This is a genomic window from Mojavia sp. (genome assembly GCF_059505145.1).
Map to the genome: position 1 here is coordinate 225207 of NZ_JCACKA010000063.1, position 115343 is coordinate 340549.

Genomic DNA, 115343 nt, shown 5'->3' on the forward strand with positions numbered 1-115343 from the left:
CATTAATGAAGCTCAAAGCCTCGTTGACGGAGAAAATATCCTCGTGAATGAAGCTTAAAGACTCGTTGACGGAGAAAATATCCTCATTAATGAAGCTCAAAGCCTCGTTGACGGAGAAAATATCCTCGTGAATGAAGCTCAAAGACTCGTTAACGGAGAAAATATCCTCATTAACGGAGTTCAAAGACTCGTTGACGGAGAAAATATCCTCGTGAATGAAGCTCAAAGCCTCGTTAACGGAGTTCTAATACTCGCTGACGGAGTTCTAATACTCATTAATGAACTAAGGGCACAACAATGTTGTGTCCCTACCGCAGGGTATACACAACTAAAAATTAATGTAAGGTCTTTCGCCATTGTCTCACCGCCTCCTGCAATTCTCCCGACAACCAATCATCAAACTGCGGATAAACAGGTAAACGCGGCACTAATTTCCACCCCGCAGGCTGTAAAATTTCTCTCAATGCCTGCTCCTGAACATGAGGATAATCGGGATTCACTTCATCTTTTGGCCCAATTCCGCCTAAATCTCTCGCGCCAGCTTCTATACAAGCGAGTAGCCATTGGTCATCTTTGACTAAATTTGGCGGAATTTGAATTGTAATATCTGGGGGTAAAATCTGACGTGCTTTGGCAATTACTTCTGGTAGTTGATGAGGGTCAAAAGGTGGTGCATCAAAGGTTTGCTGATTTCCGGGGCTGTGGGGTTGCAAAATAACTTCTTGAATGTGATGGTAAGTTTGATGCAATTGAGATATGGCTGCTAAGGTTTCCCAACAATCATCAAATGTTTCCCCAATTCCTAACAATAAACCTGTGGTAAAAGGTATCTGTAATTCTCCAGCCCACTGCAATTGTTGTAATCGCACTTGTGGTAATTTGCTTGGTGCGTGTTTATGGACGGTATTTAACAAGTTTGGTGTTAATTGCTCCAACATTAACCCCATTGAAACATTAACATTTTTCAGTTTTTGCATCTCCGCAAAACTGAGCGGCCCGACATTTGTGTGTGGCAGAAATCCCATTGCCAAAGCTAATTCACACAAGTCATAAATCCGCTGGAACCATTCTTCGCGCTTTGGTGATTGAGGATGTACTTCTCCGCTAAGAATGAGAATTTCGCAAATATTTTCGCTTCGGAGTTGTTGTAAAATGCTTTCTGCTGTTGATAGAGCCATCCAGGGACTTTTACCTGGGTCAGTCCTAAAGTTACAGTATGTACAGCGATTAAAGCATTCGTAAGTAGGGACGATTGTATAAGCAGGGCTATAAGTAATAAACCGAGAATTATTAATTGGCATAAAACAAGCGAACACCAAAAAATAAATTATCCAATTTTTTTAGTGGCATAGCACAGCTAAAATAATTTATTAGAATTATCTTGTGCTATGTACGACAAGATGCCCATATCAGCAGAACCATATTTTCTGCACAAATTTAATCTTGCCACTCCACTACAAATCGGATATTTTTTTGATTGGAAGCCCTCAACAAAAGTGCCGTAAACCTTCCAGTTTTGCGAGTTTATGTTCATTGAAATTCTCTGTCTCCTGTTGTTTAGCATGAATATTTTTCAGATGTTTTTTAACTGTGTTGATAGTAATATAGAGGCGATTGGCAATTTCTCTATAGGAAAGGTTAGCTCGACGTAGCAGCCAAACTTCTGTTTCACGGTTTGTTAAATGGTATTTCTTAGCATCTGCGATCGCCAGACTTTGACTATACTGATAACAGTCTTCTATCGTGACTAACAAAAAGTTGTATTGGCTAGCACCCATCTGTAACCATCTAGCCCGAATACGTAATTTAACTGTTGAGTCTCGTTCTATTTCCGACTCTATAATGATTTTTTCTTCTGGAAATAACTCACGGCTTTCAATCAAGGACTGACAAACACGCCAGATTTCTTGCGGTACTGCATTACTAGCAGCTTCTTTTGGCATTAATTGACGGCAAATATAGCGAGCATACTCATTAGCATGGACTAACTCGCTTTCGGTTGACAGTATTAATATACCGTCAGCAAAGCTCTCAATCATAGCTTTGAGCAAATCAATCTGCAAATTGTGATCTTTTACAGATGTTGTGTTAAATTTATTGCTTACGATAGATGCTGAAATAAGATTAGTTTTCTCAGTTGTAACTAACATAATTAATTCCCCCCAAACTCAGCATTAATAACAAACCTAAACATCAGTTCAAATCAATTGAGATGTTTAGCTGAATTTTGAGTGTCGAAATTATGTATGTGCAATGAGTAAGCGGTAAGTTAAGTAATGCCGTTGATGTCAAGTGTTGTTGGTTGAAGTTTACGGAATCTCCATGAAGTGAAGTGAAGTTTTTTGTAGGTGATTGATGCAGGCGAGTCACAGCAAAATGCTCAGTTTGCCAGGAGTCTAATTATATGAATCCACACAGCATTGACCAATGGTTCCCAGTTGAGCATCAGCGTAAATATATTGCTCAGTTACAAGGGCGGCTGGGAATGACTCGCCGCCGAGCAGAATATTTCGTCAAGCTGTGGGCTTATTTACTGCTCAAACAACAGCAAGAACTAGGAAAGGCTTTACAAAAACCTTTAACCCAACTCGATTTACCAAATGGGTTTGTTCCTTGTACTCATCGAGAAGCACAAGAAATTTTCTATGGCGAAAAAGACCGAGGAAGCGATCGCTCGGCGGGTATGATGATTGATAAGCTCGTCGCTTTGGGGCTAATTGAAAAAAACTTTGATGGTAATACAACTTGTATTCGGATTCGCTCCTTATCACCTAACCTTCAAGACTCCACAGAAGCCAAAGCATCAATCAAGCTTTTTCCAGACGAATTCAATCCCCGAACTGACACTATCCCTATTGCCAGTTTATTAGCCCGCAACTATAGCTGGATGAACAAAAAAACCACTGGATTACCTCACAGAATTGCTAAAATCTTACGTGGCTGGGCAGAGCACTATCCTACTGGTATGCGGGTGCTGCGTCGTAGCGATACTCAAGATGCTGTGGGTTTTTATGTCTTGTATCCTGTAGCGCGAGAATCTGAAGCGAATTTTTTTCTCCCGCCTCGTCATAGTCTTTACCTGAGTACAACTGGAGACATTGATCCATTTCAAATCGCTATACCAGGCGATCGCAATTGTACTTCGATTTTTGTCCGCAGTTGGGAAATTGATTCGCCCTATACGCAACTCATTAATTTATCTCAATTTCTCAAGGATGCACAGAAAACATTAGTTCGTATCCAAGCTGATTTTCCTAACCTCTGCGATATCTATACCCTACTCATACACCCCAATAATGAACAACTAGTATCATCTCTTGGGTATCATAAAACTAACCAAGATACACAAATGCCTCTGAGCTGGATGTATTTGGCATTAGATAAATATTTGAGCTTGGATATTGATAAAGCAGTGTCAAACCTGAAATTTGATTGAATTAAGGATTCTCGTTGCGACCCCTTGAAAGCAGCAAGGACACAACAATGTTGTGCCCCCACTATGTTCTGTATTTAAATCAGAAACGCTACAGCTATCTATCTACAGAACCCATAATCACGTCAATGCTGCCAAGAATTACCACAATATCTGCCACCTTCATTCCTCGGAGTAAGTGAGGAAGAATTTGCAGGTTGTTGAAATCAGCGGGACGAATCTTCCACCGTGCTGGGAAGACGTTATCATCACCAACCAGATAAATTCCTAGTTCGCCTTTACCACTTTCTACACGGGCATAAATTTCACCCTTGGGAATCTTAAACGAAGGAGAAACTTTTTTGCCGATGTACTGATAATCAAAAGCATCCCATTCTGATTTTTTCCCAGCAGCTAGACGCTTGGCTTCTAGGTTTTCAAAAGGCCCACCAGGAAGTCCTTTAATTGCTTGGCGAATAATCTTCACAGATTCGCGCATTTCCCGCATCCGCACCACATAACGGGCAAAGCAATCACCAGCAGTTTCCCAGTGTACATCCCAGTCGAAGTCATCGTAACATTCGTAGTGGTCAACTTTCCGTAAATCCCACTTCACCCCAGAAGCGCGTAACATTGGGCCAGAGAGTCCCCAGTTAATTGCTTCTTCGCGGGTGATAGTACCAATACCCTCAATCCGTCGCCGGAAGATGGGGTTATCAGTAACCAAGCGTTCATACTCATCAATTTTGGGTGGTAAGTAGTCGCAGAATTCTAAACACTTATCTACCCAACCATAAGGTAAGTCAGCCGCCACGCCACCAACACGGAAGTAATTGTTATTTACCATCCGGTAACCAGTAGCAGCTTCCCATAAATCATAAATCATCTCCCGTTCGCGGAACTGATAAAAGAAGGGAGTTTGAGCGCCCACGTCAGCCAGGAATGGCCCAAACCACAGCAAGTGGTTGGCGATGCGGTTCAATTCCAGCATAATGACGCGGATGTAGCTGGCGCGTTTAGGTACAGCAACACCTGCTAGTTTTTCTGGGGCGTTGACGGTGACTGCTTCGTTGAACATCCCCGCTGCGTAGTCCCATCGGCTGACGTAGGGAACGTACATAATCGTGGTGCGGTTTTCGGCTATTTTTTCCATTCCCCGGTGTAAGTAGCCGATTACGGGTTCACAATCAATGACATCCTCGCCATCCAGGGTAACAATTAGTCGTAGAACGCCGTGCATTGAGGGATGGTGCGGCCCCATATTGAGCACCATAGGTTCAGTGCGGGTTTCTATTCTTGCCATAGATACAGTGTTCTCCCGTTCATGAAAATTTAGAATTGGATCGCGTAGATGCCAACCAGACCCAATTTATTGTGTCTGCCAAAGTAAGGCTCTTATAGGGGTAGGTTGGAGAGAAGATGGCAGCTGAGGGATTTTGGTTGATGTTTAATTTTGTTGCACTTCTTCAATTATTATATGAAGCTTGATAGGCAAAGAATTGATGTGCAGGAATTTTTTCATCTAATGACGTTGAGCCATCTTCCCCTGGCTAACAATTTTACTGCCACCTCCACCTGCAATATCCTTGAGGCTTAGATGCAGGATGGCAAAATTAAGTTAAGTTTTTTACACACCCAAATTCAATAGTAGGGAAAACGACAGTTTATAAGTTGCAGTTATCTGGCAATTATTAAATTATATCAAGGCAAAGGTAGAAAATTGGCTTTGGCGATCGCCTCTGGCACTGCGCTCCGTGCGACGCTGCACCAGTTAATTAGCAATACTAAATCAAAAACTCTTCAATTAAGCCGTTTTTATGATTACTCTAATTAGTTAAACAACTTGGAAATATTTACTGTGGAGGCCTTACGCAAGGGGTTGCATTTGCAGAAGGAGTATCAGGAAAAACTGCTAAAGTATGATATTCAGGGTCACCATTTCCATAAATGACTCGGAAAGTATACAGCTTCATTTTGTCTTGCCCTTCAGTAATCACTGTTAAAAGCGTATTTTTAGTACTAACTACTCCAGGAATTGCTAATTTTTTAATGCGTCTGAGTTGAATTACGTTCGCTGCCGAGTTTTGGCAATCTCCTACGCTACCAGAACCTTCTTGATTGAACTGGGCGCACATCGGGCCATCAAAATCTATAGTTACTTGTGATGGGTCATTTAACCAAACTTTTTTTATTTTTTCTCCAGATGGAATAAAGTTTAAGTTTGTACCCTGTTCATACCAAATTTTGATGGTAGGTACTGCTCCCCCTAAACCTTGGGCTTGGCAGGAAAAGATAGAGCGGAGAACTGAATTATCAGCTACAGCCCGACCTGCCCAAAATAACATTGCAGCCACAAAAGTCAGAGAAGCTAGAGGCAAGAAAAACGGATTATTTGGGATATTTGCTCGAAAGTTAATGTTTTTTTTCATGGCTGCAAACCAAGAGATATGTAGCAATTAAAAAGGAATTAAAGAAAGAAGTATTGCCATACTTCACTGCTGACCCCTTAAAACTGCATAGATTGATTGACATAGATTTCAACTTCTGTTCCCGCTGGTAGAAACCAAACGTTAGTTCGCTGCATCATTTCGGAAATTGCCTGTTGGTTACGTTGGGCAATTTGCGGAACTACGGTATTCATACCACCTTCAAAAACTCCAGCCAAGATGTTGCGTGTAGGGTTAGTGTTGCTCACAATAGTACCAGTTGAAGTCGTAGTTACAACTTGAGCTTCAGTACGATTAAATAACTCAGCTGCTTTACCAAGACCTCCCAAGACGAATAATCCTACATCCATCCCGGCAATAGATGATCCTTGATTTGGAAATTGTTGTGCGACGAGGGGTTTACCTTGAGGAGCGCGAATCGTCATTGCATTTGGCGGTAAGCTGGTTTCTGTGATCTCGCCATTATTTTTTGTAATAGCTTTGACCACATCTAGCTGTAGTAAGCCTTGTTCAGAAAGAGAACGAATTTCAGTTAATAGCTCAGTCTCCGCAGGAATAACTACTTGACCATCTGCACCTGTTAACGGTTCTGTTAAACGTACCACAAATACATTTTTTTGGCTTTCGCTGCTATCGCTAGATGTGGAGTTAGTTGCTGCTCCAAATACAGCGGTTGCCAACACAGCTTTGACACTATTCCCTACTGCCAAGGATTTTGAAATCTGCTTAGTTTCTTTGTTCGCGATTAAAGTTTCTTTCTCTGCTTTGTTCGCAGCAGCAATAGATTCTGGTGTTTGCGTAGGGTCAATTTGCCTTGGATCAACTTCAGGATTTGTTGCCTGTTGCTCCACATTGGGATTGTTTGCTGATGCAGAAATATGATCACGGGGGCGATCGCTAATAGTGACCTGACCGTAACTACCCAACTTCGCCAAATTGGCCCACGTCTGAAGCGGATTCATTGTAGGTGATGGAGTTACTTTGACTGATGGTTGAGTATCTGGTCTTGCAGCTACTAAGTTGGGTAATGCAGGCCTATAGTTAGTGGGTTGCAGAGATTGGGGTACTTGAACTATACGTTCAACTGTGACTATCTTAGGCACATCAACTTTTGATGTAGATTTTGATGTCCTTGGCACTCCCGCTGTCAGTCCGTCTCTGGAACTCCCTAAAGAGTTCACCTGTGTATTTCTCAGCTGTTGTTGAGCTAATTTTACAGCTTCTGATTGTTCAGTTAAAGCTAATTTTGTTTTTAGTGCCTCTATTTCTAACTCTGGGCGTGGAGATTCATTGATTACTGGTGCTGCTACTTCTGAAGCAATAATATTCTTCTTTTTTGGCTTTTGATTGCTTCCACCCATAAGCTGCGTCAAAAATACACCAGCAAATAACACTACAGCTAGAGTGGCAGTACCCACCAAACCTAACTTAGCAAAAGGATTAGATGAGAGGCGCTGCTCAGTGGCAACTTTTGACTGTTGAGAAGGCGATGGCTGCGAGGTGGTTGAGTCTTCTAATTTTTCGCCACTAGCAGATAGAGATCCTTCTTCATCTTCTAAACCTACCAGTTTTGCCATCCGTGATTCCCAATCTGAAGAAGCTTCTTCTGGTTGATAGTTATCAACTGCGGGACTAATTAAAATTTCTTGAGGAACTTCTGCGGACACTGAATAGCGAGTCATAGTCATCTTAGGGTTAGTTTTCAGAACAATTTGTATCTTTCATATCACAGATTTTATAAATTTTTAGTCTAGCTTCACCGAGGCGATAAACTCCTAAGTTTAATGGAGTTGGTGCATTAGGTAATGAAGTTGCTTGTTCATCTATAGCTTGGACAAAAATTTTTTTATTTACCGGAATTGACTCACCAAGTCTATCAGAACCCTGAAAAACTAATTGATTAGCAATCATTTCCGCTTTCCACTTACCTTCGGCTATTTTTGTAGGCTGAGAAATTCTCTGAATGACCAATATATTTTCCGTAAATTTACTGAAATTTCCTAATTTATTATTAGAGATTAAATTAGTAATTTCCGATTGGAATTTAGGCTGAAATTCATCAGTTATCAAGTCAGAACTAATGTCCCAGACTGTTTTTGGCGGCTGTTGTTGTGACCAGGTAAGCATGAGAGTCATGGTTTCACCTATAAAGCGCCGAATCGTTTCTGGATGTCGCTCTAAATTTTCTTGAGCGTCCACGGTTATAGCACGTCCATCAATAAGTTGTACCAAACTTTGAAGTGTGGCTTGACGATTTACCTGCTGCAAAATAGAACCATGAAACATAATTACCAGTAAAGTGAACAAATGTAAACCAAATGTTCCGACTGCGAACAAAGGTAGAATACTATTTTTCTGATTTTCTGGCTTAAGTAGGTGCATTAATAATCAAATATTTAAATTGCAACGTCAAAAATTAAGGTAAAAATTTACCTGATGAAGTTATCAGATTGACCGTTAGTGACGCAATTAGTTGATTTCTTTTCATTCAAGCTATTATATGCATCTAAAAGACACAAATTACGCATTTCAAAAATTTCAAGCTTATCAGAACGGATGATAGATATAGCGCGTTGTAGGTCAGTTGTACTATCAGGTTGGGGATAAGGAAAATAATCGATCGCACGCACAAGTAAGTCTTTATTGAAGGGAATAATCACTCTTTTGCCATTAATTTGCTTATTTTGAATTAAATCAGCGACCATCCCAACACGCCACTTACCTGGTTCAATTTGTTTAGGAGGATAAATCCGCTTGATAACTAACTGTCCTGAGATAATCTGCTGAGGATTGTTAGAGAAAACTTCTGGTGGAGTCATTTGTGCAATTTGGCCTAACAAACCTTTACGGAAATCTTCAGAAAAAGCAAAACTAGCTATCCAACTAGTAGTGGTAATTCTCTGGCTACCACCTTGGGGAGTTCTAATAAGTATTCCTAAATCTGGTTTGGGTTTACTAACTTCTTCGATAGTTTGTGGCGGTAATGTCCCCGTCCAGTTAAACATGGATGTCATAGTTTTACTGACAAACTGGCGAATGGCTTGCGGTTCTCTCGCTAAATCATCAGTAACAGCTACAGGTTTGCCATCTATCATCTGCACAAAATTTGGCTGTTTTCGCAAACTGAGTTGACGAATATTTAACCCTTGGAAGATTAAGAACAGTAAAACTAATAGATGCAATCCAAAGGTGGCAATTGCAAAAGTAGTTAAAATGCTTCCGGTGCGTTGTTTCTTTTGCAGTAAACGTACCACTGATTAAATACCCCTCCCTAAAAATTAGCGCTAATTAGCAATTACATTGAGGACAATCCTATACCCTATCCTTTACCCATCCAGTCATACTGCTGATAGCACTAAAAACTGCAAATCCTCCAGCAGCAGCCACAACTAAAGATAATATCGGTGCTAAAATTCCCAAAAATATAATGAACCACATTAAGTCAGGATCAGCATTAGCATCTTGCGCTGGCCCATTCACAATAACTGCCGCAGTTAACACAGCAATAATATTAAATGAAATCTTAGCAATGCCTATAGATATAAATCCGGTTAGCCATGCGAAAATAGGTTTACCTGCTACAGGTAGCAAAGACCCACCCACCGCTAATGGCCCTAAAGCTGCTATCAGCAACATGGTAGCCTCCATCAAATTTTGGAAAGCATATTGCAATGAAATTAAAAAGTTTTTAATTGTGGTTTGAAATGTAGAACCTAACAAAGCATTAAATGAATTTTCTGAAATATTTCCTGTGCCGTATTTAATTTGATTTACCTTAGTTTCTAGCCTATTAATCCAAGTTTTATTTCCGTATAAATCCTTATATCCTTGCCAGAGATTATTAATTTTTTCACTGGCTTTGTTAAAGCATTGTGATTGTTGTTCTCCAGTAAGCGACTGACAAGGACGTAGGAAAGAACCAGCTACTTCTTCGGCAATACTCATATTGAGTGCTTGCTGGTAAATTTGGTTAGTATCTACAGTTACGATTACTTGTTGATTTACTGAGTTGATAAAGTTCCTGACACCTAGCGTGAGGTCAGCAAGTATGCTCTTATCTCCTGAATTAGTTAATAATATGACTACCAGAAAAGGCCAAATCATCCCCGATATCGGCTGGGAATAATCGCTGTCTAAAACATCTTTTAACCACTGCATGACAAAGAAAAGCAGAGTTCCTACCGCAAAAAATACACCCAGCTTTGTCAACGCGCCATATAAGTTATTACTGCTATCGTTTTGTAATAGATTTAGCCATTGATTGTCCCAACCTTCGGCAATACTTTTGGCAGTTGTAGCGCCATTGCCGAGAATATCATTGATGCCTGTGTCAGCAGAAATTTGTAAAATATAAAACTGCATTTTTAGGTACTGGCTTTCTTTTCACAGCAAGTTAGGCAGAAAACTAGTCAAAATCCTAAGCTAACTTGCAAGCTAAATAGAAATTAGCTTTTTGAGGATGATGAGTTTTACTTCTCTTGTCTGCCAAACAAATCCATTTGAGAAGTAGTGCGTAACAATCTTGCAGCTTCCGCAGATGAATCTACTCGGCGCGCACGATTAGTCTCTTCCATCTGCTGAGAAATATTTGCTAAATTGAGATTAGAATACTGCAAAGAATGATTTATATGCATACTTTGAGCAAGTGATTCACCAAGCATTTTCGATTGTTCACTTTGGATTTTAATACTTTGCAATTGCAAATCAGATTGATTACTACTACCTTGAAGTAGTCCTCCCATACCTGGGATATTTCCTGTTGTAGCTGTAGTAGCAAGTTGACCGATTTGTTTTTGAATTTCACCGAGAAAAGTTTGGTTAGCTTTTTCTGCTTCGCTGACAACTCTTGCAATATTGTCTAGACTTTCTTCTGTATTTTGCAGCTTGATTTTTGCCCTAATTTGTCCGGCTTTACCCAAATTACTTGCTATGGAACTACGGGTAACAAGACGATTTATTTCTTGGGTGGTTGATGTTAATTTTACTACTGAATTATTCTCAAATTTATCTGACACTGAGTTGAGAATTAGCCCGTTTAAAATTCTATCTCCTGCTGCGACGGGATTAGGTATGTTTAACTCTCCAGTAGAATCGCTGATAGCATTTTGTGACTGAATTTCTAGAGGTTTTAATGTTGGACTCAAATTATTTTTGAGATAAGTTTGTAAATCTCCCGAATATGATTGAAAATCAGCTAAAACTTTACCTAATTGTGCCGTAGCTGGTAAGGTTATCAGAAAACCTAAACTAAGAGTCAAAATGGTAATGGTAGTTTTTCGCATACATTGTACCTGTTGTTTAAGTTGGATCAAGATTGTACATACTGAATTTAATTTTGACTAATGTATTAATTTCCTCAAGCATTAACCACCACGCAGCGAAGCAACTAATTGACGCGCAAATTCAGAAATAGCTTCATATTTATCGCGGTAATGACGCATCACTTCTTGACGAGCCGATTGTTCATTGGGGTTATTAGCTACTACTGCTAATTGTTCATAACCGGGATAGTAGCGGCAGAAAGTATAAATGCCGTTATCATCTAACAGCCATTGGCTATAAATTCCTTCTTTGCGCGGAAAAAAGCTTTCTGTGGCATTACGCGCAATAATTTCTTTGGGATACTTCAAGATATTGACAAAACTATCGACTGCAACTGGCTGAATCCGACCGATTAATCTTGTGCTTAAGTTTTGCAGTATTTTCGATGCAGCTTTGGATTTGGCGATCGTGTCGGGGTCTTGTGCAGATAAAATGACTCTAATACCAGCTTTAGCACCGTTAGCACAAATTCTGCCGACTAAATCTGCAATCTGGTCGAATTCAAATAAAATTGGTGCTTCGTCGATAAAGAATATCGAAGCCGGACTACTCAATGCACGACGCAGTGCTGCTGAGTAAGCACTCAAAGATAACACTGCTGCATCTTCACTATCAGATAGGTTTCTCAATGCAAATACTAAAAGTTGTGCATCAGTGCGAAAACTTGATGGTGCAGAAATCGCTTGTCCCACACGGCTAGAAAGCCAAAAACGTAAGCGCAGTTGAATTTGACTCAGTGCATCCTCAACTCTGCCACTAATAGAATCTAATTGCAGGTATTCTGGTGAGCAGAAATAGAGAAAATCTCTTAAAGTTGGGGTTTGCTGCCAAGCTTGACTACCAAAACCTTCTGCGATCGCCTGTTGATATCGCTGTTTGATACTTGCATCTGCAAAAAACGCTTCTAAAGCTAAGTTCAGCAGGGAACGTACTGTTTGCGATAATAGCTGGTTTTGGCTGGATGTGCCTAAAACCATTGTGATTAGGGCTGATTCGAGGAAGGCGGTATAATCGAGCAGGCGATCGCGCTGTTCTTCTGAACTGAGAAAACGTAAGTCTGGCTGCTCAAATAAGTTATTTGATTGTTTAGAAATATCAAAATAGGCTCCATTTTCCCCCATGAACTCGGTGTAGTCGGTGAAGGTAGATGTGCCATCGGGTTTGGGAAAGTCTAATGCTACTACAGGAATATTATGCGCCAAAGCTTGAGTTAAAATTCCTGACACTAATACTGACTTCCCAGCACGAGTTGTGGCAAACAGGGCTAAATTTTTGTGTTGGGTAAACAAATCCAAATGTACAGGTGTTCCGCCTTCGGCTGCGATTAACTCAAAACCTTGGCGATCGCCAGTTCTGGTTAACACTAAAGGCATTAATCCGGGAACTTCGCTGGTTAAATACAACTGACGCCGATTAAACGGTTTTACCAACAAACCTTCCCAGACTATCGGTAGCGATTGCAGCCAAATTTTCCAGGCATATTCTGTTTCTCTAATTACCTTTGCTGGACGTTGAAAACAGTTTTCAATATACCTTGTGGCTTCATCTAATTGCTCAACAGTCTGACGATGCACAAAAATCGCTATACCTGTATAAATAGGTACTGCTCCTTCATACAATTGTTCTTGCGCTGCTACTGATTTCTTTAACTTTAGCTGCGCATTGACATCAATTGTTTTGCTCTTTTCTTGCGCCATCATCGCTGTCATGTTTGACTGCTTAAGTACCCTTTGCAATGTATTTTTTACTAATGCTGGGTTAGCCGCAGTTAACTGACAGAATATCTCTGTGTCTACTACTGTTTCACGAGACAGTAGTTCCCATAAATAACGCAATTGAGACGATTTATTTTGCCATCCTCCGGGTTTTTCCAGAAATGTCATTGCGCCGATATAGCGATTGTTAACATTCACCCAGCGGCGATCTGCACAAGGTACACCAGACTCCATCAGTAACGTTGTACTGTGAATGTTATCTACTAGGAGTTTAGTACTAGCTAAGTCTGAATAAACTTGTTCATGCAGCCCATTTTCATCCAAAGTCAGTAATTGGGGAATTTCTATGGGCAGTGTATCATTAAATCTTCTCCAGATTTCTCCCCAGAGTTGCTCAGCTGTTAAAGGCTTAATATCTAAGCCCATCTTATTCGATAAGAGTTGTTCCCAGCGACTAAATCCTTGTTTATAAGCATTTGTAATCAGGGTTTCTAGGCGCTGGTTCTCTGCGTCAGCAATTTCACCTTTGAACTTTAACCACCATACTTCAGATTTTGCTAATAGCTTCTCGATCAAGTCATCTGTACCAGCAGCACTTGGCTCAACAGTGTAAGTGACGTAGATTTTAAGAAATTTTGGTTTACGAATGCCAGAATTTGTGAGTTCTTTGGCTCTGGCTCTTTCTGCCATCAATAAATATTGTATATCTCGTGATGGCGTTCTTTTTCCTAAGGTTGCTAGTTCTTTTTGCCGCTCTGTGTCTGAGATAAAAGACCCCAAGTGCAATGTCATTTTTTCGCCACCGGGGATGTCTTTTAACCCTGCTTCAATGTTATTAAATATAGTTTCAATCTCTTCGGCTCTTAAGGTAGTATGAATACCCCGGCACTCAAAACCGAAAACAAAGCAAAATTTATCTTTTTGTCCTCCTTTAGTTAATATATAAGCGCCGATGTCACGTCTATTGAGGGCAACACGCAACATGGTTGCCAGGTGTAAACTATCTTCAAAAGGCGTTAATCGACTTACGTTTCCGGCGATGCCGATGCTTTGTTTTCCGATTTTTTGCTTCATGATTCACTTCTAACAAGCTTTGATAACGAGCAAAGCCTCTTGTCCAAGCGGGAACACCAATAAATTTGCTTAAAAAGCTCCAACTCCTACCACCAGTTAATATCCACCATGTCGCCATCCCCCATCCAGCAAGTAGTATTGTCCACAACCATTTTTTAAATTCGTCTTGAAATAGTCCACCAAAAATTCCATTGATTATAAAGTAGGCAGTTAGAGCAATCACTGTCCAAGGAAATATTTGATCTGCTGGTAGGGGGCCTAATGATGGTTGACTTCCTAGTATTTGATTTACTGGACGGAATTCTTGCTCTTGCTCTTGAGGCATAACGCTTTGCTTGCTTTTTCTGATGTATTTCTCAAGATCAACTATTTGCTGGTATCACCAATTACAAATCCTGTAAGTACATCCGCAATTGTGACTGCTACAACTACTAATAAAGGTGTTCTGGCTATATTTTGCCAATCTTCATCTTTACGCACTGCGTTGACTACTCCTATTAAGGCAACTGCTATGTACAGTAAGTAAAGTGCCCGTAGTACATTAAATACTAATCCTACTGCTGCTTGGGTGCCGCTATTTGTGCTTGCTCCTTGTGTTAGGGTATTTTGAAAAAAGTCTTCAGCTTTCTTAAAAAATTGCGCTTGTGCTGGTAGTGCGAAGTAATCTAGCCAAAATACACTTAACAGCAATAATGCTGCTATTGCTTGTATGGCGATCGCCCATCGCTTTGATATCTTTAAGTTGTCTCCTATCTTGTGCGTTATTATTGCTATCCAACTTCCTACCAGTAAGCACATTACTAGTATCGGACTTTTTAGGCTGATTGCACTCAATAACACTCCACAAGCTAGTAAAAACGGCACTGATTCTGCTAGAAGTCGCCAGCAGTATTTAATTGTTCTTCCAAATTGATAAAATCCTGTTACTAGGCTGCCAGTTAAAGTTGTGAAAACATTTCTCTGATGAAATTCGTGCCTAAGCATTTGTTTGTATAGATGCGATTTGCAATCGCTAGGTATTTTTTGCTTGATCCACATATTTGTAAAACCTTCCACCTCCAAATAACGATGAATTTGGTGTGAATGAGAAAATTCTTTGCTGCTACAAACTACCACATAAATTTATTTGGTCAATAAGAAATTTGACTTTAATCAGTGGTGAATTCACGGTAGTAAATGCAAACTCTACATCTCAGGATAGTTCGTAATGGAACTGGAAATTATTAACCTTCCCGTACCCTGGAATTTTTGATCTAGCTTAGTGTAATACCTGATCTTCACAATTTAAATAAGCAAAGATACCTATTTACAAATCAGTCTGTATCATATCATGCGTTTTATATTCGTTAATAATTAGGCTGAAAACTCCTAAAAATCCGTCCGTGACGAGATGTCATCTATCGTAAGGCTTAAATCCATAGGGGAAAAATTTACTGTACTTAATTCTAAAGTTTGCTATTTATGAAGTTTATCTTTATATTTGGAAAAAGTAAAAATTAAACATGGAATCAGATTCACAAATACCGCTAGATCCAAAAGAACAGACGTTCTCGCACATTCCCGTATTGAGTCGGGAGGTAATTGAGGGTTTGATGATACGCCCTGGTGGGCGTTATTTAGATGTAACAGTAGGTGGTGGTGGTCACAGTCGCCTGATTCTAGAAGCTGCTTTGGATGTGCAAGTCACGGCAATTGACCAAGATGAGGATGCTTTAGCAGCGGCGCAGAAGTACTTAGCTGAGTATGGTGGGAGCATTAACGAAGCAGTAGCATCAGCGCCTGGAAAGGAGGCTCGCGTACAATTTATCCTCAGCAACTTTGCTACTTATGAGTTTCCATCTGAAACTTTTGATGGAATTATCGCTGATTTAGGGGTTAGCTCTTACCATTTGGATACGCCCGATCGCGGTTTTAGTTTTCGCCACGCTGCAAGTTTAGATATGCGAATGGATCGGCGACAATCATTAACTGCTGCTGAGGTGATTAATAGCTGGGATGAAGCTGAATTAGCAGATATCTTCTTTAAATATGGTGAAGAGCGATTATCACGACGCATTGCTAGACGCATTGTCGAAAAACGTCCGCTGCATACGACTGTTGATCTGGCGGAGGCGATCGCTTCTTCTGTTCCTCCTAAATATCGTCATGGGAGAATTCACCCAGCTACCCGTGTTTTTCAAGCACTACGAATTGTAGTCAATGACGAGTTAAAAGCATTAGAAACCTTACTAGATAAAGCACCGAAGGCGCTTGTCCCTGGTGGCAGAATCGCTATTATTAGTTTTCACAGTCTAGAAGACCGCCTGGTAAAGCATAGTTTAAGAAATTCCCCTTTGTTGCAGGTTGTGACTAAAAAACCAATTATTGCCCAAGAAGAGGAAATTGCTCGCAATCCGCGATCGCGTTCAGCCAAACTCAGAATCGCTCAACGCTCCTGAAACAATAAATCCCTTCTAGCTTGAAAGAGCTGGGGAAGCTGGGGAAGAAAAACATTTTCATACATGGCTATGAATCTTGTTTCATTGGGACTGCTTTCTGCCCTCTGCCTTTGTTAATAAAAGAATCAATCCTCAAACTTGGCTTGTCTAGGCAATTCGATGTAGAAAGTAGAACCTTGACCAAGCTTACTATTGACACTAATAGTGCCTTGCATAATTTGCACTAATGATTTGGTAATTGCTAGCCCCAAACCCATACCGCCATACTTGCGAGTATTACTCTGATCGACTTGCCGTAATTGCTCAAATATAGATTCTAGGTCAGACTCAGCAATACCTATGCCCGTGTCTTGAACGGCGATCGCTATTCTGTCGCTAGAAACTTCCCACACTTTAACTTCTACGCTACCAGTTTCTGTAAATTTAATAGCGTTTAACAACAGCTTGGCTAAAACCTGTTTGAGGCGGGCGCGATCGTTCACTATTAAAGGATGCGTCAGATTGATGTCTAGTTGCAAATTTAATAACTTGTCTTCTGCTAGGGAACGATGTTCAGCTACGGTTGTCAAGACCAAAGTAGTTAAGTTAAATTCTTCGACTTGAAATGATAGACGGCCGGCTTCGACCTTAGCAAAGTAAAGCATATCTTCAATAATGTCCAGTAAGTGATTGCCATTATTAAGGATGCGTTGCACCATCTCTACTTGAGGCTCAGATAAGCTGGAGTTACGTTGGCGCAACAATACTTGTGATAAGCCCAAAATCACGTTGAGAGGAGTACGGAGTTCATGGGATGTGGTAGCTAAAAATTGAGATTTTAAATTTGCTGCTTCTAAAAGTTGCAGATTCTGTAGCTGAATTTGGTGCCGGGTTTTTTCGAGTTCGCGGTTTTGTTCTAAAAGAATTTCATTTTGTTTGGCTAGGCGTTCTTCCCTCTCTTCCAAGGTTTTGAGCATTTTGGCGTTATTGATGGCGATCGCTGCTACCTCACCAATTGCATCCAAAAGTTGCTGAGAAGCAGTATTAAAGGCATAAGGATTTTCCCAGTTACCAATTGCCAATACTCCCAATCGTCCTGCTTGTGCTGACTCTATAGCTACGACATACATTGATGCGGGTGTGAAAGCACAGCAGCATGGAACTGAGGCAAACGCAGATGTAGAGAAGTTCTCATCAACACACTCGATTTTTTGAAACATCTGCGAAACACCTGTGGCAAATACCTGGGCTAGTAAACCTGACTTGGTATTAAGAGGTTCATGAGAGAATATATATTCATCTTTCCTACCCCAGAAGACATCTTCGTCTGCCAAAGTGTCATTCAGCTTAAGAAAAGACAATTTTTCTACACCTATTCCCACGGCTGTGCTTAACTCTAAATATTGAGTTTGAGGATTATATAACGCTATTAGACAAAGTTGAGCGCTATCAACAGCATTACAAACTTCCTTTACTATTACTTCTAATAGATCGGGTAAATGGGTAAGTCGCTGATTCGTGAGGTTAGTTAGTAGTTGGAATATCTTTAGTTGTTGAGGCAGTTGAGGGGCGATTGATTCTTTCCCCATATTAGTGTGCTGTCCAGTTAAAATCATGATTGCCTGAAGGCTATTAGCTCCTATAACTGTTGTGTACTACTCTCCATCAGAGATATTCAAAAAACTTCTCCAAAACTGTTTTCTCTTGCAGGCAAGCTTCATTTACTTTTGGGATAGTTTTGAGAATATCTGCTCTGCGGGTACACAACAGCTTGTCCTGTGACATTGTTTTTTACACTCCCTGGCTTTCATAATTTAATTTGTACGCCAGCCTTCTTTGATATCCAACTAACCTCAGTTTGACTGATTTCGTTAGAGTTCACTAGTTAAGATTTTGCAAGTTTTTTCTATCTTGATGATTTATCAATTTATTGCAATAAATAGTTTTAACACCATCAGTAATTGTACCGAATTATTATTTTATTTTTTCCTACTCTTTAGATTTTATTAATCATTAAACACAATTTAAGTTAACTGATGATTTATCAACATTTGATAATCATTATTAAGAAGATTCAACTATTTTACATATATTACTTTTATGGTTATATATCAAATATACGTGTAATAGCATCATTGATCAAACAATGATATTAATAGCTAATAATTTTTAACTTACTAATTATTTTGTCCAAAGTCTAATTATAGAATGGAGCGCAAGTAAGAAAGCAACTAAGAAAAAATGTTCTGACTTAGCCAAAAAGCTTTACTGATGAGGATTTTCAGCAGCCATTATTTCGCAACTTGCTTGCGTAGTCGTGGTTAGATCAATATAAAAATATGAGTTAATTGTGTCACATCCGCACAAAATTTGGAATTCGTTTATTAATTTTTATGTTAGAAAATATTGGTTATGACGATATCTCCACAAAAGCTGAGAACACAAGGACTTGAGACATTTAGCGACTCGTTAAAGGGGTGCGATCGCACTTTCTGCAAACGGAAATCAAATAAAACTTAAAGGGAGGTAACCGAAGGGCGAACTGAGTGGAAAGTGCAAGTAGCCATGCTTACATAAAAGCTTAATAGACATATCTAATTACAGGGTCTATAAAATCTATTGAGATAAAAAGGTACTAAGACTGTTGAACATCTACAAATACAAAATGTTGGTTCCTTTTCTATCACCCCGATTCAAAGGGGATTTATTTATAAAATTTAGGATGTTTTCAAGGAGATTAAACCTTCTTTATTATTAATAGTTGACATTGATAATTGTCCGGCTGCTTGTTTTCAGTTGTAGCTCGAATAATATTAATCGAATGAAGGTAGCAGGGAATTAATTCATTTTTATATCTGTTGTAATTTTTCTGAAAGTTTTAATTTTTTTACAGTAACAATGGTAACAGAAAAACTTAATAAATTTATATAACTACAGACTCTATAAAATTTTCTGGAAGTAAGTGATAGTAAGAAAAGGACAATATCAAGCAAGGTTTTCTCCTATGAGCATCACGAGTCGTAGGAGATTTTTATTTGAAAAAATATTAAACAAGCTAACTATTGCACTGAGGGTGAGGAACTGAAAGGGCGATCGGGTTGGGGAGTTGAGGGAGTTAGGAGGTACGAGTTAGCTCATTGGTAGGGGCTTTCACAGGAGGCTTTATCGCACGAATATTAACAAAAACTTAATACGATAAATTGCACTAATGTCTGCGAGGGAGCAGGGAAAGGGGACTCTCGGTAGGCCCCCTAGTATCAATCATCTCTTCTGCTTCAAGCAGGCTATCACAAAAGATAATGTCTGGTTCAGATAAATCAATTAAAGCATAAGCTTCTTTGATGGCATTTTCTACCTTTTTTAATTGGCATTTTAACAATAAAAATATTCCAATGTTTAACCCTAAATTAATTATTCATTCAAGATACGTTGATCAACTCCGGTCTAAAATTGTTCGCACTTGATCGATTACTACGTCAGGGTCAAAGGGCTTTTGAATCAATCCATCAATTTTTATATCAAGAGCTTTATTAATATCATCTTCATTCAAACCTGTCACCAACATAATAGGAATAAATTGAAATTCTGCCGATTCTCTTAGGCGTCGAGCAACTTCAAATCCATCCATTTTTGGCATCTGAACATCTAGTATTAGCAGGTTAGGGTGGTTAGGATCGATTTCCAATTTTTCCAACACTGCTGCACCCGAATCGACGATTTCAATCTGACAATCCTCTGCTTGCAAAATTGTTTGTAGAAGAAAAGTGTTATCAGCGACGTCATCACAAATTAATATACGTTTAATAAAACCCTCCATGAGTATTATTTGAGAAAAAATAGCTTTTTCTAGCGTTACTACTATAAAAATGCCAAATTTTCTAAATATAGATACACATACAAGCTTTAGTCTGTTCGGTATCGGATATATAAATCAAAATCTTTATAACGCCAGACTTCTAGCCCCCAGACCCCATTAGCTCAAATGATGTTACAGCTTTAACCAAACAAGCGTTTATATTCTGCCGTGACTATGCCGTAACATTCGCAAGCGGCTGTTTCCAAGCTTTTTCTATCAATAATCTGGATATGCCCACGCTGGTAACGGATTAAGCCCATGCTCTGAAGTTTACTAGCAGTTTCGCTCACTCCAGAACGCCTAACGCCAAGCATCGTGGACAGAAATTCTTGCGTGAGGGGAAGTGAGTGTGACCCTACACCATCGCTGCTCATTAGCAACCAACGGCACAGTCTTGCTTCTATTTGATGAAGACGGTTGCAGGCTGTGCTTTGTGAACCCAAGACAATTACTGTATGTATGTAACGGTAGAGAAGCTTTTGCAGTGAGCCGCCAGTGTCGAACATCTCTTTGATAATGGAGGCTTTGATACGCACGGCTTGCCCTGGGATTTGTGCCAGCGTCCGCATTGGCGTCGTGCTTGCATCCATAAGAATTGGCACACCTGCCATCCCCTCACGCCCGATACAGCCGGATTCGACTGTTGAGCCGTCCTCCATCACCGTTACCAGAGAGAGCAGTGAGTTAACAGGAAAATAGACATATGGAATAGGCTCATTAGGCTCGATGAGCACCTGTCCCAGAGAGAGCGAGACTATCTCCAGATGAGGATGCAAACGTTCTAGCTCATCAGGAGGTAATTTGGCAAGCAGTCGATTTTGCTTTTGTATTAATGCAACTTGATGACTAGAAATCACAGATGCCTCCTGACATCGATAAGTTTAATAGTGCTAAGTTAACTTCAACCCAAGCGTAGCAACAAGGAAGAGCTTTGCCACAAAAGGAGCGCTTTATAAAGTCCGTGCTTGCCGACTTCGTACCCTTTCAGGGCTACCAGTGGGAATAGAAGCGATTAACTTCTGCGTATATTCTTCTTTAGGTTCGAGATAGATGCTTTGTGCTGTACCTTGTTCGACAATTTGACCGCGATTCATGACTAAAATGCGATCGCTCATAAATTTCACTACGCTCAAATCGTGGGAAATGAAGATATAAGTAAGTTGAAAATCTTCCTGTAATTCTTTTAAGAGATTTAAGACTTGTGCTTGCACTGATACATCTAGCGCTGAAACCGATTCATCACAGATAATAAATTTGGGATTTAATGCCAAGGAACGGGCAATGCAAATTCGTTGACGTTGACCGCCAGAAAACTGATGAGGATAGCGGTTGATAGCATCTGCACTCAATCCCACCCGTTCTAAAAGTTCAACAACACGTTCTCGCCGTTGTCGCTGTGTCTTACCAACAGAGTGAATTACCAAAGGTTCCATAACTGCGTCCCCAACCTTCATTCGTGGATCGAGGGAGCTAAAGGGATTTTGAAAAACGATTTGCATTTCCCGTCGCAGTTTCTGTAATGGTTCTCCTTTAAGGGTAGTAATATCTTGTCCCTCAAAGATAATCTGACCGCCCATCGGTTCAATTAAGCGCAGCAAAGTTCTGCCAAGAGTAGTTTTACCGCAGCCCGATTCTCCTACTAATCCGACTGTTTCCCCTGGTTTGACATCAAATGAAACGCCATTCACAGCCATAGTGTAGCGTTTTGTACCGCCGAATATACCCCGTACCGGAAACCCAACTTTCAGGTTGCGAATTTGTAGTAGGGGTTGCTTTTCATTGAGGTTTGCTAATCTTTGAACTATCTCTTGGGTGGTAACTTCTGGTGGCGCCGAGGGTTGTTTCTCTTGGATTACCAATTGTCCTGTTGAACTCTCCTCTACACTCATGTAGTCAGAGACTGTGAGCAGTTTGTGAGGATGGCGGTTGAGTGTAGGACGGCAAGCTACTAAGCCTTTAGTATAAGGATGTTGGGGATTGCTAAAAATTTGCTCCGCCGCACCATATTCTACAATCTTGCCTCTGTACATCACCGCTACTTGGTCAGCAATTTCCGAGATTAACCCCAAGTCATGGGTGATGAAGATCATGGCCATATCGCGGCGCTGCTGCAATTCTCGCATTAACTCTAGAATTGTCGCTTGCACTGTTACATCTAAGGCTGTGGTGGGTTCATCAGCGATCAATAGTAATGGGTTGCAAGAAATTGCCATAGCGATCATTACCCGTTGCAACTGTCCCCCAGAAAGTTGATGCGGGTAACGTTCCAGCATAGCTTCTTTATGCTGCTTGACTAACTGTGCCAGTTTGCGATCATCTGGTTTAGGTGAATTGGGGTTAGTTTGGTTCCAGTTTTCGAGATATTGCTGTTCTATCTGCTCATCGCTAGGGAGCAGTTTAACTTCTTGCAGTCCGGCGATCGCAATTTTTTGCGCTTCATGTGTTGACACCTTCTGATGTCGTAAAATCGCTTCTGTTAGCTGGAACCCAATGTTATAAACCGGATTGAGCGAACTCATCGGTTCTTGAAAAATCATCGCCATGTCGCCGCCCCGGTATAGCTGCATTTGCTCAGGCGGCAATTCGCGTAAATTGATTGGTGTGCCATTTTCCTGCGGACGAAACCAGATTTCTCCGCCACTCACTCTACCGGGACTTTGTAACAAACCCATCACGGCTAGGGATGTTACTGATTTACCACTTCCCGACTCTCCTACTATTCCTAAAGTTTCACCTCGATGCAGTTGAAAAGAAATACCATCAACGGCTTTGAGGATGTTGCCATCACCGGAAAATTCAACTTGGAGATTGCGAACCTCTAGGACAGTTTCTCTCATAGGAGTTGAGTATGTATTTTTACTAAAAAGGTTTTGGAGTTAACAGTGATTCTAGCTTTTCACCCTTTGAAAGATATTGTTTTTACAGATTTTGCGTACAATCCGTTATATAAGCACAACTGATAACTTAAAATATAACGAATTTAGCTGTTGTGGCTAAAATTTTTGTAAAAAGCATAAATGGATGTAAAAGATAATTGAGCTTTAAACCTCAAAAATATTTATCCCTTACATCCTGCAATCATCTATAACTCGTCAGCAGTACTTGCTGCTAAAACGGAATATCGTCAATATTTGGTTCTTCTTCTTTGACTACCGGATAGGTAGTTCGCTCAAAATTTTTAGGTTGGGGTGCAGGTTCCGGGTTGCTCACTTTCGGAGCTACGCTAGCATTACTTGCCACTGGGGTAGCCACCGGACGTGATGATTCATAACTCGGCACATTGGTCTCTGGAGCATTAGATACTACAGATGAGGAAGCAGTTACTGAGGAATTTTTAGCTGCTGATGATGAAAAACTAGTAGTAGAACTGCCTCCTACGGCTTGAATTTGTTGTACTGTCAACTCAGCACGTTTTTCTTTGAAGCCTTCAGCACGATCAACTGTATTCATACTTAATCTTCCTACCAAGATGACGCGATCGCCTTCGTGGTAATTATTTTGAATTTCTTTCGCCAAATTTCCCCAACTAACAACTTTCAAGGTTGCTGGTGGGTCTTCTGCTCGCTGAGAATTGGGAAACTGCACCAGCATTTCCGTAACTTCTAAATTATCGGCTGTAAAACGTAGTTGCGGCTCTTGAATAATTTCCGCCATCAAAACGCAGCTATTCATTTCAATTCTCCTGATGATTCAAAAGTGCTGAGTGCGAAAGGAAGAAGTGAGATTTTTATATGTATTGCCATGTAATATCTATCTATATTCCTATTTGCATTTTGTAATATTTTCTCGATACATTTGGCTCTATATATTCTCAGCTTTGAGTCAGTTTTACCATAAAAGTCAAGCGAGGGAAGTCAACAGCAGTATAAACCCTGTTCACAACCTCCGCTTGACTAAAGCAAGCATTGAATTCTACAACTTATTAGTATAATTGTACCACTTTGATAGCGGCTCAAGATTGTCCCTAGATGTAAAAAATTGGCAATATTTTAAGTTTGCACATGAACCGGAAAAACACCCAAGGCAATCAAGCGTGCTGGCAAATCGCGCAAGATGGGCCAGCGCAGAAAAGCAGGTGGTTGAAAAGTTTGGTCTGAGCTCAGAACACGAGCAAATATCTGCTTTTGAATAAAAGTCTGAAACGTCTGAATAATCCGTGTGGGTAATTCCCGTTGACGCTGCACTTTTGCTAAATCTTTGAGTTCTACACGCTGATACTTGAGCGGTTTACTGAGTATATTCGCCGCCACGACAGCATCTTGAATTGCATAGTTAATGCCAACTCCACCAACTGGAGACATGATATGAGCAGCATCACCAATCAGTAGCAAACCCGGACGATACCAGCGTTTAACTCGATTCGATTCCACTGAGAGAAAAGCTACCTGTGACCAATCATGTAAGTTTTCTATGCGATCGCTTAACTCTGGCACAACTTCGACAACAGATTTTTTTAACTCCTCCAAACCAGCAGATCGCAGTTGCTGATAGCCGCCTTTGGGGATGACATAAGCAAGTTGCCACTCGTCACCACGATCCAACATGGCGATGAGGTGACCTTGAGCAATACGCCCCATACCCCCCTCAGCATCTTCTGGCTTGCGGGGTAGGCGGAACCAGAGGACATCCATTGGTGGTGAGGTTTCGATAGTCTCAAAACTCCCCAACTGCCGTAGCTTGGAATGGCGTCCATCCGCACCAACGGTAAGCATTGCTCGCACTTCGTGCCAACCCCCACCTCCTCGATAGCGTACACCTTGAATTACTCCATCTTCCTCAATTAATTCTTGAACATTTGCCCCCATTACCAACTGAAAATGAGGATATTTTTGCGCTTCTTGGGTAATAAATTCCAGAAATTTGACCTGGGGAAGCATTGTAATGTAAGGATAATGGGTTTTCAGGTGACTAAAATCTGCTAAAACGAGGCTATTTTGGGGAGTTTGAATTTGAATTCGGTGCATTTTGGCATGGGGTAGCTGTAGCAAGCGATCGCTTAAGCTCAATTCCTCCATAATCTCCATAACTGATGGATGAATTGTGTCACCCCGAAAATCACGATCAAAGTCTTTGTGTGCTTCTAGCAATATTACAGGAATACCTTGACGCGCGAGTAAAAATGCCAGCACAGCTCCTGCTGGCCCGCCACCAACAATGCAACAATCTGTAGTTTGTACGTCTACAATGTCATGGGTAGGATTTGCGGATACAGAGTTAGCCATAACAACACCTTTGGAAAGGCCTAGAATCAAGGGTAGTTTCCTTTTGAGGTTGAAAGCTGTTTTTTTAACTTTTCGTATTCAGGTGAAACGTGTATGATGAGCGCTAAACTATCCTTTGTCATTTGTCCTTCGTTTGCAGTTAATAACTAATAACTAATGACTAATGACTAATGACCAATGACTATAATTAATACTCGTGGCGCAAGTTCTTTTAGAAAACGTTTATAAAAGTTTTCCCCCGCGAAAAGGGGAAAGTATTGCTTTACCAGCCCAATCTCCATTTACGCCTGGGAGCAAAACTGATGCAGAACCAGAACGTGCAGACAGCATCAATGTCTTGCGGCGGATTAACCTGACGATCGCAGATGGGGAATTTATGGTACTTGTGGGGCCTTCGGGTTGTGGTAAAAGTACCCTACTGCGGTTAATCGCTGGCTTGGAGACGATGACTGGTGGCAATATTTGGGTGGGCGATCGCTTGATAAATGACCTCCCTCCTAAAGAAAGAGACATTGCAATGGTGTTTCAAAATTATGCTCTCTATCCTCACATGACGGTGTATGACAACATAGCGTTTGGGTTACGCCGCCGCTTTGGAGATGGGGAAACAGGGGAAGAAATCACCTTATCTCAGCATTTTCAAAACTGGGCTAAAAATCTCCTTGTGGGGGCGACAAGAAAGCTACCTAAAGGACTCCGCTACATTTCTGACAAAGAACGAGAAGTGAATCGGCGGGTGCGTAATGTCGCTCAATTGTTGCAAATTGAAGCTTTGCTCAATCGCCTACCGAAACAGCTATCTGGGGGACAAAGGCAACGAGTTGCACTAGGACGAGCGATCGCCCGTAATCCCCAAGTGTTTTTAATGGATGAACCACTTTCTAATTTAGATGCTAAATTGCGGGCAGAAACCCGCGCCCAAATTGTCAAGTTGCAACGCCAGTTGGGGACAACGACAATTTACGTCACCCATGACCAAACCGAAGCGATGACAATGGGCGATCGCATTGCAATTATGAATCAGGGACAAATTCAGCAAGTCGCTTCTCCCTTAGAACTGTACAATCGCCCTGCCAACCTTTTTGTAGCAGAATTCATTGGTTCACCACCGATGAATTTCATTGCTGTGGAGTTTCATGCTCCTCTATTAATTACCCATTCTCAATTTCGGTTCACACTTCCAGAAATTTGGGGAAATGCTCTGCAAAAATATGATGGACAAACTCTAATTTTAGGCATTCGCCCAGAACACTTCAGCGTTAGTGTAGCTGCTACGAAAAATTTACCTGTGCAAGTAGATTTGGTAGAAAATCTTGGTAATGACAGTTTTATCAGCGTTAGGCTTGCCGATGGAAATACAGCTAATTATCTACAGATACGAGTTCCACCAGACCGCTTAGTAAGTATTGGTGAGAAATTGTGGTTATCGCTGATTCCAGAGAAGATACACTTTTTTGATCCGCAAACCGAGTTAGCGATATTTCCTAAAAACCAATTTCCGAGTTTGCCATTTGAGAAATAGCTTAAAGCAAGCAGATTTGAGGTTATGACGGATTTAGAAAAAATTGGCGTTGCTGAGTTAAAATATGAATTTGCCTCACGATAGGTGCAGAAACTAAGAAGTTGGCATCTTTAATTATTGAATTGCATATTAAAATTCAGCAACGCCAAAAAATTAAATCCCAATAAATACGCTTAAGGTTTGCTCGGCAGTAATATGGAATGTTGTACCCTCAAGTCCCTTAAAAATCGAACTTGATGTATCCTCAATCCGTGCAATCAAGTCTTTTGTACTACCTTGCATCGTGTAGAGTAAAAAATTATCTCCTTTGCGCTCAAATTTGTAACTTTCTTTAGCGCTCAGAACAATTCTATCTTCTTGGCTTATTCCTTTAATGATTGCCAAATCGCCACCCCCAGCCCCTTCATAGTATGCACTAGAGGAGTCTCCTAAGATGATCCGATCTCTACCTTGACCGGGGTTGAGGATGTCACTTTCCTTTGCACCTCTAGCAGTTGCATCTGTTCCAGATAAGGTGTCATCCCCACTACCCCCAACGAACACGTCATTTCCCGCTCCACCAATCAGGTTATCTTTGCCACCTCCTCCAGAGAGCGTATCATTGCCACCCAATCCTTTGAGCATGTTATTGCCAGCATCACCAGTGATACTATCTCCTCGCTCCGTACCAATCACATTGCGAAAATTCTCAACTTTTAATTTAAGCGTAGGGAATAGTTGACCAGAATAAATGTTTTTAATCCCAGCAACTGAAACATTCTGCGTAGCCAAATTTACAGTTATATAACCATCTGGAAGTGTCTCGGAAGCATCGATGAGATTTGCTTTTCCGGTAGCACCAATTACCTTCTCTATAGAATTAGCAAATATACCTAGCCTGTCTTCTTGAGAATTTCCTTTGTCTACTATGCTCGTAATTCCACTATAGAAATCGTTTACAAGCGCTGTTGGCTTCAGAACAATCAGGGTTTTAAAGTTCCTGTAAACAGCAGTATCAAAACCTTTTCCTCCATCTAAAGCATCAGAGCCACCAGAGCCAATGAATTTATCATCTGCGTCAAATCCGCCGATAACATCATTTGCACTTGTTCCCCTCAAGATATCGGGCCCTGAAGTTCCCTCAATATCGTAGATAATTGTAGGCATTTTCTAGATCTCCTGCTTGTGTGAATCAATACAATATTTTTGTGAAATCATGGCATTCTCCCATAAGTTGGCTACAAATGGGTGCGGCTCTTGGTGAGACAGTGCAAGAGAGGGGATTTCTTGAAGAACTGCCGTAGCAGAATTCGTAAATTTAATCCTTTTAAAGCCTACAGCCAACCAGTCTAAGACTGGTTGGCTGTAGACTATAGGCTCTTGATTAATTAAACTTCCGCCGGATGTTGTTCTTGTTGCCTTTCCACAAACATCTGAACACGGGTGCGGTAGTTTCTTAAGGTTTCATCTACCCAATCGCGCTCATGGCTGTTAGCAAATAAATGTACTACTGGTTCACTGGCGTCTGGCAAAACTAACAACCAACTATCATCATAAGGCTGACAAATTTTCACCCCATCAATTAATTCAAGGTTTTGGGCGGGGTGAGTTTCGACCAAATAACGCATCAGCGCTCCCTTAGCACTCCAAGGGCAACGTACTGTATAGGCTTTGTGAACTACGCGGGGCAATTCTGAGCGGACTGTAGCAAGCGATCGCTCTTGGATCGTCAGCATCTCAATCAACTTGGCAATGCAGAACATCGCATCAAAGCCTGGATGCAGCTGCGGAAAGATAAAACCTGTGTCCCCACTACCAGCCAACACCACATTGGGATATTTTTGCGAAGCCTCCATCAAAGCGGTGGGACTTGCTTTGGTACGGATTACCTTGCCATCATGACGACGGGCAACTTGTTCAACAGCACTAGAAGCATGAACTGGCACGACTACGGTTCCTCTGGGGTTAGAGGTTAAAATCATGTCTACCATCAGTGCGGTTAGCATTTCCCCGCGAATTAGCATCCCGGATTCATCAACTAAAATTAGTTGTTCTCCGTTAGCTGAGACTTGAACCCCAAAGTTAGCTTTTAATGCCTCAACCACATGGCCTAGCTGAGTTAACAATCCTTCGCGATCCATTGTGGATACAGCGTGTTTATTCAGACTGGCGTTCAGCACCACCGCATCAGCACCAAATTTATCTAACATTTGGGGTAGAACTGCCCCAGATACAGAATAAACATAGTCAATCACCACTTTTGCTCGGCTGTTGCGGAGGGTAGAAACGTGCAAAAGCTTCTCAAATGCCGTGCAGTAACGGTCAATTACTTGGCTGGGGTAGGCGACATCACCGATTTCATGGATTTGCGCCCGCCGCATATCTTCTTTAAAATAAGCTCCCTCAATTTTCTTTTCTTGGGCTTTCGTGATATTAATGCCCTTGGCATCCATAAATTCAATCAAGATGTAGTCGGGGCGATCGGGGTGTACTCGTACATGAATACCGCCAGCTACCGACATCGTGGGTATAACTGTCCGAGCTATGGGTACAGCTGTGGCATCTAGGTTTTGAATATCGACACCTACTGACATCAAGCCAGCAATTAGCGATCGCGTCACCATCCGCGATACATTACGCTGGTCACGAGAAACCGTAACTTTAGAACCAGGTTTTAAAGTAGAACCGTAAGCAGCCCCCAACTTCACAGCAAATTCTGGGGTGATGTCGATATTGGCTAATCCTTGTACCCCACGTTGCCCAAATAAATTTCGTTGGGCAGTGTTTCCCCAAATCAAGTTGATGTTTAAAACAGCACCAGACTCAATCTTTTTACTAGGCCAAACACGCACACCAGGGCTGATTTGCGCTTCTTCGCCCACAGTCGAAAGTGAACCTACCACAGATGCTTCTAATACATGAGCGCGGCGATCTACACGAGTACCACGAGAAATCACACAGGCTGATAGATGCGCTTCTTCGCCAATAATTGCCCCATTCCAAACAATCGGTCGTTTGAGATTAGCATCAGCGCCAACTGTGACATTATCCCCAATTACAGTTCCTGCTTCAATTTGAACTCTTGCCCCAATCCGGCAATTGTCGCCAATAATTGCTGGAGTTTCAATAATAGCTGTTGGATCAATATAGGTGTTTTGGCCCCTCCAAACACCTGGAGACATCTGTTTGTAGGCAAATTCAAGATTAACTTTATTATGTAAAGCATCATACTGAGCATCACGATAGGCATCTAAATGACCGACATCACACCAATAACCTTGGGCAATATAGCCATACATTGGCTCATCTTTTGCTAGTAGTAAGGGAAATAAATCTTTTGAAAAGTCGGATTCAGTGTGATCTGGCAAATACTCTAATACTTCTGGTTCAATAATGTAAGTACCAGTATTGACAGTATCGGAGAAAATTTCACTAGTAGAAGGTTTTTCTAAGAATCGACTAATACGCCCTTCCTCATCAGTAATCACCACGCCAAATTCGATTGGGTTGGGGACGCGGGTCAAAATTAAAGTTGCTTTTGACTTTTTTTGTTTGTGAAATTCAATTGCTGCTGTCAGGTCAAAATCTGTGATGCTATCACCACTAATGACTAAAAAAGTTTCATCAAGGAGTTCGGCAATATTTTTTACGCAGCCTGCCGTACCGAGGGGTTGGTCTTCTTCCACAGCATAGGTCATCTGCACGCCAAAATCGCTACCATCTTGAAAGTAGTCTCGCAGGACATCAGGTAAATAATGCAAAGTAGCAATAACTTCTGTAATTTGATGTCTTTTGAGAAGATTAATGATGTGTTCGGCAATGGGCCGATTTAAAATGGGCACCATAGGTTTGGGCAGATCGCAAGTTAACGGGCGAAGCCGCGTTCCCGAACCGCCTGCCATCAGCACTGCACGCATAAATCCTCCTTAGCTATTTGCAGCATTTGCTGCGTCAAGACCCGTGATATACTTTGTGTTCTTCTTACTCTAGTCTCCTATGGATGTCGATATTTGAGGAACTTCCACAAGAGGCATTTGATAAGAAATATATACTCATCACACTATCCGGTGTGTCAAGAAAAGATTCCCAAAAGAAGTGCTTGGACGTAAGAGATATTCTCAGTAATAGAAGATAGTGCTATGGACTCCCGGAAGCTTTGGAGACAAGAAAGAATAATGTCAAAATAGGAGAAATATTTTTACCTTTGATGTTTGCTCCGTTCTCGCTTCTGTCCTAATTTTATTCTGGCAATAGAGACTTCGTGATGTTAACTGGTAACTAGCTACGATGCGGGAGGTTACTCTACACTGGAATAAGAAAATGTATCGTTAAGTCAATTGGATAGCGAAGACTGAATAGTTTATTAAAACCTTTTCAGTTTCAGTTATGATGTGCGGAAATAGTGTAAAAATACTTAACTCAAAATCTGTCTGTCGCTCATGGAGTAACAAGAATGGCTAATTTAATTATTTTTGGGTTAATTGCAGCTTATGGATATTTCGCTTGGAAGTTCTGGAGTGGGTTTGAGAAAACTAATTTTACCCCAACCTTGCCTAATCGAGTTGGTTTAGCTCTGTTGTGGCCTGCCTTGTTTATTACTAATAAATCCTATCGTCGCAACTTTCAAAAGGCGCTGAAGGGTAGAGATTAATATTAATCTACAAGTCATCGGATCTGGCGATTGCGCGGAGCGCACCTGGAGGAGGCGATCGCATATATTTTTAGCATCAAAAAGGACTGGGGCAAAAACGTAAAACTAAACTTTATAGTCAAATTAGGTGTGGCTTTAGTGAAGATTACATCACTAAAGCCCCTTTTCCAGTTCACAACTAGATTAAGCAGCGACTTTAAAGTTTTGCTTTGCTACTTTCCTCGCAGAAAAGTAGCAAATTGACTTTGCTATTCATAATTCGTAATTAAGCTGCCAATTCCAAATTATGGATTACAAATTATCTTCTACCTCTGCCATTGGTAATCACATGGATGGCTGCACCCGCAGCTGCGCCATCGACTGCATCGCCAAGAGTATCTTTGCCGCCGCGAGTAATCGCGCCAGCCGCTGTGCCAGCTGCTGCACCTATTCCGACATCTTGAATTATGTTACGGTTTCTGCGATTCTTTGGCTGTCTTCTAGTACTATGTACACCATTCACAGCAGCGCCAGCTGCTGCACCTTTAACAGCATTATTAATTATAGAACCACGTCCTCTAACACCTCCAGATATCACACCAGCAGCAGCGCCAATGCCTATATCTCGTAGTATTTGGTCATCAGCAGCAGCTGGTTGAACAGGAACTAAGCTGACGCTAGCTAAACTTGCAGCCATGAGGCCGGGTAGAAGTGTACGTTTTAAAATTCGATTCATAGCAAGTGGTACTTTCTCGAAACATCAAAAGATTGGAGAAAAACCGCAGTTGTTGCAGTTGTATATCTTTTTATCTTTATTTTAGACAACACCAACGGTTTATTATCGTAGGATTCCCGATCTTTGCATTTACAAGAACCCGATCGCATCCACTCAAAGCAAGAATCTGAGCGACAGAGTTCTCAGTGCTGAGTTCTGAGTTGCTACCTCCCCTGCTCCCTGCTCCTCTGCTTCCCAATCCCCAGTCCCCAGTCCCCAATCCCCAGTCCCCAGTCCCCAGTCCCCAGTCCCCAATTTTACATGGCCTGAATCCACTCTTTGACAAAATATTCAGTCCAGATGCCATTTTGCCAGTAGGGGTCATTTTCAATCAACTGGCGTACAGTAGCTTCATCTTCAGCTTCGTAAATACCAAAAACTTTCGTGACGTCTTTGGTAGGGCCAATGGTAATCAGCACACCAGATTCTTTCTGTTTTGCTAATCCGTCTAAGTGGGCTTGACGATAAGGGGTACGTTTTTCCAGAACATCGTCGCAGTAAGTTCCCCACATTATGTATTTTTGCATGACAACTACAGTAATCCTATTTGATTGGTAATTAACTGTGAACATAAAAGATAGGCAACAGGTTACAGAAGATAATTTGATGGCTTTACCCTCTAACCTGTTCGCCATTGTTAACTTCTTAAGCTAACACCAAATTTTTCTACCAAAGCTTCACGAACTCTATTGTGTACTGGTTCAACTTCGGCATCGGTAAGGGTGCGATCGCTAGCCCGGTAGATTAAGCGAAATGCCAAACTCCGTTGACCTGCAGGCACATTTTCACCGCGATATTCATCAAATAATTCCACGGATTCCAGCAATTCTTTGCCAGCTTTAGTAATTACTTTTTCAATTTCGGAAACTGAAACTTTTACAGGTGCGAAAAAGGCGATATCGCGATCGCTAGCTGGATAAGTGGAATAAGGATGAAATACTGGTGTGAGGACGTCATCTTGATCCAACGCATCTAAAAGTGCGTCTGCATCCAACTGGAACACATAAACTGAATCTGGTAAGCCTTTTTCTCGCCGCAGTTGGGGATGAAGTTGCCCAAATATACCTAGTCTGTTACCCCTGATCCACAAAGAAGCGGTGCGTCCCGGATGCAAGCGTTCATCACGGCGATCGGGTTGATATTCTACTGGCAAATCAAGTTGATGAAATACACTATCTAAAATGCCTTTAGCTTCATACCAAGTAAGGGGTTGTTCTCGACCACTTCTTGACCACTTGCTAACGGTGCGATCGCCTCCCATAATCCCAGCGATCGCTTCGGCTTCTTGCAAACCATCTTCTTGCCAGAAGATCCGCCCAATTTCAAAACCATTGAGCGCCCCGTTTCCTTGCTCTAAGTTATATTGAAAAGCGTCAATCAACCCAGATATCAAATCGGTTCGCAGCGCCGAATATTCTACAAACAAGGGGTTGGACAGTACTATTTGTCTGTCTTTTCCTGGTTTTACCAAAGAGTATTGGATTAATTCTGTCAGTCCTTCTGCCCGGAGGTAGGCTCGCAACTTGCGGATCAATTCTTGATCTAAAGGCAAATAGCCTGCTTCTGCTTTTTGTGGCAAGGTATCACAAAATTTGTCATAGCCGTAGAGACGGGCAATTTCTTCAATTAAGTCAATTTCCCGTTCTAAGTCGCGGTAGCGATAGGGTGGTACAGAAACTTTCCACGAACGTTCTCCTGAAGGTGTAAGTTGACATCCTAATGCAGTTAGAATCCGCTCAATGTCACGTTCTTCGAGTTCTCCTGTCTCCTCTCCCAAATCGACTGGCCCTAACACTTGATTAACTCGGTCTAAACGTAAAGCAATAGAACGAGTCCAGGTGGATGGATCGGGGCGAGTATCGGCAATTTCTTGACCAACAATTATGCCGCCAGCCAGTTCAGTAAACAGTGACAAAGCGCGGCGACAGGCTACTTCCAATTCAGCCCGGTTAACGCCTCTTTCGTATCTGCCAGAGGCTTCACTTCTTAAGCCCACACTCCGGGAAGAACGGCGAATTGCTACAGAATCAAATAATGCTGCTTCTAAAACTAAGCTTTGAGTACCTTCATAGACTTCGGTTTCTTCCCCACCCATAACTCCCGCCAGTGCTACGGGTTTATTGTTAGCAGTGATTAATAAATTTTGGGTTGAGAGGGTGCGAGTTTGTCCATCCAAAGTTTTCAGGGTTTCCCCAGCATTGGCAAAGCGAACGCCAATATTTAAGTTGTCACTCCCAGCAACCGATTTTAGACGTTCCCGGTCAAAGGCGTGTAAGGGCTGTCCCCATTCCAACAACACATAATTAGTAATATCCACGACATTATTAATTGGTCGCACCCCAGCAGATAGCAGGCGTTGTTGCAACCAGCCAGGAGAAGGAGCAATTTTTACTTGTTCAATGACTGTACCAATATAGGCAGGGCAAGCTTGCGTTTCCGAAATACTTAAAGCTAAATTTCCCCCGCCTTGGTTAATTGACACCTGACCAGGTTCGGGAATGCTCAATTTTCCACTCGTTAAAGCGGCTACTTCCCGCGCTATACCTACCATGCTCAGGGCATCAGCACGGTTAGCAGTGGCAGTTACATCTAAAATCACATCATCCAAACCCAACAAAGGACGCACATCGCTACCCAATGGCAAATTGTCCTGAGAAAAAATGTGAATTCCGTCTACATCTGTAGGTAAACCGAGTTCCTTTAAGGAACAAATCATTCCTTGAGATTGGACACCACGCAGTTTGGCTGGTTTAATTTTTAAATCGATGTTGGGTAGGTAAGTACCCGTGGTTGCTACTGGTACATAGATATCTGCCCGGACGTTAGCAGCACCACAGACAATATTTAAAGTCTCAGATGCACCGATATCTACTTGACAAACACTCAACTTATCAGCGTTGGGGTGGGGTTGACGCTCAAGCACTCTGCCCACAACAACGCCATTTGCCCAAGTGCGGCGGTCTTCAATATCTTCTACTTCAAACCCAGCCATTGTCAGGGTGTGGGCTAATTCTTCGTGGCTAAGTTTGATTTCTACTAGTTCCCGCAGCCAGTTTAGAGAAATACGCATGGAGTGTGCTTGTTTTAGGAATCGTCTTTTGCTCTCATTTTAGGCGCTTACTAGCAAGCGATCGCTGCTCAACCAGTAAGTCTTACCCATTCACTTGAACGATCCTACTACGTTGATTTGAGCAGTAAGAAGATAAATTGCGGAAATACTGTTTGGGATGTTGGATCTATCAAAGCTAAGAGCCTAAAAGATTAAGTTCCCAGGAGTGAATGATGATTAACGATAAGCAATTCCAGAAATGGATTTTACATCCGGTCTTGATGGGTTTGGTAGCAGCAGGGGCGATCGCCTACAATTTTGAGGCTAATTCTGCTTTAACAAACCAAGCGAGCGCAAAAGAAGTTGTTTCACTAAAAAAGTCTACTCCCAAACCTGTATCTCAAGACCAAGCTATTTATCGGAGCGATCGCTTTCGCTTTCAGTTTGGCTACTCCCTCAAGGATTTTGTGGTAGATAACAAAATATCTACTCCTAGCAATAATGTTGATACTCCATTGATTGCTGTTGATATCTGGACTCACAAGCACGCGCAAAGAATTCGATCTGGGGGATATGAAGGAGGTACAGAATACCCAGCCAATGTCCGTGTATCTGTATATAGCAATAGCCGTAAATTACCTTTGCAGAAGTGGGTTAAGCAGAGTAACCAATTTGTGGCAACTCGTGAATTCAAAACTGCCAAAATTGCAGGACAAAGCGGGGTCAAATTTAAATCGAGTGGTTTATACGAAAATGAACACGTTATTTTTATCAGCCCTAAAGACTCTCGCATTATTGTTGTGTCAATATCTAAAACTGGTTATGGCAATGATGACGCTATTTACCAGAGAGCATATCAACAGATAGTGAACTCTTTCAGGTTTATAAATAGCTAGGGATTATAGGTATATTTTTAAATTTTGAATGAGAGCGATCGCCTCATTCCGAATAATAAGTATTAGGGCTTCTTTTTCAGGGGTGAGTTTTTTAATTTGAGCTTGTGTCATACAGCTTCAAGTTTAAATACTCAACCTAGAATGCCCATTTTGATTGAACAGTATTCAGTTACCTAGCAATCCATACTTTTCTGTTTATGTAGATTTAGCATTTAACTAACGTTATTGGAATATGCTGACTGAAATTATTAAAATCTTTGTCTGTAGTCAGGATACTGTAATCTCTGCTAACTGCTGCTGCACAAATTTAGCAAATCAAGCTAAATGCATAAAAACCATCTTCAGCAATTCTGCACGGGTAAATGGTTTAGTAAGATAACCAGAAGCTCCCACTAAATTTGCCTTCACTTTGTCTACCAGGCCTTTATTGGCAGTAACGAAAATAATAGGAGTATTTTTAAACATCGAATTATTGCGTATAATCCGGCACAACTCATAACCATCAATGCCTGCCATGTTCAAGTCAAGTAAAATTAGGTCTGGTTTATGCCTAATAATTGACATAACAGCTTTTAGTGGATCGTTGATAGGAACTACAGAAAAATTTTCATCTGCTAAGAAATGGCTAATTTCTTTGAGAATAGTAGCGCTATCATCTACAGAAACGATTTTTTGAACCTTTCTAGCGGTTACAGTAGCAGCGGTTACTCTTTCAGGAATAGGATTTATGTTATTTGGTATTGTTAATTCCTGAACTGGATATTGGGAAGGAGAATAACTTTGTGGTAGTAGCTCAATTGGAGGTATATTCTCTATAGGAATGTCTAAAAGAGCCGTGGCAGATCTGCTGCTAGGTTCTACTACAGGATCAACTAATTCCTTTTTAACTAGTTCTGTTATATATTTGGGAGATGCTGATAATTCTGTGAATGTCTTTGGTAGTTGATCAAATGGTGGATCTGGTTCATGCAACATGATCCCACCATTGACGATGTAAGGGTATAAATTGCGAACTAATTGTATTTCATCTTGGTTCATAATTACAGCAAGATGGCGCAAGCTAAAACCCTTCATCCAGTTAGCTAAATTGGGTTCGAGGTTGGGAAAATTTTTGTTGTGGAGTGATTTGCTAAAAAACAGGTATGGACGTTGATAGGGAGAAGAAATTTGAGGAGCGAAAGACTGCCAACTCTGTAATCGTGCTTGGCAACGTTCAAGAATTTTTTCTACGTCAAGCCTGCAAATTTTTGGCAACCTATCGGGTAAATTAATTAATTCATAGTTGCCTACTTTGATTAACAGCCATGATTCAATCACTTCTTTAACTAATTCTTGAATCAGTACTGCTGCTTGCGTAGGATGCAATTTTTCTTGGCTGACAAGCCAGTCAATGGCCTGGTACTCAGGAGGCTGGTTTGTCAAATTACTATGGTGTTCTATGAACTGACTTGGTGAGTCAAGTTCAAACATCATCCGTAATTGGACACGAGTTTCACTGGTAATTAGGGGAATTTTATCGCTGAGGCGGCGCAAATGACGTTCTAGTCGATCAAAGGGTTCGACTGAATGGGTAGCATAAGTTATTTTTCCCTGTTCTAGGTATATTGACCAAGTAACTGAGTTAGTAAAGGTCTGTAAACAAGTACTGTCAAAACTATCAGATAACTGTTTTAACAAACTCTGAGGACTTAGTTTAGTAAATGTGCCAGCAAGAATCATATTTTGGAGTTTTCCGGGAAATCAAATTGAACTAAGGTAAATCTGAAGTAAGGCAATGAAGCATTTCTCAGTTGTAATTTTTCTTTAAAGACAAATTATTTTTGCGAAAAAAAATATATATATGTTACAAGCTACAAAAATCACACTATGGATAGTTGGTGACTTTTTGCACAGCATACTGAAGCCTGGTAATTTCAGAGCACTTGTGCTTGACAGTTGTGATGTTGATCAAAGAGGAATTCTAACGCTGATGCTTTTAAGTCAAATTTATATTTTTTATATAAAGAAAGTGTTTTCTACATCAAACCTTTAATCTTCTGCGTAGGCGAATGTACGTAAGTGTTGTATTCTAGGATTAATCTATATGAATTTTTAAAGATGGAATAATAAAGGTAATGCAAACCTTACCAAATTGACTTTTACTGAATTAAGTACTACTTAAGTTTTCCCTAAATATGTAGATAATTAAGTGGCAATAATCTGTTGAATTAAAGATTAAATCATCGGCTACAAAACACCATCCATGTAGTCATTGTGGTGCTATAAACTATATACTTTAGAGAAAAGGAAAAAACTTTGAATTTTAACATAACACCAAAAGTTATGCCTGATACATTAAGACTAGATGAAGTAGTTGAATTTGCGGAAAACCCAGAACCGCGTTGTCCTTGCGTATTATTACTCGATACATCTGGGTCTATGCAAGGAGATGCCATTGAAGCTTTAAATCAAGGTTTGCTGAGTTTGAAGGATGAATTAATCAAAAATTCCTTGGCAGCTCGACGGGTAGAAGTTGCAATAGTTACATTCGATAGTAATGTCAATGTAGTACAAGATTTTGTGACTGCTGATTTATTCAATCCGCCAATCTTGACAGCGCAGGGATTAACTACGATGGGCGGGGGAATTCATAAAGCTTTAGACTTGATTCAAGAGCGCAAATCTCAATATCGCGCCAACGGCATAGCTTACTATCGTCCTTGGGTATTCATGATTACTGATGGAGAGCCGCAAGGTGAGCTAGACCATGTGGTAGAGCAAGCAACCAAGCGACTGCAAGGGGATGAAGCCAATAAGCGAGTAGCCTTTTTTACAGTTGGTGTAGAAAATGCGAATATGGCGCGCTTAAATCAAATAGGTGTGCGTACTCCCCTGAAGCTCAAAGGACTCAACTTTATAGAAATGTTTGTCTGGCTATCAGCTAGTATGTCAGCTGTTTCCCACTCACAGATAGAGGAACAGGTGGCACTACCGCCTATTGGTTGGGGCACTGTTTAATAGACATCGCAGCTTGATATTCACACAGCTAGCTGTTGCAAAAAAATCTATGAACACATCAAAACAGATCCCTCAATGGCAGGTAGTAGCTGCATCTGTATGTGGTACTAGCCACTTAAAAAACCAAGAGCTGTGTCAGGATGCTCACCACTGGCAGATATTGCCAGATAATGTTTTGGTGGCCGCCGCAGCAGATGGTGCGGGTTCTGCCAGCCAGGGAAAAGTCGGAGCAATGGTTGCTGTAGAAGCAGCAATAGAAAATATATCTATTAAAGAAATCACTCGTCATCTCCTTGCGGATGATGATGTGGTGAAGTCGCTGTTGACTGAGGCTATGCTAGCCGCTAAAAAAGCGGTGGAGGATGAGGCGAGTGCGTCTAACAAACAGCCTCAAGATTTAGCAACTACCTTAATTCTTATGGTCGCCACTCCAGAGGTGGTAGCTGTGGCACAGATTGGTGATGGTTTAGCCGTAGCCAGGGATAGCATAGGCAACCTACTGGCACTGACAATACCGGACAATGGCGAATATATCAACGAAACCACTTTTTTAACTTCGCCTGGTGCCTTAGAAACAGCACAGATGAGATTATTGCGTGAAACTATAGTCAATGTCGGTGTACTCACCGATGGACTACAAATGTTAGCTTTGAATATGGTTGTTGGCGAACCTCACAAACCATTCTTCTTTCCTTTGTTCGACTTTGTAGCGAATACCCAGGATAAGACTGTGGCCAAAGAGCAGTTGGTGAGGTTTCTAGGCTCTGAGCGGATTACGCAACGTACCGATGATGATTTGACACTCATCATAGCTGCATTCAGCAAACCATAAGCAAGGATTGTGCCGGATTCGGCATTTTTAAGTAACCATCGTTAATTGTGACTACATCATGCAGGTACTACGTTGTTCTCCCAAGCAAGAAATTCTGAGCCTTAACGTTAGTTTAGGACGTGGTGGTGAAGCTTGTATCTATGCGGTGCCATCCGATAGTAACTCAGTGGCAAAGGTTTATCACAAACCTACAGTTGCCCACGCTTATAAACTGCAAGCAATGCTTGCTAATCCGCCAGAAAACCCTACGGCTACCTTGGGGCATATTTCTATTGCTTGGCCACAGGATCTGTTGCGATCGGTAGATGGTAGTAATCGGATTATCGGCTTTTTAATGCCGCGCATTCGGGGGATGCGTCCGATAATCGACTTTTACAACCCCAGAACTCGCCGTCAACACTGTCCTTTATTCAACTATCAGTACCTGCTTCGCACTGCTCGAAATCTGGCGGCGGCTTTTGCTGCATTGCACGCTAGTGGATATTGTATTGGCGATGTGAATGAGTCGAATATCTTGGTTAGCGATACAGCACTGGTAACCTTAGTAGACACGGACTCTTTTCAGGTAATCGATCCAGACAGCAATGCTGTTTACCGCTGTCCTGTAGGCAAACCAGAGTTTACGCCACCGGAATTACAAAATAAAATTTTTGCACAGTACGATCGCGAAATTGCTCATGACTTGTTTGGGTTAGCGGTGCTGATATTTCAACTACTAATGGAAGGCACGCACCCGTTTTCTGGTATCTTTCAAGGTGCAGGCGAGCCGCCAGCCTACGAAGCACGAATTTCTGCTGGTCATTTCACTTACAGTAAAAATCGACAAGTACCTTATCTTCCAACTCCCATCGCACCTGCTTGGGCAATACTCCATCCTAGCTTGCAAGAACTGTTTGTACGTTGTTTTGAGGATGGACATAACGACCCACATCTGCGTCCTAGCGCCCAAAACTGGATGCTGGCAATAGCTGAAGCTGAAGATAGCCTTGTTAATTGTACTGTTAATCCCCAGCATATATATAACAACCACCAGCAAGTATGCCCTTGGTGTGAACGTACCCTACGATTAGGCGGACGTGACCCATTCCCATCACCTCAAGCAATAGCAGCAAGAGAACATCTCAAACCTCGAACTCCAGCCAAAAGGCGCTACGCTCAGAAGCCACGTTTACCACAGCCAGCTATTCCATTACAACCAGTTAACCATTGGCAGCCAGTATTTACCCAAAATACTGGTATTTATAAATCTCCCAAACAGCGGAAATGGTATCCTGTGGTGTTGTGCTTGCTCGGTTTTGGTTTATTAGGCTATTTGGATGTAATGGTTAAATTTACGCGCCCATTTATATCTCAAAATGCCTATACTCAACAAACCTTGATGTCTCGGCAGAAAAATAATACTAAAAATCTCAGCTTTGCGGATTACTATAAGCAGGGTCATGCAGCTTACAAAATTCGTAATTATGAGCAAGCAGTTGAAAATTTTAACCAAGCCATAGAACAAGAACCCGAAAACGCGAAAGCTCGTGTTAACCGAGGTAATGCTCGTTATAATCTGAAAGATTATGAAGGAGCGCTTACAGACTACACCGAAGCTTTGCAAATCAATCCTCGTGAAGTCAAAGCTTTTGTCAATCGGGGCAATGTTCGCTATATGCTTGCTGAATATAGTAACGATCCTGATAAAGAGTATAATCAAGCGATCGCTGATTTTAATCGGGCGCTGACCCTGAATAATAAGGAAGTTGAAGCTTATCTGAGGCGGGGCGTTGTCCGCTCCCAAATTGCTAAATATAGCGGTGACTCTCAAAAAGATTATAAAAGAGCATTAGATGATTTTAGCTACGCGATTAGTCTCAATCCATCTAAAGCAGAAGCTTATTTTCAAAGGGGTATCGTCCATTCTCAAATAGCACAATATAGCAGCGAATACGATCAAGAATATAAGTTAGCGATCGCAGACTTTAACCAAGCAATACGCATCAATTCTAAATTAGGCAAAGTTTATCTCAAACGAGGTATGATTCGCTATGAACTTGCACAATATGGAGGCCCTGAAGCTGAGAGCAATCGTCTCAAAGCAATTGAAGATTTGCAAACAGCTGCCCAAGTCTCCCTTGAGCAAGAAGATATGGAGAATTACCAGCAAGCCCTTAGTAGTATCTGTATTGTTGTAGAAAACAAATGTGATACTTTACTCCAAAGTACAAGTATGTGGGATGCTCAAGGAATCAAATAGTGGCAAAAAAGTAAATTTTGTCACTAGTTTATCATTAGTGGATTGTTGGCCTTAATTGCAAAAAATCAAGCATAATCAGGGTTGGCTCGTGCTAACCCTATTTATTTTATGGGTTATATTTATATTTGATCTAAGCATTTAATTTTACCCGTTATAAATATTTATAAATCTTTCACATATAAAAGATTTTTATTTATCTGACCTTTACAAAAAATCAAGAAAATCTCGTTAGATTGTTTACGTAGAAAAATAAATGGGAAATAAATTTTTCTCGATTCCAGGTGCAACCGCTTCATCTTAACGAGAAACTTTAATGAAGGCTGAAGTATGAAGGATGAAATAATATCAAGTTCGCTTAATTACTTATAATTCTAAAATCTCCAGATATCTGTGTCGCAACATCTTGGCGTCAGCCTTAATTATAAGTTTTTATCCGAATCTGATATTACCTCACGCATCAAAAGCAAAGCCATTACTAACATCTCTCAAAACCCTTGAATTTTAAATTGAGGAAAAGCTTCAAAACCCTGCATCCTCGTTATCGAGTAACAAAATTGAAGGGATGGGGCATAAATCTCGTCCAGAAAGTGCAAGGAATAAATCAAGTTTCTACTTTATTCTGCCCTAAGCTGCGGATTTTCCTTAAGAGTATAAGAAGCTATATAAAGAGAATTACATCCTTTACGCTTCAGACTTTTTTAGTCCAATAAGTATTAACCTACCTGCAAAACTTTGAGGTAATTACATGAAAGCAGTAATTTTGGCTGGAGGTCTTGGTACACGCCTGAGTGAAGAAACCAGTATCAGACCTAAGCCGATGGTAGAGATTGGTGGTAAGCCAATTTTATGGCACATAATGAAGATTTACTCTGCTCACGGCATTAATGACTTTATTATCTGTTGCGGGTACAAAGGGTACATCATTAAGGAGTATTTTGCTAACTACTTCTTGCATATGTCAGATGTTACCTTCGATATGCGATTTAACCAGATGAACGTACATTCTGGTTATGCTGAACCTTGGCGAGTCACCTTAGTAAATACAGGTGATCAGACAATGACAGGTGGACGCTTAAAAAGAGTCAGAGAACATCTTGGCAATGACACTTTTTGTTTCACCTATGGTGATGGTGTTAGTGATGTAAATATTACAGAATTAATTAAGTTACATAAAGAACAAAAGACCTTAGCAACACTAACAGCAGTTCAGCCAGCAGGACGATTTGGTGCAATTTCTTTAGGACAAGAACAAACTAAAATCACTAGCTTTCGAGAAAAGCCAGAAGGTGATGGTGCGTGGATTAATGGCGGTTATTTTATTTTAGAACCGGAAGTTATCAATTTTATTGCTGATGACGCCACCGTTTGGGAGAAAGAACCATTAGAAAAGCTAGCTGATATGGAACAGTTATCGGCTTATAAACATAGTGGTTTTTGGCAACCGATGGATACATTACGTGATAAAAACTATCTAGAAGAGCTATGGAAGAGTGATCAAGCTCCTTGGAAAGTGTGGTAGTAAATAAATTATCTACACAAAACACTCATTTATTATCATTTATAGCGCAATAATAGCAATGTACGATTTTGCAGTTATCGGTGGGGGAATAGTTGGACTCTCTACAGGGATGGCTTTAGGTAAACGCTATCCCAATGCACAGATTTTAATTTTAGAAAAAGAGAGCAAGTGGGCATTTCACCAAACAGGTAATAACAGCGGTGTAATTCACTCTGGCATATACTATAAGCCAGGAAGTTTCAAAGCGAAATTTTGCCGTGACGGTTCTCGCTCAATGGTAGAGTTTTGCCAAGAATATGGCATTGATCATGAAATTTGTGGTAAGGTAATTGTTGCCACTACAAAAGAAGAATTACCACGCCTAGAAAATCTCTACAAACGCGGCTTAGAAAATGGTATATCAGTAGAGAGAATCAGCCCAGAAGAAGTTAGAGAAATTGAACCCCATGTCAGTTGTGCAGCTGGTATTAAAGTATTTTCTACAGGTATTGTTAATTACAAACAAGTTTGTGAGAAATACGCTGAGTTAATTCAAAAACAGGGGGGAGATTTACGCCTTAATACAAAAGTGGAGAAAATCCTCTCTAGTGGCAAACATCAGGTACTGGAAACAAACAACGGCAGCTTTGAAACTCGCTTTGTAATTAATTGTACCGGATTGCATAGCGATCGCGTTGCTAAATTAGGACAAGTTGAACCCCACGCTAAAATAGTGCCCTTCCGGGGAGAATACTACGAACTCACTCCAGAAAAACGCTATCTGGTAAAGACTCTAATTTACCCAGTTCCTAATCCAGATTTTCCCTTCCTGGGTGTCCACTTTACCCGCATGATTGATGGTAGTGTTCATGCAGGGCCAAATGCGGTTCTCAGCCTCAAACGCGAAGGCTATAAAAAAACTGACTTTGATTTACGGGACTTTGCAGAGGTAATGGCTTACCCTGGGTTTTGGAAATTGGCAGCGAAACACGCTGATGAGGGAATTCAGGAAATTATTCGTTCCTTTAGTAAAGCAGCTTTCGTTAAAAGCTTGCAAAAACTGATTCCAGAAGTCCAAGCCAAAGATTTAGTTCCTACCCATGCGGGAGTTCGCGCTCAAGCTTTGATGAATAACGGCTCTCTTGTAGATGACTTTTTGATTGTTCAAGGTCAAAACTCTGTTCATGTTTGCAATGCTCCTTCCCCCGCTGCTACTTCTTCTCTGGAAATCGGCAAAGCGATCGTGGCACAAATTCCTGAACCATCACATCTTGCAGTAGCAATGTAGAGTCTTAAGTTAAAAGTGCTGAGTCCTGAGTAACGAGTGTTGAGTAAAAGATTGGTGGCTTTATTTACTTAGTACGGCTTTGCATAAGTTCGTAGTTTTTTAAACGCAGAGAGACGCAGAGTATTTTCACACGTTAATTTGCTACAAATTGATGAAATGCTGTACTCAGTACTCACAACTCAGCACTCAGCAATGCCCACACTAATAAGTTATTAAGGTTAAATTCATGGCAGTTATATCAGATTTACAGCCCATGGCTGTTGTTTGTGCTGCTGATAATAACTATGCAATGCCTCTTGCTGTTACAGTTCGTTCAGCACTTGCCAATGTTAAAAGCGATCGCAAGATATCTTTATTTGTTCTGGATGGAGGAATTAGTAAATTCAACAAACGCAAGATTACCAAATCCCTCGGATCAGAACAGATTGATATTTCATGGATACAGATAGATAATGCGCTGTTGAATAATTTGGTATTGACCAGGCATTTAACAGTTACTTCCTATTATCGTCTTCTACTTACTGAATTTTTAACGCCAGAGTTTGATAAAGCAATTTATCTAGATACAGACATGGTAATAACGGGTAATTTAGAAGAGCTATGGAATATTGATTTAGAAGACAAATATGTACTAGCAGTCCAAGATGATGTTGAAATGAATATTTCAATGTGTAATGGGCTAAGAAATTATCAAGAAGTCGGAATCTGCCCAGATTATAAATATTTTAATTCCGGACTTTTAGTAATTAACTTGGAAAAGTGGAGAAGGGAAAAAATAGGAGAAAGAGTTATTGAATACATAAAACAAAATAGAGAATATGTCAGGCATGATCAAGATGGTTTAAACGCAGTTCTTGCTGGCAAATGGGGAGAAATTCATCCAAGGTGGAATCAGATGCCCAAAATTTATGATTACTCATCATGGAAAGAAAGTCCTTTTACAGAAGATGTCTATAACCAATTACTGCATCAGCCTTATATTATTCACTTTACTAATGCTCCTAAACCCTGGTGTTCCGGATTACGAACTAAATGTAAACATCCTAAGAAAGATGTATTTTTTCAATATCTTGACATGACAGCTTGGTCAGGCTGGCGGGATACTATGTGGAGACGTATGAGCCGAAGATTTATGAAATTAATATTAGTAAATACTTCTAAGCTCTGAAAATTTTTTTGAAATATTACCCCTCTTCATTTGAGCTAAGTTTCTCTACAAGGGTAATTTTTGAAGGCAATAGGAAGCAACTAATCAATACAAAGGATTTGGCTAGAATGAAAATATTAGTAACTGGAACAGAAGGTTATCTCGGTTCATTATTACCTCCTCTGTTAATTGAACGAGGACACGAAGTTATTGGTATAGATACTGGCTTCTATAAAGTTGGTTGGCTGTATAACGGTACTGAGGTGACAGCCAAAACTTTCAATAAAGATATCCGCAACATCATTTTGAAAGACCTGCAAGGAGTCGAAGCAGTAGTTCACATGGCGGAACTCTCCAACGACCCCACCGGACAACTAGCACCTAACATTACCTACGATATCAATCATCACGGTTCAGTTCGCCTCGCTAAATTGGCTAAAGAAGCAGGTGTACGTCGCTTTGTATATATGTCTTCTTGTAGCGTCTACGGCGTAGCTACAGAGGGTGACGTTACAGAAGAATCTCCTATTAATCCCCAAACAGCCTACGCAGAATGTAAAACCCTAGTAGAACGAGATGTCATGCTATTAGGTGATGATGACTTCTCACCTACCTTTATGCGTAACGCCACAGCCTTTGGTGCTTCACCCAGAATGCGGTTTGATATTGTGTTAAACAACTTAGCAGGGTTGGCATGGACTACCAAAGAAATCAAAATGACCAGCGATGGTACACCTTGGCGTCCATTGGTTCACGCGCTGGATATATGCAAAGCAATTGTCTGTGCCATTGAAGCTCCCCGTGACATTGTACACAAGCAAATCTTCAACGTGGGAGATACTGCAAACAACTACCGAGTTAAAGAAATTGCTGAAATCATTGCAGATATTTTTATAGGCTGTAAATTGTCTTTTGGGGAAAACGGCGCAGACAACCGCAGCTATCGCGTATCCTTCGAGAAAATTAACACCATGCTACCTGGATTTAAATGCGATTGGAATGCACAGCTTGGTGCTCAACAGCTATTTAATCTGTTCAATCAAATTGATATGGCTGAAGATACCTTTTTGTTTAGAGGATTTACGCGTTTAAAACAGTTAGAGTATCTTATTCGCACAGAGCAACTTGACAAAGACTTCTTTTGGAATCACAAGTAGCTAAATTAAGGTAAACAAACAAGACTATTTTTCCGGATCAAATCTTTTTGATTCGGAATTATCACTTAGAATAAATTACTTTTTCAGTACGCTGATTATGAGAATTAAATATAAAATTACATCTCACTTACGTAACTTCATTTGATTCACTGTAAATGATACTGCAAGCAATCAGCGGTTAGTATATTGATTGCTTCGGAATCCCTGCGTCAATAAATAGTAACAACCAACACCGAATTAATAATGAGATGATAAGCGATAATCCAAGTAAATTACTCACTATTGCTATCCCTACTTATAATCGTGCTGAACTACTGGATAAACAGTTAGCTTGGTTAGCTCAAGCTATCGTCGGCTTTGAATCTGACTGTGAAATTTTAGTTTCTGATAATTGTTCAACTGACACAACACAGGATGTTATTAGCAAGTGGCAATTATTACTCACAAATATAACCTTTAAATCTAATAAAAACTCGGAAAATTTAGGCGTAATGAGAAATATTCATTATTGTCTAAATTTTGCTACAACTAAATATGTTTGGACTATTGGTGATGACGATCCAATTCAGGTTAGATCTGTTGCGTATGTCATCAACAAACTCAAACAACACGAGGATTTATCATTATTATTTCTTAATTTTTCTGGTCGTAACAAAATTACTGGGGAAGCAGTCCATCCACCAACAATAGTTGATAACCGCTGGTTTGATGCTGATAGTGAAAATGGTCTTGGCAATGGCAAGGCAATATTTGAACATTGTTTTGCTAAAAGTATCGGTGCAGTCATCTTCTTGACTGCTAGTGTCTACCGTACTGACTTAGTAAAACAAGCTCTGCAAATTTGGCAAGATGCTGCAAATAATTGGATATCTTTAGCATATTTAGCTGGTTATTGTGCTGCTAAGGGGAATGTAATTGTCACTAAAGATACTTTTTTAGAATGTATTGTTGGTGTGAGTTATTGGCAGAAAGAGCCAAGGTCGGCACTGTTAATGCAATACAAACACATACCTGAAGTTATTTTAAAACTTGAACAGAGTGGCTATTCTAAGCAGTTTTGCCGAAGAATGCTTTTGCAGAATGGTAGAGAAGTTAGCTTAAAAGTTTTTTTAGGTGCTTTGAGAAGATGGCCTATGTCAGCCATAACAACAGTAATTCCTTTTTTAGCTTTAATCGGCTTATCTGCTTTAGATATAGTGAGTTTAAAAGAGTTTAAGCTTGCTGAAACAACTGAAATATTGGCTCAAAAATTACAAAAAAAAAAGCCATAAAACAAAACAAATCTCTATAGAATTTATATAATTAATGTTTAACAGTATTAGACGCAAACTATTGGCAATATATTCTGACGTAAGCTGTGCGATCGCACGTTGGAAATATCAAAATAATTTACCTGGATTAGAACGAAGCGATCGCCTAATTCTAGATGCTCTTAAACGGGATGGTGTTTACCTCACAACACTCGCAGATTTAGGATTAGACTCTACCACAAACTTGCTCAAAGCTGCTTACCAGCAATTATCCCAGATGGAAGCGGCTAATAACGAGCATTTGGATGAGAAGTGGCCCCAAATTTGTACAGTTACAGATTTACCAGAAATTTCTGCCTGGGCAACAGAGAAAAGACTACTCAACATCATCGAAAATTATATCGGTCTTCCTATTACTTTTCACGGTGTCCACTTACGCAAAGATTTTCCTAGCGAAAATCAATTTGGGACATTGCTGTGGCATAGCGACGCTGAAGACCGCCGCATTATCAAAATCTTTATTTACCTCAATGATGTGGCAGAAAATACCGGGCCATTTGAATATATTCCGCGTTCTTTAACTCCCTCATTTAGCTGGAAATATTTGCGACTTTATTACAAACTTTGGCAGTCACGCTATATGGGTATTAACGATGAACAAGTAAAAGCAGTCATTCCTAAATCAGCTTGGAAATCTTGTCCAGGCCCAGCAGGTACAGTGATTTTTGTAGATACAAAAAATGTTTTGCATCACGGCACAGTACGCACAGAAGAACGGTCATCACTATTTTTCTGTTACACTGCTAACCCTCCTGAAAGACCAGAACTTTGCGCGCAATATTGGGATGATACTTTTGCCAGACCAGAGTTCAGTCCTTCCTTACAACCTGTTGAAATACCTAGTTAATTTTTCCTAAAAATTCTTTTTGAGGTTAATTATGATCTTCACTGCAACCGAACTTAAAGATGCATTTATCATTGATTTAGAAGAAAAGCAAGATAACCGTGGCTTTTTTGCCCGTGCTTTTTGCGCTCAAGAATTTGTTGCTCATGGATTAAAACCAACAGTTGCCCAGTGTAATGTATCTTTCAACTACAAAAAAGGTACGCTACGGGGAATGCATTATCAACTTTCGCCAGCCGCAGAAACAAAGGTCATTCGCTGTACTAAAGGCGCTATCTATGACGTGATTATTGATATGCGTCCTGAATCTCCGACATTCCTGTCGCATATCGGTGTGGAATTAACCGCAGAAAACCGCCGCGCTTTGTATGTTCCAGAAATGTTTGCACATGGATATCAAGCACTCACAGATGAAGCTGAGGTTTTATATCAAGTTGGTGAGTTTTACACACCAGGTTATGAGCGGGGATTACGTTATGATGACCCGTTTTTCAACATTGAATGGCCTCTAGAAATCACTGAAATTTCTGAGAAAGATTTAAATTGGCCTCTGTTGAGAATGATGGCTGTTGGAGGCGCAGAGTTAAAATAAATATATCATTCTCAGCAGAAAATTTATCTTCGCTTTTGGATTAAAGTAAATTTATGGCTCGTTTTGGCGATACTATTTATTCTGAAAAATAAGATTTCCACTAAGAATATTTAACAATTCAAGGTTAAACGCAAGGTAAGAAGAACTAGCTACAGTAAACGTGCTTCTTGCTGACGCCATGCTCTCATCATTACAACCTTTGCGAACATAACAATCTTAGACAGAGCCAAGCTAGCGAAGCACAATCGCTGGCAATAAAAGACAAACACCCAAAAAAAGGAATTTAACTAATGATAATTATTGATCGCGCCTTACAAGCCCGCGCCGCAGCAGGTAACCCCATCAAAGTAGGCATGATTGGCGCAGGTTTTATGGGACGAGGAATCGCCAATCAAATTGTGAATTCAGTACCAGGAATGGAATTAGTTGCTATCTCCAACCGCCAGATTAGTGCTGCCAAGCAAGCTTATTTAGAAGCAGGCGTTGAGGATATTCAGGTTGTTGCTAACGTCACCGAACTCGAAGACGCGATCGCCAAAGGTAAATATGCAATAACCGAAGATGCTCAATTACTCTGTCGTGCCGAGAGTATCGATGCCTTAATAGAAGTCACAGGCGCTGTGGAATTTGGCGCTCATGTCATCATGCTTGCGATCGCTCATCGCAAGCATATCATTATGATGAATGCCGAACTCGATGGCACGATTGGCCCCATCCTCAAGGTATATGCTGACAAAGCAGGCGTTATTCTCAGCGCTTGCGACGGGGATCAGCCAGGGGTAGAAATGAATCTCTACCGTTTTGTCAAAAGTATTGGTCTAACTCCGCTATTGTGCGGTAACATTAAAGGACTCCAAGACCCTTATCGCAATCCCACCACTCAAGAAGCATTTGCCAAGCGTTGGGGTCAAAAAGCTCACATGGTGACCAGCTTTGCCGACGGCAGTAAAATTTCCTTTGAACAGGCGATCGTTGCTAACGCCACAGGCATGAAAGTTGCCCAGCGGGGAATGCTGGGATATAACTTCAGCGGTCATGTTGATGAGATGACCAATATGTATGATGTAGAGCAGCTCAAAGAACTAGGCGGCATTGTCGATTATGTAGTTGGAGCAAAACCAGGGCCTGGGGTATTTCTCTTTGCTACTCACGAAGACCCCAAACAACGTCACTACCTCAACTTATATAAATTAGGTGAAGGCCCACTTTACAGCTTCTATACTCCTTATCACCTGTGTCATTTTGAAGTTCCCCTATCCGTAGCGCGTGCTGTTCTCTTCCAAGATGCGGTGATGTCTCCACTAGCAGGCCCAATCGTGGATGTAGTCACCACCGCCAAAATCAATCTGAAAGCTGGAGAAACATTGGATGGTATTGGCTACTACATGACCTACGGACAATGCGAAAATTCTGCGATCGCCCAAGAACAAAACCTCCTACCAATGGGATTAGCCGAAGGATGTCGCCTCAAACGAGATATTTCTAAGGATCAAGTCCTAACTTACGATGATGTAGAATTGCCCGCAGGCAGACTTTGCGACCAACTACGAGCCGAACAAAACGCTTATTTCGCTACAGAAAAGACTCTTGTTGCTGTTGGATAGAAGTTTGATTTAATGGGATGATTTTTCTCACGCACAGACGCAGAGAGAATAAAGTTAACCTGCTCTCTTCTGTTTTCTTCCTCTGTGTCCTCCCGAAGTTTGCAAGGGCGCGGGGAACCCGCGCACGCAACTTCTCTCTGCGTCCTCCGTGGTTCGTTTTAATTTCATATCTGACACAACGAGTATTTAGAGGACAAAAAGCAAATCCTAAAAACTACGCCATACAGAGGTAGGCGTTATAGCCCCAGACTTATAATCTGTGGGCAATACGTATCCCTACCCTAAAAAATAGGTAAATACATAAAAATTCCCCCTCTTCTTAAAGAGATTTGGGGGAAATATTTGACAGAGCAAAAAGCTAAAAAACTGTATTGGTGATACTTCGCTTAATAGTAGTTGGATAAGAAGTATTAAACCAAACTTTAGTTAAACTTGAGATTAAAATTATGAAAATTGCTCTAGTCCATGATTACTTAACTCAGCGCGGTGGAGCAGAACGCGTATTTGAATTACTTTGTAAGCGCTACCCAGAAGCTGATATTTACACATCATTATACAATCATCAAAAAACTATAGATTTGGGTGAGCGTATAGTTAATACAACTTTCTTACAAAATATTCCGGGTGCAGTCAAGCATTTTAGATTGATAGCTCCGTTATATTTTCCAGCTTTTCGTGCCTTGAACTTAGAAAGCTACGATTTAATTATCAGTAGTAGCACTAGTTTCGCTAAAGCAGTAAGAAAACATCCAAATGCACGCCACATTTGTTTTTGCCATAATGTAACCCGTTTCTTGTGGGATACAGAAACTTATTTACGGGAATATGGAGATTACCGTTATTTTTCACATTTAATTGAGAAAATATTCCAATTAATGAGAAAGGTAGACCTGAAATATGCACAGGAACCTGACCTTTATATTGCTAATTCCAGCATAGTAGCTCGTCGCATTCAAGAGATTTATAGCAAGCAAGCAATTGTTATTAACTATCCTATTGATACCAGCAATTTTGTTTTTTCCAATATAAAAGACGAATACTATCTGGCATCAGCTAGGATGATCAGCTATAAGCGTCTAGATATAATAATTGAAGCTTTCAATTGGCTAGGATGGCGGTTATTAATATCAGGTGATGGCCCAGAACAAGAACGCTTAAAATCCAAAGCATTAGATAATATTGAGTTCTTGGGTCATGTAAGTGACGGAAAACGTAAAGACTTGTTTTCTAAAGCTAAATCTGTCATCGTCGCAGCCTTAGAAGATTATGGATTAGTTCCTGTAGAAGCTAATGCTAGTGGCACTCCAGTTATTGCTTATGGAGCAGGTGGTGTATTAGATACTCAGATTCCTAGAAAAACAGGGGTCTTTTTTAAAAGACAAACACCCGAATCCTTACAAGCTGCATTATTAGAAGCTGGGGATATCACTTGGGATTATCAAAACATCCGTAATCATGCAGTGACAAATTTTTCGGAAACAGCATTCTTTAGTAAAGTCGAAAAAGTTATTGACCAAGCTTGTAGAGTGCCTTAATCATCACGCTTTATTAGGTGTTGGCGTAGCGTCTCAAAGATAAGGATAATAAAAGTGGTTCAAACTAGTCTAAATCCCCAATTAAACCCGGTTGCCGATAATGAAGTCGGTTACGGACAAATATTGAGCGTATTTTTACGCCGGTTTCCTTGGTTTTTACTTGTATTTTTTACGTCAATTACTTTTGCTGGTTTGATTACAACTAAGACAAAGCCTACTTTTAAAAGCTCGATGCAGCTGTTAATAGAACCGAATTATCAAGTTAAACCAGGGTCAGGTGGAACAGAGAATCAATTCACCGACCCTAACATTGAAATAGATACTGCAACCCAGATTAACTTAATGCAGAGTTCTGGACTCATTCAAAAAGCAGTTGAAAAACTTGAGCAAGACTATCCAGACATAACTGTAGCTGAGATTAAAAGTGCTTTGGTCTTAAATCAAATTAAAACGAAAGAAGATAATGTTCTAACTAAAATCTTTCAAGTTGAATATACCGATAAAGATCCAGACAAGACACAAAACGTTCTGACTGCTATTCGTCAAGTTTATGTAGAATACAACAAACAGCAGCAAGATTCGCGTTTACAAAAAGGTCTTCAAGTTATTAGGGATCAGTTAAAAAAGGCCAGCGATGAGGTGAATGCTTCTGAGACTAACCTCCAAAGGTTTCGCAGAAATCAAAATTTAATCGATCCAGAGTCACAGGCAAAAGCTCTAGAAAATGCTTTGAACAATCTAGAGCAGGAACGACGCACAACTCGTTCTCAGTATGAAGAGGCTTTAGCCAGGCAACAATCTTTGCAAGAGCAACTAAACCGCTCTCCACAGAATGCCCTGGTTTCTTCTCGCCTCAGCCAATCTACTCGCTATCAAGGTTTACTCAACGAAATTCAAAAAACAGAGTTGGCTCTATCACAGGAACGCTTGCGCTTCACAGATGAGACTCCTAGCGTGCAAAAGTTGAGAGAACAACTTCAGGGTCAGAAAGAATTATTGCAACAAGAGGTAGGCAGAACTTTAGGCAGGCTACCTGCTGGTGCTGTCGGTTCTCAAGAAACTTTGCTTGAACAAGGACAGCTTGGTCAAATTGACCTCAATCTTGCTAGCCAGCTAGTAGAAACGCAGACAAATATAGTTGCTTTAACTGCTCGCGATCAAACTTTGGCACAGAAGGAAGGCGAGCTACGCTTTCAACTCAAACGCTTCCCGCCTTTGTTAGCTTATTACAATCGAATACTACCACAGCTACAATTTAGCCGTGAAAGGTTAGAGCAGCTCTTGAGAGCAGAACAGCAATTGCGCCAGGAACTTTCTAAAGGTGGATTTAATTGGGAAGTTGTCGAAGAACCCCAAAAAGGTATGCAGTTAGGCCCGAATCTCCAACAAAATCTCTTGTTGGGTGCAGTTGTTGGGTTAATGTTGGGAGGTATTGCTGCCTTTGTTCGGGAAGCAGCTGATGATGCTGTTCATACTACTGCTGAGTTGGAGAAGCAGGTTTCTCTGCCATTATTGGGAAGCACTCCTAAATTACCACCTGCTAAACCCAGAGAACCAATAATCAAGTTGCCTTTTGGCAAACCAGAAGTCCTTGCTCCTTGGACAATTCAGGTACTGCAATCTCCACCGCGTTGGGAATCGCTGGATCTGATTTATAAAAATATTGAACTGCTAAATTCTGTTACGAGTTTAAAATCTTTAATGATCACCTCGGCTTTACCCGATGAGGGTAAGTCAGCTTTGGCCTTAGGTTTGGCAATGAGTGCTGCCCGGTTACACAAAAAGGTACTACTTATTGATGCCAACTTACGCGATCCCAGTCTGCATACACAACTCAACCTGCCAAACGAACAAGGGCTTTCAACTCTACTGGCTAGTGATGTCGCTCTGCCTAACCAAATTGGGATTCAATATTCCGGTTCTTCCTATATCGATATTTTAACTGCTGGGCCAACACCTGCTGATGCGGCTAATCTTTTAAGTTCACCACGCATGATGCAATTGATGGCAATACTTGAGGAGAACTATGATTTGGTACTTATAGATGCTTCGCCAGTCATAGGTTTGGTGGACGCCATGTTAACAGCATCTTCTTGCCGTAGTGTGGTGATGGTGGCAAGCATTGGTAGAATAACTCGAAGCCAGATTGCCCAAGCTACAGGTATGTTGAGCAAGTTAAACCTCATTGGAGTTGTGGCAAATGGAGTGTCAAACTCCAATAGCACTTATGTACCTTATACAAGACCACAACGATTTGCACTGCAACAAGCTGTAGAAAAATAGCTCGTTAGCTGCTTTTAATACATGATATGGGTTGCAGGGGCACAATATTTTTGTGCCCCTGCTGCGTGTTGATGGCATATTTATGGAAAAATCTTTGTTGATAATTTTGGCGCTTGATTAGACTGCTTGCAAAAATCCAAATAATACTAATTTGTAATTCGTAATTAAGAAAGTAATTGTGTCAGTCCACTATAAATTGCATAGGTTGTCCTAATTCTCAGGCTTTTTGAATTTCTTTTGTTATGTTACTTATAATACTGATTTTTTTGAATTGTACAAACTAACCGTATTTTTAACTATTTGGAATTTATATGGTTCACGCTAACTTAATAATTTCTCTTGCAAAACCAGCATCTTTTAAAGAGTAAATAAAGAATTTCTCTGGCTAAGTTTTATTTCGCAAATGTCTTATATTCTAGAGATCACAGACCCTTCAAATTATCCAAAAGACAAAAGTGGGCTGATTTCGTCAGATTTATCGCAAATTAAGCAGGTGGACACAAGTAAAGGTAGTTATGGAGTGACAGGGTAAATTTTTTTCAATCTCTCCAATGCCCCTCATCTCCAGAGCGAAGGTAAATTTCTCCATCTCCTCAGTTATATCTAATTCTGTCTATCTACTTAGTATCATTGTTTTTTGTACATCTTAACGGCAGAAAGAATTCAAGAAGATGTGCGATCGCCTTGATAACTTGTAATGGCAGTATGCTTCTGCAAATTGTCTACAGATTTTGGAAAAACAACAAGATTCGGATCGGAGTTTTGGCATTGATAGGCTTTGATATCAACCCAAAAATCTATTACTCTACAAATCCCAAGACACATGACTACCTCAATAATTCCAACTTTACAGAATTACTACGCGCTAACTGAGCAAGACCAAAATCATCGCTCTCCATACTGCACACTCTTCTGGCGGCGAGGTCAGCTGTTGGTGAAATCGCCTGGACGTATTAAACCGCCATACCTGCCTTCTTTATATAACGAACAGTTGTTAGTAGAGTGCTTAAAACATTCCCCAGTCAGTTTGGTTAGCATAGATCCAAAACTGGGTGAAGCTTTACTAAGATTTTGGGCTACAGCGTGTGAGCAAGCTCATAAGCCATTATTTCTACGCATCCCCTCTGATCGTAAACGACCGAAACAAGGTAGATCATTCTTCAGGATGGCGTTTAGATTAATTGATTGGATTATAGCCTTCATGTTGCTGTTGATGGCTAGCCCAATCATCCTGGGACTTGTCTTGCTGATGCAGGTGTATTCGCCAGGGTTAGTTTTTTCCCGCGATTGGCACGTTGGAGAGGCGGGCAAACTCTTTCGAGCAATTCAGTTTCACACAACTGCAAACCACAGCATCACACCGCTAGGGCATTGGATGCGTAAATATAATCTGCACAATCTGCCACAGTTATGCAATGTAGTGCAAGGTGATAGAAGTTTGTTTGGTTCTCGTTGCTGGACTTTAGAAGATGCAGTGCAACTAAGTTCAGAAAGACAACTACAGCTAAATAAATTCCCAGGAATTGCAAGTAATTGGGAAGTATGTTCAGAATCTAACCTGTTACATCTAGATGGACAAGCGCTGTGATTTACTTATTACTTATAGGGTGTATTTTCCATATTAATTTTCAAAAAAATACAATTTTATTGTAATAGTTTTATCGGACATCAAAAAGTTTAGAAATCAAAAATAATAATTATCTAACTATATTAAAATGTCCGGTAAAGCTCTTTTTACTGTGGAATTCTGAAATATCACTCACCAATTATTACGGTAGTTAATTTACCAGTCTGCTAGCGCAACATTTTTTGCCTAGTATCTAACAGGCTTTCTACTTGACAAATTATTGTTACACAACATCCATGTATTCTCAGATTTCTCAATCTCTAAAAAATCTGCTCAAAGCTACTAGCTTTTGGCAAGACAATTATTTAATATTGCAAGAATTCAAGCATTTTCGTAAAATTGCTACTTTAGCATTAATATTTTCTTTACTAGCAGCAACTTTTGAAGGTGTAAGTATTGGCTTTTTACTTTCCTTCTTACAAAGTTTAACTAGTCCTGATGCCCAACCTGTACGGACAGGGTTTGAATGGTTTGATATTGTAATTTTAGGAATTAATACATCGGCAATTAGCCGATTATATCGAATTTCAATACTAATTTTATTGACTACTTGGATTCGTGCCAGCTTCAATTATTTTGGGCAAGTCTATACAGAATTAGCTCAACTGCACCTTGGCGATCGCCTGCGTAAGCAAATTTTTGAACAATTGCAATCTTTGCAACTAAGTTACTTTGCTCAAATTCGTTCTGGCGAACTGATTAACACTATAACTACAGAAATTGAAAGAATCAGACAGGGTTTCAGTGGGGGAGCATTTTTGTTAACTAGAGGAATGACAACTGTTGTCTATCTCATATCAATGTGTTTGCTCTCCTGGCAATTAACGCTGATTTCAATATTTTTATTCACGCTTTTGGGTGTTGGATTATCAAATTTAAATGCCAGAGTCCGGGAAACAAGCTTTGGTATGTCTACTGCTAACGGTAACTTCACAACAACAGCAATAGAATTTATCAACGGAATTCGCACTGTTCATGCCTTTGGCACACAAGAATTTGAACGTCAGCGTTACTACAAAGCCAGTGATAAAGTAGTTAGTTCTTCAACTAAAGTTGTATTTACATGGACGCTAGTTCGACCTATTGCTGAAGCTATAGCAACTACAGTTTTGGTTGGCATGATTATTTTAGCCTTCACAAACTTTGTTGCTAATGGAACGCTACAAGTCGCTTCTTTGCTTACCTTTTTCTTTGTCTTATTTCGCCTTGTGCCTTTCGTTCAAGATATTAATGGCACAAGAGCATTTCTCAGCACTCTACAAGGTTCGGCAGAGAACATTAAAAACCTTTTAAGGACTGACGACAAAACTTACTTTAAAAATGGCACAATTGAATTTCCAGGTTTAAAGCGGTCAGTTGACTTGGTATCTGTTGACTTTGGCTATAATGTTGAGAATTTAATACTTAGCAATATTACGCTTACTATTGAACGAGGAAAGATGACCGCACTAGTGGGTGCTTCTGGTGCTGGCAAAACAACGCTTGCAGATTTAATTCCTCGGTTTCATGATGCAACAGATGGATATATTTACATCGATGAAGTTGATGTACGGCAGTTTGAAATTAATTCCCTGCGCCGCAAGATAGCTGTCGTTAGTCAAGACACCTTTATTTTTAACACGTCTGTTTGGAACAATATTGCATACGGTACGCCAGAGGCGAGTGAAGCTCGAATTAAAGAAGCTGCTCAACTAGCCAATGCACTGGAATTTATTTTAGAAATGCCTGAAGGATTTGACACCCAGTTAGGAGATAGAGGGGTGCGCTTATCTGGAGGACAAAGACAGCGAATTGCGATCGCTCGCGCTTTGCTACGTGACCCAGAAATTCTAATTTTGGATGAAGCTACCAGTGCGTTAGATTCTGTGACTGAACGCTTAATTCAGGAATCTTTAGAAAAGCTAGCGGTTGGTCGAACAGTAATTGCGATCGCTCACCGTCTTTCTACCATTGCTAACGCCGATAAAGTTGTCGTTTTAGAACAAGGGCGCATCGTCGAACAAGGTCAATATCAAGAGCTTCTGGAATTGAAAGGTAGGCTTTGGGAATATCACAAGGCTCAGTACGAAATGGGTCAAGCAGGATAAATTGTTTTTGGATTTTTCAATATTTCCAGAATTTATTTTGAATAATTTTCTGGAAATATTACTAAAATAACTCCTGTTGATTTTCTAAACATAATCCTGAGTCTACTGCTCTAAAAAATTCACTTCATTATTAATAGACCTATTAAGGAAAAATAAATGATAAACATTGGTTATCATGCCGCTAAACTTCAAGGAAACTGGAAGCGAAATATTTATAAATCACTGTTACCTCAGATAGTGAGTATACCTATCAAAACAACTCGAAAAGTGCCGCTCAGTGTCTATGCTTTTTCTTGCGAACGTGATTTGCCAGAACAGGTAGCCAGTATTCGTTCATTTATTCGTCACATCGGCATACCAGAAAGATTTATTGTGATTTCCGATGGTAGCTATACCGACTCTAGCTGTAAATTACTGCGCCGCATTCATCCCTGCGTTGAAATCACACCCTTTACCAAACTTATAAAAGAAGATTTACCTCAATGCGTTACTGATTTTGCACAAATCCATCCATTAGGTAAAAAGTTAGCCGCATTATTATCAATTCCTGTAAATGGGGCAACTATTTTCACAGATTCAGATATTTTATTTTTTCCTGGCGGCACAAATTTAAATAACTTCACCAGTTTGGATCATAAATATTGCCGTTATCTTCCTGATTGCTCTGCTTCATTAGATGAGCGACTTATTTATGATGAAGATGAAAGGTTAAAGCCAGTAAACTCTGGGTTTATTTTATTTAATTATGAGTTGGATTGGAGTTTTGCAATTGAACGTTTGGCAAATCTGCAAGACCTGCCTGTATATTTTACAGAACAAACAATTGTACATTTAACCATCCACCACAATCATGGCAGACCTTTCTGTTCTCAAAAATATGTTTTAAGTGTAGAAGATCAGTTCGTTTATTCAGATAAATTTGCTAGTAAAAAGATTGCTTTGAGACATTACGTCAACGATGTCAGACACAAGTTTTGGTGGAATGTTGGTCTGTAATATGAATACAAACTTAACTGATAGAAAAATGATCCATCACTGCTCTAGTGCTGACATCAATGGCGGCGGTGGTATTGAAACTTATGTAGCTTCTTTGGTACGTTCTCAAATTACTGGGGTGAGCGATCGCACCATCACCTCTCTAAAAAATGTTGACCAAAGCCAGTTCCAATTGCTTCACATTCACGATCTCGATATGTTAGGGGATGTTCGAGAAGAATGTCCGGCAATATTTACTCTTCATAATCACTCTAGCTACTGTCCTAGCGGCACAAAATATTTAGCAGAGCGCGGCAGAATTTGCGATCGCTCTATGAACCCTTTAGGATGTGCTTGGGGTCATTTAATAGATGGCTGTGGTAGTCGCAGACCGCAAAATATTCTTCAGAACTGGCGGAATGCTTACCATCCTCTAGAAGCACTCAAAAAACTCAAAATTCCGGTAATTGCTAATAGTGATTATGTGCGTCAGCAAATCATTAATAGCGGTTTAGCACCTGAGCGAGTAGTTACCCTTCGTTGTGGTGTGCAATCACCCAAGAGTACCGCCGCACCTCTAGATTGGCAAACACATCAAAATCAGCGAATTTTATTTGCTGGTCGCATTGTTCCATATAAAGGTATTGAATGGCTGATCAGAGCGATCGCCCGAACCAATCAGCAAATCCATTTTGACATTGCTGGTGATGGTTGGGGTAAGCCAAGTATGGAACAATTAGCTAATCAACTGGGGTTAAGCGATCGCATTACTTGGCATGGTTGGTGTAATTCTGACAAACTAGAAACTCTTTATCAACAGTGTTTAGCAGTAGTTTTTCCTAGTCTTTGGCCCGAACCTGCTGGACTTGTAACCCTAGAAGCCTATGCGCGCTATCGGTCTGTAATTGCTAGTGCTGTTGGCGGTATCCCTGAGCATGTGCAAGATGGCCAAACAGGAATTCTGGTTCCACTTAATAATATTAAACAGCTAGCTACTGCAATCAATGAATTAGCAACAAACTATGCCAAAACTCGATTGATGGGTGAACAAGCTCAAGCTTGGTTTCAGCAAGAGTTTACTATTAATGTTCACATTCAACGGCTAGAAAAAATTTACGCCAAAACTATCGCTGACTTCAAATCTAGAAATTATAGAGCCACTTCTTTTAATATTGGCTAAATTTAATTTCGTATTGCCTCTTAATCTAGCCGTTTATGGAGTTATACCAATTCACGAAAATCCTGATAGACATAAATTTTTCGTAGGGGTTTAGCACTGCTAAACCCAAACCCCGCGTATTTGTATCATTATTAAAGTGAAATGGTATTATAGCCTTTCCCGGTCTAGTGAAGTACAATCAATCAAATAAAGCTTTATATCTGAGCAAGGGGAAAAATGAAAGCATATTCCCTCGATTTACGTCAATCAAAAATTAGTTCCTAAACTTCAGGAAGGTGATTATGTAATCATGGACAATTGCTCAATTCATAAAGGTGGAGATATTGAAGCACTCATTGAGGCTGCCGGAGCTAAGTTGATTTATTTACCACCATATTCTCCTGATTTTTCCCCTATTGAAAATTGTTGGTCGAAGCTGAAGAACATACTACGTTCTCTGGGTGCTAGAAGTTATCCAGATTTAGCTTCTTCGATTGAAACTGCTTTTAACCAAGTCTCTTTGAATGATATTTATAGTTGGTTTACCCACTGTTGATACTGTACTTCACTAGATTGAGAAATGCTATAGCAATAATTTAAATTAAATAGAAATAATCACGTCAAAAAATATGAAATATTCTATTGAAAAAATATATTTTTATTGCGACCCTAGATTAAATGTTGTACCAGGGGACAAGTTCCAACATCTCTTAATTTGCTTGGCCGAGGGTTTTCGAGAACTAGGAATTGAATTTTTCTCCAATGTCAACTACTGGCAGGAGTCGCCAGAAGAAAAAAAATATCTTTTTCGACATCATCCAGATGTCACACCTGATGATTGTTCGATTGTGATATTACAAAATAATTGGTTTCATGCAAACTGTCCTCTCCCTGAAAACTTATTTCACCCAAAACGTCAATATGTGACTGTTTATTTAGATGGAGAGGATAGCGATAAAACATACATAGAAAGGTCAGAATTTCAGCAATTTGATTTTATATTAAGAAATCATTTTAATCAAAAATTAAATTATGGTAAAAACTTTTATCCCTGGTCTTTCGGTCTAACTAACCGGATACTGCGGGAAGTTCAAGAAGTACCCAGTTTTCAAGAAAGAAAAAAACAAATACTCATCAATTTTAGACATTGGAAGTTTGGGCATCCAGTTAGAAATGTCAGTTGCAGCCTGTTTATACCTCGTATAGAGAAAATTCTCCAGATTGATAACAGTATTGATAGCCCTGATAAGCGTTCTACAGACCCCTATCATGATTTACAATGGTTACAAACTGGCGGACGACACTACCCAAATTATTACAAACGCCTGCAAGGTTCAATTGCCTGTGCCTGCTTTGGAGGCTTTTTTGTACCTTCCTGGCCTAAGAATCCAAGCAATTTAATTAATCGTGGCGGAAAGCAACTTATTGAACGGTTGAGGTTAAAAACTAAAACAATTGTGCAATGGGATAGTTGGCGATTGTGGGAATCTTTAGCCGCTGGATGTGCTACTTTTCATGTTGATTTTGAAAAATATGGTATTGCTTTACCTGTAATGCCAAAGAATTGGCAGCATTATATTGGCATTGACTTAGATAATGTACAAGCAGCAGTAGATAGAATAGCTGACGAGCCAGAAATTATTGAAAGCATTGCTATCCAAGGAAGGCATTGGGCGCTGGAAAATTACAGCCCTGTACCGACAGCATTACGTTTTTTAGAGACAGTTTCTCAAAATAAAAACTAATTAAACTTCGGGTAGGCGATGCCACCATACTACTAACTTTTTTGCAATATTTTACCTAATAAAACTTATGTTTATTAATTCTGAATTACCACAACCGCTAGTTAGCGTAGTTATCCCAACTTACAATCGGCCAGAGTATCTTAAGCAAGCGATCGCTAGTGCTGTTAAACAGAAATACCAGAATATTGAAATTATTGTTTCTGATAATTGTAGCCCCGAAAATCCTTTAGGTATTGTTGAATCTTTTGGTGATTCACGCATCCGGTTTTGGCGACAACCGCAAAATATAGGTATGATTGCTAATCAGATGTATGCCTTTAAAATTGCTAGAGGTAAATACATTGCAAGTCTCCATGACGATGATATATGGAATGAAGACTTTTTAAAAAAACTTGTGCCAATTCTAGAAGCTGATTCAGAATTAATTTTAGCTTTTTGCGACCAATACATCATAGATGCTCAAGGCAAAATTAACTATTCTGGTACAGAAGAGAATACACGCGGTTTCCAAAGACATAAATTGGCACAAGGAGCTTATAAAGATTTCTATAAAATTGGTTTAGTAAATAAAAGCATCCCCACAGCCGCCGCTTGTGTAATTCGCAACGAATTTATAAATTGGGATGATATTCCTCCAGAAGTTGGCGGTATGTGGGATTTGTATTTAACTTACCTCTGTTGCATATCGGGTTATGGGGCTTACTATTATCCAGAAAGATTGACGCAATATCGGGCCCATGAGCAAACTGATACAATGCTTAGTGGTTATCGAGATGTTCAGGCAAAAATTCGTAAAGCCAAAAGCGAATTATTTTGTTATAAACTCTGGATGGAAGATACCCGCTTGCAAGAATTTAAACCATTCTTTCAGCAAAAATGGTTAGAAGCTAATACAACTTTGGCTATTGGCTTACTACGAAGTAAACAGACAGATGTAGCACGTCCTTATCTTTGGCAAGTGCTGAACAAGCAAAAATTTAATTTGCGAACTATAACAGCACTGGCTCTCAGTTTTATTCCGCAACCTTTAGCCAATCAATTATTAGGATTAGCAAAATCCTAGAATTAAGCCTCTTACAAAATTCAGTTTGATGAGCAAAAAGCACAGATATCCAAGAATGCACACCAATAAATTATTTATGTTTATCTGGGTGTATTTGTTTTTGCAGCTAACTTTATTTGGGATTCTTACTAGAAGCCTATTAATTATTAATTAATCAAGAAGGTGGTATGTGAAGCTTTGTATTGTTACCCACACAGTTAAAAAAGGTGATGGTCAAGGACGAGTCAACTATGAGGTTGCCAAGGAAGCAATTCGTCGTGGTCATTACCTCACATTATTGGCAAGCGAAGTCGCACCGGAATTAAAAGATAATAGTCAAGTTAACTGGATTGAAATTCCAGTCCAAAAATTTCCTACTGAATTTATTCGTAATTTTGTATTTGCTCAAAAAAGTGCAGACTGGTTGCAAAAATATCGTGCTGATATTGATTTAGTTAAAGTTAATGGAGCGATTACCAAAACATCAGCAGATGTGAACGCCGTACATTTTGTACACAGTTCTTGGTTGCGATCGCCTGTGCATATTTCCCGCACCCGCCGCGATGCTTATGGTTTTTATCAGTGGCTGTATACGGCTTTGAATGCCAGTTGGGAAAAACAAGCGTTTCAACAAGCGAAAATCATCATAGCTGTGTCTGAGAAAGTAGCGCAAGAATTAGTAGACATAGGCGTACCCCGTTCTCGCATTCAGGTAATTGTTAATGGCGTTGATTTGACAGAGTTTGCTCCTGGTGTGGCTACTCGTCAAAAATTGGGTTTGCCAGAGAATGTAACTCTGGCAATGTTTGCTGGAGACATCCGCACTTCCAGAAAGAACTTAGATACAGTGCTGTATGCCTTAGCGAAAGTTCCTAACTTACATTTAGCGGTTGTAGGCGACACCGAAGGTAGCCCCTTTCCCCAGCTAGCAGCTTCTTTAGGGCTAAACGAGCGAGTGCATTTTTTGGGATATCGCCGTGATATTGCCGAAATTATGCGGGCGGTAGATTTATTTGTATTTCCTTCCCGTTATGAAGCTTGCACCCTCGTATTATTAGAAGCCCTCGCCTCTGGTTTACCCGTCATTACTGCCACTGCAACCGGAGGTGCAGAATTGGTAACGCCAGAATGTGGGGTGGTTTTGCCCAATTCTGATGATACCAATGCTTTAGCAGCAACGCTGTTGTCTTTGGTGAGCGATCGCGCTTTGATGCAGCAAATGAGCAAGGCAGCTCGCGCTGTGGCTGAACAATATAGCTGGGCTACTATGGCACAAACCTATGTGGATCTATTCGAGGAGTTAACCAAGAATGAAGAACACTGTTCTCATCCCAACCTATCGCCGTCCTCTAGATCTCTGTCGCTGCCTTTTGGCGCTACAAGCGCAAACTAAACCAGTTGATCAAGTAATAGTAGTTGTCCGTGATACCGATACGGAAACTTGGCAATTCCTTGCCCAATTTCACCCGCAAATACCACTGCATCTGGTGAAAGTGTCCCTTCCGGGTGTGGTAGCAGCACTCAACGCTGGATTGGCAGAAGTGGTAGGAGACATAGTTTCAATTACAGATGATGATGCTGCTCCTCGCCCTGATTGGTTAGAGAAAATCACCGCTCATTTTATGTCAGATAGTTGCATTGGCGGCGTAGGTGGGCGTGATTGGGTACACCAAGGCAACAAGTTACTAGATGATTCTCGTCAGCTAGTTGGTAAGTTGCAGTGGTTTGGGCGAGTCATTGGTAACCATCACCTGGGAGTCGGCGCACCCCGCGAAGTTGATGTTCTCAAGGGAGTGAACATGAGCTTTCGGCAAGAGGCGATCGCACAATTGCGCTTTGATGAGCGGATGAGAGGTACAGGAGCGCAGGTACATTTTGAAATGGCATTCACCCTAGCTTTAAAGCGGGCTGGATGGAAGATAATTTACGATCCTCAAGTTGCTGTAGATCACTATCCGGCACAACGTTTTGATGAGGATCAACGAAATAATTTTAACGAAATTGCCTTTGTTAACTTAGTCCATAATGAAACTCTAGTTTTACTAGACCATTTGCCATCTATACGCCGTGTTGTTTTTTTATTATGGGCAGTATTAGTCGGTACACGAGATAGTTTGGGCTTAGTACAATGGCTGAGACTTTTACCCAGCCAAGGGCAACTGGCAGGTAAAAAGTGCTTGGCATCTTTGCGTGGGCGTTGGCAGGGATGGCAGACATATCAGCAATTCAAAATTGAATCTCTTGATAATGAATTGCATAAATCTATATCAAATTGATTTTGTATTGAAAAGGTAGGCATTGCCAGCCCTATTTCTTACTATTCCCTGTTCCCCATTTTCAAGACAATTAAATCTAAAATTGAATGACTTCTAAGCAGTTACTTTTCAATAGTTTTTTACAAGAAGACTTTTCTCCTCAAGAACGAGCTGCACAAGCTTGGATTGTAATTCTGGGCTTCGTATTGCTGACAATAAGCTGCTATTTTACTGGCGCTGCTGGTATGTTGCGCCTAGTTTATCCGGTAACAGCTTTGGCTGTTGGTGTGTTTCTATACTTGCGGCATCCCATTCTCTACATCGGCTTCACCTGGTGGATATGGTTTCTCACGCCCTTAATTGCTCGTTTGGTTGACTATCGAATTGGTTGGGACGCTACCCGCCAGATTCTCATAGCCCCATACTTAGTAGTTTTTGTCACTATAGCAACTTTTTGGCGGTATCTACCCAACGCCCTACGCATGGGGGGTTTACCTTTTATTTTGGCTTTTATTGGAGTGTTTTATGGTTTCTTGGTTGGTCTGATTTATAACGCACCTATCCCTGTAGCGCGTGGACTTCTAGATTGGCTCAGTCCCATTATCTTTGCTTTTCATTTATTTGTTAACTGGCGAGATTATCCTAGTTATCGCCAGCATATTCAGAACACCTTTCTTTGGTGTGTGTTAATTACGGGAGCTTATGGCGTATATCAATTTGTTGTGGCTCCTGAGTGGGATAAATACTGGCTTATAGAATCAAAAATGTTTAGCAGTTCTGGAGATCCTGTACCTTTTGGAATGCGTGTATGGAGTACTCTGCACTCAGTCGGGCCTTTTGGTTCTGTTATGCAGGCTGGTCTATTGTTATTATTTACTAGCTCAGGAAATTTAATTTTTCCGGCCTCAGCTGTAGGCTATTTATCATTTTTATTAGCACAAGCACGTACTAACTGGGGCGGCTGGTTATTAGGCGTAATTATAATTATGGGTTCAGTCAAGGCGCGGATTCAAATGCGCTTAATTACCATAATTTTAGTGATGGCAGTATGTGTTGTGCCCTTAACAACCATTGAACCAATTTCTGAGGTTGTAACAGATCGTTTGGAAAGTTTTTCCAATTTACAAGAAGATAACAGCTTTAAGGATAGGTCGGGAAGCTATGACAGAAACTTGGGTATAGCGCTTTCTAATGTTTTAGGTAATGGCTTAGGAAATATCTGGAAAGTTAATGAAAAAACAGGACAAATAGAAGTATTTGTAATTGACAGTGGCATTTTAGATATGTTTTTCACTCTTGGTTGGTTTGGGGCAATTTTTTATATTGGTGGGTTAATGTTGATGATTGTCAATGTTAGTAAATATAGGGAAGCTCGTTTCGATAGTTTTGTAAGTGCTTCTCGTGCCATTGGTATCAGTTCTTGTGCCCAGTTAATTATTGGTAGTGGGATGCTGAGTGTGGCAGGTATGATTCTTTGGGGATTTTTGGCTATGGCTATGGCAGCACATAAATACTATGAGCATCATGGAATTAAGTAAATGTGTATAATTAAGAATAAATTTTGAGTGTGTTATCTGTTGAAAATTAATTGCTAACAGTCAAAAATTAACGGTACTAACCGTTGTTTATTTATATATAGTAAAGTGGACACGTAAATAAACCTAATTATCACAAGATACCTCAAAATTTTCAATATAGAAAGTTTTATATTTTGAGATTCTGGGTAGCGGTACTAGCTATTGAGAGTATTTAAATTAAGGAAAAAATTATGAAAGTTATCGCAATTATGCCGCTGGCTGAACAACGAGGCGGCGGTGAAATGATGTTTTGGGATTTAATGCAACAGGGACGTCAAGCAGGTATCGAATGGTTAGCGATATTTCTAGAAAATGGCCCAATGGTGGAACAGGTAAGGTCACTCGGTATTGACACACGAGTTATCGAAAGTGGACGCCTACGCCATGTTAACCGTTTTATTTCAACTGTTTTTCAGATAGCTTCTATAGCCAAAAGAGAACGTGCAGATGCGATCGCCAATTGGATGTGGATTACTCACCTATATGGAGGACTTGCAGCGATCGCAGCTGGGATACCTTCGGTATGGTATCAACTGGAAGTGCCTAATGCTCAGTCTTTTTTGGTGCGGCTTGCCACTTTATTGCCAGCTAGGGCCATAGTAACTCTCTCAAAAGATGGCAAGGAAGCACAAGGACGGATTTGGCCGCACAGACCAACTCCTCTGGTATATCCTGGTGTCGCTTTAGATAGATTTGAGCCTGCTGTGTTACCTTCACCGATGGAAGCGCGGCTGAAATTGGGCTTACCGTTACATGGGCCGTTGATTGGAATTGTGGGACGGTTGCAACGATGGAAAGGTATGCACGTTCTGATAGAAGCAATGCCTCAAATTTTGCAGAGATATCCTGATGCCAATTGTGTAATAGTTGGCGGTAAGCACGATTTAGAACCAGAATATGAAGACTTTTTGAAAGAACAAATTACAACATTGGGATTGAGCGATCGCGTTTTTATGGTTGGGCTACAGCGCAACATTCCAGAATGGATGCAAGCAATGGATATAGTTGTTCATGCGTCGGATAAAGAGCCATTTGGTATTGTGATCATTGAGGCGATGGCATTGGGTAAACCTGTAATTGCTGGTAATGCTGGCGGCCCAACTGAAATCATTACCGAAGGCGTCAATGGTCTATTAACTCCTTACGGTGATGCGGATGTGCTGGCGATCGCGATTCTGCGCTATCTTGACAATCCAGAAATGACTCGTAATATCGCAATAGCAGCACGGCAACGCGCCCTTGATTTTTCTACGCAACGTTACGCCCAAAACTTTATTAATGTAGTTCGCTCTGCTGTGTCTAATATGCCTCAAAATCAGTTTATAAATGCTTTTAACGCAATAGATTGAGGTGGAATACTAACTCGTAATTACAGAGTTTTTTAGGTAAATGAAGCACACAGGTAGGGGCACAACGGGCGTTCACCTGTGTCAACTTTAGGGCAAAGTCATACCATGCAAAACCCCTCATCCCCCAACCCCTTTTCCCAAAATCGGGAGAAGGGGAATTTAATCTCCGCCTCCTCTCTACGTCTCGGAGAGAGGGTGAGGGCAAATTATTGATGTATTGCAAATATTTTTTGAATCATGAATTACGAATTAAGGAAAGGCGTTTCATCCCATATTAATGAACCTGGGAATAAAACGCCTATTTTTGTAATTATCTTAAGGCTAATAATTGTATCAATGTTTAAAGGAAAAACTTTGACGAATGCTGCAATTAAGTCTGCAATTCCTTTACGGCTATACATTCCTGCTACAGTAGCGATCGCCGGACGACACAAAGGCAATGGTTGGCAATCTCTAATACTACGATTGCTACTCTTCTCCTGTCGGAGACGCTACGCGAACGAGAAGCCGCTCCGCGTCTACACTTCGTTCGCAATTACAAGTGTTTAACCGGACATGATATTAGATGTTCGGTGTCAAAACTTTAGTTTGCAGATTTAGAACACCGGACTGGATATAATTATGAGTTTGTAGTCAGGATTAAAGCCCTGTTTTTGAAGGCTAAATTCCTCACTACGAGAGTTGTTTTATAAATTAGCTAAAGATGACTTCATTAGGCGATACATAATTACTTTTCCTTTCCAATCTTCTTCAACAAACACTACATACTCACCATTTGAACGGCGAAAAGCACGGATACCGTAGGGGATATCAATCCAGCCACTTTCACCTGCAACTTCAGGGCCGGGTTTTAACTGTTGTACTTGCGCTCCTGTGGCTGCGTTGTAAACATATACTTCTGCTGTTTTAAATGTCACAGCAAACACATAGTCTCCCGCTACACTCATTGCTGCGGTAGATACTTCGCGTTTTCCGGTGGTGTCATGAGGAACAACAATCCGCCAACGGGGAGTAGGATTTCCTTGACTCCAATTGTCAAAACGTACAATTTCAGACCCAACGACGCCAGTATCGTCACCGATTGCAGGGTGGTCTACAGTGAAGCCTGACAAATACATCGTATCGGATTCAGGAATATACTCGATCCGGCGTATATCAGTGAAGATGCTGGGAGTCTTTTGCTTTTGCATTGAACTATAGCTATAGATGGGGTTGCCATGTTCATCTAGTCCTTGTAAAGGATAGTGTCGGATACCAATGCCATCTTGAGTCCGCAAGGTTTTCCAAACATCTCCTTTGCTGTCTACCCACCATCCCCCGAAGTAAGGATAATCTTCGCTGATATCATACTCATCGTTGTCAAAAGCGCCATTACCGTTGCGATCGCGCCAGATCCATTCTCCTTTATCTGGTTGATGCGGTGGCCAATTGCCAGCTATTGATTTTTTACCTTCGCCATGAGTACCGACAAACATTCCCGATGGAATGGCAATTTTGCTATCTTTGGTTGAATCAAAACGATAAATTTGCAAAAAGCTGCCATACATATTTTTGAGAAATAAAAATGGCTTACCTTGGATGCGGCGCACAAATGTCGCATCTGGAGATGTATGCAGACGTGGATCTTGAGGATATTTGAAAGGATTTACAGTGTAATTCTTGTAAGTCCATTGCTTACCAGTAGGCTGGCTGTAGTCGATCACAAAGTGTTCTTGTTTTGTGAAGACATCAACGCCATCAGTTTGAGGATCAGCATCCGCATTATCTACAAATAGCAATCCCAACAATTGCCATATTTGCTTTCCTGAAGGTGAGAACTTCCTTAAATCGGTTCCTGATTTATTGAAACCATTACTATTTATATAGATATTACCTGCGCCATCTGTACCTACTCCCGTAATCCCGTAAAGTTTCAAATCTTGGACTTCTCCAGGATTACCCGCATAAATACCGCCTTTAGTACCAAAAGTTCCAACCTGTGCTGGCTTACCTGTGATGTTGTAAATCAATATTTGTTGGAGCGGCCCATTTTCTGCTACTAAAAGTTTACCTTGACGATCAACAGTGATCGCTGTTGGTTCAACAAGATTTGTAATTTGTTGGGGTAATAATTTTCCATTTGGAGAATAATGCAAAATCTTGGCAGGATTACCACCATTTTTGCTTTGGATAATCCATAAATTACCTTGCTTATCAACAGTTATTGCTCCTGGTTTTGCAACAGTGAAGTTGCGAAGTTCTTTCATCGTTTCGGTACTATAGACGCGAATGCGATTAGCAGCAGAACTACTCACATATAATTCTTTTCCCGCAGTTGCTAATCCAGTCACCTCACTTTTATTGCTAGTAATTAACATACTTTTATCCCAGCCACGTCCCCCAGCAAACGGCGCAGTTTTCCCAGACAAGTCATAGCGTCTAACACAGTACCAAGTTGTGCCATCTGGAGGATAATCTTTATCTGTTTTGCCAATCGATCCTTGATTTATGGCAAGGTAAACATATTTATTATTGGCTGTCACAGCTTTACCACCGCTACGGCTCCATCCGTGAGTGTCTTCAGCTAAACCAATAATATTGCCATCTTTATATATTCCGGCTTCTCTTCCTGCTTCATCCCAAATGCTATTTGTATATACTGTGCCATTAGGAGCAACATACATTGCCTCTATATTGTTTTGAACCCAATACTTTCCACCACCAAAACTATTACCTATCCAAGATGTTTTGTAGGCGGTTGCAGTTGTTCCACTTACAGTCCAGCGTGCTGTTGTTCCCAGAGGGCTAAAAATTAATCCAATAGTTAGACAAAGTAAAAATGTAACAGTTTTCCTTTTGGAAAATATTTTTTTGATGTATTGGTTAACTTTGTGGCAAATTTTGCCAAAATTTTCCGGTAAAGTCTTTTTCATACAGTTGCCAAATTTAAAATTTCTTTGAAGCGATCATTCTTTGATGCTGATAATAAATTTCACAGCATAATAGTTAGTAATTAGAAGCAAAATTACTACTTAAGCGTATAGCATTGCTTTATACTCTGCTATTTTTAACGAAAATTAGCTGATAACTTACATTCTTAACTAGGTCAGCGCAAATATAAATTAATCAGCAAAACCTCGGCAATCTGATTTTTAACTACAAAATGCTAACTACTTTGGACTATTACGTTGATTTTGCGCTTAATTACTTCAGATTTTCTAGCCGAGAATAAAAGTTATGAATCCTGATAGGTAATTTACTTTTAGCAGAATATATACATAAATAACAAAGTATTGGTCTAAAAAAATTACTATTTACAGAAAGTTTATAAAAAACACACGCATTTTTAAATTTAAATATCAAGATTTTTACACTCGTATTACTAAAGTGATTAGATTTACTTCATTAATTAGAAAAATAGTAAATCTCTATACAGAATTCTTTGATGTAAATCTGACATTCTACGCCTATTGTTACAAAATAATCTTTAAAAGGTAATGTAAACAAATTAGGATAATGGCTACTCAAAAAGTAAAATATTCATTAATACTAGTATTATGTAGTTAATAAAGTTACAGGTTTTACTGTCCTTGTTGACAGTGGCATATAAATAGTTTAAAACTGAGTATTAAAGCTGAAAAGATTAATTATTAGTGATTTTATCTATATTTAAATGCTGTTATAGTTAGGTTTTATTAGGTTGTACTTGGCTAGAAAATCTTCATCCAAGCCAAAGCTAAAGTACTGATGATGTAGGAAAGAGCAGAGTATAAGTACTAGCAACCGCAATTGAGTGTCGAATTAAAAAACAGTAGTTGAGCTTAGGGCAAAAACTGACAAAGGCAAGCTCAACAAATCATAGGAGCAAATTAAGTGGGAGATAGTAAAGAAAATTTCGCTTCAGCATCTGCATCTATCCTCACTCTAGGAATGGGCTGGTTTCCCCAAACACCTGGAGGGTTGGAACGATATATTTATGAATTAACGCATAAATTAGCAGCTAATCAAGACCAAGTTGAATTATGTGGAGTAGGTTTACCAGAAACTGAACTAGATGTGCCAATAAAGTTAACTAACTTGGCTTCTCCAGATAGCGCAATTTGGCAACGGCTGTGGTCTATTCGTAATAACTTTCAAAAAACAAGAGTAGGCAAACCGGATGCTATTAATCTGCATTTTGCATTATATAGCTTTCCTATTTTGGATCTCTTGCCCAAGAAAGTGCCAATTACTTTTAACTTTCATGGCCCTTGGGCATCTGAGAGTCAGCAGGAGATAAGTAATCAAATACTCAGTGGTTTTCTCAAGCGACGGCTGATTGAACAAACCACTTATAACCGCTGCGATCGCTTTATCGTTCTCAGCAAAGCGTTTGGCAATATCCTCCATCAACAATATCAAATTCCTTGGAGTAAAATTAACATTATTCCTGGTGGAGTTGATATTAACAAATTTCAACTAAGCTTATCACCTCAAGAGGCCCGTACAAAATTAGGCTGGCCTGATAATCGCCGGATATTATTTACATCTCGCCGCTTAGTGCATCGAGTTGGGCTTGATAAATTGTTACAAGCACTAGCAATAATTAAACCAAGAATCCCTGATTTTTGGCTGGCGATCGCCGGTCGTGGTCATATCCAAGCTACACTACAACAACAAGCTATCGAATTGGGGTTAAAAGACCACGTTAAATTTTTAGGTTTTATCCCTGATGAGCAATTACCTTTAGCTTATCAAGCTGCTGACTTGACAATCATGCCTAGCCAATCTTTTGAAGGCTTTGGATTAGCAGTAGTAGAATCGCTTGCTTGTGGTACTCCCGTTTTATGTACTCCAGTAGGCGGAATGCCAGAAATTTTAGCACCCTTTTCACCGGATTTAATTACTACATCGCCTGAAGCATCAGCTATTGCCGAAAAATTAGAAAAAGTACTACTAGGAAAGATTTTTATTCCTTCCCGACAAGCTTGCCATCAGTATGCTGTTACATCTTTTGATTGGCATAAAATAGCCCAGCAAGTACGGCAAGTTTTACTAGCTTAAAGCGAACAGTGATTGGGGATTGGGAAAGAGAATTTTGTCTGTGTAAGCTAATCACATAACTCATTGTCTTGTTTATTTGAGCATGAAATAGCTAAAAATCAAGAAATCTAAATAATTTACAGTATTTACGCAATAATAACTTAACTTCGTCAGACCGTAGGGAAGCATAAGTCCTAAGCCCTTTGGGCACGCTGCGCGAACGGAAAGCTCTTTTTTTAATTGCGGATGTGTAAGTCTTAAGTTTCTAGAGTTTTTAAGGAGTAGATATTATGAAAATTTTATTTTTAGACCAAAGTGGTAAACCAGGAGGTGCAGAATTATGTTTAATAGATATTGCTAAACCCTATGGCGATCGCGCTCTTGTGGGATTATTTGCAGATGGGTCATTTAAAAGTTTACTCCAGCAACATCAAATTCCAGTAGAAGTTCTCGCAACTCAACCAATCCAAGTTTATAAATCTAGTAGTTTCCTAAAAGGATTAGGCAGCTTAAAACAGCTAATACCTCTAATAATTAAAGTAGTAAAAAAAGCCCGTGAATATGATTTAATCTATGCCAATACCCAAAAAGCATTAGTTATAGGCGCACTAGCTAGCTTTTTTGCCCGTCGTCCTTTGGTTTATCATTTGCATGATATTCTTTCAAAAGAACATTTTAGCCAAACTAACCGCCGCCTTGCTGTTACCTTAGCCAATCGTTTTGCATCATTAGTAATAGCCAATTCTCAAGCAAGTCAAACAGCCTTTATCCAAGCAGGAGGACATCGAGATCTCACCGCAGTTGTTTATAACGGTTTTGAACCGAAAGTTTATCAAACCTGCGAATTTGAGGTGAGGCGATTGCAACACAAATTAAGACTAGAAGGAAAATTTGTAGTCGGACACTTCAGCCGTATTGCACCTTGGAAAGGACAGCATATCTTAATTGATGCACTTGCCCAATGTCCCCCACAAGTAACAGCAATTTTAGTTGGTGATGCACTATTTGGCGAACAAGATTATGTTCAACAATTACACCAACAAGTTGCTGCTTTGGAGTTGGAAACAAGAGTTAAATTTTTAGGATTTCGTTCTGATATTCCCCAGTTAATGGCAACTTGTGACTTAGTTGCTCATACATCTACTGCCGCAGAACCTTTTGGTAGAGTAATTGTAGAAGCTATGCTATGTGGAAAGCCTGTAGTTGCAACCAAAGCTGGGGGCGCAATGGAATTAGTAGAACCGGGTATCAATGGTTTTTTAGTTAAACCAGGAGAACCGCAAGAACTAGCACAAATAATTAATCTCTGCCTTCATCAAACAGAGAATATTACAATTATGGCTAAAAATGCTAAATATATTGCCACTCAGCGTTTTGATGTGACAAATATTAATCAGCAAATCACTCAACTATTAGCGTCTAAGTTTAATATAGCAGCCTTAAATCATTCCTAAAATTCTTTATTCCTTCTTTGTTAGCGTTCTTTGTGTCCTACCCTGCGGGTTCGCTGAAAGCGTTCTCGTTCGGCGAAGCCGTTCCCAAAGGGTAGAGTAGCCGCTCCGCGTCTATGCGGTTCGATAAAAAAGCAATTTTCGTAACCCATCTGGGATTGCTATAGCAATTAAATATTGCTAAAAACTTCATGTGTTTTTAGCCCAGGCATAATTTGGATAAATCCAGTATCAAGCCTGGGAGATTGCTGATATAACTACAAACCTACTAATTCACGAGATTCAAAATCAGTCAGTTGTTGGGCAATAGCTAATCGCGCTTCTAATTTAGCTACACTAAACTGATTACGCAGATATTCTAAATGAGCGATCGCATTCGCTTTGTCAGCAGTTAATTGAAGCAGCATATCCATCGCCTTTTGATATTCCTGATTTACTAGTAGGACTTCAAAACGACGAGCCTTGCGTTGAGCATCGTTTTTTAAATCCATATCAAAAGCAGCGACACGATCGGCATTTCCTTCAAATCGGTTAATTTGCTGCTGAACTGCCATCAACTGAGAGTCTAATTCATTCACCCGTTGGGCAGCTTGTGTAATTGCAGCTGGATAATGACTCAGTTGGATCATCAAATCTTCCTCAGCAAAAATTTTGACAATTTAAATCAGTTATAATGGTTGAAGATGAGGAGCAAAAAAAATCAAAATTTGGCATTTTCAAGTAATTGCTCGTTTGTCTTTTTAACTACGCCACTTCCCTGAATTGAGACTGTACAGCCACTTCTGGAAAAGACAGCGATAGTTGTTCGGCTTGCGGTACAGCAGCTTGCTCCAATACTTGAACTTCGATATTCACACTCACCAAATAACTGCCTGTATCAGCACCAACCGCTTCTGCAACTAACTTGGCAATATCTGGACGTTTCGCAGTTAGCGGATCACGTAAGATACACCGATCCCATTCATGCTTGGCAGTTGGATTGAGGTTGAGAATGTAGTGCTTGATCATAAAACTAACCGTTAAATCAATCTTCCAGAAAGCTGCCACAGAGCCATTTTGCGCTTAACCAGGCTTTGAGGCGTTATACTATCTATTATAGTACATTTGTACTTAAGATGGTTAAACAAAGGCTTTTCTCTTGAAAAATTTGTACCAAAAGCGATCGCACTTTGAGTAATTTAGGTATTTCAGCAAAAGATAGTTTGCTGAGGAGTAAAAAATTTTTAAATGATTTGAAGGTTTAAAAATATCCTTTGAAAAAAGCATTTAAATAACAAAGTTCGATACTATTTTCAGTTTGTTTATCTATTTTTATGCTGTACGGTTCTAACTTGCAGTGTTTGTACTCAAGGCTGCGATTGTGCAGAGCGCAGCGCCAAAGGCGATCGCAAGGACATTTCTATGGAAAAGTATAATGGATAAATTTACTATTCCATTAGATAGAAGCAAAATCGTCTTCTAATTATTTAGACTAAGCCTATTCAGGTAATTTTTAATAATCAAATAAAATTACTATTAACTTACTTAATAGTTAAATACATAGTCACAAGTACGGTTGGATTATTATGCAAAGTAACAGCGATTTAGTAAGTAAAAAATCATGGTTGAGTAAAGCAACAGTTCTAGCACTATTCGCAGGTAGCCTTAGTGCTTGTGCCCCAACAGCAGAACAACCTGATGTTGTTGTCGTTCCCACGCCACAACCAACGGTTACCGTAACTGTTACTGCTACACCGCAACCAACAACTACCGTTATCATCAGCCCTACTCCGCAAGCAACAACTGTTGTAGTTCCTACTGCACCAATAAGTGATTTAGCAATCATTAATACTACTGCAAATAGACAATCGCTTATAAATAGAGGAGTGCAGTTGACAAACGCAAAAGTTCAAAGCGTAGTAGGCGATCGCACTTTCTGGGTTGGTGCAAATAATACTCAACGAGTGTTTGTAGTTTTAGCTCCCAATTTAGACGCCGGAACTGCTGAAAAGAAAGTTGTTGTCAAACCAGGACAGACGCTAGATCTAGTAGGTGTACTCAAACCAGCGCCAAGTGTAGAACAAGCTCAAAAGCAATGGAAGGGTTTAACTGCTACTGAAGCTCAAGGACTTAAAAACCAAATCGTCTACCTAGAAGCAGATCAAATCAAGTTTAAGTAAAGCTAGCACTATCAATCAATTACATTGACCAACTGATACATATAACTTTTGTCCATAGTAGGGCGGCTTCCCAACGTAAGATCAAGGACGGATAGATCGAGGTCAAGATCATGAAAGAAATAACGCGCCGCCAATTTATCACATCTGCCACTATTGCTACGGGTTTTGCCCTCGCCGTGCAACCCGTATCTGCCAAAGTCATCACCACTGATGCTAAGGGGTTGGTAGCTGGTGCGGTAAAGATTCCTGTTGCAGATGGTGAAATTCCTGCTTATAGAGCAATGCCTGCAAAAGGTGCAGATTTTCCGATTGTCTTGGTGATTCAAGAAATTTTTGGCGTACATGAGCATCTTCAAGATATCTGCCGTCGTTTTGCCAAGTTGGGGTACGTGGCGATCGCTCCAGAACTATTCGTGCGTCAGGGTGATGTCTCAAAATTAAGCAATATAGAAGAAATTCGCCCAATAGTAGCCAAAGTGCCAGATGCTCAGGTACTATCCGATCTTGACGCTACAACCGCTTGGGCTGTGAAATCAGCTAAGGGAAATGCCAATAGGTTAGGAATTACGGGTTTCTGCTGGGGTGGTCGTATTACCTGGCTGTACGCAGCACACAATCCTCAAGTCAAAGCAGGCGTGGCATGGTATGGACGATTAGTAGGCGATGTCACTGAACTGACACCCCAGCATCCCATCAATATTGCATCTACATTAAACGTTCCCGTTCTCGGACTTTATGGCGGCAAGGATACGGGTATTCCCCTCGATACTGTAGAACAGATGCGCGATCGTTTAAAGTCCAGCAGCAGTAAATCTGAAATCGTCGTCTACCCTGATGCACCCCACGCTTTTTTTGCTGATTATCGCCCCTCTTACCGTGAAAAAGAGGCTAAAGATGGTTGGCGGCGCTTGAAGGCATGGTTTAAGCAGCATGGCTTGTAAAGCATTTATATCTGTGTGTTGTATGTAGAACCACAGATAAACACAGATGCACACAGATAAATATCGGTCTGAATCGGCGTTTATCTGTGGTTTATTACCCAGTACCCTATGCCCTATGCCCAATCCCCATACTAATTAGCTTTGCCATCCATCTGAGAGTGCAGCAATTGGACATCATTAACCCAAATTGCTTGTTGAGGTACAGGAATCGTAATTCCGGCTTGGTCAAAGGCGATTTTTAGACGACGGCGATATTCTCGCGCCACATCCCATTGTTTGAGAGGCTGTGTTTTAATCCAAACACGAATAATTAAACCGCGATCGCCAAAGTTATCGACTCCTAAAACTTTAGGTGTTTCCAGAATTTGTTGTTGCCATTGTGAATCTTCATCCATCTCCAAGGCAACAGCGCCAATCAATTTTATGGCCTCGTCAACATTGGCTTGGTAATCAACAGGAATCGTTAAATCGGCTCTAGACCACCGGCTAGAAAGATTAGCAACAATTTTGATTTCACTATTGGGAATTGTGATTAAGCGCCCTTCTGCATCTCGAACTTGGGTCATCCGCAAATTGAGATTTTCTACTAAACCCCCCACATCTCCTACATTAATCACATCGCCAAGCGCGTACTGATCTTCGAGGATAATTAGAAAACCATTAATCGCATCTTTAATTAAGTTTTGCGAGGCTAGAGAAACGGCAACACCAACTAAACCAGCACCAGCCAACAAAGGAATAATATCTATACCCAAGGAGACCAGGGACAGCAAGATCCCAACTCCTATCCAGACAACAGTGACAATACTTTTAGTCACACCAGAAAACGTAGAAACTCGTAGTTGCAAACGTTCAGAAGTTTCTGATTTAAATAAAGCACCACTGCTGATCAAAGTGGAGGTAAAGCGGTCAATCAGAGCATAGCTGAGTCGAATAACTACATAAGTTCCCAATGCCACAACACCCAATCTCAAAGGAACTTGGGCAGCTGAGATAATTGCTACCTGCAATACTCGCGTGTAGGGAAATAAACCCAAGATGATGAACGTTCCAGTTCCCCAAATTCCAGCTTGAGTTAGCTGAAATAGCCGTTTTTTGGCTTCTTGTAAATGCCGATGTTGTTGTTGATTTAGTTGAGTTGTAATTGGTTGAGCTTTTTGCGAAGTTGATGGAATCGGATGTATTGAATCGTGTTTTGAACGACGCTGCCAGCAATATACTCCCCAACTCGTGGCTATTATTACCAATCCAATACCAGCAGCTATTTTACCTTGGTCGATTAAAAACTCAGCTTCCCGCTCTTGCTTTGCCCTTGGCAAGGCTTTCTGTAATTCGTCTTTAATTTGATTTGCTAATGTGAAAGGATCTACCTGTTGCAGTCTGGCATCTTCAGAAGTGACAGTCATCAGGTATCTGCCGTTGACCTCAATTACTGGTAATCCGTTTAACGGCCGAATTTGCACGTTGACTTTTGTTTGTGGTGACTGAAGGTAATTTCGGCGAATTTGAGCCAAATTCTGATGGATGTTTTCTAAACGTTCAGAAATATTACTTCTGGTTGCTGTTATCTGAAATAGCTGACGACCATCTAAATAAATCCAGCCAGAAACAATTCTATTATCTGACTCATTACTCACATTGCTTGGAGCTTGCATGTTAGGTAATAAGGGCATCTGGGCTGTAGTTTTTGGTATAGATACAACGCCTATCACCATTGAACTTGCGATCGCGCGAAGCACGCTGCCAAAGGCAATCGCCCCAATTACACTGCAACTCAAAGGCGAGTTACGAGCTTGCTTAGAAGCTTCTGGCTGTAGGGTCTGCTTTGCGAAAACGTGCAACGGCTTGTTGATAGACATCGCCAAAAATTGAAAGCGCACTCAAACACCTCCTTGAGTAAAATTTAATGTTGGGTACTTCTCCAGCCATCCTGCAAAATAATTTTGGGTAAATGTACCTATCTAAAGTTTAGTCTCTCCCTTCAGATGATATATTTTTGGCCTTTTGCGTTTTTTATATCTTTAGATAGATGCAAAACACATTAATTGCTAAATGGCAATAATTAAAGAATTTTTTGATATTACTTTGATAAAAAATAAATTAAAACAAAGAAGGCAGCGTGACGTTGACATTACCATGATCAAACGCCAAGCTAGTTCAAAGAACCATTGGCTAGAGATTACAACCAAAAATTGCTAGTCGTGGAATAATCTAGTAAAGTACGTAAGTCTTACGTACCTTTTTTGACTTTTTTGAGGAAATTCTTGATGACCGCAACTTCTCCCCGATTAAAGCACGAGGTTAAAGACCTCGCCCTAGCTCCCTTGGGAAGACAGCGTATTGAATGGGCTGGACGCGAGATGCCAGTATTGCGGCAAATCCGCGATCGCTTTGCCCAAGAAAAACCCTTTGCTGGGCTGCGTCTAGTGGCTTGTGCCCATGTCACAACCGAAACAGCACATCTAGCCATCGCGCTCAAAGCTGGTGGTGCAGATGCGATTTTGATTGCCAGCAATCCCCTATCAACTCAAGATGACGTAGCTGCTAGCCTCGTTGTCGATCATGAAATACCCGTTTTCGCGCAAAAAGGCGAAGATAACGAAACTTATAACCGCCACGTCCAAATTGCTCTTGACCACCGCCCCAACATCATTATTGATGATGGTAGCGATGTGGTTGCGACCCTAGTTCAACAACGTCAACATCAAATTGCCGATTTGATTGGCACTACCGAAGAAACCACAACCGGAATTGTTCGGCTACGCGCCATGTTCAAAGATGGCGTTCTCACCTTCCCCGCAGTCAACGTCAACGATGCGGACACCAAGCACTTCTTTGATAATCGCTATGGTACTGGGCAATCAACCCTCGATGGCATTATCCGCGCTACAAATATCCTGCTGGCTGGTAAAACCATTGTCGTTGTTGGTTATGGCTGGTGTGGTAAAGGTACAGCACTCCGCGCCCGTGGTCTTGGCGGTAATGTAATTGTTACCGAAATCGACCCGATCAAGGCAATTGAAGCTGTAATGGATGGTTTCCGTGTGCTGCCAATGGCAGAAGCAGCTGCTCAAGGTGATTTATTTATTACAGTCACTGGTAACAAACACGTGATTCGCGCTGAACATTTCGATGTGATGAAAGACGGCGCGATCGTTTGTAACTCCGGTCACTTTGATATTGAACTTGACTTGAAATACTTAGCTGCTCAAGCTAAAGAAGTTAAGCAAGTACGTCCTTTTACTGAAGAGTATCGATTGCCAAGTGGCAAATCAGTGATTGTTTTAGGCGAAGGACGCTTGATCAACCTCGCCGCTGCGGAAGGACATCCTAGTGCAGTGATGGATATGAGCTTTGCTAACCAAGCTTTGGCTTGTGAATACCTAGTGAAGAATAAAGGTAAGCTTGAACCTGGTTTGCACTCAATTCCTACAGAAGTGGATCAAGAAATTGCCCGCCTGAAATTGCAAGCATTGGGAATTAAGATTGATACCCTAACAGCAGACCAAATTGAGTACATCAATTCTTGGACTTCTGGAACCTAAAGTTCACCCTAAGAATTTAGGGTTGCAGATATAACTTAATTTTTTACTGGGATGGGCAAGTTGCCTATCCCATTTTTATACATTTAATACCAATTCTTTATGTAGATGCACTAAATTTTTGGTTTTGCTGAAGTAGACATGAAATTTGCTCATTACTCCGCACCTTGAGAATTAAGGGATTTTTTGATCTTCATCGCAAAGAGAGATGATCCGATTTACAAAAGCTTTTAGTTCTGGACAGGACTGAATAGCAATCATCAGATCGTTGTCCTTCAAAATTTTTGCCCCATGAATAGGCTTATTATAGTCTTGGCGTCCTCCTGATTTGAAAATCTCCTTAATCCAGTAGGAAGGAGGTTTTTGGTGATTCACCGTCTCCGGAAAACCACTAGGAGCAGAGCGATTATGTTTTGCTAAGGATTGGATAGTTTTCCAGTATGGAAGAAGCCATGCTTCAAAGTCATGCAGTGCTGTGTGTGGATAAAATTTGGGGTTGTTACCAACCCAATTCATCATTTGGGCTTTAGCATCAGCCGCATCTTGAAAATCCTTAATTCCTGTATAAACGTCTGTGAGTGCAATTACAGCATCATAAGCACTATTGCCAGTCAGTAAATTTTCAACTACACGCCTGAGTTTTTCTTCTTTAGGAATTCGACCATTTTGCGGAATAAACTTGAGCCTTGGCATTTTTTGCCCTAAACGAGTTTGGAGAAACTCACGCAATTTTTCTCTAAAAGCTACCTCGGTAGCCCCTTCAACCAAAATAGCAATGTTCATGGACGACCACCCATCAAATTCATTGCCCAAACTTGATCAAGGCTGTAATCTACCAACCACTTATCCAGATCAAGCGTATCAGCCCAAGTCATCCTTGCTTCACCTTCTTCCAAATCGCAAATTAGAACCTCTTTTGGTTCAAGAAAACTAATCAGTCGGTCTGAATGCGTTGCTACTATAAGCTGTGTGTGTTTTGAAGCTTCTCTCATTAAATATACTAAATGTCTCAAAAGTTCGGGATGTAAACTGACTTCTGGCTCATCTAGCAGAGTGATTGTTGTTAAGCTTTGGCTTTGCAGAAGAGTAACTAACCAAAGGAAGCGCAGTGTTCCCTCTGATAGCTCATGCACATACATTGGCCCAGAGAAATTTCTATCTGTCCAAGTCATGGAGATAGTTCCTGCGGCAACTGGTGGAAAGTTTAACCGCTCAAAATCTGGAAATGCTGTAGAAATAACATCTTCAAGCATTTCAAAGCGATCTCTATCAGTTTCCCGAAGATCATAGAGGCAGGAAACTAAATCTTCACCACTTGCACCAGGCAGCTTTGCAGGACGCATTGCTTGAGGTAAACGAATTGGGCTTTTCTCTGAAACATCAAGTGCCCCGTAATAAGTACAAGAAGCAAGGATTTTTCTCAAGTTTTCAGGCTCGCGATACATCTTAGGAACTTGGGAAAGCGATGTTTCTAGATAATTATGTTCCCAGTTTGGTCTTAAAAGCCCGCTACCTTCCTGAAAATATTTAATGTCTAATCTATGCGATTCAATGTACTTAAATGGCTCAGGTTTACTTGGATTTCTTTGCTGTGTTAAAGTTTCATTTTTGATTTCATAAGATAAGCCTTTAGGAGACAATGTTAAACCATATTTCAAAGGTTCTTCTTCTGGCACTTTCATTGAAACTGCGATTTCGAGTTCCTGCGCTTTGCCTCTAGTCAAAATTTCGTTTAAACCACCTTTAAACTGCAATGTCTCTTGTAGCTTGCCATTGGCTGAAGCAGCTAGTGTTGAAAGAACATCTAAGAAAGAGGTTTTTCCTGCCCCATTCGCACCAATCATAACAATCAGATTTCTCATCTCAATATCGACTTGCCGAAGACGGCGAAAACCCCTTACCGATATATTTTCAAATCTATCCATACAGGTAACCACTATCATTGACAATAGTTAAACTTGCTTTAGCAGCAAGATTCAAGCCATCCCCAGTATATCTACGAAGATCTGGAGCAAACTACATGAATGGAGAAACCGCTCTATATAGTTCAAGTTGAGGCGGCATAACAACCCTGTTGCCAGCGGACGGTATAAGGTTACTTACTGATGCTGATTTGAAGGAAATCTGCCGTTACTGAACGGGAACGTTAAACCGATTTATATAAAAAATAAAAAAACTTTCGTTTTAAAGACTGCTTTTCACGTGGAATCATCATGCTAGAAACTAGAGAAGTGCGTTTGTCGTTCGCGTAGCGTCTCGAAGAGAAGGCATCGCCTGGGACAGGAATCCAACTTTTGAGCGTAAGCCATAAATTATTCTTTGAATTTCTTCTTGTGGGATAGGCAAGAGCCTATCTAATTTTTATGTATGCAAAAAAATTAGTCATCGTTTGCTGACAAAAATTTCATTGACAATAATACCAATTCTTCAAAATCAGGCGGCAGATGCAAACCCAGAAACCAAGATGAAACCTGACGCTTCTTAATTATGAATTAAGAATTGATATGAATTCTACTTTTGAACTCTAGCTTCAGCTAGCTAGAGCGATCGCCTTAGTAATGGATAATCTGTTTTATAATCTGCAAAGATTCGTATAGATTTTTGATTTACCTGTAGCGGTCAACAGCCATCTTTATTAGATGCTGTACCTAGGCTGTAATGCAGTCACATAGAGGAATGCACAATGTCAAATAGCTCAGGCCTGTATATTCTAATAGTCAGCGTTCATGGGTTAATTCGGGGACACAATCTAGAATTAGGACGAGATGCTGATACAGGCGGACAAATAAAATATGTGCTAGAACTCGCTCAAGCCTTAGCTGAAAACCCACAAGTAGAACGCGTAGATTTGGTTACTCGTTTAGTCAACGATCCCAAAGTTAGCCCCGACTACGCCCAACCCGTAGAAGTCCTGTCTGACAAAGCTCGAATTATTCGCCTTAACTGCGGCCCCCGTCGTTATCTCCGCAAAGAAGTTCTCTGGCCGCATTTGGATAACTTTGCAGATGAGTTACTCAGGCATCTGCGCCAAATCGGAAAATTACCTCATGTAATTCATACGCATTACGCTGATGCTGGATATGTGGGTTGTCGAGTTGCTGGTTGGTTAGGTATTCCGCTTGTACATACTGGTCACTCCCTCGGACGTGTGAAGCAAATACGACTATTAGAACAGGGAACCAAACCAGAAACCATCGAAAATAATTTCCATATCACAACAAGAATTGAAGCTGAAGAAACCACGCTTGCTAGTGCATCGTTAATTATTGCCAGTACCAATCAAGAAGTAACGCAGCAGTACGGAATGTACGATCACTATCAACCGCAACGGATGGTTGTGATTCCTCCAGGCGTAGTACTTGAGCGCTTTTACCCAGTTCCTAAAAATTGGCAGGAACCACCCATCTATGAGGAATTACAGCGATTTCTCAAAGATCCTCAAAAGCCAATTATTATGGCGATTTCTCGGCCAGCAATGCGTAAGAATGTCGGCACTCTCGTCAAGGCTTTTGGTGAAGATCCACATCTGCGTCATCTAGCGAACTTAGTCCTAGTGTTGGGGAACCGAGATGACATCACGACGATGGAATCGGGGCCGCGTCAGGTACTCACCGAAATTTTTCAGTTAATAGACCGCTACGACCTCTACGGGCATATCGCTTATCCCAAACACCACAGCGCCGATGAAGTACCCGAACTGTATCGACTGATTGCAAAAACACGGGGAGTCTTTATCAATCCGGCATTAACCGAGCCATTTGGTTTGACTTTAATCGAAGCTACAGCCTGCGGTGTACCAATTATCGCCACATCCGATGGTGGGCCGCGAGATATACTGGCAGCTTGCGACAATGGTCTGCTAATTGATCCTTTCGATATTAAACAGATCCAAGATGCTCTGCGAACGGCGTTGACCGATACCGAAAAATGGCAAGGTTGGTCTAGCAATGGTTTGAATAGAGTCCGGGCAAATTTCTCTTGGGATACTCACATAGAACACTATCTCGAACAAGTGCGTCAATTGCCACAACGAAGAGTCCAATCTATGCTCAGTCCCCTGCGGCAAGCGTTAGCAACCAAACAACCTGATTGGAACATACCCGATAAAAACCGCTTACCAACCGCAGATCGTTTTCTTGTTTGCGAAATCGATAACACTTTATTAGGTGACCAGACTGCACTGCAAAAGTTAATCGAGCGTCTGCATAATGAAGCCCATACTACTGGAGTGGGGATTGCGACCGGACGCAACCTAGAAACTTCTTTAGAAATGTTGGAAGAATATCGGTTCCCAATGCCAGATTTGCTGATTGTATCAACAGGTAGCGAAATCTACTATGGCCCTCAAGTAGTTGCAGATATGAATTGGCAAAGACACATCAGCTATCGTTGGCAAGCAGAGGAAATTCGTCAAGCAATGGCGGAACTACCAGGAGTGATGCTGCAACCCCCAGAAGCCCAAGGGAAGTTCAAGATTAGCTACTTTATCGATCAAGAAAAATCCATCGGCTTCCAAGAAATCATGCGTCATTTGCGACAGCATCGCCTCCATGTCAAAGGTATTTATAGCCACAATATGTATCTTGACCTGCTACCTATCCGGGCTTCAAAAGGAGATGCTATTCGTTATTGTGCTTTGAAGTGGGGGTTACCAATCAAACGGTTTTTAGTGGCTGGTGCATCGGGTAATGATGAATCGATGCTAGCTGGTAATACGTTGGGTGTGGTTGTTGGCAATTACAGCCAAGAAATTGAAAAGTTACGTGCCTATCCACAAGTTTACTTTGCCCAAGGGCAGTATGCCTGGGGAATTATGGAAGCGCTCGATCATTACGACTTTTTTGGTACTCTATCTAAGACAGAACTTGAAATGGTAGCAGTATAATAAAATACGTTTCTTTTTTCTAATCCAGTAATATTTTACAGCGATCGCCTGAATTTTTGCTCATGACCAACAGGCGATCGCTCTTCATACCAAGTTGCGTTCTGTTGTAGTAATCTTTCGTTAAGGGAGATTGCTTCGCTCCACTTTGTTTCGCTCGCAATGACAGTTGCTACTTTTGATTACAATTTGGTATCAGTGTTTAAAGCTGAGTAATTACGCAGATAAACCCAAATTATCCAAAAAAACAACTTTTTACGAAATCCTTCTTTTGTAATGGGAATTATAAAGTATTGAGCAATCAAATTTTGTGGCAATCGAAGTTTGCAGCAATTTTGATTAAGTTTCTGTCTGAGTTATCAAGATTATCAATATGAATGAAGATAGTAAATTTATGCGGCTGTTTGGTTCAGTATTTGGTGGTATAGGCAGTATATTTGCTGTCACAGGTATTATGATTGGATTGAATACTCATTCCTTTGTTGCTACGGCAATACCAGCACAAGGGACAATCATTAATTTGGTGCAACGTTCATCAACTGATAGTAAAGGTCGCTCCTCTTCTGTTTACTATCCAGTGGTGAAATTCTCTACACAATCAGGAGAAACAAAGGTATTTGAATCGGATACAGGTAGCAACCCACCAGGATTTACTAAAGGTCAGCAAGTAGAGGTCTTATACAGCCCTCAAAAACCAGATTCTGCCAAGATTAACTCTTGGAGCTATCTATGGTTACTTCCAGTTATATTTACTGGCTTAGGATCAACTTTTATGTTGATTGGAGGAGTTGTAATATTTAAGTCGTTTCCTCGCTTTAAGAGTGTTCGTTAATATCCCATCGTCAACGAGTGTTTTATTTAGAGAGCAACTGTGCATTTAATGCTTTAGTGATGCGATCGCCAGAAACTTCTAAGTGGGCTAGTGTGTAAACATCAAGGTTTTCATTGAGTTGTTTAAGCCTGATATCAATGGCTTTTTGTAGTTGGCGCAATTCATACCAAGCGAGTGTTCGACCATCTTCAGGCGCTTCAGCAGTACCCAGCACCATTTCTAGCAAAATATTGAGATGTTCCCGTTGCAATGAACGACGAATACTAGAAATTGGCTTTGGTTCTGGGGCTAAAACTTCTGTCCAAATACCTTTTTGCAGAGTGTCGAACAGCTCTGGTATGGAGAGTGCTTCTCCTGGCTGTGTTTTTAATTCTATATCTCGTAGACGATTCAGGCGATCGCTGTCTAGTAGCGATCGTAGCACCCCACTTTGGAACCCTAGAATACGTTCGTGAATAGGATAATCAAGGCGGTTATTAGGTACAGGACTACCCCAGTGTTGCCAGCGCGACGGTGCTAGCTGATTCAGCAATTGGGGTGAGAAACTAAAAGCATCCTCAGTAAATACATATTCTTGCAGCTTTGTCAACACCTGACGTTGCTTTTGTAGTGAAACTGGTACAAATGCCCAGGAGGTATCATCACTAAGTCGCAACGAGGAACGCTGCTCTGGGGCTGGGTACTGGGTACTGGGTACTGGGAAAGAATTCTTAAGCGAATCTAATGTGGTTTGTAACCCACTTGATTTGTCCAAATCCCCAATCCCCGATCCCCGATCCCCAGTCCCGAGTTTACTAGCATGGAGACGTTGAAACGATTGCCCACCAATGTATTCACAAAGCAAGGTGGCATTACGAAAATAGTATTTAAGTACTCTGTTGAATAAGACGCGCAGGTTGCTATAACTTTCTCCTGGTGACAAATAATGCTTATCAAGGCGCTGCCACATCACGCGGGCATTATCCATTTGCCACTGGGAATAAACCAACACGTCGTTACTCATGTCCCAGACATTTGCCAAAGGATTAACGTCCCAGATATCTTCATCCGTTGCGTAAGATAACTCTGGTTGCGGTGACACCAAAGCAATTTGTTCCAAAAAACTTTTTTCTGCTTCTGGAATAATTGCTTCAAGTACTGCTTGAGGGTTGATTTTATAGCCATACTCAATTGCCCATTCGTCATATGGCCCAACAACCTCTGGGAAATAATCACCTTGTTGTACTCCCTGCGGAGCCATATTCACAGGTAGATAATCCATTACCGAACCCGCTAAACCTTTAGTGTGAGTAATTTCAGTGTTATTTAATTCTTGGGGCGCTAACATGGTGCTGCCATGAAAGTTGTGGCGCAAACCGAGAGTGTGTCCAACTTCATGAGCAATGACAGAACGCAAATATTGATGCACATACTTTTTCATCGCTTCACTACCTGGTGTAGCGTTTTGCAAAACTGATAACGCCAGGGCCCCCATAGCTGCTTCATTTAAAGACTGTTCGCCATAGCAGAGATCAGAAGAAGGTAGAAGGACGAAATTATTACTTTTTGCCTTTTCTTGACACGGATTTCTGTTCAAAGATGAATTTGCATCCATCAGTGCGCGATACTCATGCTGAATTGAGCGCACCATATTGGCATCTACAATAATATCTGCATCCAATATTTCCCCAGTAAACGGGTTAACGCGCATTGGCCCTCTGGCAAAACCTGCATCCAGAGAATTGAACCAGCGAATAGTGTTGTAGCGCACATCAGCCGGTTGCCAATCAGCATCATCTGGCATTTGTCGCACTTCAATAGCATTTAGAAATCCTGCTTTTTCAAATGCTTTATTCCACATCAGAACGCCTTCACTAACTGCGCCGCGGTACTCTAAGGGCACAGCATTTTCAATCCAAAACACAATTGGCTTTTTGGCTGGAGATAAGGGTGCGTTAGGGTCGGATGGTTCCAGATGCCAACGATTGATGTAACGTACAAATGATTCTTGAGCGTTATTGTGAGAAAAATCTTGAAAGGCAGTAATAAAATATCCCACTCTATCATCAGCAAGTCTAGGAATATAACCGTTGTTTTCTCTCAGTTGGGAAAAACTGTAGTGTACCTTTAGGGTAAGCGCTCTGCTATCAGGTAAGGTGACTAAATTCGCTCCTTCTGATGATGAAAAACCGTAAATCGAATCAATCTCTACGTTTTCTGGGAAACTGTTAACATCACTAAAATATGACTTGCTTGCTTCCAGGTGGTAATCAGCTTGCAAAGAGTATTTTAATATAGGAGTTAATCCCGGAAAATCCTGCATTAACAGGTTATCTAGATTAATCAGAATATTTTTATTGTGTGGATCAATACTGTCTATTTCCAGTGAATACAGAACTGAGTCGCTAAATGAACGAGCAAGCGATCGCTGTTCTGGTTCACTTGTTTCTGTACGGAATTTAACATTACGCACAACAAAATGCAAATTATTATTTACCCGCCGGAAGTAAAACAGGAAATCAGAAAGCGGTAATCCACTATAAATCCCACTTTCCCCCAGGCCCGATTCTAATGTCACTGTAGCTAAGTAGTTTTTATTTAGCTGCTCTGGCTCAAGTTCCAAGTAAATTTTGCCGGAGTCTTGGCTGTGATAAAGCGTGAACAATCCCTCTAGTTTATCTGTTCCTTTGATTAGCTCACGAAATCGTCGCCAATCTTCCTTTCTAGCTTCCCCAAAATAATTCTCAGCACTTGCTAAGTTTTCAACTACTGGGAGTGCATCTAATTGCTGCACATAAATATTTGGAAGATTTGGAAGTTCGTTGGCTCCGGCATAATTATTACATAGTAATAAGTTATACAGTAATAATGTATAGATTGCTAATTTCTTGATCCAGTATTTCATCCTTTGGCTTTCCACCTGAAGCGGTTTTAGTAACGGGGAAAAATGTGGATTAATGCATCGTCTGTAAGTCTATCCAAATACTTAGAACTTACGTACTGTATAAATCCACCTTAAATTAGACAAACAATTGAATTGTTTGCCATCAGAGAAAATAACGCCACTAATCTAAAAGTAGTGTGGCTTTTAATTCCTATTAAAACTTTTTAGAAATTAATCGTTGATTAAGATGAAACTAATTATACATCAAAAAAATATGTCTAAAGATATATTGCACTTAAAACCAAAGAGAGATTTTTTTGGTAGTTATCTCGTATTAAAGACCAAAAAATGCCGAAAAAATGTATTTAGTGCTACATTTGGCAGTGGTGATCGCTCTTACAGATAATTATTTGAGTTGTATAAAAATTTTATTTATATAGAAAAAATTTTAAATGCAACCGATATCTTTCAATAAAAATGCGGGTTATTACTTAGAAAAACCAAAAAACGTCTAAATAATTACTTAAGTATAAGTATATATCCTGAATATTAAGAACTACGCATGAAAACAAAAAATTGTTGGGCGGGTAGCGTGTGAGAGTATAGGGAGAATGGCATTTAAAAGCCTTACACTCCCATTCCCTTACACCTTTACATCCAGCCTCACAATTAATTTTTCAGATATGGATCTCTACTAGAATTCAAGCAGCACACAAAATAGGGGTAGATTTTAAACCCACCCCCGCTTCTAAGATATTTCGCCCAACTGCTGCTGCTACAGGCTTGAGACTATCAACCAAATTCACCATATCTTCTAAAGACAGTGCTTGACGGGCATCGGAAACTGATTTTTCTGGTTCTGGGTGACATTCAATAATTAATCCATCTGCCCCACAAGCAACAGCAGCCCTAGCCATAGGTGCTACTAACTCTCGTTTACCTACAGCATGGGATGGATCTACAATCACAGGTAAGTGAGTAATCTGCTTGAGAGCTGCCACTGCTCCTAAATCCAGCACGTTGCGAGTGTAATTATCGAAGCTGCGGATACCTCTTTCACACAACACCACATGAGGATTGCCGTGACTCAAAATATATTCCGCAGCCATGACGAATTCTTCAATTGTTGCTGCCAAGCCACGCTTGAGTAATATCGGCTTTTTAGCTTCTCCTAAAGCTTTGAGCAAGTCGAAGTTTTGCATATTGCGGCTACCAATTTGAAGCATATCAGCGTGGGCGGCGACTGCTTCAATTTGGGAAATTGACATAACTTCAGTAACGACGGGGATATTGTAGCGCGATCGCACCGCTGCTAATATTTCCAGCCCTTCCTCTCCCATCCCCTGGAAAGCGTAGGGAGAGGTACGGGGTTTGTAAACGCCGCCACGTAATGCCTGCACGGGTGCAGCAGACAACTTTTGGGCAACTGTCTCCATTTGTCCTAAGCTTTCAACTGTGCAAGGGCCACCAATAATTACTAGTTCTTCGCCGCCGAAAGCAACTGTTTCTGAAAGTTTGATAACTGTTTGGTGGTGAGGATGAGATTGGGAGGCGAGTTTGGCATTAATCATGATCAGTTTTTCCTTGTAGGGGGGGGATTTGAGGGCTTGACAACAAAAAGCCCGGAATCTCGTTATGAGTTCCGGGCGGGCGCTTTGCAATTTATCGGCATGACGCTATTTACCCGGAACTTGCTCTGGGCCAAAAGTAAAAGCCGTAAAACCAACTATGAAAATAGGTCATGACGATGGAATTCTCCTGAAAAAACAAAAACCGCAGAGTTTGCTCTGCGGTTCACCGGGCGGTTTCCATGTGGAAACTTAATTCACTCCCGGTGAACCGCCTTAAACCAAAAATAAAAGTAGGATTTGCTGCTGGTCATTTGTAGGGCACTCAGCTGTAAATTTAATATACGCCTGACTATAAAAGTCACAATAACAGACACAGTTGGTCGCGTCAATACCCCCGCAACATTCAAAAAAGGGTTAAACTCAGTACTATTGCGCCTGTTAAGGCTTTTACCCGATTTATACCATCAGATTTATGTGAACTTACAAGTACTTTTGGGTAGAGGTTAATGGGAATAAAAAACGCTAAAAAAATTGTTAATTCATGATTTTCCCCAATTTTGCCGTAACCCAATCAATATATCAGTGCCACTAAGTCTTATGATGCCTCGTTCTCAAATCTTAGCTACATCTTTCGACCATCAAGGAGCTTACCCGTGCCCAGTTTGCCGCGTCGGTAAGATTACTCCCATGCCATTGATGGAAGCAATGGCTTGTGATTTCTGCCAAGAGATTTTTACAGTCAACTTAGAACAACAGCAAATCAAGATGCCTTCTAGACAACCTCCGCTCATTTGGCGTTGGAATGGATTTAATTGGACAGAAGCCCAGTTAGAAGGTGTGGAACTAGGTTGGGGCTATGGGTTAGCAGCGATCGCTTTTATAGTTCTTCCTACAACTTTAATTGGTATAGTAGCTTATAATTTTCCCCCTACTTCACATCAACCTATTACGTGGTTGCCATATATCTGGACTATATTAACTTTTTTGTTACATTTAGCAATTATCCTTTGGATTTTTATTGAGATTTATCAGATTCCAGTTGCAGCTTATTTTAGAGCGATGAATCGATGGAGAAATGGGGAGATGGGAAGATAGAGTATATAAATAAACAAAATAACTTTGTACAACTTCGCCATTTAGCTAGTTGCTACAGAAATACCTAGCTTTTCGTTTCAGATTTTGAGAGAGTAAAATTTAGTTGATCTGAGCATCGGCGCAGGATCAACAGCAGCAAGCAGTACATCTAGCTGTATCTACAAAAATAAGGGCATCAGTAACCATTGATTGTCCAATTGAGCAATACAACTATTTGTTACCATTTTTAGACAATGTTTCAGAGGAGTAGATAAATACAATAAATCCACTGTACAGGTGATTTTTGTCATCGTTAAGAACTGATAAAATTGCTCTACTGCGTCAGTTAGCATATAAATATGTCAGATTTTGGTAAAAAGCTATTACTGCTTAACTAAGATAGCAAGCTAGTTAAGTTGCTAAAAATATTGCGAATCGTACTGAAAAATCTCAAATTATATCTAATCTGAAAATGCAGAATGTAACAGAGATTTAATAAATGATTAAGCCGATAGATGGCTGCATTACTCATAATTAAGTTGATTGTCCACTAAAACATCTTATGAGCGAATTGGAGCGGTATTATAGAGTCTTGGAATTAGAGCCTGGGGCTACACTTGAGGAAGTGAACCAGGCTTATAAAGATTTGGTTTTTGTTTGGCATCCCGATCGCATTCCCAAAGAGAATCACCGCTTACACCAAAAAGCTCAAGAAAAGCTGAAAGCAATTAATGAAGCTCGTGATAGATTGCGGTCTTTAAAAGTTAAGCATCAAACTGTAACTCACTCGCCGCCACCTCAACAGAGAAAGCCACCCCAAACAACTCATCAAGCACCACCAAAAAACCCAGATTTGAGTGGTCAAGATTTTAGCCGGGCAAACTTGAGCAACAAAGATTTATCAGGTAGAAACATGAGTTTTGCCAACTTGAGTGGTGCTAATCTCAGCGATACTTTTATGCACAAAGTTATTCTTAGAGGGGCAGATTTATCGGAAGCAAATTTGTTTAGAGCCAACCTACTTTTAGCTGATCTTAGAGAAGCAAATTTACGTTCTGCTAACTTAATTGGTGCGGATCTTAGCGGCGCTGACCTGCGAGGAGCTGACTTGACAGGAGCACGTATGCGTTCTGGCGAGCGCCTTCTTGTTAAACTGATTGGGGCTAATTTAGCTGGGGCAATTATGCCTGATGGCGCAGTTCATCAATAATTAGTATTTTACCTTCATTCCGTAATGGGTGTGAGTAAGCTAATATACTTGCTTTCAAAAAGCATTTTGCAATCTTGTGGGTAAGCTGAAGGGGCGACATCAAAGCGAAATGGTATAATGCCCCTCACCCAGTTCGTTATTGTTTGTACTGCTTTATTCCTTAAATTATTTTAGTAATAAAATACACGCATAGAAGAAAGATGATTTTTCCTTAATGCTTGTAAAGGATATTGCATCTTTCATTAATACGTGTTATTACGATTTGCAATGTAATTTTTTTAAAGCAAACTGGATTGGGACACTTGGGTTTTCAAAAGTTAAAAATTTGAGGCTACCCTTAATACTTCTGTAATGACGTGTATATAACTGGTTGTGAAAGATGTGATTTAAGTCAGGCTGAAACAAAGTTTAGATAAAAATTAGAGTATTTATATGCAACTAGTTAGAAATATAACTGCATTATTTAAACTTCCTAAGATTTCTAAGCTGACTTCACAGGAATTTGTGCCTGAAACGCAATTAAACCATCAAGGGTGGATTAGCCGCCGGTTTAGTCGTCTTAACATCAGTCAAAAAATTGCTTTAGGATATGCAGTGGCTATGGGTGTTGCTGTGGTAGGAACAGCAACTGGATTTACCTTAGGAGATTATTATCAGCGACAAGCGTTATTAAGAAAAGAACAGGAATTCAAAGAAGTCCGCCTGGTTAACAATTTAGAAACTACTCTATTACAAGTACAGACTCACCAGCATAAGCTCATTATATTAACAGACTTAAAATTGCTCCAGCAGGAATACTCGCATTTATTTGAACATACTGCTGAACTCAACGAGCTATGGTCTGAAATTCAGGCTGACACCACTAATAAAAATTACCAATATGATCAACATGATGAAGGTCTACGACAGTTTCTCCAAAATTATGCGTATGTACCAAAAGCATATAGTCAGCAAATAAGAGCAATACTACAGCAAATTGACCCATCTACTTGGAAGTCAGAGAATATTTCTATATTTAAAAAACAACTATTAGAGTTTACAAATGGGCCGCTATACCTCAAGTTACATCAAGCTTCAGATGCATTAGAAGAAGTAGTTGAGGCGTCTTATAAAGAATTAGAAGATGCAGAAGCCGCTGTACAAGCTGCTCAAAGACTGCGAGAACAGATTATTTCTGCCAGTATAATGCTGTCAGTGGCGATCGCTATTTTATTGGCAAGCTATACAAGTCGGGCAATTGCTCATCCCCTCGAAGCTGTTACTAATATTGCCGAAAAAGTTACCCAAGAATCTGACTTTAGTTTGCAAGCACCTTTAACCACAACAGATGAGGTAGGGAAACTAGCAACCTCATTTAACCAACTGATTCAACGGGTAAATACTCTTTTAGAAGAGCAAAAAGCAGAAGCTTCTCAGCAATTGATTCAGAGTGAGAAAATGTCTAGCCTTGGGCGGATGTTAGCGGGAGTAGCCCATGAAATTAATAATCCAGTCAACTTTATCTACGGTAATATCCAACATACTAGCGCCTATTTCCGGGATCTTTTAGACCTGCTGGTAGCCTACGAAGCAAAAGCCAGCGATGATGTCATCCAAAATATATCTGAAGAAATTGATCTAGAATTTTTGCGAGAAGACTTGCCCAAACTGTTGCAATCTATGGAAGTAGGGGCTACTCGTGCTAAAGAAATTGTCTTGAGTTTGAAGAACTTTTCTCGCTTGGATGAAACCGAACTGCATCCAGTTGATTTGCACGCCTGTATTGATAGCACTTTGCTAATTCTCAACAACCGTACTAAAAAAGGCTTAAGTATTATTCGTGACTACAAAAAATTACCAAGTATTGAAGGTTATGCAGGTTCCCTCTACCAAGTATTCATGAATATATTATCTAACGCCATGGATGCCTTGGAATCACAAGATGATTTACAAGCATCTAAAGAGATTGTCATTACCACACAACATTTAGAAGAAAACTGGGTATTGATAAAAATTGCAGATAACGGCCCAGGTATTTCTCAAGAACATCAAACGAAAATATTTGAGGCTTTCTTCACAACTAAACCTATAGGAATTGGTACAGGTTTAGGGTTGTCTATTAGCCACCAGATTGTGGTAGAAAAACATGGTGGCAAACTAAGCTGTGAGTCAGAGGTTGGTAAGGGCACAACATTTGCGATCGCTTTGCCCATTAAGCATCAAACTATAAATAAGGCATCTACCCAAATGCCTATTATAGCTAGTAGCTTATCTTGAAAATTGGGACTGGAGATTGAGAAAGGCTCCCCCTACTTGCCTAAATGTATCAATATTAAGGTAGCGGTATTACCCGTGTTGTCAACAAAGTTAAGAAAGTAACTTTGCGTTACCTGCAATGTGAGAAACTTGGCAACAGTTCTCAACTGAGCCAACAGGGTCTGTCGTTTGGAACTTTGAAAATTTTTAGTCAATAAGCAGGGTGAGGTAATATCTCGATTTAAGAGTAGTGTCAAGGCATATTCACCAGAATTAATTGCCACCATTGAAGGTGAATTAGTAAAATAGTCAACTCCCAAAAGGAGAATTGAAAATTTACGATTCACACTTCACAATTAAGAATCTCCTGTAATAAATTTAGGGAGTTCTGAAGTAGTACAGTTAAGTGAAAATAAACGTACCATCCAAAAACTTAAAACCGTTGATATATAGAGTCTTGGGATTTTAAATTACCTATAGAGGTAATCGAATATTGAATTAAACTTAAATAGATATGAACATTGCAATCATTGGCTGTGGCTATGTAGGTTATGCAGTTGCCCAATATTGGCAACAAAAGATGAGTTATTTTGTTACTGCAACCACAACTACACCTGGGCGTATCCCTGAACTCAAAGCAGTAGCTCAAAACGTCGTAGTAACTCAAGGAAATGACCCAGAGGGTCTAAAAGCAGTATTACAAAATCAAGATGTAGTGCTGTTGAGTGTCGGAGCAAAAGGTGCAAATCTCTATGAAGAAGCTTATTTGCAAACTGCCAAAACTTTAGTTTCAATTTTACCAGATATTTCTAGCTTACGGCAATTAATATATACAGGAAGTTATGCTGTTTATGGTGATAGAAATGGTGGATTTGTAGATGAAGAAACAACAGTCGCACCGAGCAGTGACAATGGCAAAATTCTTAAAGAAACTGAGGAAATATTGCTATCAGCCTCCAGTACCAATCTCCACATTTGTATCTTACGTTTAGGAGGAATTTATGGGACTGGTAGGGAACTAATAAAAATATTTGGTCGCATCGCTGGCACAACTCGTCCTGGCAATGGTGATGATCTCACAAATTGGATTCACCTTGATGATATTGTCAGTGCCATTGATTTTGCTCGCCAACACCACTTGCAAGGCATTTATAACCTTGTAGATGATGCACATCTTAGCAGTCGTGAATTGTTTGATACTGTGTTAGCAAAACATAATTTACCTCAGATTATATGGGATGCTTCTCTCCAAAGTAACCGTCCATATAATGCTTGGGTATCAAATCAAAAAATTAAGAATACGGGATACAAGTTAATACATCCACATATGCTGTTTTAGCAAAGATTCAAAACTTAGAAATATGCAATCATCTAATGTAGCTCAATCACCCGATTTGACAACTTCCTTGACTCAGTTTTATAGCTGGCTTAATTATCGTTGTGCCTATGAAGTTCTTCAACCGACTACTTCAACACCTGATGGTATTCCTCTGCTATTAATTCATCCAATTGGAGTGGGATTATCAAGAAAATTTTGGCAGCGATTTTGCCGTGAATGGCATGAAACAGGGCATCGTAATCTAATTTATAACCCTGATTTGTTGGGCTGCGGTGACAGTGATATACCCCACATAGCTTACACTCCTAATGATTGGGCAGAACAGTTGCATTGCTTTTTACAAACAGTAGTACAACAACCTGTGGTTGTAGTTGTACAAGGTGCTTTATTGCCTGTTGCCATCAGATTAGTTCAAAAGGAAAACAATTTAATTCACTCTCTTGTACTTGCTGGCCCTCCAGCTTGGTCTATAATCACCAAAAAATACCCAGAATGGCAGCAAAAACTTACTTGGAATCTCCTTGATTCGCCTTTGGGTTATAGTTTTTATCGTTATGCACGCACTCCAAAATTTTTGCGTTCTTTCTCAACTCGCCAACTATTTGCTTCAGGTGACACGGTTGATCAAGAATGGTTGAATACTTTGGTCGCAGGTGCAGAAAATACTGGTAATCGCTATGCAGTGTTTTCATTTTTAGCTGGGTTTTGGCGACAGAATTACAGTAGCGATATCGCATATATTAATCAACCAACATTAGTAGTTGTTGGAGAAACAGCATCGAGTATTAGCCAAGAAGGTAAAAAAGAGACACCAGATGAACGCCTAGCTGACTACCTCGCTTGTTTGCCTCAAGGACGTGGAATTAAATTACCTGGGCGAAATGTTTTACCATACGAATCGACGCCTGAATTTGTTGCAGCGATCGCACCATTTATAGATCAAGCTTAAAGGGTTCCCTGTAATTGCTCACTGGTTGACAATTATACTAACCATCCCCTCATACTATCAAAGAATTGACTCCAGGAGACTAAGTAATGCTTTCTAATCGCAAAGGACAAAGAGTTCCTAATGTTACATTTCGCACACGTCAGAACAATCAATGGGTGAATGTAACGACTGATGATTTATTTGCTGGGAAGACAGTAATTGTCTTCTCTTTACCAGGTGCTTTTACTCCGACTTGTTCTTCCACCCACTTACCTGGCTATAACCAGATGGCGAACGTGTTTAAAGAAAATGGCGTAGATGATATTATCTGCATTTCCGTCAATGATGCCTTTGTGATGGATGAATGGGCAAAAAGCCAAGAAGCTACCAATATTACCCTAATACCAGATGGTAATGGTGAATTTACTGAAGGTATGGGGATGCTAGTAGATAAGTCAGATTTGGGCTTTGGTAAGCGATCATGGCGCTATTCTATGCTGGTTAAGGATGGTGTAGTTGACAATATGTTTATTGAGCCGGAAGAACCAGGCGATCCTTTTAAGGTATCTGATGCTGAGACAATGCTCAGATATATCAACCCTGAAGCAGTTAAACCCAAACAGGTTTCCCTGTTTACAAAAGTAGGTTGTCCGTTCTGTGCCCGTGCCAAAGCAATGCTTAAAGAGCATAATATGAATTACGAAGAAATTGTCTTAGGTAAAGATGTAACTACCTACTCTTTAAAGGCAGTTACAGGTGCGACAACAGTCCCCCAAGTATTTGTCGATGGGCAACTCATTGGTGGTTCGGAGGCGCTAGCAGCCTACTTAGGTGTCTAATAAACTGCCGTTAATGACAGATTGAGGCTGATATGGGGACTTTAAGCGCCTAAAAGCGTATCTTGCACCTCGCTTTAAGTGCATACGGTTCGGTACCCCCCCAACCCCCTTTTTAAGAAAAGGGGGCTATTTTTTATGAAATAAATTTTTTAGCGGACGGAAAAGCAGGTGCAAGATTTGAGTAAAGGGTTTTCTCAAACATTCGTTAACGGAAAAGCAGAAACTTAAATAAATGTAAAATTTAATTGCGGTATTGTAAAAAGAAGCTTTACATCAAATAAGTTATGAGCCGGTCTGAAGACATCCCCGACCAAACTGCTTCTTTGACTAACCACGATCGCAAACCGATTCATATACCTGGCTCAATCCAACCTCATGGTGTACTACTGGTAGTCAATCCCCAGCTAGAGATACTCCAAGTTAGCAACAATAGCCAAGACCATTTGGGCAAAACTACCCAGGATTTACTTGGTCAATCTCTGAACTGCTTGCTTGACCATCGGCAAGTTGAAGCGATCAAGCAGTGCTGGGAAAAACAAATTGGTAGTGTCAATAGTCATAAAGTATCAATAATTACTTTAAATGAAAAGCGATACTTCGATTGCATTGTTCATCGTACAGAAGATGCTGTAATCCTTGAGCTAGAACCAACAGATTCTGCATCTGAGGTGAGTTTCTTAAGCTTTCATGCCTTAGTCAGTGAGGCGATCGCACAGATGCAAAAAACCTCAAATCTGACAGAATTTTTACAATTAGTAGCAACAGAAATCCGGCAAATTACGGCTTTTGATCGGGTAATGGTCTATCAATTTGACCACCAAGGAGCAGGTTCAGTCATTGCTGAAGCAAAACGACAAGATTTATCGCCATATTTAGGGCTTCATTATCCAGCTACAGATATTCCCAAGTCGGCTAGGGATTTATATACGCGTTGTATGCTGCGATTTATCCCTACTATAAATGCCCAACCAGTCAAACTAGTCCCCATTGAAAATCCCATCACACAGCAACCTATCGACTTAAGCTTGTCTATACTCAGGAGTGTTGATTCATGTTGTGTTGAATACCACCAAAATATGGGTGTGACGGCACTATTGGTAATCTCGCTAATTCAAGAACAAAAACTTTGGGGATTAATTTCCTGTCACCATGCAACTTCAAAGTATCTGTCTTACGAAGTGCGGAAAATATGCGAATTCTTAGGACGGATTGTGTCTTTAGAATTAGTACACAAAGTTAGTCAAGTAGAACAAGATTATAAAGTCAGACTCCAAGCTCTACAATCTGAGTTCATAGAATCTATTTCCCAAGCAGATAATTTTATCGATGCCCTGATCAAACCAGAAATTCGCTTGCTCGATCTTGTTAGTGCCTCTGGAGCAGCAGTTTGCCTGGATAATGAAATTACACTTGTGGGAGCAACACCTAATATTGAACAAGTTCGTGCCCTAATTGAATGGGCAGACACTCAGGTTAGCGACAACCTATTTTCCAGCGATTCTCTACCGAAGTTTTACCCAGAGAGTATAGTATTTAAAAATACTGCCAGTGGCTTGTTGTTACTGCGGATTTCTCAAGTCCGGCGCTATTACATTCTTTGGTTTCGCCCTGAAGTCATCCAAACGGTAGATTGGGCAGGGAACCCGAATGAATTTACTCAGGTTGAGCAGGCAGATGACAGTGTTAGCCTTGGGCCTCGAAAATCCTTTGCAAAATGGCAGGAGACAGTTCGATTAACTTCGCTACCTTGGGAAAGCTGTGAACTTGACTGTGCCCTTGCTCTCAGGAATGCGATCGTCGGTATTGTACTATCTAAGGCAGATGAGTTAGCCAAAATCAACCTAGAATTAGAACGCAGCAACCGAGAACTAGCCTCCTTTGCCTACGCTGCTTCCCACGACTTAAAGGAACCTTTGCGGGGTATCTACAATTACTCAACAATTCTGCTGGAAGACTACGCTCAAATTTTGGATGATGAGGGGATTGAGTATTTAGAAACAGTAGTTTCCTTATCGGTAAGGATGGAAACTCTCATTAATTCTCTGCTGCGGCTCTCGCAGTTAGGAAAAGCAGAGCTGCGAAAGCAATCCACCGATCTCAATGAATTACTCACTCAAGTGATTGATGTCTTTCGCGCCAGTCGCCAATACTCTGAGCTTATAGATATTCGCATTCCCCGACTTTTGCCCACAGTTGAGTGTGATTCGGTTCTGGTTAACGAAGTTTTTAGTAATCTCATTGCCAATGCCCTCAAATACAACGATAAGGCAAAGAAATGGGTTGAGATTGGTTACCTGGATAAGAATGAGGAGATTTCAACAGGGCTACTGCAACCAAAAAAGCAAAGTTCAGTACCTCCTGTCTTTTATGTACGGGATAATGGTATCGGAATTCCAGAGCATCACCTAGAAACCATCTTCCGACTTTTTAAGCGGCTTCACTCTCAGGAAAAGTATGGTGGCGGAGTAGGTGCGGGGCTAGCCATTGCCAAAAAGATTGTAGAGCTGCATAACGGTCGGATTTGGGTTGAATCTACCTTAGGGCATAGCTCGACATTCTATTTTACGCTGGAATAGTTTAAGATAATTAACAAAAATACTTTGTTTATTACGTTTTGTTAAGAAACTAATGGCGACAAAACTTCATGAACCATTGCTGGTTGTTGAGGACAGCAATGAAGATTTTAGGATGCTGCAACGCCTCATGCGACGGCTAGCTGTCCAGAACCCTATATATCGCTGTACTAATGGGGATGAGGTTTTAGACTTCCTCTATCGAAATGAGAACAACGAGAATTCTCATCTACCACCACGTCCCTCTATTATCCTTCTCGACCTCAATTTGCCAGGTATAGACGGTCGAGATATCCTAGAGCGGCTCAAGCAAGATAGAAGTTTCAAAAAAATCCCTATCGTTGTTTTCACCACATCATCCAACCCTAAGGATATTGAATTATGTTACCAAAAGGGTGCAAATGGCTATTTAGTCAAGCCGATGGATGCTCAAGAACTGCAAAAGACAATTCAGGCATTTGTAGCCTATTGGCTTGAAACCAACATTCCGCCAGTCTCAGATTAATTTGGGCATCACCTGTTGATGAGGGAGTAGGAAAACAAGGATAATAATGGAACTTGGAGGACATAGAGACATTTTTCCTCCCTGATTTGCTGCATCTGGTTATCTTTGCCAGATTTGTCGTTTCCATTTTCTTCCTCTTCTCACTGCTGACTGACGGCTCAATGCTGAGGTGGTTATTTAGGTAGGCTTCGGCAATAAATTTAAATTTTAGATTTCCTTTATATTTATTTTAGATTATTTTTAGAATTATGCAAGAAATCGTGAACTGGACAAAAAAATATCAAATTAGGGCTTAATCCTGAAAATCCTATGCTGGACACATGGACACTACTCATCATCGATGATTGTGCAGCTGATCGGAACATATATCGTCGATATCTGTTGAAAGATCCACACCAGTCTTACAAGATTTTGGAGGCAGATTGTGCAGAAGACGGGCTAGCTTTGTGCCAGAAAATTCACTGTCATGTGATTCTGCTCGATTTTTGCCTACCTGATATGAGTGGGTTAGAGCTCTTCGATAAGCTGAAGCAGGAAATATTTGAAATACCTGTGCCCGTAATTATGTTGACAGGGCGTGGTGATGAAGAGGTTGCCGTGCAAGCAATGAAGCAGGGAGCTCAAGATTATTTAGTCAAGCAATATCTCAAGCCTGATGTACTGCAATTAGCTGTCCGCAATGCGATCAAGCAATCATGCTTGCAGGCCCAACTGTGTAAAAATCGAGAACGACAGCGCTTAATTGCTACGACTGCTTTACGAATTCGTCAGTCTCTGGATCTGGAGCAAATTTTGAATACTGCTGTAGCCGAGGTACAGCAACTGCTGAAGTGCAATCGCGTCATGGTGTATCAATTCGCGCCAGATATAGGCGGTAAAACTGTCGCCTCTTCAGTTGATTCATACCAGACTATAGCACTGTGCAATAACATCCAAGATGTCTGCCATCAGGTAGGAGGCGAAGACCATCATTGGGGATGTAAATTACCAATCTCTGATGTCTACGAGGCTGGCTTGGATAATTGTTACCCCAACTTGTTAGAGCAATTTAATACAAAGGCAAATTTGGTAGTTCCGATTAATTTGAGTACCCATGAGAAGCGCAAAGACAAGCTTTGGGGCTTATTGATTGCCCACCATAGTTCAGGAGAGCGACAATGGCAATCTGATGAGGTGGAAATACTCAACGAAGTATCAGTGCAACTAGCGATCGCCATCCAACAAGCTGAATTGCTAGCCCAAACTCAAGCAGCTCTTGTCAAGGAAAAGCAACTTAATGCATTTAAATCTAAAATCGTGGCGACGGTTTCCCATGAATATCGCACGCCGTTAACTTCAATACTGGCTGCTGCATCCACTCTCATACAACACAGCCATCGATTGGATGAGTCTAAACAACAAAGGCTACTGGGAATTATTGAGCAGAAAGCAAGGTCAATGTCCAAACTTGTGGATAATATGCTGGTAGTTAACCAATTTGAGCTGGACAAAACCAAGTTTAAGCCAATCCCCCTCGATTTGTTGCAATTTTTCTGCGACCTCATAGAACAAGAGCGAGAAACAGTCAGCGATCGCTATCAATTGATTTTTAAAACTACTGGAAATAACACATACTTGTGGGGCGATCGCGGGCTTTTACAGCAAATATTTGTAAATTTAATGTCTAATGCTCTTAAGTATTCTCCCCATGGAGGCAATGTAGAATTTCACCTCATCGGTACAGACTCAGAAGTGATGTTTTACATCAAAGATGAGGGCATTGGTATACCGATCGCAGATCAAAAAAACTTATTTAAATCCTTCAGCCGAGGCAGTAATGTTGGTACTATTCCTGGGACAGGCTTAGGACTAGCGATCGCCAAATCTTGTGTAGAATTACATGGTGGTAGCATTACTTTGTTCAGCCAAATGGGGCAAGGAACTAAAGTGACAGTCAGCTTACCAAAGCAACTCACCTGTGATTATTAGTAAGCAGCACAAAGCTTATCTTTAGCATTAATAATATTAATAGCTTCTTGACTAAGCAATCAAGGTCAACTAAGCATCTAACAAGCTCAAGGTTAGCTCGAAGGTGCAATCTTACTACAGCAATTGCGATTTAATAAAATCATAGCCATTATCAAAGCGTGGTATCATATCACGTCCGGCAAATCACCCCTAATGTCATTGCGAGTGGAACGAAGTGAAACGACGCAATCGCAATGTTTTTGGGATTGCTTCCCTACGGTCGCAATGACGGTTATTTGAATGGACATGATATCATTCTGCAATTCAAGCTATTTAATGCATTGACAATATCTGGGCTGTCAAAATCTTTGGAGTTGCGATTGAGGAAACACGCTAGTTGAGGTTTATGCTGTCGAAGATGAGCGATTACTGATGAATAGACAAGAGCATCTTGTGGGCCTAAATCGTAAGGATCTTCATATTTGCTGCCTCACTAAGAATATTAACCGTCAGCGCAATTACTTCTGCACTCTTCAAAAATCGCTCCCGATAGTCCACAAATCTTTGCCTTTCCTCCCCGCTACTTTGAACTAACAAACTTTCAATATCTCGGATACTGTTAATTCTGGTTGTGTATGATGCTGTGCGTGCTAGTTGTCGTAATTCATTATTGAGAATTTGTTGTAGATCCCTACGGCTCTTTGCCTGACGAGTTAGTTTTTCATGAGGTTCAGCCAGACTATATGCTGGTATGATCATCTGTGCCTGCCCTGCTTCGCAAAGTTGCAGAATTTGTTCACAACTTGCAAACTGTTCTTGTTGAAAGACCAGTTCCAAAACAAAATTAGTTTCAACGTAAATATTCACGCAACAGCCTCGTGGTCGAAATGACCTCCGGCTATTGCAGGATACAGTCCTGACTCAATCAGCCATTGCTCAGATGAATCAATTTGTTCAGGAAGTTTCTCAGAGTGAATAACTTCACTAAGCCAGGATGCAACGATCAGTTCCAGACTCTGAGGATTTATTTGATTAGCAGATACCCCAGCTTGTTCAAAGTAAGGTTGAAGAATAGAACACGCATCTATGGTGTAAGTTGGCTCACTTTGATCTAACTGTGCAGCAACATTACTCCACAAGTAAAACCGATCTGGAAATACCATTAAAAAGTAAGGAGCTTTTGGAAAAATTCCGTGTGCAAGAATATTGCGACGAAGCTGTGCTGCCCAATCTGCTAAGGCATTAATTTTGTTCTTGACTTCGACAACTAGGATTAATTGGTTATCTCGGTCGTAAATCGCTAAATCCCAGGCAGCATCCCGACGACTCAACATGAGCAAGAACCAATTGTATAGCTGACTTAATTTTACCCAGATACTGCATCTGAATCTAATCTCCACTCATGTTTCAGCAATTGCTGGTATGTTGTTTCCTGGACTATCATTTGCTTATGTAATATGAGCAAGAACTCTTGGGCTTGTTCACGGGACATCTGCTGCACTTGGTCGGCAAAGCAACGGATACTAAATTCTTGTTCCAAAGATAATTTGATAGGCTGATTCATTCTGGTTCCTATGTCAAAAAAATTAAATTAGAAATTACTATGATGATGTGCTAATGCTGTGATTTCTCCTTATGAGTGGAAATGCATTACCACTGGTTCGCTGATATAAACTTTTGCCTCTATAAAGAAGCTATCAGCAGACAATGATCAAGGTTGAGGTCTTCCCTTCTTTATTGGCGTAGCGCATAGGCGTGACCTTTTGTGAACTTATATATAAATATTGTAACAAAATATTTATAAAGTTTACAAAATTGAAATAATTGCGAATTTTATACTCACTAGCGGCTTGTATCCATCTGCTCAATATCTTAGGTTGCATTCCACGCTTCGCGGTGGATGCCATAAACTAAAGCTTCTCTACCAAACACTGTGGTCTTCCCTTCGAGTTGCTCCCCTAAGCGTTTAGCGACTTGAATAGATCTGATGTTATCAGGATAAATTAAGCTGATGATATGCTCCTGCCCTAGCTCACTAAAACCATAATTCAGTGCTGCTTTTGCTCCTTCAGTTGCGTAACCTAATCCCCAATAAGCACGCTTCAATGTCCAGCCAATTTCAAATCCAGGCCAGCCTTCAGGGTAAAAAAAACCGATACGACCAACCAAAACTCCACTGTGGCGTTCTTCAACCGCCCACATTCCATAGCCTCGCAGTTGCCAGTGTCCGACCATTACAGCCAAGCTGCGCCAAGCTGCAAAGCGTGACAAGGGTTCGCCATCGCCAAGATAGCGGGTTACTTCAGGATCGCTAAATATCGCAGCATAATCATCGAAATCTTGCTCGCGGAACATTCGTAGAAGCAGCCGTTCTGTTTCGAGAGTTACCACTAGCTTAATTGTTTACTTAAAAGCAAATGCTAGCATTTGGATAAAGCAACCAAGCAGATGTTGAGCAATGAATGTGGCACAAACTCAGGTCAAATCAAAGCGTAAAGTGTTGCTTTACCCTGGTGAAGACGGATATTTTATTGTTGAAGTCCCAAGTTTACCAGGTTGTATTAGTTAAGGGAAAACACATGAGGAAGCTTTAGCAAACATCGAAGTTTTGCAAGACCGGGGTGAACCTGTTCCAGACGATAGAGTAGAAACCGTTCTAGTATGAGTAGTTATCTGTTGTCTCAGGCGCACAATGCATTAAAGCTTTGGAGAAAATTGGCTTTATTGTGACTCGACAACGGGGAGTCATATCATTTTAGTTCGTGAGGAGCCTAAAACAACTGTCACTGTGCCAAATCACGATGAGCTAGACAGAGGTACTTTACGTGCAATCATCCGGCAAGTAGACTTGAGCGTTGAAGATTTTATTGCACTGTTGTAGTCAGAGCCAAGAGGTTAGATCGCACTGCTCAATATGGGTGTAGTCTCACATATCTAGGACAAAACCCTTGATTCTCAAATATTGATCATGTTAAACTCAATCAGACCAAACGGTCGGAAAGTCAGTAATGTCTAAAGGCGAAGAAACCAAAGCAAAAATTCTCCAACAAGCAGCGGAACTGTTTAATCAACAAGGGTATGCTGGCTCGTCGATTTCAGACATCATGCGTGTTACTGGATTGCAGAAAGGAGGAATTTACAATCACTTCCAAAGTAAAGATGAGTTAGCACTACAAGCTTTTGACTTTGCGATCGCCTGCGTTAGCCAGCATACTAGAGCTGCATTGCGTAGTAAACGTCATGCACTTGAACGCCTTCAAGCAATTATTGGAGTATTTAGCAACTTTGTAGATAACCCACCTATTAAAGGAGGCTGTCCCCTACTGAATACTGCTGTTGAGAGTGATGATGCTCATCCAGCATTACGGGAACGCGCTCAACAAGGGATGGACTCATGGCGTCAACTTATTTGCCTAATTATTGAAAAAGGAATTGTTAGAGGTGAAATTCGCTCTGGGGTTGATGCTGATGAAGTCGCCACCATCATAATTGCAACTTTAGAAGGAGCCATGATGATGAGCAAGCTATACGGAGATTCGATTCATATGCAAAGAGCAATTAACCATCTGAATCAATACATAGGAAGTCAGCTTTAAAAAAGAATGGGGTAAATAAATCTACTTTGCCTAAAAATATGTTGTAATCCCAACTTGGAGTTACATATTTTTTTGTCAATAAACAGGCCAGTCGGTCGCTTTTGTAATTTCAGGAAAAATTATGACAATAACTTACAACTTGCACAGACCATTAGAATTACAGCTTGCCATCCCTGTGAGGACTTACGATATTGATTTTGCTGGCATTGTTAACAACATAGTTTATATTAGATGGCTAGAAGATTTACGGTTAAAGTTCTTAAATGAACATTTACCCCTTGATAAACAAATTGAGCAAGGGTATGCACCTATTATTGCCAGTACTGAGATTGAGTATAAACGTCCTGTTAAACTAATTGACCAAGTTATTGGCCGTTTATGGTTAAGCAAATTAGGGCGGTTGAAGTGGACTGTGGAAGCAGAAATATTGGCTAACAATGTTATAGCAGCAGTAGCTACACAAAAAGGTGCATTTGTAAGTTTAGAAAATGGGCGCCCTGTAGCAGTTCCAGAGGAATTACAGCATAAATATTTAGATTACCAGCAAGTAGCTCAAGAACTTTGAATTGTCCAAATTAACAATATTAAGTGTGAGATTTGAATATGCCTAATGTGGAATTAAAGCGAGTAGTCGTCACAGGTTTAGGAGCTATTACTCCTGTGGGCAATACTGTAACAGGTTATTGGCAAAATCTTCTTCAGGGGTGTAGTGGTATTAGTTCCATTACTTTATTTGATGCTTCTAATCATGCCTGTCAAATTGCTGGAGAAGTCAAGGGATTTAATCCGCTTGATTATTTAGAACGCAAGGATGTCAAACGCACAGATCGCTTTGTGCAGTTTGCGATCGCAGCCAGTCAGCAGGCACTGACTGATGCCAAGTTTGTAATCAACGAACTGAATGCAGAACAAATTGGTGTAATTATTGGTTCTGGCATTGGCGGGATTAAGGTTTTGGAAGAGCAGCAAGCGGTATACCTGAGTAAAGGGCCAGACCGTTGTAGCCCGTTTATGATCCCGATGATGGTTGCAAATATGGCTGCGGGATTCACAGCCATTTATACGGGAGCAAAAGGCCCTAACTCTTGTACAGTAACTTCTTGTACTGCTGGCGCTCATGCTGTGGGTGACGCTTTTCAGTTGATTCAACGGGGGGATGCCCAAGCAATGATTTGTGGTGGTACAGAAGCAGCTATTACACCACTTTCTATTGCTGGATTTGCAGCTGCGCGGGCTGTGTCTAGACGTAATAACGATCCTACTCGTGCCTCGCGTCCTTTCGACCGCGATCGCGATGGATTTGTTATGGGTGAAGGTGCAGGGATTTTATTGTTAGAAGAACTGGAACACGCCAAGAGTCGTGGTGCAAAAATCTATGCTGAGATCGTCGGTTATGGCATGACTAGTGATGCTTACCATATGACATCACCAGATCCATCTGGTGAAGGAGCCGCCAGAGCTATTAGATTTGCACTCAAAGATGCTGGGATTGATCCAAATCAAGTTAGTTACATCAATGCTCACGGCACTAGTACCGCGGTGAATGATTCTACAGAAACCGCTGCGATTAAAAAAGCTTTGGGTGAGTACGCCTACAAAGTGCCTATTAGCTCCACCAAATCAATGACAGGACATTTATTAGGTGGTGCAGGTGGAATTGAAGCGATCGCCACAGTTATGGCAGTAGCAAATGACCAAATTCCGCCTACTATCAATTTAGAAAATCCCGATCCAGCCTGTGATTTAGATTATGTACCTCATTACTATCGCACTCACAAAGTTGAGGTAGCACTGTCAAATTCTTATGCATTTGGCGGTCACAATGTCACCTTAGCTTTTAAGAAATACCTTTAGAAAAATTGAAAAATGAATTCATTAGCTATTCAATTAACACTGCATGGAGCCATAGTTCTACTTATTGGCTTATTATCAGGTATTCCATATGGTTATGCTATCACCAAAAAGCAAGATGAAAATATTGCCAGGGGATGGCGTGTAGCACATTCCGGTTTATCAATGGGTGGAACCACAATGATTGCATTTTCTGCTGTCTTATCCAATTTGGAATTAAACCCTGTATTTAGCTCGGTTTTGGTGTGGTCGTCTGTGGTTTCAGGATATGGATTTGCTATTGCTTTACCTTACGGTGCTTGGGTAGGCCATCGCGGTCTTTCTATTGAGGGGCCTAGCCAAAATAAAGTTGTTTATATAGGCAATATGCTTGGTGCAATTGGTTCATTAATTGGAACTTTAGTGCTAATAATTGGCTGTTTAAAAACTATTTTATAGAAATAAAAAAGGAATTTTTCTGTAATTTATATGATGTCCGGCAAATCACCCTGAATATGTCATTGCGAGTGGAACGAAGTGAAACGACGCAATCGCAAAGTTTTTGGGGTTGCTTCCCTTCGATCGCAATGACGGTTATTTAAACGGACATGATATTACAGCATATTTCAGGTAAATGAAATACACGGGTAGGGGAGCCACTCCGTTCGGTCGCCAGACTTGTAGACACCCGGAGGGTGGCTTAAGGCAGGGTAGGAAGTGGCGTTGCAAAACGGGCGTTGTGCCCGATAACTCATGGGGGAACTGTATTTTGCAAAACTAGCAATAATTAATAAAACATAATAATAAATCATTAGCGATCGCTTGTGCTTTAGGCAGTTTTAAAACTGAACTGTATTGATTTATAGCGCGTTTATCAACGTTGAATCAGTGTCAAAATTGCTTGTACTAACTCATCGGGTTCAACTGGCTTAGTCAAATGCTTTTGAAACCCTACTTCAAAAGCTTGCTGCTGATGAATTTCTCCAGCATAAGCAGTTAGGGCGATCGCCGGAATTTGCCCTCCCTGCTCTGGTGGTAAAGTTCTCACTTGCTTCATTAACATATAACCATTAATTTCTGGCATCCCAATATCGCTCAACAGCACATCTGGCTGCGATTCAATTAAAATAGCAAGTGCTTCGGTTGCTGAAGTCGCTGTTAATACCCTTGCCCCAGACTGTTTTAACAAAAAGGCCACAAACTCTCGCGTATCAGTATCATCATCTACTACCAAAACCTGGATACCATCGAGATCGCAGGATTGCTTTGTTAGTTCACCATCCTGATCGGTCGGTGATTGAGTGGACATGAGTGGCAGGCTCACGGTAAAGGTGGCCCCTAATCCCTCGCCTGGACTTGTTACTTGCACCGTTCCGCCATGAAGTTCGACCAAGTGACGGGCGATCGCTAGCCCTAAACCTAATCCGCCAAACTTGCGTGTGGTCGTACTATCAGCTTGACGGAAGTATTCAAACACATGAGGCAGAAACTCAGGATGGATGCCTCTACCAGTGTCGCTCACAGTAATGAGAGCTTGATTGCCAACGTACTCCAATCGTACTGCTACACTACCTCCTGTTGGTGTGAACTTCACCGCATTGGAGAGGAGATTCCAGACAACTTGCTGTAAGCGGTTTGCATCACCCAAGACTGGACTCAACTGGGGAGCGAGAGTTTTTTCGATGTTAATAGATTTGGCTTCCGCAGCTAGATGCACTGTTTCAATAGCCGCTTGAATGGTTGATATCAGATTGACTGGAGAAACATTAAGACTGAGCTTACCTTGGAGAATGCGAGAAACATCCAGCAAATCTTCAATCAGTTCCGATTGTAACTTGGCATTGCGTTCGATGGTTGCCAGGGCTTGCGCCATCTTGACCTCATCCAACTTACGAGTTTGGAGTAGTCTTGACCAGCCGAGAATCGGGTTGAGGGGCGATCGCAACTCATGAGATAAAACAGCCAAGAATTCATCCTTAATCCGGTTGGCTTGGGCTAACTCCTCAGCTCGCTGCTGTAACTCTGCAACCAAACGGGCACGTTCTAAAGCTGTGGCAACTTGGTCGCAAACTGTATGCATTAGGGATAACTCACTTAGCTGAAAGCAAGAGCGATCGCGGGTACCAAAGGAGAGAGTGCCAATAAACTGCCCTTGAGAAACTAAAGGGTAACAAGCATAAGCTTTAATTCCTAAAGACCGAATCAGTTCAGTACTTAGGTCGGTTGATTGCTGGATATTTTCTGCAACCATCGGCTGTTTGATCAATGCAACCATTCCACATATTGCTTGACCTAACTCCAACCACTCAATTTTCTCAGCAACTTGCTGGGATATCCCACCATAAGCATGTAATCGCAAACGTTGTTGTTTTTGTTCTACCAAATAGTTGAAGTAAAATTCCAGCTTTAGATGGGCAGAGAGTTTTTTGAACAAGTTGTTAATGAAGGTTTGCGGCTGCTCGTGTAAGAGTAGGTCACTAGCGACTTCAGCAAGTAGTGCTAATTTTTCATTACTCTGTTGTAAAGCTGCTTCTGCTTGCTTGCGTTCGCGGAGCGCAGCTTGTTGTTCGCTGATGTCCTGAATCAAGGCCACAAAGCCTGTGACATCGCCTTGTTCGCTAAAGTGAGGGATGTAGGTTGCACTGATGTAGCGCTTTCCCACTGCCGGATAGGTAACTTCGCACTCAAAACTTACCCGGTGCCCTGTTAATGCTGCTGCAACATAAGGACGAATACTCTCCCAAGAAGCTTCACCTAACACTTCTCGTAAGTGTAGACCATAGAATTCCGCGCAGGGACGCCCAAACCATTCCTCGTAAGCTCGATTGTTATAGCGGTAACAACCATTGACATCAATAAAGGAAATTAAGGCAGGTATTGCATTAGTCACCTGTTGTAACTGTTCTTCTTTCTGCTTTAATTCCTCTAGTAAGCCTTCGATTTGCTGCCGTGCCCGAACCTGAGCCGTTACATCAATTCCATGAGTAAGAATGCCTTCAATTTCCCCTTCAGCATTCCTCAAGGGTAGATAAACAAAATTGAAAAAGCCTTCAACTAGATTTCCGTTTCCTTCGGCATCCCAGCGCGATAGGCATTCGTCATATCTGATTGTTTCACCTGTGCGGTACACATGATCGTGAACATCGAAGTATATCTGACCTTCCATTTCTGGAAAAGCCTCACGGTCGGTTTTACCGATAATATCTTCCGATCGCCCTGTAACCCTGAGAAAGGTTGGATTAGCAAACTCGATCACCTGCTCTGGGCCTGTTAAGACAGCAAACAACGCAGGTAGCTGCACAAAAATTTCCTTGAGTCGTCTGTGTTGTGACTTTGCCTCTAATCGTGCTGTCTGTTCAAGTTCCAGTAGGCGATCGCGCTCCGCCTCTGCTTGCTTACGTTTTGTAATGTCTCGAAAATACGTTGATAGGCCTGTTGGCAATGGCTTGATACGAATTGCAAACCACTTGTTTAACTCGGAACAAAAATCTTCGTACTCAATAGGTATTTGTTCCGTCATTGCTTTGTGGTAAAGGGTATAAGCCTGTGTGCCGATTAGGGAAGGAAACACATCCCAAGCACTTCTACCCAAAAGTTCTGAGCGAGACTTGCCCAAAAGCACTTCTGCATGGCTGTTAACAATGGTGTAGCGCCATTCGGTATCTACACAAATCAAGGCATCTGGTAAACTTTCAAAAATATCAATTAATTTTTGATTGGTAGCTTGCAGCGATCGCTGTGCCTGTAATCGAGCTTTCTGCTCTTGTAAAAATTGCTCACTAAGTTCCTGTTCTCGTTCTCTGCTCTCGTTCTCTGATACTTCAAGTGCCTGAACCCGTTCGCGTAATTGTGCTATTTCATCTAAAAGCTGCTCTTTAGTTTTATCTGTATCTTCCATGTATGAATCGTTGCTTTCGATCAACTTTGAAACAGCACTCAACGGGGAAACGGAATTATTACTTGTTCTTTAACTGATATATCTTAGATAGTTGCACTAAACAACTGACGGAAGATAGATACTATAAACAGTTGTCAAAAGCCAGTTAGGATAGCCTTAAAGTAATATGTACAGTTATTAGCTTGACCCCTATACTAGCCTCAGCAGTTTAGATCATAGAATCAGAAAAAACTTACGGGTAAAATTGGTACATAAACTTAGTGGAGATTTCAACATTAAGTTCTCTGTTTATTGTGCAACACCTTGATTGAGTTGTAGAGTGCGCTTAACTGTTTCTCGACTGCTGGCGGTTGATTTGTAAAGCGAATAACAAAACTATCTGATGTTGATTGTGCCAAAATTTTACCATAGATGTCTTCACTAAATTGTGCAGAGGCATTAGGCACAATTAGGTTCAGCTTGAGATTAGTTAAAGGTGCTAAAATCTTAGATACTCCATCTTGATAAATGCAGATTTCAGCCCCCTTTGACGAAAGCTTGATTAGTCTTCCCTTCATCATGATGTTATCAATATGTTTGCCATCTAAAGCTGTATATTGCAACGGCAATGCTTCAGGTAAAGTCAAAAATATTTCTTCCTCTTTAGGCAGGTAAAAGTTATATTTTCCA

At 40.7% G+C, this 115343-nt stretch carries 93 protein-coding genes and 2 pseudogenes (1 of these 95 only partly in view); 50 read left to right on the plus strand and 45 right to left on the minus strand.

Annotation, left to right across the window (positions count from 1 at the left end):
* The 3 genes and pseudogenes from AC5JL8_RS13320 to AC5JL8_RS13330 form a co-directional block, all read right to left on the minus strand.
* A pseudogene (locus AC5JL8_RS13320) lies at nucleotides 1–226 on the minus strand (hypothetical protein); the annotation flags it as partial.
* Between the two features lie 109 nt (nucleotides 227–335).
* On the minus strand, nucleotides 336–1301 hold the full coding sequence (cofG, locus tag AC5JL8_RS13325; protein ID WP_495880246.1) for a 7,8-didemethyl-8-hydroxy-5-deazariboflavin synthase subunit CofG: 966 nt from the start codon (nucleotides 1299–1301) through the stop codon (nucleotides 336–338).
* Between the two features lie 186 nt (nucleotides 1302–1487).
* Entirely contained in the window at nucleotides 1488–2150 is a 663-nt protein-coding gene (locus AC5JL8_RS13330) for a helix-turn-helix transcriptional regulator (protein WP_495880247.1), read from the minus strand.
* Nucleotides 2151–2404: 254 nt separating this feature from the next.
* Between AC5JL8_RS13330 and AC5JL8_RS13335 the strand changes: the two genes are divergently transcribed.
* Nucleotides 2405–3436: a hypothetical protein gene (locus AC5JL8_RS13335; protein ID WP_495880248.1), complete on the plus strand. Its 1032-nt coding sequence runs from the start codon at nucleotides 2405–2407 to the stop codon at nucleotides 3434–3436.
* A 94-nt stretch (nucleotides 3437–3530) separates the two neighbouring features.
* Here the strand turns inward: AC5JL8_RS13335 and AC5JL8_RS13340 are convergent, their stop codons facing one another.
* From AC5JL8_RS13340 to AC5JL8_RS13385, 10 genes are all read right to left on the minus strand, one after another.
* The gene (locus AC5JL8_RS13340) at nucleotides 3531–4715 is read right to left on the minus strand and encodes an NAD(P)H-quinone oxidoreductase subunit H (protein ID WP_495880249.1); all 1185 of its coding nucleotides are present in this window, start codon (nucleotides 4713–4715) and stop codon (nucleotides 3531–3533) included.
* A gap of 550 nt (nucleotides 4716–5265) precedes the next feature.
* Complete coding sequence (locus AC5JL8_RS13345; RefSeq protein WP_495880250.1) at nucleotides 5266–5841, minus strand: hypothetical protein; 576 nt, start codon at nucleotides 5839–5841, stop codon at nucleotides 5266–5268.
* A 77-nt stretch (nucleotides 5842–5918) separates the two neighbouring features.
* Nucleotides 5919–7541, minus strand: a complete 1623-nt coding sequence (locus AC5JL8_RS13350) for a TrbI/VirB10 family protein (RefSeq protein ID WP_495880251.1) — start codon at nucleotides 7539–7541, stop codon at nucleotides 5919–5921.
* 13 nt (nucleotides 7542–7554) lie between these two features.
* Nucleotides 7555–8241, minus strand: coding sequence for a hypothetical protein (locus AC5JL8_RS13355; protein WP_495880252.1), 687 nt, complete (start codon nucleotides 8239–8241; stop codon nucleotides 7555–7557).
* 47 nt (nucleotides 8242–8288) lie between these two features.
* Nucleotides 8289–9113, minus strand: a complete 825-nt coding sequence (locus AC5JL8_RS13360) for a hypothetical protein (RefSeq protein WP_495880253.1) — start codon at nucleotides 9111–9113, stop codon at nucleotides 8289–8291.
* Nucleotides 9114–9171: 58 nt separating this feature from the next.
* The gene (locus tag AC5JL8_RS13365; protein WP_495880254.1) at nucleotides 9172–10221 is read right to left on the minus strand and encodes a hypothetical protein; all 1050 of its coding nucleotides are present in this window, start codon (nucleotides 10219–10221) and stop codon (nucleotides 9172–9174) included.
* 107 nt (nucleotides 10222–10328) lie between these two features.
* Nucleotides 10329–11141, minus strand: a complete 813-nt coding sequence (locus AC5JL8_RS13370) for a hypothetical protein (protein WP_495880255.1) — start codon at nucleotides 11139–11141, stop codon at nucleotides 10329–10331.
* An 81-nt stretch (nucleotides 11142–11222) separates the two neighbouring features.
* Nucleotides 11223–13970, minus strand: a complete 2748-nt coding sequence (locus tag AC5JL8_RS13375) for a putative type IV secretion/conjugal transfer ATPase (RefSeq protein WP_495880256.1) — start codon at nucleotides 13968–13970, stop codon at nucleotides 11223–11225.
* On the minus strand, nucleotides 13903–14295 hold the full coding sequence (locus AC5JL8_RS13380) for a hypothetical protein (RefSeq protein WP_495880257.1): 393 nt from the start codon (nucleotides 14293–14295) through the stop codon (nucleotides 13903–13905). The genes AC5JL8_RS13375 and AC5JL8_RS13380 overlap by 68 nt, the downstream gene beginning before the upstream one ends.
* Before the next feature lie 41 nt (nucleotides 14296–14336).
* The gene (locus AC5JL8_RS13385) at nucleotides 14337–14954 is read right to left on the minus strand and encodes a hypothetical protein (protein ID WP_495880258.1); all 618 of its coding nucleotides are present in this window, start codon (nucleotides 14952–14954) and stop codon (nucleotides 14337–14339) included.
* A 518-nt stretch (nucleotides 14955–15472) separates the two neighbouring features.
* Between AC5JL8_RS13385 and rsmH the strand changes: the two genes are divergently transcribed.
* Nucleotides 15473–16408 carry a 16S rRNA (cytosine(1402)-N(4))-methyltransferase RsmH gene (gene rsmH / locus AC5JL8_RS13390; RefSeq protein WP_495880259.1) on the plus strand — a complete coding sequence of 312 codons (936 nt, stop codon included), beginning with the start codon at nucleotides 15473–15475 and terminating at the stop codon, nucleotides 16406–16408.
* A gap of 125 nt (nucleotides 16409–16533) precedes the next feature.
* Here rsmH and AC5JL8_RS13395 read toward each other — a convergent pair whose 3' ends face one another.
* The 7 genes from AC5JL8_RS13395 to AC5JL8_RS13425 form a co-directional block, all read right to left on the minus strand.
* The gene (locus AC5JL8_RS13395; protein WP_495880260.1) at nucleotides 16534–17976 is read right to left on the minus strand and encodes a sensor histidine kinase; all 1443 of its coding nucleotides are present in this window, start codon (nucleotides 17974–17976) and stop codon (nucleotides 16534–16536) included.
* Between the two features lie 1616 nt (nucleotides 17977–19592).
* Entirely contained in the window at nucleotides 19593–19766 is a 174-nt protein-coding gene (locus AC5JL8_RS13400; RefSeq protein WP_495880261.1) for a hypothetical protein, read from the minus strand.
* 54 nt (nucleotides 19767–19820) lie between these two features.
* A complete protein-coding gene (locus AC5JL8_RS13405) occupies nucleotides 19821–20204 on the minus strand; it encodes a response regulator (protein ID WP_495880262.1) in 384 nt (127 codons plus the stop codon).
* A 179-nt stretch (nucleotides 20205–20383) separates the two neighbouring features.
* On the minus strand, nucleotides 20384–21100 hold the full coding sequence (locus tag AC5JL8_RS13410; RefSeq protein ID WP_495880263.1) for a Crp/Fnr family transcriptional regulator: 717 nt from the start codon (nucleotides 21098–21100) through the stop codon (nucleotides 20384–20386).
* A 93-nt stretch (nucleotides 21101–21193) separates the two neighbouring features.
* A complete protein-coding gene (locus tag AC5JL8_RS13415; protein ID WP_495880264.1) occupies nucleotides 21194–23080 on the minus strand; it encodes an ABC transporter ATP-binding protein in 1887 nt (628 codons plus the stop codon).
* Between the two features lie 271 nt (nucleotides 23081–23351).
* On the minus strand, nucleotides 23352–23915 hold the full coding sequence (locus AC5JL8_RS13420; protein WP_495880265.1) for a single-stranded DNA-binding protein: 564 nt from the start codon (nucleotides 23913–23915) through the stop codon (nucleotides 23352–23354).
* Between the two features lie 317 nt (nucleotides 23916–24232).
* Nucleotides 24233–25465 carry an FAD-dependent oxidoreductase gene (locus AC5JL8_RS13425; RefSeq protein ID WP_495880266.1) on the minus strand — a complete coding sequence of 411 codons (1233 nt, stop codon included), beginning with the start codon at nucleotides 25463–25465 and terminating at the stop codon, nucleotides 24233–24235.
* A 196-nt stretch (nucleotides 25466–25661) separates the two neighbouring features.
* Between AC5JL8_RS13425 and AC5JL8_RS13430 the strand changes: the two genes are divergently transcribed.
* Complete coding sequence (locus AC5JL8_RS13430) at nucleotides 25662–26987, plus strand: ABC transporter ATP-binding protein (RefSeq protein ID WP_495880267.1); 1326 nt, start codon at nucleotides 25662–25664, stop codon at nucleotides 26985–26987.
* Nucleotides 26988–27140: 153 nt separating this feature from the next.
* Here the strand turns inward: AC5JL8_RS13430 and AC5JL8_RS13435 are convergent, their stop codons facing one another.
* Both AC5JL8_RS13435 and AC5JL8_RS13440 read right to left on the minus strand, forming a co-directional pair.
* Entirely contained in the window at nucleotides 27141–28133 is a 993-nt protein-coding gene (locus AC5JL8_RS13435) for a calcium-binding protein (RefSeq protein WP_495880268.1), read from the minus strand.
* A 221-nt stretch (nucleotides 28134–28354) separates the two neighbouring features.
* Nucleotides 28355–30883, minus strand: a complete 2529-nt coding sequence (locus tag AC5JL8_RS13440; RefSeq protein WP_495880269.1) for a sugar phosphate nucleotidyltransferase — start codon at nucleotides 30881–30883, stop codon at nucleotides 28355–28357.
* Between the two features lie 536 nt (nucleotides 30884–31419).
* Here AC5JL8_RS13440 and AC5JL8_RS13445 point away from each other — a divergent pair.
* The gene (locus AC5JL8_RS13445; RefSeq protein ID WP_495880270.1) at nucleotides 31420–31617 is read left to right on the plus strand and encodes a hypothetical protein; all 198 of its coding nucleotides are present in this window, start codon (nucleotides 31420–31422) and stop codon (nucleotides 31615–31617) included.
* Between the two features lie 298 nt (nucleotides 31618–31915).
* Here AC5JL8_RS13445 and AC5JL8_RS13450 read toward each other — a convergent pair whose 3' ends face one another.
* The 3 genes from AC5JL8_RS13450 to pheT all read right to left on the minus strand — a co-directional run bounded on the left by AC5JL8_RS13450 (nucleotide 31916) and on the right by pheT (nucleotide 35441).
* Entirely contained in the window at nucleotides 31916–32332 is a 417-nt protein-coding gene (locus AC5JL8_RS13450) for a hypothetical protein (RefSeq protein WP_495880271.1), read from the minus strand.
* 296 nt (nucleotides 32333–32628) lie between these two features.
* Nucleotides 32629–32898 carry a YciI family protein gene (locus tag AC5JL8_RS13455; RefSeq protein WP_495880272.1) on the minus strand — a complete coding sequence of 90 codons (270 nt, stop codon included), beginning with the start codon at nucleotides 32896–32898 and terminating at the stop codon, nucleotides 32629–32631.
* A 110-nt stretch (nucleotides 32899–33008) separates the two neighbouring features.
* The gene (gene pheT, locus AC5JL8_RS13460) at nucleotides 33009–35441 is read right to left on the minus strand and encodes a phenylalanine--tRNA ligase subunit beta (protein WP_495880273.1); all 2433 of its coding nucleotides are present in this window, start codon (nucleotides 35439–35441) and stop codon (nucleotides 33009–33011) included.
* 209 nt (nucleotides 35442–35650) lie between these two features.
* Between pheT and AC5JL8_RS13465 the strand changes: the two genes are divergently transcribed.
* Complete coding sequence (locus AC5JL8_RS13465) at nucleotides 35651–36316, plus strand: hypothetical protein (protein ID WP_495880274.1); 666 nt, start codon at nucleotides 35651–35653, stop codon at nucleotides 36314–36316.
* A gap of 315 nt (nucleotides 36317–36631) precedes the next feature.
* Here AC5JL8_RS13465 and AC5JL8_RS13470 read toward each other — a convergent pair whose 3' ends face one another.
* Complete coding sequence (locus AC5JL8_RS13470; RefSeq protein WP_495880275.1) at nucleotides 36632–38035, minus strand: response regulator; 1404 nt, start codon at nucleotides 38033–38035, stop codon at nucleotides 36632–36634.
* A 603-nt stretch (nucleotides 38036–38638) separates the two neighbouring features.
* Here AC5JL8_RS13470 and AC5JL8_RS13475 point away from each other — a divergent pair.
* The 13 genes from AC5JL8_RS13475 to AC5JL8_RS13535 all read left to right on the plus strand — a co-directional run bounded on the left by AC5JL8_RS13475 (nucleotide 38639) and on the right by AC5JL8_RS13535 (nucleotide 55642).
* Entirely contained in the window at nucleotides 38639–39313 is a 675-nt protein-coding gene (locus AC5JL8_RS13475) for a vWA domain-containing protein (protein WP_495880276.1), read from the plus strand.
* 49 nt (nucleotides 39314–39362) lie between these two features.
* Nucleotides 39363–40145, plus strand: a complete 783-nt coding sequence (locus tag AC5JL8_RS13480) for a PP2C family serine/threonine-protein phosphatase (RefSeq protein WP_495880277.1) — start codon at nucleotides 39363–39365, stop codon at nucleotides 40143–40145.
* Between the two features lie 58 nt (nucleotides 40146–40203).
* A complete protein-coding gene (locus AC5JL8_RS13485; protein ID WP_495880278.1) occupies nucleotides 40204–42384 on the plus strand; it encodes a tetratricopeptide repeat protein in 2181 nt (726 codons plus the stop codon).
* 745 nt (nucleotides 42385–43129) lie between these two features.
* A complete protein-coding gene (gene rfbF, locus AC5JL8_RS13490) occupies nucleotides 43130–43903 on the plus strand; it encodes a glucose-1-phosphate cytidylyltransferase (RefSeq protein WP_495880279.1) in 774 nt (257 codons plus the stop codon).
* Between the two features lie 58 nt (nucleotides 43904–43961).
* A complete protein-coding gene (gene lhgO, locus AC5JL8_RS13495) occupies nucleotides 43962–45170 on the plus strand; it encodes an L-2-hydroxyglutarate oxidase (protein WP_495880280.1) in 1209 nt (402 codons plus the stop codon).
* A 226-nt stretch (nucleotides 45171–45396) separates the two neighbouring features.
* Nucleotides 45397–46338: a glycosyltransferase family 8 protein gene (locus AC5JL8_RS13500; protein WP_495880281.1), complete on the plus strand. Its 942-nt coding sequence runs from the start codon at nucleotides 45397–45399 to the stop codon at nucleotides 46336–46338.
* Nucleotides 46339–46445: 107 nt separating this feature from the next.
* The gene (locus AC5JL8_RS13505) at nucleotides 46446–47474 is read left to right on the plus strand and encodes an NAD-dependent epimerase/dehydratase family protein (RefSeq protein WP_495880282.1); all 1029 of its coding nucleotides are present in this window, start codon (nucleotides 46446–46448) and stop codon (nucleotides 47472–47474) included.
* A gap of 248 nt (nucleotides 47475–47722) precedes the next feature.
* Entirely contained in the window at nucleotides 47723–48745 is a 1023-nt protein-coding gene (locus AC5JL8_RS13510) for a glycosyltransferase family 2 protein (protein WP_495880283.1), read from the plus strand.
* A gap of 34 nt (nucleotides 48746–48779) precedes the next feature.
* Entirely contained in the window at nucleotides 48780–49631 is an 852-nt protein-coding gene (locus AC5JL8_RS13515) for a phytanoyl-CoA dioxygenase family protein (protein WP_495880284.1), read from the plus strand.
* A 31-nt stretch (nucleotides 49632–49662) separates the two neighbouring features.
* Nucleotides 49663–50220, plus strand: a complete 558-nt coding sequence (rfbC, locus tag AC5JL8_RS13520; protein ID WP_495880285.1) for a dTDP-4-dehydrorhamnose 3,5-epimerase — start codon at nucleotides 49663–49665, stop codon at nucleotides 50218–50220.
* Between the two features lie 290 nt (nucleotides 50221–50510).
* Nucleotides 50511–51824 carry an NAD(P)H-dependent oxidoreductase gene (locus tag AC5JL8_RS13525; RefSeq protein WP_495880286.1) on the plus strand — a complete coding sequence of 438 codons (1314 nt, stop codon included), beginning with the start codon at nucleotides 50511–50513 and terminating at the stop codon, nucleotides 51822–51824.
* A 446-nt stretch (nucleotides 51825–52270) separates the two neighbouring features.
* Nucleotides 52271–53359 carry a glycosyltransferase gene (locus tag AC5JL8_RS13530; protein ID WP_495880287.1) on the plus strand — a complete coding sequence of 363 codons (1089 nt, stop codon included), beginning with the start codon at nucleotides 52271–52273 and terminating at the stop codon, nucleotides 53357–53359.
* Nucleotides 53360–53413: 54 nt separating this feature from the next.
* The gene (locus tag AC5JL8_RS13535; RefSeq protein ID WP_495880288.1) at nucleotides 53414–55642 is read left to right on the plus strand and encodes a GumC family protein; all 2229 of its coding nucleotides are present in this window, start codon (nucleotides 53414–53416) and stop codon (nucleotides 55640–55642) included.
* Between the two features lie 663 nt (nucleotides 55643–56305).
* On the opposite strand, the gene AC5JL8_RS13540 is transcribed toward AC5JL8_RS13535, so the two are convergent.
* The gene (locus tag AC5JL8_RS13540) at nucleotides 56306–56467 is read right to left on the minus strand and encodes a hypothetical protein (RefSeq protein WP_495880289.1); all 162 of its coding nucleotides are present in this window, start codon (nucleotides 56465–56467) and stop codon (nucleotides 56306–56308) included.
* Between AC5JL8_RS13540 and hepC the strand changes: the two genes are divergently transcribed.
* The 11 genes from hepC (at nucleotide 56466) to AC5JL8_RS13595 (ending at nucleotide 69458) form a co-directional block, all read left to right on the plus strand.
* Complete coding sequence (hepC, locus tag AC5JL8_RS13545; RefSeq protein ID WP_495880290.1) at nucleotides 56466–57230, plus strand: heterocyst development glycosyltransferase HepC; 765 nt, start codon at nucleotides 56466–56468, stop codon at nucleotides 57228–57230. The genes AC5JL8_RS13540 and hepC overlap by 2 nt on opposite strands.
* A 275-nt stretch (nucleotides 57231–57505) precedes the next feature.
* Nucleotides 57506–59356 (plus strand): heterocyst formation ABC transporter subunit HepA, encoded by a 1851-nt coding sequence (gene hepA, locus AC5JL8_RS13550; RefSeq protein ID WP_495880291.1) that lies wholly within the window; start codon nucleotides 57506–57508, stop codon nucleotides 59354–59356.
* Between the two features lie 156 nt (nucleotides 59357–59512).
* Entirely contained in the window at nucleotides 59513–60352 is an 840-nt protein-coding gene (locus AC5JL8_RS13555) for a hypothetical protein (RefSeq protein WP_495880292.1), read from the plus strand.
* Between the two features lies 1 nt (nucleotide 60353).
* Nucleotides 60354–61511 carry a glycosyltransferase family 4 protein gene (locus AC5JL8_RS13560; RefSeq protein ID WP_495880293.1) on the plus strand — a complete coding sequence of 386 codons (1158 nt, stop codon included), beginning with the start codon at nucleotides 60354–60356 and terminating at the stop codon, nucleotides 61509–61511.
* A 235-nt stretch (nucleotides 61512–61746) separates the two neighbouring features.
* Nucleotides 61747–62046: a transposase gene (locus tag AC5JL8_RS13565; RefSeq protein WP_495880495.1), complete on the plus strand. Its 300-nt coding sequence runs from the start codon at nucleotides 61747–61749 to the stop codon at nucleotides 62044–62046.
* A gap of 73 nt (nucleotides 62047–62119) precedes the next feature.
* Nucleotides 62120–63235: a glycosyltransferase gene (locus AC5JL8_RS13570; protein ID WP_495880294.1), complete on the plus strand. Its 1116-nt coding sequence runs from the start codon at nucleotides 62120–62122 to the stop codon at nucleotides 63233–63235.
* Between the two features lie 67 nt (nucleotides 63236–63302).
* Nucleotides 63303–64298, plus strand: a complete 996-nt coding sequence (locus tag AC5JL8_RS13575; protein ID WP_495880295.1) for a glycosyltransferase family 2 protein — start codon at nucleotides 63303–63305, stop codon at nucleotides 64296–64298.
* Nucleotides 64299–64467: 169 nt separating this feature from the next.
* Nucleotides 64468–65670 (plus strand): glycosyltransferase family 4 protein, encoded by a 1203-nt coding sequence (locus tag AC5JL8_RS13580; RefSeq protein ID WP_495880296.1) that lies wholly within the window; start codon nucleotides 64468–64470, stop codon nucleotides 65668–65670.
* Entirely contained in the window at nucleotides 65588–66553 is a 966-nt protein-coding gene (locus AC5JL8_RS13585) for a glycosyltransferase family 2 protein (RefSeq protein ID WP_495880297.1), read from the plus strand. Before AC5JL8_RS13580 ends, AC5JL8_RS13585 begins: the two co-directional genes overlap by 83 nt.
* Nucleotides 66554–66639: 86 nt before the next feature.
* The gene (locus AC5JL8_RS13590) at nucleotides 66640–68070 is read left to right on the plus strand and encodes an O-antigen ligase domain-containing protein (RefSeq protein ID WP_495880298.1); all 1431 of its coding nucleotides are present in this window, start codon (nucleotides 66640–66642) and stop codon (nucleotides 68068–68070) included.
* Nucleotides 68071–68300: 230 nt separating this feature from the next.
* Nucleotides 68301–69458, plus strand: coding sequence for a glycosyltransferase family 4 protein (locus AC5JL8_RS13595; RefSeq protein WP_495880299.1), 1158 nt, complete (start codon nucleotides 68301–68303; stop codon nucleotides 69456–69458).
* Nucleotides 69459–69808: 350 nt separating this feature from the next.
* Here AC5JL8_RS13595 and AC5JL8_RS13600 read toward each other — a convergent pair.
* Together AC5JL8_RS13600 and AC5JL8_RS13605 are read right to left on the minus strand one after the other, a co-directional pair.
* Nucleotides 69809–69916: pseudogene (locus AC5JL8_RS13600) on the minus strand (glycosyltransferase); the annotation flags it as partial.
* 228 nt (nucleotides 69917–70144) lie between these two features.
* On the minus strand, nucleotides 70145–72370 hold the full coding sequence (locus tag AC5JL8_RS13605; protein WP_495880300.1) for an NHL repeat-containing protein: 2226 nt from the start codon (nucleotides 72368–72370) through the stop codon (nucleotides 70145–70147).
* A 997-nt stretch (nucleotides 72371–73367) separates the two neighbouring features.
* Here AC5JL8_RS13605 and AC5JL8_RS13610 point away from each other — a divergent pair.
* Both AC5JL8_RS13610 and AC5JL8_RS13615 read left to right on the plus strand, forming a co-directional pair.
* Nucleotides 73368–74480, plus strand: coding sequence for a glycosyltransferase family 4 protein (locus AC5JL8_RS13610; RefSeq protein ID WP_495880496.1), 1113 nt, complete (start codon nucleotides 73368–73370; stop codon nucleotides 74478–74480).
* A 269-nt stretch (nucleotides 74481–74749) separates the two neighbouring features.
* Nucleotides 74750–75913: a glycosyltransferase family 4 protein gene (locus AC5JL8_RS13615; protein ID WP_495880301.1), complete on the plus strand. Its 1164-nt coding sequence runs from the start codon at nucleotides 74750–74752 to the stop codon at nucleotides 75911–75913.
* 20 nt (nucleotides 75914–75933) lie between these two features.
* Here AC5JL8_RS13615 and AC5JL8_RS13620 read toward each other — a convergent pair whose 3' ends face one another.
* The 3 genes from AC5JL8_RS13620 to AC5JL8_RS13630 all read right to left on the minus strand — a co-directional run bounded on the left by AC5JL8_RS13620 (nucleotide 75934) and on the right by AC5JL8_RS13630 (nucleotide 76918).
* Nucleotides 75934–76062, minus strand: coding sequence for a hypothetical protein (locus AC5JL8_RS13620; RefSeq protein WP_495880302.1), 129 nt, complete (start codon nucleotides 76060–76062; stop codon nucleotides 75934–75936).
* Between the two features lie 105 nt (nucleotides 76063–76167).
* Nucleotides 76168–76539: a hypothetical protein gene (locus tag AC5JL8_RS13625; RefSeq protein ID WP_495880303.1), complete on the minus strand. Its 372-nt coding sequence runs from the start codon at nucleotides 76537–76539 to the stop codon at nucleotides 76168–76170.
* Between the two features lie 115 nt (nucleotides 76540–76654).
* The gene (locus tag AC5JL8_RS13630; protein WP_495880304.1) at nucleotides 76655–76918 is read right to left on the minus strand and encodes a hypothetical protein; all 264 of its coding nucleotides are present in this window, start codon (nucleotides 76916–76918) and stop codon (nucleotides 76655–76657) included.
* A gap of 557 nt (nucleotides 76919–77475) precedes the next feature.
* On the opposite strand from AC5JL8_RS13630, the gene AC5JL8_RS13635 reads away from it, so the two are divergent.
* Both AC5JL8_RS13635 and AC5JL8_RS13640 read left to right on the plus strand, forming a co-directional pair.
* Complete coding sequence (locus AC5JL8_RS13635) at nucleotides 77476–78069, plus strand: hypothetical protein (RefSeq protein WP_495880305.1); 594 nt, start codon at nucleotides 77476–77478, stop codon at nucleotides 78067–78069.
* Between the two features lie 110 nt (nucleotides 78070–78179).
* Nucleotides 78180–79010, plus strand: coding sequence for a dienelactone hydrolase family protein (locus tag AC5JL8_RS13640; RefSeq protein ID WP_495880306.1), 831 nt, complete (start codon nucleotides 78180–78182; stop codon nucleotides 79008–79010).
* 131 nt (nucleotides 79011–79141) lie between these two features.
* Here the strand turns inward: AC5JL8_RS13640 and AC5JL8_RS13645 are convergent, their stop codons facing one another.
* Entirely contained in the window at nucleotides 79142–80725 is a 1584-nt protein-coding gene (locus AC5JL8_RS13645) for a mechanosensitive ion channel family protein (RefSeq protein ID WP_495880497.1), read from the minus strand.
* 552 nt (nucleotides 80726–81277) lie between these two features.
* Here AC5JL8_RS13645 and ahcY point away from each other — a divergent pair.
* Nucleotides 81278–82555, plus strand: coding sequence for an adenosylhomocysteinase (ahcY, locus tag AC5JL8_RS13650; protein WP_495880307.1), 1278 nt, complete (start codon nucleotides 81278–81280; stop codon nucleotides 82553–82555).
* Between the two features lie 171 nt (nucleotides 82556–82726).
* On the opposite strand, the gene AC5JL8_RS13655 is transcribed toward ahcY, so the two are convergent.
* Both AC5JL8_RS13655 and AC5JL8_RS13660 read right to left on the minus strand, forming a co-directional pair.
* The gene (locus AC5JL8_RS13655) at nucleotides 82727–83335 is read right to left on the minus strand and encodes a DUF4276 family protein (RefSeq protein ID WP_495880308.1); all 609 of its coding nucleotides are present in this window, start codon (nucleotides 83333–83335) and stop codon (nucleotides 82727–82729) included.
* The gene (locus tag AC5JL8_RS13660) at nucleotides 83332–84477 is read right to left on the minus strand and encodes an AAA family ATPase (RefSeq protein WP_495880309.1); all 1146 of its coding nucleotides are present in this window, start codon (nucleotides 84475–84477) and stop codon (nucleotides 83332–83334) included. The genes AC5JL8_RS13655 and AC5JL8_RS13660 overlap by 4 nt, the downstream gene beginning before the upstream one ends.
* Before the next feature lie 758 nt (nucleotides 84478–85235).
* On the opposite strand from AC5JL8_RS13660, the gene AC5JL8_RS13665 reads away from it, so the two are divergent.
* Entirely contained in the window at nucleotides 85236–87437 is a 2202-nt protein-coding gene (locus AC5JL8_RS13665) for an HAD family hydrolase (protein WP_495880310.1), read from the plus strand.
* Between the two features lie 19 nt (nucleotides 87438–87456).
* Here the strand turns inward: AC5JL8_RS13665 and AC5JL8_RS13670 are convergent, their stop codons facing one another.
* The gene (locus AC5JL8_RS13670) at nucleotides 87457–87597 is read right to left on the minus strand and encodes a hypothetical protein (RefSeq protein WP_495880311.1); all 141 of its coding nucleotides are present in this window, start codon (nucleotides 87595–87597) and stop codon (nucleotides 87457–87459) included.
* Nucleotides 87598–87807: 210 nt separating this feature from the next.
* Between AC5JL8_RS13670 and AC5JL8_RS13675 the strand changes: the two genes are divergently transcribed.
* Nucleotides 87808–88266 (plus strand): DUF3592 domain-containing protein, encoded by a 459-nt coding sequence (locus AC5JL8_RS13675; RefSeq protein ID WP_495880312.1) that lies wholly within the window; start codon nucleotides 87808–87810, stop codon nucleotides 88264–88266.
* A 22-nt stretch (nucleotides 88267–88288) separates the two neighbouring features.
* On the opposite strand, the gene AC5JL8_RS13680 is transcribed toward AC5JL8_RS13675, so the two are convergent.
* Both AC5JL8_RS13680 and aroF read right to left on the minus strand, forming a co-directional pair.
* Nucleotides 88289–91150: a zinc-dependent metalloprotease gene (locus AC5JL8_RS13680; protein ID WP_495880313.1), complete on the minus strand. Its 2862-nt coding sequence runs from the start codon at nucleotides 91148–91150 to the stop codon at nucleotides 88289–88291.
* Between the two features lie 680 nt (nucleotides 91151–91830).
* Nucleotides 91831–92700: a 3-deoxy-7-phosphoheptulonate synthase gene (aroF, locus tag AC5JL8_RS13685; protein ID WP_495880314.1), complete on the minus strand. Its 870-nt coding sequence runs from the start codon at nucleotides 92698–92700 to the stop codon at nucleotides 91831–91833.
* A gap of 600 nt (nucleotides 92701–93300) precedes the next feature.
* Here aroF and AC5JL8_RS13690 point away from each other — a divergent pair.
* The 3 genes from AC5JL8_RS13690 to AC5JL8_RS13700 all read left to right on the plus strand — a co-directional run bounded on the left by AC5JL8_RS13690 (nucleotide 93301) and on the right by AC5JL8_RS13700 (nucleotide 97240).
* On the plus strand, nucleotides 93301–93795 hold the full coding sequence (locus AC5JL8_RS13690; protein ID WP_495880498.1) for a hypothetical protein: 495 nt from the start codon (nucleotides 93301–93303) through the stop codon (nucleotides 93793–93795).
* Nucleotides 93796–94336: 541 nt separating this feature from the next.
* Nucleotides 94337–94984 (plus strand): pentapeptide repeat-containing protein, encoded by a 648-nt coding sequence (locus AC5JL8_RS13695; protein ID WP_495880315.1) that lies wholly within the window; start codon nucleotides 94337–94339, stop codon nucleotides 94982–94984.
* Nucleotides 94985–95416: 432 nt separating this feature from the next.
* Entirely contained in the window at nucleotides 95417–97240 is a 1824-nt protein-coding gene (locus AC5JL8_RS13700) for a sensor histidine kinase (RefSeq protein WP_495880316.1), read from the plus strand.
* A gap of 32 nt (nucleotides 97241–97272) precedes the next feature.
* Here AC5JL8_RS13700 and AC5JL8_RS13705 read toward each other — a convergent pair whose 3' ends face one another.
* Nucleotides 97273–97566: a hypothetical protein gene (locus AC5JL8_RS13705; RefSeq protein ID WP_495880317.1), complete on the minus strand. Its 294-nt coding sequence runs from the start codon at nucleotides 97564–97566 to the stop codon at nucleotides 97273–97275.
* A 167-nt stretch (nucleotides 97567–97733) separates the two neighbouring features.
* On the opposite strand from AC5JL8_RS13705, the gene AC5JL8_RS13710 reads away from it, so the two are divergent.
* The 6 genes from AC5JL8_RS13710 (at nucleotide 97734) to AC5JL8_RS13735 (ending at nucleotide 105371) form a co-directional block, all read left to right on the plus strand.
* Nucleotides 97734–98558, plus strand: a complete 825-nt coding sequence (locus AC5JL8_RS13710; RefSeq protein ID WP_495880318.1) for an SDR family oxidoreductase — start codon at nucleotides 97734–97736, stop codon at nucleotides 98556–98558.
* Between the two features lie 22 nt (nucleotides 98559–98580).
* Nucleotides 98581–99507 carry an alpha/beta fold hydrolase gene (locus AC5JL8_RS13715; protein ID WP_495880319.1) on the plus strand — a complete coding sequence of 309 codons (927 nt, stop codon included), beginning with the start codon at nucleotides 98581–98583 and terminating at the stop codon, nucleotides 99505–99507.
* Between the two features lie 86 nt (nucleotides 99508–99593).
* Complete coding sequence (locus AC5JL8_RS13720) at nucleotides 99594–100325, plus strand: glutathione peroxidase (protein WP_495880320.1); 732 nt, start codon at nucleotides 99594–99596, stop codon at nucleotides 100323–100325.
* Between the two features lie 284 nt (nucleotides 100326–100609).
* Nucleotides 100610–102901 (plus strand): ATP-binding protein, encoded by a 2292-nt coding sequence (locus tag AC5JL8_RS13725; protein ID WP_495880321.1) that lies wholly within the window; start codon nucleotides 100610–100612, stop codon nucleotides 102899–102901.
* Between the two features lie 52 nt (nucleotides 102902–102953).
* A complete protein-coding gene (locus AC5JL8_RS13730; protein ID WP_495880322.1) occupies nucleotides 102954–103403 on the plus strand; it encodes a response regulator in 450 nt (149 codons plus the stop codon).
* A 309-nt stretch (nucleotides 103404–103712) separates the two neighbouring features.
* Nucleotides 103713–105371 (plus strand): GAF domain-containing sensor histidine kinase, encoded by a 1659-nt coding sequence (locus tag AC5JL8_RS13735; RefSeq protein ID WP_495880323.1) that lies wholly within the window; start codon nucleotides 103713–103715, stop codon nucleotides 105369–105371.
* 438 nt (nucleotides 105372–105809) lie between these two features.
* On the opposite strand, the gene AC5JL8_RS13740 is transcribed toward AC5JL8_RS13735, so the two are convergent.
* From AC5JL8_RS13740 to AC5JL8_RS13755, 4 genes are all read right to left on the minus strand, one after another.
* Entirely contained in the window at nucleotides 105810–106217 is a 408-nt protein-coding gene (locus AC5JL8_RS13740; RefSeq protein WP_495880324.1) for a PIN domain-containing protein, read from the minus strand.
* Nucleotides 106214–106684, minus strand: a complete 471-nt coding sequence (locus AC5JL8_RS13745) for a hypothetical protein (RefSeq protein WP_495880325.1) — start codon at nucleotides 106682–106684, stop codon at nucleotides 106214–106216. Before AC5JL8_RS13745 ends, AC5JL8_RS13740 begins: the two co-directional genes overlap by 4 nt.
* A gap of 32 nt (nucleotides 106685–106716) precedes the next feature.
* A complete protein-coding gene (locus AC5JL8_RS13750; protein WP_495880326.1) occupies nucleotides 106717–106914 on the minus strand; it encodes an NblA/ycf18 family protein in 198 nt (65 codons plus the stop codon).
* Between the two features lie 308 nt (nucleotides 106915–107222).
* The gene (locus tag AC5JL8_RS13755) at nucleotides 107223–107741 is read right to left on the minus strand and encodes a GNAT family N-acetyltransferase (RefSeq protein ID WP_495880327.1); all 519 of its coding nucleotides are present in this window, start codon (nucleotides 107739–107741) and stop codon (nucleotides 107223–107225) included.
* A 361-nt stretch (nucleotides 107742–108102) separates the two neighbouring features.
* Between AC5JL8_RS13755 and AC5JL8_RS13760 the strand changes: the two genes are divergently transcribed.
* The 5 genes from AC5JL8_RS13760 (at nucleotide 108103) to AC5JL8_RS13780 (ending at nucleotide 111235) form a co-directional block, all read left to right on the plus strand.
* The gene (locus tag AC5JL8_RS13760) at nucleotides 108103–108231 is read left to right on the plus strand and encodes a type II toxin-antitoxin system HicA family toxin (protein WP_495880499.1); all 129 of its coding nucleotides are present in this window, start codon (nucleotides 108103–108105) and stop codon (nucleotides 108229–108231) included.
* A gap of 127 nt (nucleotides 108232–108358) precedes the next feature.
* Nucleotides 108359–108946, plus strand: a complete 588-nt coding sequence (locus tag AC5JL8_RS13765) for a TetR family transcriptional regulator C-terminal domain-containing protein (protein WP_495880328.1) — start codon at nucleotides 108359–108361, stop codon at nucleotides 108944–108946.
* Nucleotides 108947–109067: 121 nt separating this feature from the next.
* Nucleotides 109068–109511, plus strand: coding sequence for an acyl-CoA thioesterase (locus AC5JL8_RS13770; protein WP_495880329.1), 444 nt, complete (start codon nucleotides 109068–109070; stop codon nucleotides 109509–109511).
* Between the two features lie 38 nt (nucleotides 109512–109549).
* Nucleotides 109550–110800, plus strand: a complete 1251-nt coding sequence (gene fabF / locus AC5JL8_RS13775; RefSeq protein ID WP_495880330.1) for a beta-ketoacyl-ACP synthase II — start codon at nucleotides 109550–109552, stop codon at nucleotides 110798–110800.
* 12 nt (nucleotides 110801–110812) lie between these two features.
* Nucleotides 110813–111235, plus strand: a complete 423-nt coding sequence (locus tag AC5JL8_RS13780) for a styrene oxide isomerase (RefSeq protein WP_495880331.1) — start codon at nucleotides 110813–110815, stop codon at nucleotides 111233–111235.
* 415 nt (nucleotides 111236–111650) lie between these two features.
* Here AC5JL8_RS13780 and AC5JL8_RS13785 read toward each other — a convergent pair whose 3' ends face one another.
* Nucleotides 111651–114674 (minus strand): PAS domain-containing hybrid sensor histidine kinase/response regulator, encoded by a 3024-nt coding sequence (locus AC5JL8_RS13785; protein WP_495880332.1) that lies wholly within the window; start codon nucleotides 114672–114674, stop codon nucleotides 111651–111653.
* 275 nt (nucleotides 114675–114949) lie between these two features.
* Nucleotides 114950–115343, minus strand: the 3' portion of a protein-coding gene (locus tag AC5JL8_RS13790; protein WP_495880333.1) for a CHASE2 domain-containing protein. Its footprint extends 1859 nt past the window's final position; only the last 394 of its 2253 coding nucleotides appear in the window; its start codon lies beyond the right edge, outside the window — the gene reads right to left on this strand; it ends in the stop codon at nucleotides 114950–114952.

What these genes read in the sequence shown, in the direction of transcription:
- AC5JL8_RS13785 (WP_495880332.1), bottom strand. Translation starts at nt 114,674, where the DNA reads ATGGAAGATACAGATAAAACTAAAGAGCAGCTTTTAGATGAAATAGCA.
- AC5JL8_RS13560 (WP_495880293.1), top strand. Translation starts at nt 60,354, where the DNA reads ATGAATACAAACTTAACTGATAGAAAAATGATCCATCACTGCTCTAGT.
- AC5JL8_RS13470 (WP_495880275.1), bottom strand. Translation starts at nt 38,035, where the DNA reads ATGATTCTTGCTGGCACATTTACTAAACTAAGTCCTCAGAGTTTGTTA.
- AC5JL8_RS13515 (WP_495880284.1), top strand. Translation starts at nt 48,780, where the DNA reads ATGTTTAACAGTATTAGACGCAAACTATTGGCAATATATTCTGACGTA.
- AC5JL8_RS13635 (WP_495880305.1), top strand. Translation starts at nt 77,476, where the DNA reads ATGCAAAGTAACAGCGATTTAGTAAGTAAAAAATCATGGTTGAGTAAA.
- AC5JL8_RS13620 (WP_495880302.1), bottom strand. Translation starts at nt 76,062, where the DNA reads ATGGGTTACGAAAATTGCTTTTTTATCGAACCGCATAGACGCGGAGCG.
- AC5JL8_RS13450 (WP_495880271.1), bottom strand. Translation starts at nt 32,332, where the DNA reads ATGAATCGAATTTTAAAACGTACACTTCTACCCGGCCTCATGGCTGCA.
- rfbF (WP_495880279.1), top strand. Translation starts at nt 43,130, where the DNA reads ATGAAAGCAGTAATTTTGGCTGGAGGTCTTGGTACACGCCTGAGTGAA.
- AC5JL8_RS13725 (WP_495880321.1), top strand. Translation starts at nt 100,610, where the DNA reads ATGAGCCGGTCTGAAGACATCCCCGACCAAACTGCTTCTTTGACTAAC.
- AC5JL8_RS13525 (WP_495880286.1), top strand. Translation starts at nt 50,511, where the DNA reads ATGATAATTATTGATCGCGCCTTACAAGCCCGCGCCGCAGCAGGTAAC.
- AC5JL8_RS13420 (WP_495880265.1), bottom strand. Translation starts at nt 23,915, where the DNA reads ATGAATAGCTGCGTTTTGATGGCGGAAATTATTCAAGAGCCGCAACTA.
- AC5JL8_RS13715 (WP_495880319.1), top strand. Translation starts at nt 98,581, where the DNA reads ATGCAATCATCTAATGTAGCTCAATCACCCGATTTGACAACTTCCTTG.
- pheT (WP_495880273.1), bottom strand. Translation starts at nt 35,441, where the DNA reads ATGCGTATTTCTCTAAACTGGCTGCGGGAACTAGTAGAAATCAAACTT.
- ahcY (WP_495880307.1), top strand. Translation starts at nt 81,278, where the DNA reads ATGACCGCAACTTCTCCCCGATTAAAGCACGAGGTTAAAGACCTCGCC.
- AC5JL8_RS13700 (WP_495880316.1), top strand. Translation starts at nt 95,417, where the DNA reads ATGCAACTAGTTAGAAATATAACTGCATTATTTAAACTTCCTAAGATT.
- AC5JL8_RS13720 (WP_495880320.1), top strand. Translation starts at nt 99,594, where the DNA reads ATGCTTTCTAATCGCAAAGGACAAAGAGTTCCTAATGTTACATTTCGC.
- AC5JL8_RS13540 (WP_495880289.1), bottom strand. Translation starts at nt 56,467, where the DNA reads ATGTGTCTTGGGATTTGTAGAGTAATAGATTTTTGGGTTGATATCAAA.
- AC5JL8_RS13605 (WP_495880300.1), bottom strand. Translation starts at nt 72,370, where the DNA reads ATGAAAAAGACTTTACCGGAAAATTTTGGCAAAATTTGCCACAAAGTT.
- AC5JL8_RS13380 (WP_495880257.1), bottom strand. Translation starts at nt 14,295, where the DNA reads ATGCCTCAAGAGCAAGAGCAAGAATTCCGTCCAGTAAATCAAATACTA.
- AC5JL8_RS13435 (WP_495880268.1), bottom strand. Translation starts at nt 28,133, where the DNA reads ATGCCTACAATTATCTACGATATTGAGGGAACTTCAGGGCCCGATATC.
- AC5JL8_RS13370 (WP_495880255.1), bottom strand. Translation starts at nt 11,141, where the DNA reads ATGCGAAAAACTACCATTACCATTTTGACTCTTAGTTTAGGTTTTCTG.
- AC5JL8_RS13365 (WP_495880254.1), bottom strand. Translation starts at nt 10,221, where the DNA reads ATGCAGTTTTATATTTTACAAATTTCTGCTGACACAGGCATCAATGAT.
- AC5JL8_RS13335 (WP_495880248.1), top strand. Translation starts at nt 2,405, where the DNA reads ATGAATCCACACAGCATTGACCAATGGTTCCCAGTTGAGCATCAGCGT.
- AC5JL8_RS13530 (WP_495880287.1), top strand. Translation starts at nt 52,271, where the DNA reads ATGAAAATTGCTCTAGTCCATGATTACTTAACTCAGCGCGGTGGAGCA.
- AC5JL8_RS13330 (WP_495880247.1), bottom strand. Translation starts at nt 2,150, where the DNA reads ATGTTAGTTACAACTGAGAAAACTAATCTTATTTCAGCATCTATCGTA.
- AC5JL8_RS13675 (WP_495880312.1), top strand. Translation starts at nt 87,808, where the DNA reads ATGAATGAAGATAGTAAATTTATGCGGCTGTTTGGTTCAGTATTTGGT.
- AC5JL8_RS13345 (WP_495880250.1), bottom strand. Translation starts at nt 5,841, where the DNA reads ATGAAAAAAAACATTAACTTTCGAGCAAATATCCCAAATAATCCGTTT.
- AC5JL8_RS13695 (WP_495880315.1), top strand. Translation starts at nt 94,337, where the DNA reads ATGAGCGAATTGGAGCGGTATTATAGAGTCTTGGAATTAGAGCCTGGG.
- AC5JL8_RS13505 (WP_495880282.1), top strand. Translation starts at nt 46,446, where the DNA reads ATGAAAATATTAGTAACTGGAACAGAAGGTTATCTCGGTTCATTATTA.
- AC5JL8_RS13590 (WP_495880298.1), top strand. Translation starts at nt 66,640, where the DNA reads ATGACTTCTAAGCAGTTACTTTTCAATAGTTTTTTACAAGAAGACTTT.
- AC5JL8_RS13385 (WP_495880258.1), bottom strand. Translation starts at nt 14,954, where the DNA reads ATGCTTAGGCACGAATTTCATCAGAGAAATGTTTTCACAACTTTAACT.
- AC5JL8_RS13440 (WP_495880269.1), bottom strand. Translation starts at nt 30,883, where the DNA reads ATGCGTGCAGTGCTGATGGCAGGCGGTTCGGGAACGCGGCTTCGCCCG.
- AC5JL8_RS13340 (WP_495880249.1), bottom strand. Translation starts at nt 4,715, where the DNA reads ATGGCAAGAATAGAAACCCGCACTGAACCTATGGTGCTCAATATGGGG.
- AC5JL8_RS13500 (WP_495880281.1), top strand. Translation starts at nt 45,397, where the DNA reads ATGGCAGTTATATCAGATTTACAGCCCATGGCTGTTGTTTGTGCTGCT.
- aroF (WP_495880314.1), bottom strand. Translation starts at nt 92,700, where the DNA reads ATGATTAATGCCAAACTCGCCTCCCAATCTCATCCTCACCACCAAACA.
- AC5JL8_RS13745 (WP_495880325.1), bottom strand. Translation starts at nt 106,684, where the DNA reads ATGTTGAGTCGTCGGGATGCTGCCTGGGATTTAGCGATTTACGACCGA.
- AC5JL8_RS13475 (WP_495880276.1), top strand. Translation starts at nt 38,639, where the DNA reads ATGCCTGATACATTAAGACTAGATGAAGTAGTTGAATTTGCGGAAAAC.
- AC5JL8_RS13625 (WP_495880303.1), bottom strand. Translation starts at nt 76,539, where the DNA reads ATGATCCAACTGAGTCATTATCCAGCTGCAATTACACAAGCTGCCCAA.
- hepA (WP_495880291.1), top strand. Translation starts at nt 57,506, where the DNA reads ATGTATTCTCAGATTTCTCAATCTCTAAAAAATCTGCTCAAAGCTACT.
- AC5JL8_RS13630 (WP_495880304.1), bottom strand. Translation starts at nt 76,918, where the DNA reads ATGATCAAGCACTACATTCTCAACCTCAATCCAACTGCCAAGCATGAA.
- AC5JL8_RS13595 (WP_495880299.1), top strand. Translation starts at nt 68,301, where the DNA reads ATGAAAGTTATCGCAATTATGCCGCTGGCTGAACAACGAGGCGGCGGT.
- AC5JL8_RS13445 (WP_495880270.1), top strand. Translation starts at nt 31,420, where the DNA reads ATGGCTAATTTAATTATTTTTGGGTTAATTGCAGCTTATGGATATTTC.
- AC5JL8_RS13780 (WP_495880331.1), top strand. Translation starts at nt 110,813, where the DNA reads ATGAATTCATTAGCTATTCAATTAACACTGCATGGAGCCATAGTTCTA.
- AC5JL8_RS13640 (WP_495880306.1), top strand. Translation starts at nt 78,180, where the DNA reads ATGAAAGAAATAACGCGCCGCCAATTTATCACATCTGCCACTATTGCT.
- cofG (WP_495880246.1), bottom strand. Translation starts at nt 1,301, where the DNA reads ATGCCAATTAATAATTCTCGGTTTATTACTTATAGCCCTGCTTATACA.
- AC5JL8_RS13575 (WP_495880295.1), top strand. Translation starts at nt 63,303, where the DNA reads ATGTTTATTAATTCTGAATTACCACAACCGCTAGTTAGCGTAGTTATC.
- rfbC (WP_495880285.1), top strand. Translation starts at nt 49,663, where the DNA reads ATGATCTTCACTGCAACCGAACTTAAAGATGCATTTATCATTGATTTA.
- AC5JL8_RS13765 (WP_495880328.1), top strand. Translation starts at nt 108,359, where the DNA reads ATGTCTAAAGGCGAAGAAACCAAAGCAAAAATTCTCCAACAAGCAGCG.
- AC5JL8_RS13405 (WP_495880262.1), bottom strand. Translation starts at nt 20,204, where the DNA reads ATGGAGGGTTTTATTAAACGTATATTAATTTGTGATGACGTCGCTGAT.
- AC5JL8_RS13355 (WP_495880252.1), bottom strand. Translation starts at nt 8,241, where the DNA reads ATGCACCTACTTAAGCCAGAAAATCAGAAAAATAGTATTCTACCTTTG.
- AC5JL8_RS13710 (WP_495880318.1), top strand. Translation starts at nt 97,734, where the DNA reads ATGAACATTGCAATCATTGGCTGTGGCTATGTAGGTTATGCAGTTGCC.
- AC5JL8_RS13735 (WP_495880323.1), top strand. Translation starts at nt 103,713, where the DNA reads ATGCTGGACACATGGACACTACTCATCATCGATGATTGTGCAGCTGAT.
- AC5JL8_RS13510 (WP_495880283.1), top strand. Translation starts at nt 47,723, where the DNA reads ATGATAAGCGATAATCCAAGTAAATTACTCACTATTGCTATCCCTACT.
- AC5JL8_RS13680 (WP_495880313.1), bottom strand. Translation starts at nt 91,150, where the DNA reads ATGAAATACTGGATCAAGAAATTAGCAATCTATACATTATTACTGTAT.
- AC5JL8_RS13585 (WP_495880297.1), top strand. Translation starts at nt 65,588, where the DNA reads ATGAAGAACACTGTTCTCATCCCAACCTATCGCCGTCCTCTAGATCTC.
- AC5JL8_RS13750 (WP_495880326.1), bottom strand. Translation starts at nt 106,914, where the DNA reads ATGAATCAGCCTATCAAATTATCTTTGGAACAAGAATTTAGTATCCGT.
- AC5JL8_RS13485 (WP_495880278.1), top strand. Translation starts at nt 40,204, where the DNA reads ATGCAGGTACTACGTTGTTCTCCCAAGCAAGAAATTCTGAGCCTTAAC.
- AC5JL8_RS13730 (WP_495880322.1), top strand. Translation starts at nt 102,954, where the DNA reads ATGGCGACAAAACTTCATGAACCATTGCTGGTTGTTGAGGACAGCAAT.
- AC5JL8_RS13415 (WP_495880264.1), bottom strand. Translation starts at nt 23,080, where the DNA reads ATGAGAGAAACTGTCCTAGAGGTTCGCAATCTCCAAGTTGAATTTTCC.
- AC5JL8_RS13375 (WP_495880256.1), bottom strand. Translation starts at nt 13,970, where the DNA reads ATGAAGCAAAAAATCGGAAAACAAAGCATCGGCATCGCCGGAAACGTA.
- AC5JL8_RS13660 (WP_495880309.1), bottom strand. Translation starts at nt 84,477, where the DNA reads ATGGATAGATTTGAAAATATATCGGTAAGGGGTTTTCGCCGTCTTCGG.
- rsmH (WP_495880259.1), top strand. Translation starts at nt 15,473, where the DNA reads ATGGAATCAGATTCACAAATACCGCTAGATCCAAAAGAACAGACGTTC.
- AC5JL8_RS13480 (WP_495880277.1), top strand. Translation starts at nt 39,363, where the DNA reads ATGAACACATCAAAACAGATCCCTCAATGGCAGGTAGTAGCTGCATCT.
- AC5JL8_RS13350 (WP_495880251.1), bottom strand. Translation starts at nt 7,541, where the DNA reads ATGACTCGCTATTCAGTGTCCGCAGAAGTTCCTCAAGAAATTTTAATT.
- hepC (WP_495880290.1), top strand. Translation starts at nt 56,466, where the DNA reads ATGACTACCTCAATAATTCCAACTTTACAGAATTACTACGCGCTAACT.
- AC5JL8_RS13455 (WP_495880272.1), bottom strand. Translation starts at nt 32,898, where the DNA reads ATGCAAAAATACATAATGTGGGGAACTTACTGCGACGATGTTCTGGAA.
- AC5JL8_RS13425 (WP_495880266.1), bottom strand. Translation starts at nt 25,465, where the DNA reads ATGGCTAACTCTGTATCCGCAAATCCTACCCATGACATTGTAGACGTA.
- AC5JL8_RS13465 (WP_495880274.1), top strand. Translation starts at nt 35,651, where the DNA reads ATGATGATTAACGATAAGCAATTCCAGAAATGGATTTTACATCCGGTC.
- AC5JL8_RS13615 (WP_495880301.1), top strand. Translation starts at nt 74,750, where the DNA reads ATGAAAATTTTATTTTTAGACCAAAGTGGTAAACCAGGAGGTGCAGAA.
- AC5JL8_RS13690 (WP_495880498.1), top strand. Translation starts at nt 93,301, where the DNA reads ATGCCTCGTTCTCAAATCTTAGCTACATCTTTCGACCATCAAGGAGCT.
- AC5JL8_RS13655 (WP_495880308.1), bottom strand. Translation starts at nt 83,335, where the DNA reads ATGAACATTGCTATTTTGGTTGAAGGGGCTACCGAGGTAGCTTTTAGA.
- fabF (WP_495880330.1), top strand. Translation starts at nt 109,550, where the DNA reads ATGCCTAATGTGGAATTAAAGCGAGTAGTCGTCACAGGTTTAGGAGCT.
- lhgO (WP_495880280.1), top strand. Translation starts at nt 43,962, where the DNA reads ATGTACGATTTTGCAGTTATCGGTGGGGGAATAGTTGGACTCTCTACA.
- AC5JL8_RS13555 (WP_495880292.1), top strand. Translation starts at nt 59,513, where the DNA reads ATGATAAACATTGGTTATCATGCCGCTAAACTTCAAGGAAACTGGAAG.
- AC5JL8_RS13665 (WP_495880310.1), top strand. Translation starts at nt 85,236, where the DNA reads ATGTCAAATAGCTCAGGCCTGTATATTCTAATAGTCAGCGTTCATGGG.
- AC5JL8_RS13645 (WP_495880497.1), bottom strand. Translation starts at nt 80,725, where the DNA reads ATGGTGATAGGCGTTGTATCTATACCAAAAACTACAGCCCAGATGCCC.
- AC5JL8_RS13395 (WP_495880260.1), bottom strand. Translation starts at nt 17,976, where the DNA reads ATGGGGAAAGAATCAATCGCCCCTCAACTGCCTCAACAACTAAAGATA.
- AC5JL8_RS13570 (WP_495880294.1), top strand. Translation starts at nt 62,120, where the DNA reads ATGAAATATTCTATTGAAAAAATATATTTTTATTGCGACCCTAGATTA.
- AC5JL8_RS13770 (WP_495880329.1), top strand. Translation starts at nt 109,068, where the DNA reads ATGACAATAACTTACAACTTGCACAGACCATTAGAATTACAGCTTGCC.
- AC5JL8_RS13610 (WP_495880496.1), top strand. Translation starts at nt 73,368, where the DNA reads ATGGGCTGGTTTCCCCAAACACCTGGAGGGTTGGAACGATATATTTAT.